97 protein-coding genes (2 of these 97 only partly in view) are annotated in these 113,328 nt (G+C 68.4%); 49 read left to right on the top strand and 48 right to left on the bottom strand.

Translation table 11 applies throughout. From position 1 onward, the window contains the following. The 3 genes from DM194_RS27370 to pseB all read right to left on the bottom strand — a co-directional run. Nucleotides 1-380 carry the start of a flippase gene (locus tag DM194_RS27370; RefSeq protein ID WP_111070783.1) on the bottom strand. Its footprint begins 1,114 nt before the window's first position, so only the first 380 of its 1,494 coding nucleotides appear in the window; the start codon lies at nt 378-380; its stop codon lies beyond the left edge, outside the window. Between the two features lie 253 nt (nt 381-633). Next, nucleotides 634-1,878 (bottom strand): aminotransferase class I/II-fold pyridoxal phosphate-dependent enzyme, encoded by a 1,245-nt coding sequence (locus tag DM194_RS27365; RefSeq protein ID WP_111070782.1) that lies wholly within the window; start codon nt 1,876-1,878, stop codon nt 634-636. After that, nucleotides 1,878-2,870, bottom strand: a complete 993-nt coding sequence (gene pseB, locus DM194_RS27360) for a UDP-N-acetylglucosamine 4,6-dehydratase (inverting) (RefSeq protein WP_111070841.1) — start codon at nt 2,868-2,870, stop codon at nt 1,878-1,880. Before pseB ends, DM194_RS27365 begins: the two co-directional genes overlap by 1 nt. 448 nt (nt 2,871-3,318) lie before the next feature. Here pseB and DM194_RS27355 point away from each other — a divergent pair, with 448 nt between their 5' ends. Then, nucleotides 3,319-4,731 carry a tetratricopeptide repeat protein gene (locus DM194_RS27355; RefSeq protein WP_246024691.1) on the top strand — a complete coding sequence of 471 codons (1,413 nt, stop codon included), beginning with the start codon at nt 3,319-3,321 and terminating at the stop codon, nt 4,729-4,731. Between the two features lie 84 nt (nt 4,732-4,815). On the opposite strand, the gene DM194_RS27350 is transcribed toward DM194_RS27355, so the two are convergent. After that, entirely contained in the window at nt 4,816-6,117 is a 1,302-nt protein-coding gene (locus DM194_RS27350; protein ID WP_111070781.1) for a glycosyltransferase family 4 protein, read from the bottom strand. Nucleotides 6,118-6,333: 216 nt separating this feature from the next. Here DM194_RS27350 and DM194_RS27345 point away from each other — a divergent pair, with 216 nt between their 5' ends. Both DM194_RS27345 and DM194_RS27340 read left to right on the top strand, forming a co-directional pair. Then, nucleotides 6,334-7,017 carry an aspartyl/asparaginyl beta-hydroxylase domain-containing protein gene (locus DM194_RS27345; RefSeq protein WP_111070780.1) on the top strand — a complete coding sequence of 228 codons (684 nt, stop codon included), beginning with the start codon at nt 6,334-6,336 and terminating at the stop codon, nt 7,015-7,017. 110 nt (nt 7,018-7,127) lie between these two features. Beyond that, on the top strand, nt 7,128-7,619 hold the full coding sequence (locus tag DM194_RS27340; protein WP_246024690.1) for a hypothetical protein: 492 nt from the start codon (nt 7,128-7,130) through the stop codon (nt 7,617-7,619). 149 nt (nt 7,620-7,768) lie between these two features. Here the strand turns inward: DM194_RS27340 and DM194_RS27335 are convergent, their stop codons facing one another. Next, nucleotides 7,769-8,713, bottom strand: a complete 945-nt coding sequence (locus DM194_RS27335) for a replication protein RepA (RefSeq protein WP_111070779.1) — start codon at nt 8,711-8,713, stop codon at nt 7,769-7,771. A 705-nt stretch (nt 8,714-9,418) separates the two neighbouring features. Between DM194_RS27335 and DM194_RS27330 the strand changes: the two genes are divergently transcribed. The 6 genes from DM194_RS27330 to galE all read left to right on the top strand — a co-directional run bounded on the left by DM194_RS27330 (nt 9,419) and on the right by galE (nt 18,778). After that, the gene (locus DM194_RS27330) at nt 9,419-10,903 is read left to right on the top strand and encodes a mannose-1-phosphate guanylyltransferase/mannose-6-phosphate isomerase (RefSeq protein ID WP_111070778.1); all 1,485 of its coding nucleotides are present in this window, start codon (nt 9,419-9,421) and stop codon (nt 10,901-10,903) included. 160 nt (nt 10,904-11,063) lie between these two features. Next, on the top strand, nt 11,064-11,474 hold the full coding sequence (locus tag DM194_RS27325; protein WP_111070777.1) for a hypothetical protein: 411 nt from the start codon (nt 11,064-11,066) through the stop codon (nt 11,472-11,474). Between the two features lie 3 nt (nt 11,475-11,477). Beyond that, entirely contained in the window at nt 11,478-13,697 is a 2,220-nt protein-coding gene (locus DM194_RS27320; protein WP_176581525.1) for a peptidase domain-containing ABC transporter, read from the top strand. A gap of 3 nt (nt 13,698-13,700) precedes the next feature. Next, nucleotides 13,701-15,197: an HlyD family type I secretion periplasmic adaptor subunit gene (locus tag DM194_RS27315; protein WP_111070776.1), complete on the top strand. Its 1,497-nt coding sequence runs from the start codon at nt 13,701-13,703 to the stop codon at nt 15,195-15,197. A 199-nt stretch (nt 15,198-15,396) separates the two neighbouring features. Then, nucleotides 15,397-17,589: a DUF7657 domain-containing protein gene (locus DM194_RS27310; RefSeq protein WP_111070775.1), complete on the top strand. Its 2,193-nt coding sequence runs from the start codon at nt 15,397-15,399 to the stop codon at nt 17,587-17,589. 187 nt (nt 17,590-17,776) lie between these two features. Continuing rightward, nucleotides 17,777-18,778, top strand: a complete 1,002-nt coding sequence (gene galE, locus DM194_RS27305; RefSeq protein ID WP_111070774.1) for a UDP-glucose 4-epimerase GalE — start codon at nt 17,777-17,779, stop codon at nt 18,776-18,778. Between the two features lie 31 nt (nt 18,779-18,809). Here the strand turns inward: galE and DM194_RS27300 are convergent, their stop codons facing one another. The 10 genes from DM194_RS27300 to DM194_RS27255 all read right to left on the bottom strand — a co-directional run bounded on the left by DM194_RS27300 (nt 18,810) and on the right by DM194_RS27255 (nt 32,278). Next, nucleotides 18,810-20,309, bottom strand: a complete 1,500-nt coding sequence (locus DM194_RS27300) for a hypothetical protein (RefSeq protein ID WP_111070773.1) — start codon at nt 20,307-20,309, stop codon at nt 18,810-18,812. Between the two features lie 135 nt (nt 20,310-20,444). Next, entirely contained in the window at nt 20,445-21,503 is a 1,059-nt protein-coding gene (locus tag DM194_RS27295) for an acyltransferase (RefSeq protein WP_162630198.1), read from the bottom strand. A 285-nt stretch (nt 21,504-21,788) separates the two neighbouring features. Beyond that, nucleotides 21,789-22,745, bottom strand: a complete 957-nt coding sequence (locus DM194_RS27290; protein ID WP_111070771.1) for a UDP-glucuronic acid decarboxylase family protein — start codon at nt 22,743-22,745, stop codon at nt 21,789-21,791. Between the two features lie 131 nt (nt 22,746-22,876). After that, the gene (gene rfbA / locus DM194_RS27285; protein ID WP_111070770.1) at nt 22,877-23,740 is read right to left on the bottom strand and encodes a glucose-1-phosphate thymidylyltransferase RfbA; all 864 of its coding nucleotides are present in this window, start codon (nt 23,738-23,740) and stop codon (nt 22,877-22,879) included. An 11-nt stretch (nt 23,741-23,751) separates the two neighbouring features. Then, on the bottom strand, nt 23,752-24,642 hold the full coding sequence (gene rfbD / locus DM194_RS27280; protein ID WP_111070837.1) for a dTDP-4-dehydrorhamnose reductase: 891 nt from the start codon (nt 24,640-24,642) through the stop codon (nt 23,752-23,754). An 8-nt stretch (nt 24,643-24,650) separates the two neighbouring features. Further along, nucleotides 24,651-25,718 (bottom strand): dTDP-glucose 4,6-dehydratase, encoded by a 1,068-nt coding sequence (rfbB, locus tag DM194_RS27275; protein WP_111070769.1) that lies wholly within the window; start codon nt 25,716-25,718, stop codon nt 24,651-24,653. A gap of 85 nt (nt 25,719-25,803) precedes the next feature. After that, a complete protein-coding gene (rfbC, locus tag DM194_RS27270) occupies nt 25,804-26,355 on the bottom strand; it encodes a dTDP-4-dehydrorhamnose 3,5-epimerase (protein WP_111070768.1) in 552 nt (183 codons plus the stop codon). A gap of 3 nt (nt 26,356-26,358) precedes the next feature. Then, nucleotides 26,359-29,772 carry a glycosyltransferase gene (locus tag DM194_RS27265; RefSeq protein WP_246024689.1) on the bottom strand — a complete coding sequence of 1,138 codons (3,414 nt, stop codon included), beginning with the start codon at nt 29,770-29,772 and terminating at the stop codon, nt 26,359-26,361. A gap of 246 nt (nt 29,773-30,018) precedes the next feature. Continuing rightward, entirely contained in the window at nt 30,019-31,440 is a 1,422-nt protein-coding gene (locus DM194_RS27260) for an ABC transporter ATP-binding protein (protein ID WP_111070766.1), read from the bottom strand. After that, nucleotides 31,430-32,278, bottom strand: a complete 849-nt coding sequence (locus tag DM194_RS27255) for an ABC transporter permease (RefSeq protein ID WP_246024688.1) — start codon at nt 32,276-32,278, stop codon at nt 31,430-31,432. Before DM194_RS27255 ends, DM194_RS27260 begins: the two co-directional genes overlap by 11 nt. Nucleotides 32,279-33,057: 779 nt before the next feature. Between DM194_RS27255 and DM194_RS27250 the strand changes: the two genes are divergently transcribed. From DM194_RS27250 to cysN, 3 genes are all read left to right on the top strand, one after another. After that, entirely contained in the window at nt 33,058-33,921 is an 864-nt protein-coding gene (locus DM194_RS27250) for a sulfotransferase family protein (RefSeq protein WP_111070765.1), read from the top strand. Between the two features lie 145 nt (nt 33,922-34,066). Then, on the top strand, nt 34,067-34,918 hold the full coding sequence (cysD, locus tag DM194_RS27245) for a sulfate adenylyltransferase subunit CysD (RefSeq protein ID WP_246024709.1): 852 nt from the start codon (nt 34,067-34,069) through the stop codon (nt 34,916-34,918). Beyond that, complete coding sequence (gene cysN / locus DM194_RS27240) at nt 34,918-36,879, top strand: sulfate adenylyltransferase subunit CysN (RefSeq protein ID WP_111070764.1); 1,962 nt, start codon at nt 34,918-34,920, stop codon at nt 36,877-36,879. The genes cysD and cysN overlap by 1 nt, the downstream gene beginning before the upstream one ends. 118 nt (nt 36,880-36,997) lie before the next feature. On the opposite strand, the gene DM194_RS27235 is transcribed toward cysN, so the two are convergent. Beyond that, entirely contained in the window at nt 36,998-38,458 is a 1,461-nt protein-coding gene (locus DM194_RS27235) for a UdgX family uracil-DNA binding protein (protein WP_246024687.1), read from the bottom strand. Between the two features lie 15 nt (nt 38,459-38,473). Then, entirely contained in the window at nt 38,474-39,685 is a 1,212-nt protein-coding gene (locus DM194_RS27230) for a putative DNA modification/repair radical SAM protein (RefSeq protein WP_111070763.1), read from the bottom strand. Between the two features lie 446 nt (nt 39,686-40,131). On the opposite strand from DM194_RS27230, the gene DM194_RS27225 reads away from it, so the two are divergent. Further along, nucleotides 40,132-40,809 carry a DUF2076 domain-containing protein gene (locus DM194_RS27225; protein WP_246024686.1) on the top strand — a complete coding sequence of 226 codons (678 nt, stop codon included), beginning with the start codon at nt 40,132-40,134 and terminating at the stop codon, nt 40,807-40,809. 58 nt (nt 40,810-40,867) lie between these two features. Here the strand turns inward: DM194_RS27225 and DM194_RS27220 are convergent, their stop codons facing one another. Continuing rightward, nucleotides 40,868-42,232 (bottom strand): nucleotide sugar dehydrogenase, encoded by a 1,365-nt coding sequence (locus DM194_RS27220; protein ID WP_111070762.1) that lies wholly within the window; start codon nt 42,230-42,232, stop codon nt 40,868-40,870. Between the two features lie 370 nt (nt 42,233-42,602). Between DM194_RS27220 and DM194_RS27215 the strand changes: the two genes are divergently transcribed. Continuing rightward, entirely contained in the window at nt 42,603-43,484 is an 882-nt protein-coding gene (locus DM194_RS27215) for a hypothetical protein (RefSeq protein WP_111070761.1), read from the top strand. 15 nt (nt 43,485-43,499) lie between these two features. On the opposite strand, the gene DM194_RS27210 is transcribed toward DM194_RS27215, so the two are convergent. Both DM194_RS27210 and ypfJ read right to left on the bottom strand, forming a co-directional pair. Further along, the gene (locus tag DM194_RS27210; protein WP_111070760.1) at nt 43,500-43,817 is read right to left on the bottom strand and encodes a HigA family addiction module antitoxin; all 318 of its coding nucleotides are present in this window, start codon (nt 43,815-43,817) and stop codon (nt 43,500-43,502) included. Between the two features lie 154 nt (nt 43,818-43,971). Beyond that, the gene (gene ypfJ, locus DM194_RS27200; protein ID WP_111070759.1) at nt 43,972-44,877 is read right to left on the bottom strand and encodes a KPN_02809 family neutral zinc metallopeptidase; all 906 of its coding nucleotides are present in this window, start codon (nt 44,875-44,877) and stop codon (nt 43,972-43,974) included. A 395-nt stretch (nt 44,878-45,272) separates the two neighbouring features. Here ypfJ and DM194_RS27195 point away from each other — a divergent pair, with 395 nt between their 5' ends. The 4 genes from DM194_RS27195 (at nt 45,273) to DM194_RS27180 (ending at nt 49,770) form a co-directional block, all read left to right on the top strand. Beyond that, on the top strand, nt 45,273-45,497 hold the full coding sequence (locus DM194_RS27195) for a hypothetical protein (RefSeq protein ID WP_111070758.1): 225 nt from the start codon (nt 45,273-45,275) through the stop codon (nt 45,495-45,497). A gap of 55 nt (nt 45,498-45,552) precedes the next feature. Continuing rightward, nucleotides 45,553-46,086 (top strand): translation initiation factor IF-3, encoded by a 534-nt coding sequence (infC, locus tag DM194_RS27190; protein ID WP_111070757.1) that lies wholly within the window; start codon nt 45,553-45,555, stop codon nt 46,084-46,086. Between the two features lie 310 nt (nt 46,087-46,396). Next, nucleotides 46,397-48,418, top strand: a complete 2,022-nt coding sequence (locus DM194_RS27185; protein ID WP_111070756.1) for a hybrid sensor histidine kinase/response regulator — start codon at nt 46,397-46,399, stop codon at nt 48,416-48,418. A gap of 116 nt (nt 48,419-48,534) precedes the next feature. Further along, the gene (locus DM194_RS27180; RefSeq protein ID WP_111070755.1) at nt 48,535-49,770 is read left to right on the top strand and encodes a D-alanyl-D-alanine carboxypeptidase family protein; all 1,236 of its coding nucleotides are present in this window, start codon (nt 48,535-48,537) and stop codon (nt 49,768-49,770) included. An 18-nt stretch (nt 49,771-49,788) separates the two neighbouring features. Here the strand turns inward: DM194_RS27180 and DM194_RS27175 are convergent, their stop codons facing one another. Together DM194_RS27175 and DM194_RS27170 are read right to left on the bottom strand one after the other, a co-directional pair. Then, a complete protein-coding gene (locus DM194_RS27175) occupies nt 49,789-51,999 on the bottom strand; it encodes a hybrid sensor histidine kinase/response regulator (RefSeq protein ID WP_111070754.1) in 2,211 nt (736 codons plus the stop codon). 314 nt (nt 52,000-52,313) lie between these two features. After that, nucleotides 52,314-52,766, bottom strand: coding sequence for a MerR family transcriptional regulator (locus DM194_RS27170; RefSeq protein WP_111070753.1), 453 nt, complete (start codon nt 52,764-52,766; stop codon nt 52,314-52,316). Between the two features lie 102 nt (nt 52,767-52,868). Here DM194_RS27170 and DM194_RS27165 point away from each other — a divergent pair, with 102 nt between their 5' ends. Further along, nucleotides 52,869-55,094 (top strand): heavy metal translocating P-type ATPase, encoded by a 2,226-nt coding sequence (locus DM194_RS27165; RefSeq protein ID WP_111070832.1) that lies wholly within the window; start codon nt 52,869-52,871, stop codon nt 55,092-55,094. A 40-nt stretch (nt 55,095-55,134) separates the two neighbouring features. Beyond that, nucleotides 55,135-55,623, top strand: a complete 489-nt coding sequence (locus DM194_RS27160; RefSeq protein WP_111070752.1) for a DUF411 domain-containing protein — start codon at nt 55,135-55,137, stop codon at nt 55,621-55,623. A 28-nt stretch (nt 55,624-55,651) separates the two neighbouring features. On the opposite strand, the gene DM194_RS27155 is transcribed toward DM194_RS27160, so the two are convergent. From DM194_RS27155 to DM194_RS27145, 3 genes are all read right to left on the bottom strand, one after another. Then, complete coding sequence (locus tag DM194_RS27155; protein WP_111070751.1) at nt 55,652-56,815, bottom strand: acyltransferase family protein; 1,164 nt, start codon at nt 56,813-56,815, stop codon at nt 55,652-55,654. Between the two features lie 355 nt (nt 56,816-57,170). After that, nucleotides 57,171-57,764 carry a D-glycero-alpha-D-manno-heptose-1,7-bisphosphate 7-phosphatase gene (locus DM194_RS27150; RefSeq protein ID WP_342792462.1) on the bottom strand — a complete coding sequence of 198 codons (594 nt, stop codon included), beginning with the start codon at nt 57,762-57,764 and terminating at the stop codon, nt 57,171-57,173. 209 nt (nt 57,765-57,973) lie between these two features. After that, the gene (locus tag DM194_RS27145) at nt 57,974-58,456 is read right to left on the bottom strand and encodes a hypothetical protein (RefSeq protein ID WP_111070749.1); all 483 of its coding nucleotides are present in this window, start codon (nt 58,454-58,456) and stop codon (nt 57,974-57,976) included. Between the two features lie 209 nt (nt 58,457-58,665). Here DM194_RS27145 and DM194_RS27140 point away from each other — a divergent pair, with 209 nt between their 5' ends. Next, the gene (locus DM194_RS27140) at nt 58,666-59,871 is read left to right on the top strand and encodes a helix-turn-helix transcriptional regulator (RefSeq protein ID WP_111070748.1); all 1,206 of its coding nucleotides are present in this window, start codon (nt 58,666-58,668) and stop codon (nt 59,869-59,871) included. 459 nt (nt 59,872-60,330) lie between these two features. On the opposite strand, the gene aqpZ is transcribed toward DM194_RS27140, so the two are convergent. Further along, entirely contained in the window at nt 60,331-61,071 is a 741-nt protein-coding gene (gene aqpZ, locus DM194_RS27135) for an aquaporin Z (protein ID WP_111070747.1), read from the bottom strand. Nucleotides 61,072-61,542: 471 nt separating this feature from the next. Between aqpZ and DM194_RS29025 the strand changes: the two genes are divergently transcribed. The 7 genes from DM194_RS29025 to DM194_RS27105 all read left to right on the top strand — a co-directional run bounded on the left by DM194_RS29025 (nt 61,543) and on the right by DM194_RS27105 (nt 69,910). Further along, nucleotides 61,543-61,668, top strand: coding sequence for a hypothetical protein (locus DM194_RS29025; RefSeq protein ID WP_281280356.1), 126 nt, complete (start codon nt 61,543-61,545; stop codon nt 61,666-61,668). Nucleotides 61,669-61,678: 10 nt separating this feature from the next. Then, nucleotides 61,679-61,768: a K(+)-transporting ATPase subunit F gene (locus DM194_RS27130; RefSeq protein ID WP_111070746.1), complete on the top strand. Its 90-nt coding sequence runs from the start codon at nt 61,679-61,681 to the stop codon at nt 61,766-61,768. Between the two features lie 13 nt (nt 61,769-61,781). Beyond that, nucleotides 61,782-63,491, top strand: a complete 1,710-nt coding sequence (gene kdpA, locus DM194_RS27125; protein ID WP_111070745.1) for a potassium-transporting ATPase subunit KdpA — start codon at nt 61,782-61,784, stop codon at nt 63,489-63,491. A 14-nt stretch (nt 63,492-63,505) separates the two neighbouring features. After that, the gene (gene kdpB, locus DM194_RS27120) at nt 63,506-65,641 is read left to right on the top strand and encodes a potassium-transporting ATPase subunit KdpB (RefSeq protein WP_111070744.1); all 2,136 of its coding nucleotides are present in this window, start codon (nt 63,506-63,508) and stop codon (nt 65,639-65,641) included. A gap of 13 nt (nt 65,642-65,654) precedes the next feature. Next, nucleotides 65,655-66,242, top strand: a complete 588-nt coding sequence (gene kdpC, locus DM194_RS27115; RefSeq protein ID WP_111070743.1) for a potassium-transporting ATPase subunit KdpC — start codon at nt 65,655-65,657, stop codon at nt 66,240-66,242. 222 nt (nt 66,243-66,464) lie between these two features. Next, the gene (locus DM194_RS27110) at nt 66,465-69,215 is read left to right on the top strand and encodes a sensor histidine kinase (protein WP_111070742.1); all 2,751 of its coding nucleotides are present in this window, start codon (nt 66,465-66,467) and stop codon (nt 69,213-69,215) included. Further along, entirely contained in the window at nt 69,212-69,910 is a 699-nt protein-coding gene (locus tag DM194_RS27105; protein WP_111070741.1) for a response regulator, read from the top strand. The genes DM194_RS27110 and DM194_RS27105 overlap by 4 nt, the downstream gene beginning before the upstream one ends. Before the next feature lie 128 nt (nt 69,911-70,038). On the opposite strand, the gene DM194_RS27100 is transcribed toward DM194_RS27105, so the two are convergent. Both DM194_RS27100 and DM194_RS27095 read right to left on the bottom strand, forming a co-directional pair. Next, on the bottom strand, nt 70,039-71,070 hold the full coding sequence (locus tag DM194_RS27100; RefSeq protein WP_111070740.1) for a tyrosine-type recombinase/integrase: 1,032 nt from the start codon (nt 71,068-71,070) through the stop codon (nt 70,039-70,041). A gap of 140 nt (nt 71,071-71,210) precedes the next feature. After that, nucleotides 71,211-72,311 (bottom strand): linear amide C-N hydrolase, encoded by a 1,101-nt coding sequence (locus DM194_RS27095; protein ID WP_111070739.1) that lies wholly within the window; start codon nt 72,309-72,311, stop codon nt 71,211-71,213. Nucleotides 72,312-72,811: 500 nt separating this feature from the next. Between DM194_RS27095 and DM194_RS27090 the strand changes: the two genes are divergently transcribed. After that, on the top strand, nt 72,812-73,519 hold the full coding sequence (locus DM194_RS27090; RefSeq protein WP_111070738.1) for a DUF1403 family protein: 708 nt from the start codon (nt 72,812-72,814) through the stop codon (nt 73,517-73,519). A 117-nt stretch (nt 73,520-73,636) separates the two neighbouring features. Here DM194_RS27090 and DM194_RS28370 read toward each other — a convergent pair whose 3' ends face one another. Further along, a complete protein-coding gene (locus DM194_RS28370) occupies nt 73,637-73,966 on the bottom strand; it encodes a hypothetical protein (protein ID WP_146205395.1) in 330 nt (109 codons plus the stop codon). A 439-nt stretch (nt 73,967-74,405) separates the two neighbouring features. On the opposite strand from DM194_RS28370, the gene DM194_RS27085 reads away from it, so the two are divergent. Together DM194_RS27085 and DM194_RS27080 are read left to right on the top strand one after the other, a co-directional pair. Then, complete coding sequence (locus DM194_RS27085; protein WP_111070737.1) at nt 74,406-74,786, top strand: response regulator; 381 nt, start codon at nt 74,406-74,408, stop codon at nt 74,784-74,786. Nucleotides 74,787-75,126: 340 nt separating this feature from the next. Continuing rightward, the gene (locus tag DM194_RS27080) at nt 75,127-75,936 is read left to right on the top strand and encodes a transglutaminase-like domain-containing protein (RefSeq protein ID WP_111070736.1); all 810 of its coding nucleotides are present in this window, start codon (nt 75,127-75,129) and stop codon (nt 75,934-75,936) included. Between the two features lie 37 nt (nt 75,937-75,973). On the opposite strand, the gene DM194_RS27075 is transcribed toward DM194_RS27080, so the two are convergent. From DM194_RS27075 to DM194_RS27065, 3 genes are read right to left on the bottom strand one after another with little or no spacing between them, the layout of a single operon-like run. After that, entirely contained in the window at nt 75,974-76,321 is a 348-nt protein-coding gene (locus DM194_RS27075) for a hypothetical protein (protein ID WP_109156566.1), read from the bottom strand. Nucleotides 76,322-76,325: 4 nt separating this feature from the next. Then, a complete protein-coding gene (locus tag DM194_RS27070; RefSeq protein ID WP_109156567.1) occupies nt 76,326-76,565 on the bottom strand; it encodes a hypothetical protein in 240 nt (79 codons plus the stop codon). Continuing rightward, complete coding sequence (locus DM194_RS27065; protein ID WP_246024684.1) at nt 76,562-76,885, bottom strand: hypothetical protein; 324 nt, start codon at nt 76,883-76,885, stop codon at nt 76,562-76,564. The genes DM194_RS27070 and DM194_RS27065 overlap by 4 nt, the downstream gene beginning before the upstream one ends. A gap of 2 nt (nt 76,886-76,887) precedes the next feature. Between DM194_RS27065 and DM194_RS28365 the strand changes: the two genes are divergently transcribed. Continuing rightward, on the top strand, nt 76,888-77,037 hold the full coding sequence (locus tag DM194_RS28365) for a hypothetical protein (RefSeq protein WP_162630197.1): 150 nt from the start codon (nt 76,888-76,890) through the stop codon (nt 77,035-77,037). 243 nt (nt 77,038-77,280) lie between these two features. Here the strand turns inward: DM194_RS28365 and DM194_RS27060 are convergent, their stop codons facing one another. The 3 genes from DM194_RS27060 to DM194_RS27050 form a co-directional block, all read right to left on the bottom strand. Continuing rightward, entirely contained in the window at nt 77,281-78,009 is a 729-nt protein-coding gene (locus DM194_RS27060; protein WP_111070735.1) for a YsnF/AvaK domain-containing protein, read from the bottom strand. A 55-nt stretch (nt 78,010-78,064) separates the two neighbouring features. Next, nucleotides 78,065-78,412 carry a DUF2382 domain-containing protein gene (locus DM194_RS27055; protein WP_425457348.1) on the bottom strand — a complete coding sequence of 116 codons (348 nt, stop codon included), beginning with the start codon at nt 78,410-78,412 and terminating at the stop codon, nt 78,065-78,067. 130 nt (nt 78,413-78,542) lie between these two features. Then, nucleotides 78,543-79,064: a hypothetical protein gene (locus DM194_RS27050; protein WP_111070733.1), complete on the bottom strand. Its 522-nt coding sequence runs from the start codon at nt 79,062-79,064 to the stop codon at nt 78,543-78,545. A 350-nt stretch (nt 79,065-79,414) separates the two neighbouring features. Here DM194_RS27050 and DM194_RS27045 point away from each other — a divergent pair, with 350 nt between their 5' ends. The 4 genes from DM194_RS27045 to DM194_RS27030 all read left to right on the top strand — a co-directional run bounded on the left by DM194_RS27045 (nt 79,415) and on the right by DM194_RS27030 (nt 82,503). Continuing rightward, a complete protein-coding gene (locus tag DM194_RS27045) occupies nt 79,415-80,608 on the top strand; it encodes a sensor histidine kinase (RefSeq protein WP_246024682.1) in 1,194 nt (397 codons plus the stop codon). Nucleotides 80,609-80,651: 43 nt separating this feature from the next. Continuing rightward, nucleotides 80,652-81,239 carry an exopolysaccharide biosynthesis protein gene (locus DM194_RS27040; RefSeq protein ID WP_246024681.1) on the top strand — a complete coding sequence of 196 codons (588 nt, stop codon included), beginning with the start codon at nt 80,652-80,654 and terminating at the stop codon, nt 81,237-81,239. A gap of 599 nt (nt 81,240-81,838) precedes the next feature. Next, on the top strand, nt 81,839-82,135 hold the full coding sequence (locus tag DM194_RS27035; protein ID WP_111070731.1) for a hypothetical protein: 297 nt from the start codon (nt 81,839-81,841) through the stop codon (nt 82,133-82,135). Between the two features lie 158 nt (nt 82,136-82,293). Beyond that, nucleotides 82,294-82,503 carry a hypothetical protein gene (locus DM194_RS27030; RefSeq protein WP_111070730.1) on the top strand — a complete coding sequence of 70 codons (210 nt, stop codon included), beginning with the start codon at nt 82,294-82,296 and terminating at the stop codon, nt 82,501-82,503. A gap of 63 nt (nt 82,504-82,566) precedes the next feature. On the opposite strand, the gene DM194_RS27025 is transcribed toward DM194_RS27030, so the two are convergent. Beyond that, complete coding sequence (locus DM194_RS27025; protein WP_111070729.1) at nt 82,567-83,958, bottom strand: tyrosine-type recombinase/integrase; 1,392 nt, start codon at nt 83,956-83,958, stop codon at nt 82,567-82,569. Between the two features lie 172 nt (nt 83,959-84,130). Between DM194_RS27025 and DM194_RS27020 the strand changes: the two genes are divergently transcribed. Continuing rightward, nucleotides 84,131-85,363: a hypothetical protein gene (locus DM194_RS27020; protein WP_111070728.1), complete on the top strand. Its 1,233-nt coding sequence runs from the start codon at nt 84,131-84,133 to the stop codon at nt 85,361-85,363. Here DM194_RS27020 and DM194_RS27015 read toward each other — a convergent pair. The 3 genes from DM194_RS27015 to DM194_RS27005 are packed head-to-tail and all read right to left on the bottom strand — an operon-like array spanning nt 85,338 to nt 89,412. Beyond that, complete coding sequence (locus tag DM194_RS27015) at nt 85,338-86,864, bottom strand: TniQ family protein (RefSeq protein WP_111070727.1); 1,527 nt, start codon at nt 86,862-86,864, stop codon at nt 85,338-85,340. The genes DM194_RS27020 and DM194_RS27015 overlap by 26 nt on opposite strands. Further along, nucleotides 86,864-87,736, bottom strand: a complete 873-nt coding sequence (locus DM194_RS27010; protein ID WP_109105417.1) for a TniB family NTP-binding protein — start codon at nt 87,734-87,736, stop codon at nt 86,864-86,866. The genes DM194_RS27015 and DM194_RS27010 overlap by 1 nt, the downstream gene beginning before the upstream one ends. Further along, nucleotides 87,733-89,412 (bottom strand): DDE-type integrase/transposase/recombinase, encoded by a 1,680-nt coding sequence (locus DM194_RS27005; protein ID WP_111070726.1) that lies wholly within the window; start codon nt 89,410-89,412, stop codon nt 87,733-87,735. The genes DM194_RS27010 and DM194_RS27005 overlap by 4 nt, the downstream gene beginning before the upstream one ends. A gap of 177 nt (nt 89,413-89,589) precedes the next feature. On the opposite strand from DM194_RS27005, the gene DM194_RS27000 reads away from it, so the two are divergent. Both DM194_RS27000 and scpB read left to right on the top strand, forming a co-directional pair. Next, on the top strand, nt 89,590-89,856 hold the full coding sequence (locus DM194_RS27000) for a DUF1403 family protein (protein WP_111070725.1): 267 nt from the start codon (nt 89,590-89,592) through the stop codon (nt 89,854-89,856). A 10-nt stretch (nt 89,857-89,866) separates the two neighbouring features. Beyond that, nucleotides 89,867-90,691: an SMC-Scp complex subunit ScpB gene (gene scpB / locus DM194_RS26995; protein ID WP_111070724.1), complete on the top strand. Its 825-nt coding sequence runs from the start codon at nt 89,867-89,869 to the stop codon at nt 90,689-90,691. 116 nt (nt 90,692-90,807) lie between these two features. On the opposite strand, the gene DM194_RS26990 is transcribed toward scpB, so the two are convergent. From DM194_RS26990 to DM194_RS26970, 6 genes are all read right to left on the bottom strand, one after another. Then, entirely contained in the window at nt 90,808-92,244 is a 1,437-nt protein-coding gene (locus tag DM194_RS26990; RefSeq protein WP_111070723.1) for a tetratricopeptide repeat protein, read from the bottom strand. A 120-nt stretch (nt 92,245-92,364) separates the two neighbouring features. After that, the gene (locus DM194_RS26985) at nt 92,365-92,808 is read right to left on the bottom strand and encodes a hypothetical protein (protein ID WP_111070722.1); all 444 of its coding nucleotides are present in this window, start codon (nt 92,806-92,808) and stop codon (nt 92,365-92,367) included. 82 nt (nt 92,809-92,890) lie between these two features. Further along, nucleotides 92,891-93,316, bottom strand: a complete 426-nt coding sequence (locus DM194_RS28360) for a hypothetical protein (RefSeq protein WP_162630196.1) — start codon at nt 93,314-93,316, stop codon at nt 92,891-92,893. A gap of 148 nt (nt 93,317-93,464) precedes the next feature. Then, nucleotides 93,465-94,422, bottom strand: a protein-coding gene (locus tag DM194_RS26980; RefSeq protein WP_246024207.1) for an IS630 family transposase whose coding sequence is annotated in 2 segments (ribosomal slippage) — nt 93,465-94,079 and nt 94,081-94,422 — 957 coding nt in all. Because the reading frame shifts where the segments join, the coding sequence is not laid out codon by codon here. A gap of 295 nt (nt 94,423-94,717) precedes the next feature. Then, on the bottom strand, nt 94,718-95,395 hold the full coding sequence (locus DM194_RS26975; RefSeq protein WP_085085218.1) for a ParA family protein: 678 nt from the start codon (nt 95,393-95,395) through the stop codon (nt 94,718-94,720). A gap of 191 nt (nt 95,396-95,586) precedes the next feature. Continuing rightward, nucleotides 95,587-96,990, bottom strand: coding sequence for a tetratricopeptide repeat protein (locus DM194_RS26970; RefSeq protein ID WP_111070721.1), 1,404 nt, complete (start codon nt 96,988-96,990; stop codon nt 95,587-95,589). Nucleotides 96,991-97,386: 396 nt separating this feature from the next. Here DM194_RS26970 and DM194_RS26965 point away from each other — a divergent pair, with 396 nt between their 5' ends. Then, nucleotides 97,387-98,178 carry an FkbM family methyltransferase gene (locus DM194_RS26965; RefSeq protein ID WP_111070720.1) on the top strand — a complete coding sequence of 264 codons (792 nt, stop codon included), beginning with the start codon at nt 97,387-97,389 and terminating at the stop codon, nt 98,176-98,178. A 56-nt stretch (nt 98,179-98,234) separates the two neighbouring features. On the opposite strand, the gene DM194_RS26960 is transcribed toward DM194_RS26965, so the two are convergent. Further along, the gene (locus tag DM194_RS26960) at nt 98,235-99,806 is read right to left on the bottom strand and encodes a tetratricopeptide repeat protein (protein ID WP_111070830.1); all 1,572 of its coding nucleotides are present in this window, start codon (nt 99,804-99,806) and stop codon (nt 98,235-98,237) included. Nucleotides 99,807-100,009: 203 nt separating this feature from the next. Between DM194_RS26960 and DM194_RS26955 the strand changes: the two genes are divergently transcribed. From DM194_RS26955 to DM194_RS26930, 6 genes are all read left to right on the top strand, one after another. Then, nucleotides 100,010-101,194, top strand: a complete 1,185-nt coding sequence (locus DM194_RS26955; protein ID WP_111070719.1) for a glycosyltransferase family 4 protein — start codon at nt 100,010-100,012, stop codon at nt 101,192-101,194. A gap of 76 nt (nt 101,195-101,270) precedes the next feature. Next, nucleotides 101,271-102,155: a class I SAM-dependent methyltransferase gene (locus DM194_RS26950; RefSeq protein ID WP_111070718.1), complete on the top strand. Its 885-nt coding sequence runs from the start codon at nt 101,271-101,273 to the stop codon at nt 102,153-102,155. Then, complete coding sequence (locus tag DM194_RS26945) at nt 102,152-102,934, top strand: class I SAM-dependent methyltransferase (protein ID WP_111070717.1); 783 nt, start codon at nt 102,152-102,154, stop codon at nt 102,932-102,934. Before DM194_RS26950 ends, DM194_RS26945 begins: the two co-directional genes overlap by 4 nt. 151 nt (nt 102,935-103,085) lie before the next feature. Continuing rightward, on the top strand, nt 103,086-104,024 hold the full coding sequence (locus tag DM194_RS26940) for a lysylphosphatidylglycerol synthase transmembrane domain-containing protein (protein ID WP_246024707.1): 939 nt from the start codon (nt 103,086-103,088) through the stop codon (nt 104,022-104,024). A gap of 271 nt (nt 104,025-104,295) precedes the next feature. Further along, a complete protein-coding gene (locus DM194_RS26935; RefSeq protein ID WP_111070715.1) occupies nt 104,296-105,819 on the top strand; it encodes a DUF6492 family protein in 1,524 nt (507 codons plus the stop codon). Between the two features lie 193 nt (nt 105,820-106,012). After that, nucleotides 106,013-107,035, top strand: coding sequence for a glycosyltransferase family 2 protein (locus tag DM194_RS26930; protein WP_111070714.1), 1,023 nt, complete (start codon nt 106,013-106,015; stop codon nt 107,033-107,035). A 67-nt stretch (nt 107,036-107,102) separates the two neighbouring features. On the opposite strand, the gene DM194_RS26925 is transcribed toward DM194_RS26930, so the two are convergent. Further along, nucleotides 107,103-109,049: a hypothetical protein gene (locus DM194_RS26925; RefSeq protein WP_246024706.1), complete on the bottom strand. Its 1,947-nt coding sequence runs from the start codon at nt 109,047-109,049 to the stop codon at nt 107,103-107,105. A 185-nt stretch (nt 109,050-109,234) separates the two neighbouring features. On the opposite strand from DM194_RS26925, the gene tnpA reads away from it, so the two are divergent. Together tnpA and DM194_RS26915 are read left to right on the top strand one after the other, a co-directional pair. Next, the gene (gene tnpA, locus DM194_RS26920) at nt 109,235-109,630 is read left to right on the top strand and encodes an IS200/IS605 family transposase (protein ID WP_111070712.1); all 396 of its coding nucleotides are present in this window, start codon (nt 109,235-109,237) and stop codon (nt 109,628-109,630) included. Nucleotides 109,631-109,633: 3 nt separating this feature from the next. After that, a complete protein-coding gene (locus tag DM194_RS26915; RefSeq protein WP_111070711.1) occupies nt 109,634-110,836 on the top strand; it encodes an RNA-guided endonuclease InsQ/TnpB family protein in 1,203 nt (400 codons plus the stop codon). A 41-nt stretch (nt 110,837-110,877) separates the two neighbouring features. Here DM194_RS26915 and asnB read toward each other — a convergent pair whose 3' ends face one another. Continuing rightward, on the bottom strand, nt 110,878-112,788 hold the full coding sequence (gene asnB, locus DM194_RS26910; RefSeq protein WP_111070710.1) for an asparagine synthase (glutamine-hydrolyzing): 1,911 nt from the start codon (nt 112,786-112,788) through the stop codon (nt 110,878-110,880). 249 nt (nt 112,789-113,037) lie between these two features. Here asnB and DM194_RS26905 point away from each other — a divergent pair, with 249 nt between their 5' ends. Further along, on the top strand, nt 113,038-113,328 hold the start of the coding sequence (locus DM194_RS26905; RefSeq protein WP_162630195.1) for an FkbM family methyltransferase. 519 nt of this gene lie beyond the right edge of the window; only the first 291 of its 810 coding nucleotides appear in the window; the start codon lies at nt 113,038-113,040; the stop codon falls past the right edge of the window.

Here is a 113,328-nt window from a genome sequence, read left to right as displayed (position 1 = left end):
ATGGCCGCGGCGATCAGCAGGCTGACCCGGATTTCCTCCGGCGAGGTGCCTGTGTCCAGCTGGAAGCGGTCGGCCAGCAGCCCGGCGCCCAACGCCACCGCCCCGCCGGTCAAGAGGCCGATGGCCCCCATCAGGGCGATGGCCGGCCCGGCGATGCCCGCCGTGTTGCCGCCCTGGTCGGGTCCGGGCTTGTCGTCCGTGCGCCCGGCCTGTCCCCCATGCCCGATCCGGTCGGCGATGACCTGCACCAGCGACCGCCCCAGCCCGAGGTCGAGCACGCCCAGATAGCCGAGCAGCGCCCAGATCAGGGTGAGCGCGCCGAAACGCTCCATCCCGACGGCGGAAATGAGCAACGGAATCGACAGGAGGGCCGCCAACATGGGGAGGCCCTCGCCAAGCAGATTCCAAAGCGTGTTGCGAAACAAATTCTGAGGTCCGTACGCGAAGCACTGTGGAGCGGCGTTCGGGATGACCCGGCCCGGCCATGCGGCTCTTCAGCCGTTGGAGCTAGGCCTATGCCGTCCTGACGACGCCATTGTTATCCGACCATCCTGTCCAAAACGCTAACGGAATCGCGTGGGTGAGGGGTGGGGGGATCCCGATCCTCCCTCAGGACGGCCGGCTGGACATCCGTCAGGTCAGAACCCGCTCCAGCGCCGCGGCGACCCTGTCGACATCGCCGTCGGCCATGGCCGGGAACAGCGGCAGCGACAACGTATGGGCATAATGGGCCATGGCGCCGGGCAGGACGAGATCGCCGTAGCGTCGGCGCCAGTAGGGTTGGCGATGGACTGGGATATAGTGTACCTGGCTACCGATGCCCAGGGTGCGCAGGGCGGTCATCACGGCGGAACGGCTCCGCCCGGCCGCCTTGAAGTCGATGCGCGCCGCGCACAGGTGCCAGGCCGGCCGGCACCAGGGCACCAGGGCCGGCGGCCGCACCAGCGGGGCCAGCGGGGCCAGCCGCTCCGCATAGAGCGCCATCAGCCGCGCCCGCCGCCCGATGAGGCGGTCGAGCCGGCCAAGCTGGCTCAGAACCAGCGCCGCATGGATGTCGGAAAGGCGGTGGTTGAAGCCCGGCTCCGCCATCTCGTAGTACCAGGGGTTGGGCCTGCCCTCCGCATCCAGCGCGGCGTCGGGATCGGCGAAGCCCTCCCCCGCTTCGGGCGCGCGCATCATGCCGTGGTTGCACAGGCGCCGCACCCGCGCCATCAGCGCCGGGTCGCCGCCGGTGACCGCCCCGCCCTCCCCCGCCGCGATGGTCTTGACCGGATGGAAGGAGAAGACGGTCAGCGATCCCGCCTCCACCTCCCGCCATCCGGCGCCGACCGGCCTCTCGCCAGCGGACAGATCGACCGTGCCGATGGCGTGGCAGGCATCCTCGACCAGCGCCAGCCCCTCCGCCTGCGCAAGCGCGGCGAGGCCGGCCATCGGGGCGGTCTGGCCGGCGTAATGGACGGGGGCGAGGGCGCGGACGCGCCAGCCGGCCTTGGCCGCGCGGGCGATGGCGGCCTCGGCCTCGGCCACGCCCATCAGGCCGCTGTCGGGATCGACGTCGGCGAAGGCGACCTCGGCCCCGGCGTGGCGGGCGGCCGACGCCGTAGCGAGAAACGTGTTCGACGGCACCACCACCGCGTCGCCCGGCCCGATGCCGAGCGCGGCATAGGCCAGCCGCAGCGCCGCGGTGCCGTTGGCGCAGGCCACCGCCCCGGCCGCCCCCACCCGCGCGGCCAAGGCCCGCTCGAAGGCGGCGACCGCCGGCCCCTGGGTCAGCCAGTCGCCGCGCAGGACCGCCGCCACCGCGGCGACGTCCTCCTCCTCCACCGTTTGGCGGCCATAGGGCAGGAAGGGCGGCTCCGCCGGAAGGGGCTCCGCCATCAGGGCGCTTCGGCCAGCAGGGCGCGCAGCCGCTCGCCGTCCAGCCAGTCGTCGTTGCCGTCGCTGGCATAGCGGAAGCCGTCGGCGACCGGACGGGCGTTCAGCCGCTCGTACGGCGCATGCTGCCAGAAGGCGAAGGCCGGCTCGATCACGTAGCGGTCGGCCAGCTCGTAGGTCTGGCGGGAATCGTCCTCGGTGATCATCACCTCGTGCAGCTTCTCGCCCGGCCGGATGCCGACGATCCTCTGCGGCAGGTCCGGCGCCATGGCGCGGGCGAGGTCGGCGATGCGCATGCTCGGGATCTTCGGCACGAAGATCTCGCCGCCCTGCATCATGGCGAAGCAGGACAGCACGAAATCGACGCCGTGCTGCAGCGTGATCCAGAAGCGGGTCATCCGCTCGTCGGTGACCGGCAGATGGTCGGCGCCGTTCGCGATCATCTTGCGGAACAGCGGCACGACGCTGCCGCGCGAGCCCACCACGTTGCCGTAGCGCACCACCGCGAAGCGGGTGTCGAGCGCGCCCGACAGGTTGTTGGCGGCGATGAAGATCTTGTCCGACGCCAGCTTGCTGGCGCCATAGAGGTTGATCGGGTTGGCCGCCTTGTCGGTCGACAGCGCGACGACGCGCCGCACCCCCATCGACAGCGCCGCCCGCACCACGTTCTCCGCCCCGTAGACGTTGGTGTGGATGCATTCCATCGGGTTGTATTCGGCGGCCGGCACATGCTTCAGCGCCGCGGCATGGACGCAGAAATCGACGCCGCGCATCGCCAGTTCCAGCCGCTCGCGGTCGCGCACGTCGCCGATGAAATAGCGCAGCGTCGGCGCCCACTCCGCCGGCATGCGCTGCTGCATCTCGTACTGCTTGAACTCGTCGCGGGAGAAGATGATGACCCGCCTCGGCGTGGCGTGGCGCATCACCGTCTCGACGAAGCGGCGCCCAAAGGAGCCGGTCCCCCCGGTGACCAGGACCGACCGGCCGTCCAGCATGCGCAGGCCGGCCTCCAGCCCGGTGCCGGCGGCGGGGTCCGGATACCATGGCCTGGGCTCGCTGGTCTTGCTGGAATGTGTCGTCACCGCCGGTTCCGTCCGTTGAAGCCGCATCGCTGTGGAGTGCGTCGGATGTTCATTGACGCATCCGACGCATTCCAGCCTTCCGATTTTCCCTGCGATCGCTTCGGACGATCTCGTCCGCAGCGGGCGCCGCATCGGGGGTCGGAAATGAATCCCGACCTTAACCGGTGCTTTCTGACGATCGGGTTAATTCAGGATGACCGCCCTTGCAAGGCCTGTCGGCAGGCGGCGCAGCCACCGGTGCGAACGGATGGGCACGCCCAAAAGGCGATACTTCTTGTCGGATGTCTCGCCTTGCGGGTATCAGCCCCGCTTCTCTATATTTTCCAGCCGCCCTTCTTCCCCTTCCTCCGCCGGCCGGTCCATGACGAGCACTCCCCTGTCGCCCCTGCCTCCGGTCCTCCCCATGGCGGGCTTCCCGCTCTTCCCCGGCATTCCTTTCGCTCCTGCGGCAGCCCCCGTTCCGCCGCCGGTCCCTTCCCCCCGGCCGATCGAGTTCCGGCTGGTCGAGGATCCGGCCGACATCGAAGGCTGGATCATCCGCGGCAAGGTGCTGAATCAGCCCGGCCTGCGCGGCATGGCCGCGGAAAGCAGCCGGCGCGCTCTCCTCCTCGATCCCGGCCAGGGGGCCGCCTGGGCCGAGCGGGCGCTCGCCCTCTCCCATTACAGCCGGCATGGCGAGGCGCTGCATGCCGTCCGGCGCGCCCTGGCGCTCGCCCCCGCCGATCCCGTCGCCCTGTTCCGACTGACCGTGATCCTGCTGCGCAACGGCGACTTTCCCGCTTGCCGGCCGGCGCTGGAGCGGCTGATCCGCCTGCAGCCGGAGTATCCCGGCTTCCGATGGGGCCGCGCCCAGATCCGCCTGCACGAGGGGGAGTACGAGGAGGGTTTCACCGACTACGAATGCCGCTACTGGCTCGACGAATACCAGTTGCAGGCCTACCGTCCCCACCGGGGGCCGCGCTGGACCGGCGAGCCGCTGGACGGCAAGATCGTCATGATCACCACCGAGCAGGGCTTCGGCGACACCATCATGATGGCGCGCTACCTGCCGCTGCTGAAGGGTCTGGGCGCCCGCCGGGTGGTGGTCGAACGCGCCGACGAGCTGCGCCGCCTGTTCGCCGGTATGGAGGGGGTCGATGCCTTCGTGCCGCGCGACGTGGCGCCGACGCCGATCTACCATGTCCACAGCTCGATCATGAGCCTGCCGCACCACTTCGGCACCACCGCCGCCACGGTGCCGCCGCCGGCCCGACTGACCGTCCCGGAGAAGGCGCGCGCCAAGGCCGCCCGGCTGCTGGGGGCCCGCGACGGCCGGCTCAGGGTCGGCATCGTCTGGTCCGGCAACCAGGGCTTCAGCGACAACCACATCCGCGCCGCCGGACTGGACCGCTTCCTGCCGCTGTTGTCGGTTCCCGGCACCGCCTTCTACAGCCTGCAGAAGGGGCCGCCGGAGGCCGAACTGCAGGCCCTGCCCGATGCACCCATCACGGCCCTGGGACCGGAGATGCAGGACTTCGCCGATACCGCGGCGGTGCTGGAGGGGTTGGATCTGGTCATCATGACCGACAGCTCGGTCGCCCATCTCGCCGGCTCGCTGGGGGTGCCGGTCTGGAACCTGGTGCAGCATGTCCCCTACTGGGTCTACGGCCGCACCGGCCCCACCACCCCCTGGTACCCGTCGATGCGCCTCTACCGCCAGGGCCCGGACGAGGACTGGGCGCCGGTGTTCGAGGCGGTGCGGAGCGACCTGGAGAGGTCGGCGGCGGGCAAATAGATCTCCTTCTCCCCCCTGGGGAGAAGGTCGGGATGAGGGGATTCGGCGCAGCCGAAGATATCCTCGAAGCGGCTCCCCCTCACCCTAACCCTCTCCCCCGGGGGGGGAGGGGATAACAGGAGAGGGAACGCCTGCCCGCCCCGCCATCCGCCCGGCCTGCACGTCCTGCAGCAGGCGGATCTGCGCCGGCAGGCAGACGGTGGCGAGGTCGAAGCGCTCCACCGCCGTCCGCCTTGCCGCAGCCGACAGGGCGGCGCGCAGGTCCGGCTCGTCCAGCACCGTCTCCACCCGGTCGGCGAGCGCCATGGGATCGTAGAAGTCCGTCAGCAGCCCGTTCACCCCGTCCTCGATCACCTCGGCGACTGGCGGCGTGTCGGACCCGACGATCACGGCGCCGCAGGCCATCGCCTCCAGCATCGACCAGGACAGGACGAAGGGGAAGGTCAGGTAGATGTGGGCGCGCGAGACGCGCAGGACCGACAGGTACTGCTCATAGGGCAGCTTGCCCAGCACATGCAGCCGCGCCGTCTCATGCTTGGGCGTGCCGGCGGCGTCCAGCATCGTCTCCCGCCACATCCTCTCGCGCCAGGTGCCGCCGCCCTCGGGCGGGGCGCCGTAGCTGACCTCGTCGCCGCCGACCATCAGGATGTGCAGGTTGGGCCGGCGCCGCAGCAGCTCCGCCGCCGCCCGCATGAAGGTGGGAAAGCCGCGGTAGGGCTCCAGGTTGCGGGCGACATAGGTCACCACCTCGTCGTCGCGCGACAGGGTTCGGCCGTCGGGCAGGGTGACGGTGGCGGCCGGATCCGGCCGGCAGACCGCGGTGTCGACCCCGTCATGGATCACCGAGATGCGTGGGCGGAAGGCGTCGGGATGCTGGTGCCGCTGCCACTCCGTCGGGCTGACGCCCCAATCCATCGCGTCCAGCCCGGTCAGCAGGGTGGCGTTCTTGGCCCGGATGCGGCAGCGCGTCTCCAGCGTCACCGGCCGTTCCGGATCGAAGCCGACGTCGGAACCCTCGGCCCGGTAGAAGAACTCGCAATAGAGCAGCAGCCGCGCCTGCGGGAACAGATCCTTCAGGAACAAGGCCTCGCCCCAGCCGGGATGGGCGCAGATCACGTCGGGGGTGAAGCCTTCCTTCTGCAGGGCCAGACCGGCGCGCACCGCGCCCTGCCCATGCAGCACCTGCCCTTCGAACATGCGGATATAGGGGTGGGTGGCCTCGCCCGGCTCGCGCGTCGGCCGGTAGAGCGCCAATTGCGCCCCGGCCGGCAACTCGCGCTGGACCTTGCCGATGAAGGCGACCTGATGGGCCGGATCCGCCGCGAAATGGCGGACGAGATGCTTGTACTGGCCGGGGGTGTTCTGGTGGACGAACAGGATCCGCATGGAAGGACGATACCCGGAAAAACGGAAGACGGAGAACGGGGGCGACAGCCTGCGGGCTTCCGGCGGCGCTGTCGATGGGGAATACCGGTGATCATCGATCATGGCCGTTGGCACAAGGCGGCGCACCAAAAACACAGCCTATGAGGGAGCGTGTGGCATATCTCGGGATAAAAGTTTAATAAATTTGTTAAATAACAACTTAGCGGCCTTTCCGTCATGCAGCCCTCCATCCAGCCGGCCTCCCTCCATCCCTGGCAGCAGGTCACCGTCGGCAGCGGCTTGATGCTGCACGCCCCGCTGACCGTCCGTGCCGACCCGGTGCCGCTCCAGCGCGAATTCGCGGCCGTCGACGCGGCAACGGGAGACGAGGGGCGCATGTTCATGGCCGGCGACGGCAGCTGGTCGTCGATCACCCTGATCGAGGAGGGGCTCGGCCCCGACAGCCGGCGCGCCACCGGCCGGCCGACCCCGGCGTTGGATATGATGCCAAGCGCCCGTACCCTGTTGGAGGGGCTGGGCTGCCGCATCCTGTCCTGCTATGTCCACCGGCAGGAACCGGGCGGCCTGCTCCGTTGGCATTACGACGGTGCAGGCCTGCACCAGTCCGAAGCGCGGCTGATCGTGCCGATCATCGCCCCGCCGGCCGCCGTCACCTGGATAGGCGACAGCCCCGCCGCCTATCCGGCCGGGACTCCGTGGGCTGGAGACTTCACCTTTCCCCATCAGGTGGAGAACGCCCCGGACGAACAGCGGATCGTCCTGTTGGTGGACGTGGTCAGCGACGACCGTGCCCGCTCCCTTGCCCCGCCGGAGTTGTACGATCAGCCGATGCTCCGTTCGGCATTGGCGGAGCAGGCGATCAATAGTCTCCGGGCGAACCGGGAGTTGCTGCCAGCCTGAGGAGTCCCGATCTCCTCGGAAGCATCCGTTCCGTCCCAGCCGCCTTGCCCCTATAAGCTGTCCGTCCGCCGGACCGACGCCGGCCCCAACGCCGATACCGAAGAGGTGCGATGATGCGGATCCGCCCGGCGCTGCTGCTTGCCGCGAGCCTGCTCCTTCACATCCCGGAGACCGCCGCCATGTCGCCCCTGCCCTTCTTCCAGCATGTCGAGCGTGTCGGCCTGCTCTGCGCGGTGGATGCCGACGGCGGCTCTGTCCCGGATTTGGGTGACGAGGCGCTGTGCGGCCGTGCCGCCGCGGTGCTGTCGGGACTGCTGCCCTCCGGACCGACGATTGCGGCGCTCCCCCTCAACGACGCCCGCATCGCCGATCCCGGCACCCTGCTGCTGCTGGTCCACGCCACCCTGCGGCCGGAAGGCGGAAAGCGGCTTCTGGCGCTTGCGGCCACCCTTCAACGCAGCGGATCCGCCGGCGGCGCACCCTTCTTCATGATGCCGCCCCAGGCACTGGCATTGACTGGCCGCCTGGACGAAAGCCTTTTGGATTCAACGCTCCGCCGTCTGCTCGACCCGCTGGCCAAGGCCTTGCGCGCCACCCCCTGAGAGGACGGAGTTTGGAGTCTTGTCGCAGGGGGCGGAGCATCCCCGCCCTCAAACGGCGGGCGTGGTCGTCCGGCCGCTTGCCTTCGCGGGGATGCCGGTCGCACGGATCGGGCGCCGAAAACGTTTTGTGGCGGCCCTGCGGGCTCAAATCACCGGCAAAGCTGGGCGAACTTGCGCTCCGGGATCGGCGGCGGCGAGGGGTGCAGCATCAGCCCCTGTTCCTCCACATCGACCCGCGCGTCGGGATAGACGGCGAGCGCCAGCTGCAAGGCCTCGATGAAGCGCTTGCGGAAATCGCGCAGGCGGCTGTAGCCCGCGCCGAACTGTTCGAACACGGCCAGCCAGGTGATGGGGGTGGAACGGTTCAGGCTGTGAAGCCGGTAGGCCAGCCAGATATAGATGTCGATGCTGGTGCTGTTGTTCTGGATGTGGCGCAGCGCTGGTTCCCAGATCGGCACCGGATGGGCCTTCAACTCGCGGAAGAAGGCTTCCGACAGCAGGACGCGGTCTTCCCACAGCGAGCCCTGGCCCGGTTCCGCCCCGGCATTGGCCGAGAAATGGATGCCGCCCTTGACGATCGAGCCTTTTTCGAAGCCGATGCTGTGGGCATCCTCCCAGGCGAAGGTCAGGTTGCAGGCGGCGATGCGCGAGGCCTGTTCGCGGATGTCGCGATAGGTCTGGCCGCCCACCGACAGGCCCATGCGGTCCAGCCATTCGTGCATGCTGCGGCCGAGTTCGACCTCGCGGCTGTCGGTCTGGATCGCGCGGGTCTGCAGATACAGCAGGATCATCCGCGCGCGGCTGCCGTAGGGAACGCCGTAGAGCTTAAAGCCACCGTTGCGGATCGGCAGTCGTCCAGGCTCGATCAGCAAGCGGATCTTATGTCCGCGCCGCTCCCACGGCTGGTCGTCGGGAAGACGACGATGGGGAAGCGCGGTCAGCGCAAAACCCGAATAGGTGATGCCAAGCTCCTGCCGCTCCTCTTCGAGGACGGCGGCGGCGACGTCGACTAGCGAACGCTGATCCGGATCGGTCTGGAGCGCCTTCGCCTGGTCACGTCCAAGCTGGGTGATCAGGGTATGTATCTGTCCCATAGCGAGCTGACCTTGGCACGACTTTGCGAGGAACCCTATATCACGGCCGGTTAGTGCCAGCAATTTGGAGTCTTGTCGCTCAAACTATTTGTATGGTTATTTGATTCAGTTAATAGTTTGCGCGACAAGACTCCAGTAGAGAATCGCGAGTCGCGCGACAAAACTCCAGAACTCCCGCGACAAGACTCCAGCGGATAGTCCGCGTTGCCTGTGGATTTTTCGCCGGACGCGACAAGACTCCAGGCGGGACATTTCGATTCGCCCCCGAATCGCTTCCGATTCGCTCATTTCCGAGTCGCGGAGGCGAATCGGTCGTGACTTGCCCTTGATTCACGGCTCCGCATCGATTTGGCCGGGGTCCGGCTTGGAGTTCTGTCGCGCCCCTGCCCGCTCGGGTTCTTTCCGGCCGTCCGTCCGCTCCAGGGCTGCGGGTGCCGCCGGGCAGGAGACGGAGGAGGGGGGCGCGACAAGACTCCAACCTCTAACCTCGCCGTTGGCCCGGAGGCCGGATGCCGGAGCCGCCCCGTTTGGAGTCTTGTCTCGCCTCTTCCCGGAGGGACCGCTCCGGTCGGGTGGGTCTCGGAGGGGTGCTTGTGGAGCGCGGAAAGCGCGGTCTATAACGAACCGCCATGGCGCCGGCCGCCGGTTTCGACCGACGGCTTTGCGGCGCCCGGCCACAGGCTCACCACAATGAATGGCGGCAGGATGAACGGCAATTCCGCGCAGAAGATCGTCCCGGTGCTGCTGTCCGGCGGTACGGGATCCCGTTTGTGGCCCTTGTCGCGCGAACTGTATCCCAAGCAGTTCCTGCCGCTCTGCTCCGACCGGACGATGCTGCAGGACACCGCCTTGCGGGTCAGCGCTCAACCCGGCTCCACAGGGCCCGGCTCCACGCAGCCCGGCGCGGCCGCGGAGGTCGTCTTCTCGGCCCCGCTGGTGATCTGCAACCAGGAGCACCGCTTCCTCGCCGCCGAGCAGCTGCGCCAGTCGCGCTGCACGCCCCGCGGCATCATCCTGGAGCCGGCCGGCCGCAACACCGCCGCCGCCTGCGCGCTCGCGGCGCTCGCGGTGACCGCGGACGCTCCGGACGCGCTTCTGCTGATCCTGCCGGCCGACCACGAGATCCGCGACGCCGACGCCTTCCGCCGCGCGATCGCCATCGCCGCCCGCGCGGCCCAGGCCGGCCGCCTCGTCACCTTCGGCATCACCCCGACCCGGCCGGAGACCGGCTACGGCTATATCCGCCGCGGCCATTCGATGGACGAGGCCGACGGCGCCTACAATGTCGCCGCCTTCGTCGAGAAGCCGTCGCTGGAGGTGGCCGAGCGCTACCTCGCCGAGGGCACCTATGCCTGGAACAGCGGCATGTTCCTGTTCCCGGCCGCCCGCCTGCTGGCCGAGCTGGAGCGCCACGCCCCGGCGGTGCTGGCCGCCTGCCGCGAGGCGCTGGAGCAGGGCTCCAGGGATCTCGATTTCTTCCGCCTGGATGCCGCCGCCTTCGCCAAGGCGCCCAGCATCTCCATCGACTACGCGGTGATGGAGCGCACCGACCGCGCCGCCGTCGTCCCCTGCGAGATCGGCTGGACCGACGTCGGCGCCTGGTCGGCGCTGTGGGACGTCGGGAGCAAGGACGGCGAGGGCAACGTCGCCGTCGGCGACGTGCTGCTGGAGGGCGCCCGCGACTGCTACGTCCGCAGCGACAACCACCTGACCGCCGTGGTCGGGGTGGAGAACGCCGTGGTCGTCGTGGTGGACGACGCCGTGCTGGTCGCCGACCGCTCCTGCGCCCAGGACGTCAAGCGCATCGTCGACCGGCTGAAGGCGGAGGGGCGCAGCGAGTCCGTCAGCCACCGCCGGGTCCACCGCCCCTGGGGCTCCTACCAGTCGCTGCACACCGGCGACCGTTTCCAGGTGAAGAGCCTGACCATCGCGCCGGGCTCGCGCCTGTCGCTGCAGAAGCATCATCACCGCGCCGAGCATTGGGTGGTGGTCAACGGCACCGCGCTGGTCACCCGCGGCGAGGAGCAGGTGATGGTCTACGAGAACCAGTCGATCTACATCCCGATCGGCACGGTCCACCGGCTGGAGAACCCCGGCAAGGTGCCGCTGACCATCATCGAGGTGCAGTCCGGCTCCTATCTGGGCGAGGACGACATCGTCCGGCTCGAGGACGTGTACGGCCGCAACTGAGCGGCTCACCCAAGTCCGCGGGGAGACATGAAGCGCAAGCGGCGCTTGTGTCTTCCTGCGGTCCTGGGCATTGGCGGCTTGGTCCGGGCCGCCCGCTTCCGGTAAAACGAAGATGCGAGGGTGCCGCAGCGGCGCTCCCCCTTCTGCTGCCGGGACCATCATGACCATCGAGCCGCCGCCGGACGACCGCATCCCCGAACTCTATGCCGATGGGGTCTTCGACATCGGCTTCGGCAACGGCATGGTCCGCATCGACCTGTTCAGCCTGTCGGCCCTGCGCAAGGACGACAACGGCCAGCCGCTGCCCGCCATCCGCCAGCGGGTGGTGATGAGCCTGCCCGGCTTCCTCGCCAGCCTGTCCGCCCTGGAAGGCATGCGCCAGCGGCTGGAGGCCGCGGGCGTGCTGCCGCCCAATTCCGGCACCGTGCCGGCGGCGCCCGTCTCCGCTCCTGCGGCCCCTGCCGCTCCGGCCTTTCAGAGCCCGGTGCAGGCCCCGGTCCAGCCGGCCCCCCACTCCCCCGCGACCCCGGCCTCTCCGCCCGGACGGCCCCGCTCGCCGAATTTCGGCTGACCGATGCCGGACGCCAGCACCACCGTCGCGCCGCCCCCGCCTCCCGGCCCCAACGCCGCCCCCGACCGCGACGAGAGCACCGCGCTGCGCTGCCTGACGCTGGTGGCGCGCCATCACGGCCTGTCGGCCTCGCCGGCCGCCCTGCGCCCGCGCGTCGCTCCCGGCCCCAGCGGACCAAACGGCGAGCCGTCGACCGCCGACCTGCTGCGCATCGCCGCCGCCACCGGCTTCAAGGCGACCGCCCGCCGGCTGGACTGGAAGGCCCTGCAGGTCCTGCCCCCTGTCTTCCCGCTGCTGGCGCGGCTGTCCAACGGCAACACCGTCATCCTGGTCGGGCTGTCGCGGCCAGCCGATCCCGCGGAAGAACCGGTGGTCGGTGTCGTCGACCCGCTGGCCGACCGGCTCGACGTGATCGACGTGCCGCGCGACCGCTTCCTGGAGCGCTGGGACGGCGAGCTGGTCTTCCTCAAGCCGCGCCACGGCCTTGCCGACCCGCGCCAGCCCTTCGGCCTGCGCTGGTTCGTGCCGGAGATCCTGCGCCAGAAATCCGCCTTCCGCGACGTGGTGATCGCGGCCCTGGTCCTGCACGCCCTCGCCCTCGCCGTCCCGGTCTATTTCCAGATCGTGATCGACAAGGTGCTGGTGAACGAGACCGTCGCCACCTTGCAGGTGCTGACCATCGGCGTGCTGGGCGCCCTGCTGTTCGAGGCGGCCTTCCGCTTCCTGCGCCAGTTCATCCTGCTGTCCGCCGCCAACCGCATCGACATCCGCCTCTTGAACCGTACCTTCGGCCATCTGCTCGACCTGCCCATCACCTTCTTCGACGGGCATTCGGCCGGCGTCACCGTGCGCCACATGCAGCAGGTGGAGCGCATCCGCGAATTCCTGACCGGCAATCTGCTGTCCACCGTGCTGGACAGCCTGGTGCTGCTGGTCTTCCTGCCGGTGCTGTTCTTCTATTCGGTCAAGCTGACGCTGGTGGCGCTGCTGTTCGCTGGATTGATCGCCGGGGTGATGGTCGCCCTGGTGCCGATCTACCGCAGCCGCCTCGGCGACCTCTACAACGCCGACGCCGAGCGCCAGGCCATGCTGGTGGAGACCATCCACGGCATGCGCACCGTCAAGTCATCGGCGCTCGAACCACAGCAGCGCCGCAGCTGGGACCGCAAGGCCGCCCGCGCGGTGACCAGCCATTACCGGGTCGGCCGCATCTCCATCGCCGCCCGCACGGTGACCGAGTTCCTGGAGAAGGCGATGATGGTGACGGTGGTCGCCGTCGGCGCCTTCGACGTCTTCGACCGCCAGCTTTCGGTCGGCGCCCTGATCGCCTTCCAGATGCTGTCGGGCCGGGTGGTGACGCCGCTGGTGCAGATCGTCTCGCTGATCCACCAGTATCAGGAAACCGCGCTGTCCGTCCGCATGCTGGGCGAGGTGATGAACCACCCGGCCGAGCCGCGGCGCGAGGGCAGCGGCGCCTGCCCCGCCCTGATCGGGCGGATCGAGATCGAGGGGCTCGGCTTCCGCTACGACCGCAACCGGCCGCCGGCGCTGGACGGCGTCACCCTGACCGTGCCGGCCGGCTCCGTCGTCGGGCTGGTCGGGCGCAGCGGCTCGGGCAAGAGCACGCTGATGCGTCTGCTCCAGGGCTTCTACCCGGTGCAGGACGGCACCATCCGCTATGACGGGCTCGACATCCGCGAACTGGATCTGGCCCATCTGCGCCGCTCCATCGGCGTGGTGCTGCAGGAGAATTTCCTGTTCCGCGGCACCATCCGCGACAACATCGCCATGACCATGCCCGAGGCCAGCCGCGAGGAGATCGTCGAGGCCGCCCGGCTGGCCGGCGCCGACGAGTTCATCCACCGCCTGCCCGACGGCTACGACACGCTGGTGGAGGAGGGGGCGAGCAACCTGTCCGGCGGCCAGAAGCAGCGCATCGCCATCGCCCGCGCCCTGCTGCCCCAGCCGCGCCTGCTGATCCTGGACGAGGCGACCAGCGCGCTGGATCCCGACAGCGAGGCCATCGTCATGGCCAATCTGCGGCGCATCGCCCATGGCCGCACCGTGCTGATCGTCACCCATCGGCTCTCCACCCTGACCGGCTGCGACACCATCGCCGTGCTGGAGCAGGGCCGCCTGCTCGACCTCGCCCCCCATCCCATCCTGCTCGACCGCTGCGCCGAATACCGGCACCTGTGGCAGCAGCAGAACCGGGGGCGCTGAGCCATGCCCGACGCACGCCTATCCGGCACGGATCAGAGCGCGTCACCGGCCGAAGCGGGCCGCGAGGTCGTCCCGGCCAAGGCCGGGCCGGTTCCTCCCCCTGCCCGGCGCCGCGCCGCCCTGCCGGCGCCGTCGCCGCCGCCGCCGGGCTTCGCGCTGGATTACCTGCCGGACGGGGCGGCGATCGAACATGCGCCGCTGCCCTGGCTGGCGCGCTCCACCCTCTATGTGCTGGCCGGGCTTCTGGCGGCGCTGGTGCTGTGGGCGGCTCTCGCCCAGGTCGACCGCATCGTCACCGCCGGCGGCCGGCTGGTGACCACGGCGCCGCTGGTGGTGGCCCAGCCGCTGGAGACCGCGGTGGTGCGCGGCGTCGACGTCCAGGTCGGCGACCGCGTCCGCGCCGGCGACCGGCTGGCGACGCTCGACCCCACCTTCGCCGCGGCGGATCTGGCCGACCTGACCGCCAGGCTCGTCAGCGTCGAGGCGCAGATCGGCCGCCTGCGCGCCGAGCTGGACGGCGGCGACTACAGCCCTGCCGCCGATGATCCCGACGCTGCGGTCCAGGCCGCCATCCTGGAGCGCCGCCGCGCCGAATACCGCGCCCGCCTCGCCTCGCTCGACGAGAAGGCCGGGCAGCTGGACAGCGCCATCGCCGCCAGCCGCCGCGCCCAGGCCGGCCTTGCCGAACGGCTCGCCGTGGTGGGCGAGGTGGAGGACATCCGCCGCCAGCTTCAGGAACGCCAGACCGGATCCCGCCTGACCTGGCTGGAGGCGCGGGTCGAGCGGCTGCGCATGCGCGACGACCTGACCGCCCTGCAGGACCGCGAGCAGGCGAGCGCGCACGAGCTGCGCGGCATCCAGGCCGACCGAGCCGCCTTCATCGACGAATGGCGGCGCAAGACGGCGGAGGACCTCGTCGAGCAGACCCGCCAGCGGGCCACCCTGGTCGAGCAGATCGCCAAGGCCGAGCGCCGCCGCTCGCTGGTCACCTTGACCGCCCCGGTCGACGCGGTGGTGTTGGAGGTCGCCAAGCGCTCCGTCGGTTCCGTCGTCCGCGAGGCCGAGCCGCTGGTCACCCTGGTGCCCGCCGACGTGCCGCTGGAGGTGGAGGCGGAGATCCCGTCCCGCGACATCGGTCTGGTCCGGGTCGGCGACTTCGTGCGGGTGAAGCTGGACGCCTTCCCCTTCCAGCGCCACGGCACCCTGCCCGGCGAAATCCGCACCATCAGCGCCGACGCCTTCACCCATGATCCCCAGGGTGCGTCCCAGGGCGCCGGCGGCCAGGCCGCCAACCCCGACGGCCCCCGGCCGTCCGCCGGCGCTGTCTTCCGCACCCGCATCCGCCTGACCGACACCCGGCTGGAGTCGGTGCCCGACGGCACCAACCTCAGCCCCGGCATGGTCGCCTCGGCCGAGATCCGGGTCGGTACCCGGTCGGTGCTGTCCTACTTCCTCTACCCCGTCATCCGCGTGCTCGACGAAAGCATCCGCGAGCCCTGAGAGCATCGGCGGGTTCCAGCCGGGTACCGTCGCTCCATGTTGGATCGTCGCAATTGCAGTGCTACAAGGCCTGCTAGCCGCCAAGCTTCCCCTTGGGCGGCCTTGAGGGCCTGTCCGGCCCTTCCGCCATATCCTCCGACGCTTGCAAGGCAGCCTGCCTTTCGGTGCATTCGTCGGCCTGTAATCTGGTGAGATCCCGATGCAAAAATTTCCGCCCATCTCGACCGGGGGGCTGTTCGCCGCCATCGTTCTGGCCCTGTCGGTTCTCTACGCGGCGATGGCCTGGACGCCCTCCTCCTACGGGGTGGCGCTGCGCCAGATGGGGGTGACAGAGGAAAGCGGGCTCGTGCTGGGCACGCCGCGCGACATCCGCAGCGACGAATGGGCGGTGTGGACGCCCTATCTGCAGATCGCGGTCGACAACGGCTTCGCCCGCCACAACGCCCATTCGCCCTATCATGAGGATTTGCGGAACTTCAACGCCCTGCCCCTGTGGGACTGGGCGCTGCCCTTCAAACCGCAATACTGGGCCTTCTTCCTGGTCGATCCGGCCCATGCCTTCGCCATCTACCATGCCGCCTTCATCGCCCTGTTCCTGATCGGCTACCAGCGGATGGGGCGGATGCTGGGCATGGCGCCGGGCATCTCGGTCTGCTTCTCGCTGCTCGCCTTCTTCGCTGGCTACACCCAGTATGCCTGGACCACCACCGGGCCGCAGCTCGCCCTGTTTCCCTGGCTGCTGGTGACGCTGGCGGCGCCGTTGCGGCTGCCGGTGAAGGGGCTGCTGCTCTACTGGGTGTCGGCGGTGTGGCTGCTGTCGCACTTCTATCCGCCGGTGATCCTGTCGCTGGGGTTCGTTGGCGCCGTGCTGGTGCTGGCGCTGCGCCGCGACCTGCTGCGGTGGCCGCTGCTGGCGACGGCGGGGCTGGCCGCCGTCCTGGCCGCCGGCACCGTCTACGCCTATCTGGCGGAGCCGCTGCAGGCGATGACCTCCACCGTCTATCCCGGCCAGCGGCACAGCGACGGCGGCAGCGGGGACTGGCGCATCTGGCTGTCCACGGTCCTGCCCTTCATCACCACCCGCGGCTTCGACAGCCTGATCGTCCACAACATCGTGGAGACCGGGGCGATCGGCAGCTATTGGCCGCTGCTGCTCCTGGTCTTCGCCGACTGGAGGCAGGGCATCTCGGGCGGGGTCGCCGAGCGGAGCCGGCTGCTGACGGCCCTGGCGGTGCTGGGCGTCGGGCTGGCGCTGGTGTCGGCCTGGATGCTGCTGCCCATCCCGGCGGCGGTGGGGAAGTTCCTGCTGTGGGACCGCGTCTTCCCGCCGCGCATGATCGTGGCGGTCGGGCTGTTGGCGCTGGTCGCCACCGCGCTGCTGGCCGGGGCGGTCCGCTGGCGGATCACGCCGCTGCGCGTCGCGCTGTTCGCCGCCGTCGTGCTGGCGGCCTGGGTGCTGTCCAAGCGCGCCGGTGGGATCGCGCCCTGGTCCAGCCTGTTCGACGGGGTGATCCTGCTGGTGCTGGCCGGCGGGCTGGCGCTGTGGCGCCTGATCCCGGCCATGGGGTTGCGGCCGCCGCGGACGGGCACGCTGGTGGCCGGGGTGGCGGTGGCCGCCAACCTGCTGACCTTCGGGCAGTTCAACCCGATCCAGTCGGCTAAGCCGATCTTCGAGCGGCCGCAGACCGCCCTGACCGCCCGGCTGTCGGCCCTGCAGGCAGCGCACGGGAAGGGCTGGCTGGTGGAGACGCTGCCGATCTTCACCGGCGCGGTGCTGGCCGGCTGGGGCTACAACTCCATCGCCCACACGCTGATCGCCCCGCACCTGGACTTCTTCCGTCCGCTCTTCCCCGACATGCCGGAGGAGCGCTTCACCCAGGCCTTCAACCGCTATGCCCACATCATCCCGGATGCGGTGGCGGAGCCGGTCTTCCCCTATCCTGATCAGGTCCGGGTACCCTGGTCCGCTTTGGCTCCGGCCGCCCTGGCGCGGGAGGCTAGTGTCCTTCCGGCGAACGACGCCGCCACGGTTGACGGGCCTTTCCCGACCGGCGGCAGCCTGGACGAGGTCCGGCTGGAGAACGGACTGCTGCTTCTGCGCGGCTGGGCGCCCTGGACGGCCGTCCGCGCCACGCAGAGCATCGCGGTTGTCAGCGACGTGCCCCTCACCGTGCTGTCGCACGGGACGGAGCGCCGGCCCGATCTGCAGGCCGCCTTCCCCACTGCCGACCGCGGGCAGGCCGGCTTCACCATCCTGCTGCGGCCGGAGACCGATTTGGACCGGATCCCGGCGCTGTGCGTGCTGGGTCGTGGCACCGATGCCGGGACGGTCGCCCTCACCGCCCTCCACCCGGCCAATGACGGCTGCCGCCGCCTTGGATTGGCAAGGTAGGGCGCGCGCAGGCCTGGCGGGACAATGGTTGTGGTGCCCCCGCATCCTTCACAACGGGGTAATGCGCCGGGGGGAAGCGCTCCCTCCGGCCCCTCCGGAAGCCCTTGTTCTAAGCCGGAAAAACCGATGCCGGCGGCTGCGGACGCGCTACTTTCAGACGGATGCGGCCAAACGACGAAGAGCGGACATGACCACGAGCGACAACGCGACCGTGCTGGTGACCGGCGGCGCCGGCTATATCGGCTCCCATGTGGTGCTGGCGCTGCGCGACCAGGGGCGCGCCGTGGTGGTGCTGGACGATCTGTCCACCGGCCGGCGCTCGGCGGTGCCCGCCGGCGTGCCCCTGGTCGAGGGCGACGTCGGCGACAAGGCGCTGCTGGCCGACAGCTTCGCCCGCCACGGCATCGGCACCGTGATGCATTTCGCCGGCAGCATCGTGGTGCCGGAATCGGTGGAGCGGCCGCTCGCCTACTACCGCAACAACACGGTCAAGAGCCACGCCCTGATCGAGGCCTGCGTGGAGGCCGGGATCGGCCGCTTCATCTTCTCCTCCACCGCCGCGGTCTACGGCATGCCGGAGCGGCTGCCGATCGACGAGCAGACGCCGACCAGGCCGATCAACCCCTACGGCTCCTCCAAGCTGATGACGGAGTGGATGCTGCGCGACACCGCGGCGGCGCATGACCTGCGTTACGTGGCGCTGCGCTATTTCAACGTGGCCGGCGCCGATCCGCAGGGCCGTTCGGGGCAGGTGTCGCGCGTCGCCACCCACCTGATCAAGATCGCCGCCCAGACCGTCACTGGCCAGCGGGCGGAGTTGCAGATCTTCGGCGACGACTACGACACGGCGGACGGCACCTGCGTGCGCGACTACATCCATGTCAGCGACCTCGCCGACGCCCATGTCGCCGCACTCCGCCATCTGGAGGCGGGCGGCGCGTCGGAGGTGCTGAACTGCGGCTACGGCCGCGGCTATTCGGTGCGCGAGGTGCTGGCGATGGTGGACCGGGTGACCGGCAAACCGCTGCCCATGCGCATCGGCCCGCGCCGCGCCGGCGACCCCCCGGCCCTGGTGGCGGGGGTGGAGCGCATCGGCCGCACGCTGGACTGGACCCCGCGCCATGCCGATCTGGAGACCATCGTCGCCTCGGCCCTCACCTGGGAGGAGCGGCTGGTGAAGCGCATCTGACAAGGTCCCGCAGCGCCCTCCTCGCCGGCCCTCAGACCGCCGCGATCATCCCCGCCGTCAACTGGCCGGGGGTGAGGCCGGCCAGCCGGATTTCCAGCGTGGAGTTGCTGGTGTAAACGCGGCTGAAATCGGCGTCGGTGAAGCGGCCAACCAGCATCGGGGTCCTGTCGGACGACAGGAAGGACGCCATGCTGAAGCGGTCGACGATCTGCTGCGCGGACAGGGTGGTCTGCTCGAAGCGCAGCGTGTCGGCGCCGGGCTGGAAGTCGGTGATCGTCGTCACCTCGGACGGTCCGGCATAGATGTTGAAGCCCGGTGTCGGCCCGGTCGTCGGCCGCGCGACGACGAATGTATCCGCACCGGCTCCGCCGGTCAGCGTGTCGTTGCCATTCCCGCCGTCGATGAGGTCATTGTAGGACGTATAGTAGGTCGGCTCGATGTGTTTGCTGCGCCAGAAGGACGACATGATGGTGTCGTTGCCGTCGCCGCCGTTGACCGTCACCGCCTTGGAGTGATAGCCGCCATAGGGCAGGTAAACGCTTTCCGGCATCAGGATGGTGTCGTCCCCGCTGCTGCCGGTCAGGAGGACGGTCGAGTTGGGATAGTCCCCGTTGGTGAGATAGTAGGAGAGGTTGGTCACCTCGACGTTGGACGGGATGGTGTAGCCGTAGCCGGTGATCCTGTCGCCCAGCCACAGCGTGTCGGTGCCCCCGTTCGCCCCTTCCTGGACCGTGACGCTGTTCGTGTAGACGTAGTAGGTGTCGTCGCCGGAGCCGCCGTTCAGATGGTCGCTCTGGTAGCCGTAGAGGACGTCGTTGCCGGTCTCGCCGAAGATGGTGTCGCTGCCCAGCCCGCCCTGCAGCGTGTCGTTGCCCGACCCGCCGTTCATGCGGTCGCCGTGGCCGGTGGTGCTGTAGATGCTGGCGATGCTGTCGTTGCCGCTCAAGGCGGCCAGATCGCGCGGCAGCCGCCCCTCGCGCAGGCCGAACTCCTGCCAGTGCTGCGCGGCGGAGGTGAAGCCGGCCGCAGCCGCCTCGGCGACGTCGGGATAGGCCGACAGGTACCAGGCCGTGTCCAGCGCCCCGCCGCGGTCGGTCTGCGGCGCCGGCGCCATGTAGTAGGCGATGCCCTCGTAACGCATGTTGGGCAGGGTGGCGATCACCGAGTCCCGCTCCTGTGCCGAGCCGGTGTAGAAATGCGCGCCGTTGTCGGAGTTCCAGAACCGGTAGATCGCCTGCGACGCGCTCGCCGTCTGCACCGTGCTGGCACTGTAGGCCGCCCCCTCGTAGACGTAGTTCGGCATCGTGCTGCGCACCGCGTCCCGTTCGGCGGTGCTGGCGGTGTAGAAGAAGGTGCCGGTGTCCGCCCGGCGGAACCGCCAGACGGTGGTGTCGGTCGCCGTGGGGTTGGTGAAGGCGACCCCCTCGTAATTCATCGAGGTCAGGTTGGTTGCGACGACGTCCCGCTCGACCTCGCTTTCCGTATAGAAGTGCGACCCCGTGACGGTGTTCCAGAAGCGCCAGACCGGCATCGCTCACCCCCAGATTGCGTTTCGCGAGCGGAGGATGGGAGCGGATTCAGCGATTTGGAATGGTGCTGATGGTCATAGACGCTATCCCAACGTGCGTGGCAGTTCTGACGCCGCCGCGTCTCACACCAGCCCCCCTCACACCAATCGCCGCAGCAGCGGGATCCGCGACAGCACCAGGGCGATGGCACCGGCCCCCAGCACCACCGTGGCGATCCCGGCCAGTGCGATGAGGCTGGGATTGGAGAACCAGGTCCGCGTGTCGCCGATGAAGTACAGGATGACGACAGGGTGGACGGCGTAGACGCCGAAGGACAGGCCGCCCAGGAAGCGGATGGCCGCCTGTGCCGCCCGCCCCAGACGGAGGGACAGCGTGTCCAGGAACAGGAAGGCCGCCACCGCCCCGACCGCCACGTTGGGGGCGAAATATCCCATGAACTGTTCGCTGGCGGTGCCGAGCCGTGCCGACCAGACATAGGTCAGCAGCAGCGTCGCCGCCGCCGACAGCCCGAACAGCCCGCCGGCAGCCCAAAGCGGAACGCGGTCGCGGAACCGCAGCAGCGCGCCGCCCAGCAGCACATAGCCGAGATAATAGGGATAGTCCGGCCACAGGACGCCCGGCTCGGGATTGCCGGCGGCAAGGTTGTCCGCGAACATCCAGGCCACCGCCAAGCCCCATAGGACGAGCGCGTAGCCGACCAGCCGCCCGCCCTGGGCGAAGACCACGCGCATCAGCGGCATCGCCAGATAGGAGAGCAGCAGCGGATAGAGGAACCACAGATGGAAGAAGGCCGGCTGGCGCGGCAGCGCGCTCAGCGGCGGCGTTCCGGCGAAATGGATGATCTGGTGTCCCCAGACCAGATAGAAGCCGCTCCAGGCCACCATCGGCACCACCACGGCGACGAAGCGCTTGCGCAGGAAGGCGGCGATCGGCTCGGCGCGCGGCAGCAGCAGGGCGCCGCTGACCATGAAGAACAGCGGCACGCTGGATCGGCACAGGCTGTCGATCGCCGCGGCGATCCACCAATGGATGTCGAAGCGGAAGGGCTGGCCCGGCGGCATGGCCGGGATCTGGCCGAAGAAATGCGGGCTGATGACGTGGATGCCGATCACCATCAGCATCGCCACCACCTTGATGGTGTCGCCGCCCGGCCAATAGCCGGCCGGGCGCTCTCGCTCCGGTGAGGCGGTCGGCACCGCTTCTTTCCCCAACTGTCTTCCGCGCAGGGCGGCCGGCATCGGCAACACGCCCATCCTCACACCCCGCAGCCTGTGCGGCCGATCGGCACCATGCGTCCCCCAAGCGGCGATGCGGCCGGCACGGGAGATCGGACCGGCATCCGCAACGCGGCCCGCACAATAGCGCGGCCCGCAAGACGCGTCACGCGCCGCGGCGCCGGATGCTCGCCCACTGGCGGTAGACCCAAGGGGGGCGCCCGGGGGGCGTCGCGGACCTTCTCCCGCAAGGGGAAAAGCGGTTTCTCAGGCGAAGAAGCGCCCGCGGAAATAGGCGATGGTGCGGTCCAGCCCCTCGTCCAGCGGCACCGCCGGTTCCCAGTCCAGCAGGCCGCGCGCCTTGGTGATGTCGGGACGGCGCTGTTTGGGGTCGTCCTGCGGCAGCGGCTTGTGCTCGATCGTCGAGGCCGAGCCGGTCAGGCGGATCACCTTCTCCGCCAGTTCCAGCATGGTGAACTCGCCGGGGTTGCCCAGGTTGATCGGGCCGGTGACGCCGGCCGGCGTGTCCATGAAGCGCAGGAAGCCTTCGATCAGGTCGTCGACATAGCAGAAGGAGCGCGTCTGCTGGCCGTCGCCGTAGATGGTGATCGGCTCGCCCTTCAGCGCCTGGATGATGAAGTTCGACACCACGCGCCCGTCGTTGGGATGCATGCGCGGGCCGTAGGTGTTGAAGATGCGGATGACCTTGATGTCCAGCCGGTGCTGGCGGTGATAGTCGAAGAACAGCGTCTCGGCGCAGCGCTTGCCCTCGTCATAGCAGGCGCGCGGGCCGATGGTGTTGACGTTGCCCCAATATTCCTCGGGCTGCGGATGCACCGCCGGGTCGCCGTAGACCTCCGAGGTCGAGGCCTGCATGATTCGCGCGCCGACCCGCTTGGCCAGCCCCAGCATGTTGATGGCGCCGTGCACGCTGGTCTTGGTCGTCTGCACGGGGTCGTGCTGGTAATGGATCGGCGAGGCCGGGCAGGCGAGGTTGTAGATCTCGTCCACCTCGACATAGAGCGGAAACGTCACGTCGTGGCGCATCAGCTCGAAATGCGGGTTGCCCAGCAGGTGCAGGACGTTGTCGCGGCTGCCGGTGAAGAAGTTGTCGACGCACAGCACGTCGTGCCCGGCCGCCAGAAGCCGCTCGCACAGGTGGGAGCCCAGGAACCCGGCGCCGCCGGTGACGAGGACACGCTTTCGGTTGGTGAGAGCCGGCAAGGCTGTCTTCCTGTCTTGGCTGTTGGCATTCGCGGCGCCCGGCGGCCGTCGCAGGACGAGCCGTCGCAGGACCAGCCGCCGGCCAACCGCGAAGTGGCAACGCAGCAGGAACGCTGCTTGATCCTTTGTCTTTAGCCTAGCAGCCCAAGTAGGTAGCGTCCGTAATCGTTCTTCTTCAGCGGCTCCGCCAGGCGGCGGACCTGCTCGGCGTCGATCCAGCCGGAGGTGTAGGCGATCTCCTCCGGGCAGGCGATCTGCAGGCCCTGGCGGTGCTGGATGGTGCGGACGAACTCCGCCGCCTCCAGCAGGCTGTCGTGGGTGCCGGTGTCGAACCAGCCATAGCCGCGGCCCATCTGCTCGACCGACAGCTTGCCCATGTCGAGATAGGCGGCGTTGACGGACGTGATCTCCAGCTCGCCGCGCGCCGACGGCTTCACCGCGGCGGCGATGTCCAGCACGTCGTTGTCGTAGAAATAGAGGCCGGTCACCGCCCATTTGGAGCGCGGGGCGACCGGCTTCTCCTCGATGCTCAGCGCCCGGCCCTGGCCGTCGAACTCCACCACGCCGTAGCGTTCGGGGTCGCGCACGGCATAGGCGAAGACGCTGGCGCCGTCGGTCTTCTCGCCGGCCGCGCGCAGCAGGTTGGTCAGGCCGTGGCCGTAGAAGATGTTGTCGCCGAGAACCAGCGCGCAACTGTCGTTGCCGACGAACTCGCGGCCGATGATGAAGGCCTGGGCCAGCCCGTCGGGCGAGGGCTGGATCGCGTAGGTCAGGTTCAGGCCCCACTGCGACCCGTCGCCCAGCACCGTCTGGAACAGCGGCTGGTCGTGCGGCGTGGTGATGACCAGGATGTCGCGGATGCCCGCCAGCATCAGGGTGCTGAGCGGGAAATAGATCATCGGCTTGTCGTAGATCGGCAGCAGCTGCTTGCTGATCGCCCGCGTCACCGGGTAGAGCCGGGTGCCGGAGCCGCCGGCCAGGATGATGCCCTTCATGGTCTTCGTCCTCACGCCTGCGGCGGGTTGGTGAACAGCTCGTCGATCACGCGGTCCAGGCTTTCCTGCCATGGCGGGCAGGCGACGCCCAAGCGCTCCCTGGCGCGGGAGCAGTCCAGCCGCGAGTTGGCCGGGCGGCGCGCCGGGGTCGGGTAGTCCTCGGTTCCGATGGCGGTCAGGCGCGGCCGCTTGCCGGTGCGCTCCTCCAGCCGTTGGAAGATGTGCTCGGCGAAGTCATGCCAGGTGGTGTAGCCGCTGCCGGTCAGGTGGTAGGTGCCCCAGGCGGCGGCGCCGGTCTTCTCGATGGTGCCGGCGATCTGCACGATGGCGGCGGCGAGGTCGGCGGCGGCGGTGGGGGAGCCGTGCTGGTCGGCGACTACCCGCATCTCCTCGCGCTCCTTGCCGAAGCGCAGCATCGTCTTGACGAAGTTGTTGCCGTAGGCGCTGTAGACCCAGGAGGTGCGCAGGATGACGTGATGCGGCGTCGCCGCGCGCACCGCCTCCTCGCCCGCCGCCTTGCTGGCGCCATAGACGCCCAGCGGGTTGATCGGGTCGTCCTCGGTGTAGAGGCCGTCCTTCGTCCCGTCGAACACGTAGTCGGTCGAGACATGGATGAAGGGGATGCCGCGCGCCGCGCAGGCCGCCGCCATGGCGCCCGGCCCGTCGCGGTTGACGGCGAAGGAGAGATCCACCTCGCTCTCGGCCTTGTCGACGGCGGTGTGGGCGGTGGCGTTGACCAGCAGATCCGGCGCGTGGGCGGCGACCGCCTTCTCCACGTCGCCCGGCCGGGTCACGTCGAACTCGGGATAGGGCAGCCCGACGACGTCGGTGCCCGGCGCCCAGCCGGCCCGCATCAGCTCGAAGCCGAGCTGGCCGTTGCTGCCGAGGACCAGGACTTTCATGGGAACCTTCATTGCGCGGCCCCCTCTTCCGTCAGGCCGAGCCGCTCGCCCCGGTAGGAGCCGTTCAGGATGGCCTGCCACCAGTCGCGGTTCTCCAGATACCAGGCGACCGTCTTGCGCAGGCCGCTCTCGAAGGTCTCCTGCGGGGTCCAGCCCAGCTCGCGCTCGATCTTGCCGGCGTCGATGGCATAGCGCTTGTCATGGCCGGGGCGGTCGGTGACGAAGCTGATCAGGCGGTCGTGCGGGGCGCCGGCCGGGTTCATCTCGTCCAGATGCGCGCAGATGGCGCGGACGACCTCCAGGTTGGTGCGCTCGTTGTGGCCGCCGATGTTGTAGCTCTCGCCGATCCGGCCCTTCTCCAGCACCAGACGCAGCGCGCGGGCATGGTCCTCGACATAGAGCCAGTCGCGGATGTTGTCGCCCTTGCCGTAGACCGGCAGCTTCTCCCCCGCCAGACCCTTGAGGATCATCAGCGGGATCAGCTTCTCCGGGAAATGGTAGGGGCCGTAATTGTTGGAGCAGTTGGTCAGCACCACCGGCAGCCCGTAGGTCTCGTGCCAGGCGCGGACCAGATGGTCGCTCGACGCCTTGCTGGCCGAATAGGGCGAGTTGGGGCTGTAGGCGGTGGTCTCGGTGAAGAAGCCGTCGTCGCCCAGCGTGCCGAACACCTCGTCGGTGGAGATGTGGTGGAAGCGGAAGCGCTCCTTGCGCTCCGCCGGCAGGGCCGCCCAATAGCCGCGCGCCGCCTCCAGCAGGCGGAAGGTGCCGACCACGTTGGTCTGGATGAACTCGCCCGGCCCGTCGATGGAGCGGTCGACATGGGATTCGGCGGCCAGATGCATCACCGCGTCGGGCTGATGGGTGTCGAACACCCGGCGCAGTTCGGCGGCGTCGCAGATGTCGACCTTCTCGAAGGCGTAGCGCGGGTTGCCCTCGGCGCCCGGCAGGGAGGACAGGTTGGCCGCGTAGGTCAGCTTGTCGACATTGACGACGAAGGCGTCGGTTTCGGCGAGAAGCTGGCGGACCACCGCCGAGCCGATGAAACCGGCGCCGCCGGTGACGAGAATGCGCGTCATCAAACCACCTTACCGCCAAAAAACGGGGCCAAAAACGGGGCCGCACGCCCCACCGGGCAAAAAGAGCCGAAATCCAATAGCGCCGTCAGAACCAGTCGCCAAGCTGGGCGAAGGTCGGATGCTTGTGGTCCTTGTCCGACAGCCGGGCCTTGTCCGCGGCGACCGGCCAGTCGATGCCGAGTGCCGGATCGTTCCACAGCAGGCCGCGGTCATGCTCGGCCGAATAATAGTTGGTCACCTTGTAGATGACCTCGGTGTCCGGCTCCAGCGTGCAGAAGCCGTGGGCGAAGCCGATCGGCACCAGGATCTGGTTCCAGTCGGCGGCGCTGATCACCGCGCTGACATGCCGGCCGAAGGTGGGGGAATCCTTCCGGATGTCGACCGCCACGTCCAGGATGGCGCCGCGCACCACCCGCACCAGCTTGTCCTGGGCGAAGGGCGGCAGCTGGAAATGCAGGCCGCGCACGGTGCCGACCTCGGCCGACAGCGAGTGGTTGTCCTGCACGAAGTCGTAATGCAGCCCGGCCGCCTCGAACGTCTTCTTGGTGTAGGTCTCCGAGAAGAAGCCGCGGTGGTCGCCGAACTTCTTCGGGCGGATGATCTTAACGTCGGGAATGTCGAGGGAAACGACGTCCATGGCTCAGATGCTTTCCTTCAGGCGCTCTTTGCGCAGCTCGGGGCAGGCCTTGCGCAGCCACGGCTTGACCGTGCGCGGCGGGAAGGCCAGCCCGAAATTCTCGGCGTCCAGCGTCAGGTTCGGGTTGTAGTAGGGATCCTGAAGCAGGCTGTCGCCCCAGCGCTCCTGCATGTAGGCGACCTCGCCCATGAAGCGCTTGACCTTGTCGGGGGCGGTGTCCGGCCCGCGCGAGGCCGATTCCAGATGGTACAGCTCGGCGAAGGGCGTCCAGACGACCAGATAGCCCTTCTCGCGGATGCGCAGGCAGAAATCGACGTCGTTGAAGGCGACGGCGAGATGCTCGGAATTCAGCCCGCCGACCTCGTCGAAGATCTCCTTGCGCAGGATCAGGCAGGCGGCGGTGACGCAGGACAGATCCTGGGTCAGCTGGGCCCGGCTGAAATAGCCGTAGGCGTCGCGGGTCAGCCCCTTGTGGACATGGCCGGCCACGCCGCAGATGCCGGTGACGACGCCGGCATGCTGGATGGTGCCGTCGGCGTAATAGAGCTTGGCGCCGACCGCGCCGACCTCCGGCCGCAGGGCGTGCGACACCATCTCGGCCAGCCAGCCCGGCTCCATCACCTCGATGTCGTTGTTGATCAGGCCCAGAACCTCGCCGGTCGCCTCGGCGGCGGCGAAGTTGTTGATCGAGGAGTAGTTGAAGGGCGCCTTGTAGGTCAGCACCCGCACCCGCGGCTCGTCCTTCAGCGTGTCGAAATAGGCGAAGGTCGCCGCTTCCTCGCTGTTGTTGTCGACGATCAGGATTTCCAGATCCGGATAGTCGGTGCGGTGCAGCAGCCCGTCGACGCAGCCCTTCAGCAGGTCGACCTTGTCGCGCGTCGGCACGATCAGCGACACCCGCGGCAGCTTCGCCGGCAGGGTGTAGCGGATGCGGGTGAAGCGGGCGGTCGCCGGCGAGGTCTCCACCGTGGCGTCGACGCCACGGCGCTGGAAATGCTCGGTCAGCGCCCTGTGGGCGGCGGCGGTAGCGCGCGGCAGCTCGACCGTGGAGAAGGCCGAGGATTCCGGGAAGACGCGCCAATGGTAGAGGATCGCCGGGATGTGGCGGATGCGCTCAGGAGTCGTCTGCTCGACCGCGCGCAGGGTCAGGTCGTAGTCCTGGCTGCCCTCGAAGCCCAGGCGGAAGCCGCCGGCCCGCTCGATCAGCGAGCGGCGGAAGACGCCCAGGTGGTTGACCATGTTCTGGCCGTGCAGCAGGTCCGGATTGAAGTCCGACTTGAAATGCGGGTCGTAGCGCTCGCCGTCCGCATCGATCTTGTCCTCGTCGGAATAGAGGATGTCGGCGTCGGGATGGCGCGCCAGCTCGGCCGCGACCATGTAGAGCGCATGCGGCGGCAGCCGGTCGTCATGGTCCATCAGCGCCACGAAATCGCCGGTCGCCAGCTCCAGCGCGCTGTTGCTGGCGGCGGAGATGTGGCCGTTGGTCTCGCGCCGGACCACCTTGATGCGGTTGTCTCGCGCCTTGTATTCGGCCAGCACCTTCGTCACGTGCGGCGCGGTGGAGGCGTCGTCGGCGATGCACAGCTCCCAGTCCGGATAGAACTGGGCCAGCACGGAGTCCAGCGCCTCGCGCAGATAGGGCTCCGGCGTGTTGTAGACCGGCATGACCACGGAGAAGCGCGGGCGCACCGGCAGCCGGGCGATGTCGGCCTTGATCGCCGTCCCGTCCTCCGGCGTCAGGGTGTCGTACATCCGCACCCACGACTTGTAGTCGGCCGACCAGCGGTTCGGCTGCAGTTCCTGCAGGACGCGCTGCTTGGTCGCCTGCCAGCCGTGGCGGCGCAGATAGTCCAGCACGCGCGCCGGCTGGTTCTGCCGGACATAGTCGAGCAGGATGTTGGTCTTGCCGATCTCGCGGATGGTGAAGTCGGCGATCTCGAAGGACAGCGGCCGGGTGGCCGGGTCGAAGCGCAGCGCCTTGACCGTCTGCGGCAGCAGGGCCAGCTGGCGGAACTCGCCCACCGTGTCGACCGGCAGGCGGATCATCGTCCGCTCGTCGAATCCGTTGCCGTCATCGACATAGATCACCGGCACCAGCGGGGCCGAGGCGCGGACGACGCGGTAGGAGATCACGCACCAGTGGCCGGGCAGCCGGCCGCGGTCGGAACGCAGCAGGAAGGCGGGGTCGCTGCCGGTCGCCTCGTAGCCGCCCTGCGGGCTGGGCTTCACGTCGTGCAGCGGCTCAAGCGTGATGTTGTGCAGCCGGCGGCGGTAGAAGCGGCCGGCCTTGTGGGTCAGCCGGCCCAGCTTGCGCACCGGCGCCGACAGCTTCCAGGAGGTGGAGTTGACCAGGCTGTGGATGTGCTGGTCGCGGCTGGCGACCACCCCGTGCAGTTCGGCGATCGCCTGCTCGCGCGCCGCCAGCTCGCGGGCATGGGCGGCGAGGTTGCGCTCGCGGTCGGCCAGGTCCTCCGCCATCTCGGCGAGCGCATCGCCCTGCCGGCGGATTTCGGCCTGATGGTCGCCGAGCCAGCCCTGGATCAGGGCGATGTCGCGGTCGCGCGTCGCGATCATGCCCTTCAGCTCTTCGCTGTGGGCGATCTGGTCGTCCAGCACCTTGCGGACCATCGCCACCTCGGTGCGCAGGTGCTTTTCCTGCTCTTCCAGGCGCTGGATGGCCTCGGCCTCGATGGCGGCGTCGCCCAGCCGGTCGAACCAGCTGCGGACGGCCCGCAGCCCCTCGCCGCCGGCCTTCTGCACGGCGAACAGCTCATGCAGCGCGTCGGGCAGATCGGTGCCGACGCCAAGCACGCCCAGGCCGTTGGAGTGCAGGAAGGTGAAGGACGGATAGTCGCGGGTGATCTCGTCCCACAGGCGCCAGACGCCGAAATCGTCCTTGCGCACGTTGATGTCGTGGAACAGCACCACGCCGCGGCGGCTCATCTTCGGCAGCCACGTCTCGAAATCGTGGCGCACCGCCTCGTAGGTGTGCAGCCCGTCGATGTGCAGCAGGTCGACGCTGCCGTCGGCGAAATGGACCAGCGCGTCGTCGAAGGTCATGCGCAGCAGGCGCGAGAAGCCGGCATAGCGCGGGTCATGGTAGGCGGCGAGCGTGTTGTAGATGTCGTCGCCGTAGAAGCCCGCCTGCGGGTCGCCGGCCCAGGTGTCGACGGCATAGCAGGAGGTCGGCAGCCCGACATGGCGGACGGCCTGGCAGAAGGCGGCATAGGAGTTGCCGGTGTGCGTTCCCAGCTCGACGAGGCTGTCCGGCCGCAGCGCCTCGACGATCCAGAAGGCGAAGGGCACATGGCCGAGCCAGGAGGCCGGCGCCGTGACGAGATCCGGGGTCAGGAGCGTGATCGGCCGGCAGATGCGACGGAGAGTGTCCGATCCCTGGTCCTTCAAAAACGAATCCACCTGCGCCTCTTCTTCTGCCTGGCTTCGCGGCGGGATGCGGCCCATCGGGCACCATTTTCCAGGCCCGCCGGACGGCCCCGTCAAAGCCGCCGACACACATACGCTGACACCCCGCCGGAATGCAAGCCGCTGACCGGAACCCGCTTTGCGGTACCCAACAATGCCCGGAACTGCGGTTTTCCTGCCTCACCCGGGGCATGCGGAGGGTTGGCCGGGGGGCGTCGGGGGCTTGCCGGAAGGTGGACCCTATTTTGTCGCGGGCGCCGCCTGGGGAGTTGCCCGGGGTGCCGACGCCCCCTCCGCCTCCAGCGTGATCGCCAGCATCGGCATGCCGACCAGCCCGCGCACGACATGGCTGGCGTGGACCTTGAAGAACAGCGCGTCCTCGACCCAATGGTGCTGGACGTGGTCCTCCTGCGTGCCCTCGGCGAGCGCCACGGTGATGGAGAAGTCGCCGCTGGGCAGATAGGGCATCTGGAAGCGGAAGCGGGCGGCGAAGTCCTGGCCGGCCGGGATGGTGACGGGGTCGAGCTGGTAGCTGAGGAAGGTGTTGTCGCCGAACAGGTTCTGGCCCAGCTTGTCCTTCACGTAGAAGCCGACGATGGGGCGGTGGACCTGCTGCTCGGCCCGGCAGTCCACCTTCAGCACGATGACCTCGCCGCCCTCCAGCACGCTGAGCGGCAGCTCCTCGGCATCCAGGATCGAGACGTTGGTGATGGTGGCGCCGCGGTTGCCGAACCAGGGGCCGCTGTCGTTGAAATCGAACACCTCGATGGCGTTGCGGTGCTGCGAGGCCTTCAGCAGTTCGGCGCGGGCATCCTCCACCGGTTCCTCGCGCCTGGCCTGGGGCAGCGCCTGGCGGGCGCCGCCGATGCGGAAGCCGCGCGAGGTGTCCTGGTCGCTGTAGAGCGCGGCCAGATAGTCGTGGCAGACCTCCTTGGCCGGGCCGACCGCCCGCACCGACCCGTTGTCCAGCCACACCACCCGGTCGCACAGGTTCACCACCTGTCCGGTGTCGTGCGACACGAAGAACAGGGTGCCGCGCTCCTTGAAGCGGTGGATGAAGCGCATGCATTTCTGGGTGAAGGAGGCGTCGCCGACCGCCAGGATCTCGTCGACGATCATGATGTCGGCATCGACATGCGCCGCCACCGCGAAGGCGAGGCGGGCGTACATGCCGCTGGAATAGAGCTTCACCGGCTGTTCGATGAAGTCGCCGATGCCCGCGAACTCGGCGATGGACTGGTAGCGCTCGGCGATCTGCTCGTTCGACAATCCCAGCACCGAGGCGGCGAGATAGACGTTCTCGCGCCCGGTGAATTCCGGGTTGAAGCCGGCGCCCAGCTCCAGCAGCGCCGCGATGCGGCCGTCCACCGCGATGCGGCCGGAGGTCGGCGTCAGCGTGCCGCAGAGAAGCTGCAGGAAGGTCGACTTGCCCGAGCCGTTGCGCCCGATCAGCCCGACCGTCTCGCCGCGGCGGACCTCCAGGTCGACGCCGCGCAGGGCCCAGTACTCGTCGTAATATTTGCGCCGGCCGCGCACCAGCATCTGCTTCAGCCGGTCCTGCGGGCGCTTGAAGATGGCGTAGGCCTTGCCCAGCCCTTCGGCGCGGATGACGACGGGGGTGCCGGCGGGGGTGCCGGCGGGGGTATCGGTCTCAGACGACATCGGCGAACCCCCGGCGGGTCTTCATGAACCAGAGATAGCCGAGCCACGCCACCACCCAGGCGCCCAGCGTCGCCAGCCCCCAGTCCACCGGCGACGGGATGCGGCCCCAGAACAGCAGATCTTTCGACTGCTCCAGGATCGAGGTCATCGGGTTCAGGTGCAGGATGGCGCGGAAACGCTCGGGAATCGCGGTCATCGGGTAGAAGATCGGGCTGAGGAACATCAGCACGGTGACGCCCACCCCCACCACCTGCCGGATGTCGCGCAGGAACACGCCGGCCGCGGCGAAGAACCAGCTGAGCCCCAGCGTGGTCAGGCACAGGGGCACCAGCACCAGCGGCATCAGCAGCGCCGTCAGCGGCGGCAGCCCGGCGACCAGCAGATGGAAGACGACCAGGATGACGAAGCCGATGCCGGCGTTGAACAGCGCCACGGCCAGCGACACCAGCGGCAGGATCTCCAGCGGGAAGACCACCTTCTTGATGTAGCTGACATTCTCCAGCAGCAGGCCGGGCGCCCGGTTCAGGCATTCGCCCAGCACGTTGAACAGGATCAGGCCGGAGAACAGCAGCAGGGCGAATTCGGTGTTGCTCTCGCCGCTCGTCCCCCAGCGCGCCTGGAACACCACCGAGAAGACGAAGGTGTAGACCGCCAGCATCAGGATCGGGTTCAGCACCGCCCAGACGATGCCCAGCATCGACCCGCGGTAGCGGGCGTCGATCTCGCGCCGGGCCAGCCGCAGGATCAGCGACCTGTGGTGCCAGGCGGTCTGGAAAAGGGCAAAGGGACCGGCGCCGAAACCCGCTACCGTGGGGTTTCCCGACTGAGAGTTAAACAATTTAGAGTATCCCCGTCTGCGGCGGCCCGACCATAACCCCCGCTCCTGCGGCGTTCAAGTGAAAGCATCCCCGCCAAGCGGCAGGGTGCCCGCCCTGCCATCCTTCCGGAAAAAAGAACGGACGGTGGCACAAACCTTCTGTTCCACCCGTTTATCCGAAAGATCGGAGTACCGGTGAGTCCACTCAGGAAGGTCTGCTATCCAGAGGGGGAATGTCTGGATGAATAAGTCGGACGTTTAGCCTCCATGGGCTAATTCCGCAGAATAAGCAGAGGGTGATTCCGGAATGCGCATCAGTACAAATGAATTCCTTTTCAATCGCTTCTTCTCTACTTACAAGATAGGGACATTGAATTCAATGGAAAGTCTGCATGATGCGCATCACACCATTGTATTATATACCCGCATAATTGTAGGACCATGGGGTTAGATCCAGATTAGAGCTAAAAAAGCCAATCCGTTAGGACCATAACAAGGTGTGGGAAGCGGCGATTGCCGAATTTGCTGAAACGGCGCATCGACCGTCAAGAAACAGGAAAATTCGAGATGCCAAGCGCAGAGGTGACGCAAAGGAGGCCGTTGTGTTTCGGAATGCGAAAGCCCTGACAGCCGATCATTATGCCGCATCTCTTCGAAATCATTTCGGAGGTGGAGCGGTTCATCGACTTCAGAAGGAAATCGGCTTTGTCGGAAAACGGCTTCTTCGACTCCCCAGCACGGAACGGTCGAGTTTCTTCGATCCCTGGTTCGGGGAAGAGAACGCCCGTCATCTGAGGGCGGTGGCGCAGTCGGTCCGCGGGCTCCCGCAGGACGCTGCCACTCCCACTGCCGCCGCCGGCCCGCGCCGCGCGCCGCGGATCGTCTTCCTGCACGGGGTGATGCCGCGCAGCGGCACCAACTATCTCCAGAGCCTGCTGGAACTGCACCCCGACGTGGTGGTCAACCCCTTCGGCATCCGGGAACTGCCCTTCCTGAACACGGTGGAGGACGCCCGCGCCTATGAGGGGCGCTTCCTGCGCCTCTACCAGCGCAACCGGGAATCGTTCCGCGACCTGGAGACCTTCTGCTATATGGTGAGCGGCTTCCTGCGCCGCATCGAGGCGGAGTTTCCGGCCGACAAGACGGTGGTGATCAAGTCGCCCCACACCCGGATGATGCGGTACTTCCCCTACCTGTTCCCGGCGGAGCGCTGCCTGATCGTGCTGCGCGACGGCATGCGCGCCGTGCAGTCCACCATCGACACCTGGCCGCTGCGCTTCCTCGGCCGGACCTTCGCCGACGTCTGCCGCGAATGGAGCTTCGGCACCGAGGCGGCGCTGGAGGCGCAGAGCCGCATGAGCGCCGATTCCTGCCGGCTGGTCCGCTTCGAGGATGCGGTTGCCGCCCCCGACGGCACGGTCCGCGACCTTATGCGTTTTCTGGAGCTGCAGGAGACGCGCTATCCGTTCGAGCGGATCGGCGACCTGCCCATCCTCGGGTCGTCCCGCGCCTCGCGCAGCAATGGCGAGGTCAGTTGGACGCCCGTCGAGAAACCCAAGGGCTTCGATCCGTCGAAGCGCCCGATCGAGTGGTCGCGCAAGCGTCGGACGGTGTTCGATGCCGTGGCCGGAGACATGCAGAAGAAGGCCGGCTATGCTTCTTGATCCGCTGCTCGACACCCGCCCCGCGGCGAGGGAGCTTTCCGAGCCCGGCCCCGCCTCCGGTCCTGAGGGCAGCTTGCCGGCGATCCTGACCACGCCCGCCCGCCTCACCCACCTGCAAAGGCTGGAGGCGGAGAGCATCCACATCATGCGCGAGGTGGCGGCCCAGTTCCAGAAGCCGGTCATGCTCTATTCCGTGGGCAAGGACAGCTCGGTGCTGCTGCATCTGGCGATGAAGGCCTTCTACCCGTCCAAGCCGCCCTTCCCGCTGCTGCATGTCGACACGACCTGGAAATTCCGGGAGATGATCGAATTCCGCGACCGCACGGCGCGGGAGCTGGGCATCGACCTGATGGTCCACATCAACCGGGAGGGCGTGCGCCAGGGCATCGGCCCGGTCAGCCACGGCTCGGCCGTCCACACGGACGTGATGAAGACCCAGGCGCTCAAACAGGCGCTCGACGCCCACGGTTTCGACGCCGCCTTCGGCGGGGCGCGCCGCGACGAGGAGAAGAGCCGCGCCAAGGAGCGCGTCTTCTCCTTCCGCACGGCCACCCACCGCTGGGAGCCGAAGAACCAGCGGCCGGAGCTGTGGAGCCTCTACAACGGGCGCATCCACAAGGGCGAGAGCATCCGCGTCTTCCCGCTGTCGAACTGGACCGAGCTGGACATCTGGCAATACATCCACCAGGAGAACATCCCGGTGGTGCCGCTCTATTTCGCCAAGCCCCGCCCGGTGGTGGAGCGCGACGGCACTCTCATCATGGTCGACGACGACCGGCTGCCGCTGAAGCCCGGCGAGGTGCCGGAGATGGCCTGGGTGCGCTTCCGCACGCTCGGCTGCTATCCGCTGACCGGGGCCGTGCGCAGCACCGCCGCCACCCTGCCCGAGATCATCCGCGAGATGCTGCTGTCCACCAGTTCGGAACGGCAGGGCCGGGTGATCGACCAGGACGCCGCCGCCTCGATGGAGGCGAAGAAGCAGGAAGGCTACTTCTGATGCTGAAGGATCTCGATCCCGTCGCCGTTTCCGCCGATGCCGCTCCTGCCGATACCGCGGCCTCGGGCATCGCTCCCGCGGATGCCGCCGCCGAGGTGCGGGAGTATCTGGCCCGCCAGAACGGCAAGGATCTGCTGCGCTTCATCACCTGCGGCTCGGTGGACGACGGCAAATCGACGCTGATCGGCCGGCTGCTCTACGACTGCAAATGCCTGTTCGAGGACCAGCTGGCCAGCCTGGAGGCGGATTCCGGCCGCTTCGGCACCACCGGCGCCGGCCAGCTCGACCTCGCCCTGCTGGTCGACGGGCTGGCGGCGGAGCGTGAGCAGGGCATCACCATCGACGTCGCCTACCGCTTCTTCACCACCGACCGCCGCAAGTTCATCGTCGCCGACACGCCGGGCCACGAGCAGTACACCCGCAACATGGTCACCGGCGCCTCCACCGCCGACGCCGCGGTTCTGCTGGTCGACGCGCGCAAAGGCGTGCTGACCCAGACCCGGCGACACAGCACCATCGTCTCGCTGCTGGGCGTGCGCCATGTCGTGCTGGCGGTCAACAAGATGGACGCCGTGGGCTGGGACCGCGAGACCTTCGAGCGCATCGCCGCCGACTACCGCGTCTTCGCGGAGCGCATCGGCCTCACCGGCGTCACCTGCATCCCGGTCTCGGCGCTCACCGGCGACAACGTCACCAAGCCGTCGGAGTGCATGGGCTGGTACGGCGGCCCCACCCTGCTCGGCCATCTGGAGAGCGTGGACGCCGCGGCGGAGGAGAAGCTCGGCTCCTTCCGCATGGCGGTGCAGTGGGTGAACCGGCCGAACCAGGATTTCCGCGGCTTCTGCGGCACGGTGGCCGGCGGCCCGGTGCGCGTCGGCGACGACGTCGCCGTCCTGCCCGGCGGGCGGACCAGCCGGGTGGCGCGGATCGTCACCATGGACGGCGATCTGGAGACGGCGCTGCCCGGACAGGCCGTCACCCTGGTGCTGGCCGACGAGGTCGACGCCAGCCGCGGCGACATGATCGTCGCCGCGGCTGGCCGGCCGGAGGTGGCCGACCAGTTCGCCGCCCATGTGGTGTGGATGGACGAGCAGCCGCTGCTGCCCGGCCGCTCCTATCTGCTGCGGGCCGGCACGGCGATGGTCGGCGCCCAGGTGACGGAGCTGAAGCACACCATCAACGTCAACACCCAGGAACACGCCGCCGCCAAGCATCTGGACCTGAACGACGTCGGCTTCTGCAATCTGGCGCTCGACCGGCCGATCCCGTTCGACGCCTATGCCGACAGCCGCGAGACCGGCAGCTTCATCCTGATCGACCGGCTGACCAACGCCACCGCCGGCTGCGGCATGATCCGCTTCCCGCTGCGCCGGGCGTCGAACATCCACCGCCACGCCTCGAAGGTCGACAAGGCGGCGCGGGCGGGGGAACTGCAGAAGCCCTGCGTGCTGTGGTTCACCGGCCTGTCCGGCTCCGGCAAGTCCAGCGTCGCCGACCGGCTGGAGCAGGAGCTGCACCGGCTCGGCCGCCGCACCATGATCCTGGACGGCGACAATGTCCGCCACGGCCTGAACAAGGATCTGGGCTTCACCGACGAGGACCGGGTGGAGAACATCCGCCGGGTGGCGGAGGTGGCGAAGCTGATGGTGGAGGCCGGGCTGATCGTGCTGGTCAGCTTCATCTCCCCCTTCCGCGAGGAGCGCCGCATGGCGCGTTCCCTGGTGGAGGACGGCGAGTTCCTGGAGATCTTCATGGACACCCCGCTGGAGGTCTGCGAAGCCCGCGACCCCAAGGGGCTGTACAGGAAGGCAAGATCCGGCCAGCTCCCCAACTTCACCGGCATCGACAGCGCCTACGAGCCGCCGGAAGCCCCGGAGATCACGCTGAAGGGGGCCGAGCACGGCACCGACGAGATGGTCGCCCAGGTGATCGGGGAACTGCGGCGCCGGGAGGTGATCTGATACCGGCGAACGCTTGAACTGACCTTGTCATCTCATCGAGCATAAAGCCTGACAGATCAGGCTTTATGCTCTTTGCCCTCAAACGGCGGCCACCGCATCCGGCAGCGGCCGACGGCCGTCAGCCCGTCCCCTCCACCATCTCCCGCGCCCGCCGCAGGTCGGCGACGAAGTCGCGATAGGCCCGCTCCGCTTCCTCCCCGGCCGGCAGGCGCAGCAGGTAGGACGGGTGGACGGTGACGAAGCCGTTCCACTCGCCGAAGTCCATCGGCCCGCGCTCCCGCAGGACGGACACGCTGCGTCCGGTCAGCGCGAGCGCCGCGGTGGCGCCCAGCGTCACCACCAGACGCGGGCGGACGAAGGCCAGTTCCCTCATCAGCCACCAGCGGTAATGCTTCACCTCGCCGGCGGTCGGCGACTGGTGCAGGCGGCGCTTGCCGCGGGCGACGAACTTGAAATGCTTCACCGCGTTGGTCAGGTAGGCGGCGCCGCGCTCGATCCCGGCCTCCTCCAGCGCGCGGGTCAGCAGCTGCCCGGCGGGACCGACGAAGGGGCGGCCCTCCACATCCTCCCGGTCGCCGGGCTGTTCGCCGACGATGGCGATGGCCGCCCCTTCCGGCCCCTCGCCCAGCACCGCCTGCGCCGCCCCCGGCACCGGCGGGCCCGATATCATTGGTTCTGCGGCGAGGATGATGCGGTTCAACTCGGCCAGCGTCGCCGGCTCCTGCCGGGCCATGGCGGCGACGGCCTTGTCGGGGTTGCGGCGGCGCGGGGCGGCGGCTTCGGCCTCGATCATCGCCTGCACGCGGGCGGGGGCGGAGCGGATCATGGCCGGAATGGCGGCGGCTTCCGGCAGGTTGGCCCAGTATTTCCGCGGCATCTCCGCCCGCATCGCCGTGGGGTTCACCCGCGCCGGGTTGAAGGTGCTCTCGTAGTAGCGTTGCCAGCCCTCGGCGAAGCGGTCGTCGCGGTCGAGCCCTTCCGGCTTCGCCGCCGCCGGCCCGACGGTCAGCGACCGCCGGTCCCAATGCAGCGATCCCACCGGCGTCAGGATCGACCAGACCAGGCTCTCGAACCGTTCGACGAAGAAGGGAGCGGCGGCCTCGACGATGAAATGGTCGGGCTCGAACCACGCGACGTAGCGCTCGCTCCCCGGACCTTCGGAGTTGGCCGGATCCCGCAGCTCGCGGAAGCGCAGGAAGGCGTGCATCTTGTGCAGGTCGCGCCGCACCGCCTTGTCCAGCAGCGCCAGCCGGTGGACCAGCGGGTCGGCATGGTGGTCGAGGATGCCGCGCTCCCCCCGAACCACCCGCCGGACCAGCCGATGCAGCAGGGCATAGCGTTCCGGATCGCGGTGGCAGACCACGCTTTCGATCAGCGCCCCCACCGGCCGCGGCAGCGATACCGGCGGCGCGTCCGCCGGCAGAGGAGCGGCATCGCCGAACAGCGACGGCGCCGCCCCGCCGCTCCACACCACCTCGTCCGGTTCGACGCCGAGCGCGACCAGCCCGCGCAGCGCGCGGCGGAAGCCGTCCAGGTCGGCGCCGTCCTTCAAGTCCATGCGGTACATGGTGCGGTACATGGGGCGCCCCATGGGTCAGAACAGGCTGAGCTGCCTGGGCGGCGGCACCAGCCTTTGCCGCAGGTCGGCGCGGTCGGTCAGCCCGCCCGGATGGTGGTCGGCGGCGATCAGGAAGGCGCGCGCCCGCTTCAGCCCGGACGACAGCCGGGCCACATCCTCCAGCCGCAAGCTCGTGTGGCGCCGCGCCTCGACGATCCTGTCGACCGCCCGCGCCCCCAGCCCCGGCACGCGCAGCAGCATCTCGCGGTCGGCGCTGTTGACGTCGACCGGGAAGCGCTCGCGGTTCTTCAGGGCCCAGGCCAGCTTGGGGTCGATGCCCAGATCCAGCATCCCGCCCTCGCCCCCGGCGGCGATCTCCTCCACCGTGAAGCCGTAATGGCGCAGCAGCCAGTCGGCCTGGTACAGCCGGTTCTCGCGCTGGAGCGGCGGCGGCTTGGCCGGCAGGGCGGAACTCGCCTCCGGGATCGGGCTGAAGGCGGAGTAATAGACCCGGCGCAGCCCATAGCGGCGGTAGAGCGTGTCGCTGGTCTCCAGCACCGACAGGTCGGTGGAGGCGTCGGCGCCGACGATCATCTGGGTGCTCTGCCCGGCGGGGGAGAAGCGGCGCTTTTCCTCCTTGGCTTCCAGGATGCGCTCGCCGACCTGTCCCATCACCGCCTTGATCGCGCCGCCGTCCTTCTCCGGCGCGAACTCCTTCAGGCTGCGGTCGGAGGCGAGTTCCAGGTTGATCGACAGCCGGTCGGCCCACAGCCCGGCCTGCTCGATCAGCCAGGGGCTGGCCTCCGGGATGGTCTTCAGGTGGATGTAGCCGGCGAAGCCATGGTCGCGCCGCAGCGTGCGCGCCACCAGCATCAGCTGCTCCATGGTGTGATCGGGCGAGCGGATGATGCCGGAGGACAGGAACAGCCCCTCGATGCAGTTGCGCTTGTAGAAGCCCAGAGTCAGCCGAACCACCTCGTCCACGCTGAACCGCGCCCGCCGCACGTTGGAGGAGCGGCGGTTGATGCAGTAGGCGCAGTCGAACAGGCAATAGTTGGTCAGCAGGATCTTGAGCAGCGAGACGCAACGTCCGTCCGGCGTATAGGCGTGGCAGATGCCGGCCCCGGTGGTCGAGCCGATGCCGTCCGGTCCGCCCGTCCGCCGCTTGGCGCCCGAGGACGCACAGGAGGCGTCGTACTTCGCCGCGTCGGCCAGAATCCCGAGCTTGTCGAGCAGCGCGTCATCCACTGTCGGGGCTTCCCTCTCCCTTGCCGATGTTCGCAATATGTTCTTTCAAGGGGAAAAGGCAAGCCGAATGGCGGGGGCGAAATCGCGCCTTCGGCGGTCCGGCCCGGCTCCTTCCGCCGGCAAATTGTGGGGGCGCCGTCTTGACAGGAAAGTGGGGCGGGGCCACGTGCTCAATCACTTGGATCCGGGCCCCTCTGGCGACTTAGACGTGGTCGCGATGTCGGATCTCTTCACCTGCCTTTGCGCCGACGGGCGTGACCGCACTTGGAGGGACTGATGTCCTCACCCCTGAGATCCCGCACCCGGTTCCCACCCCCTTCCGCTTCCGGCATGTCCCCGACGCGCGCCGTCCCTCCGGCGCGCCGCCCGCGCCTGGCGCCGCTTCGGGCGGTCGGGGTCGGCGGCGGCTGCGGGAATTTTTCATTCATCCCTTCCACAACCTCTTCATGAAGACGAGCATCGCCATGGACCAGACCGAACGCCAGATCATCGACGACCTGTTCGCCAAGCTGCATCAGGCCGAGGCGCAATCCGGCCCGCGCGATCCCGAGGCCGAGGCGCTGATCCGCGATCGGATCGCCCGCCAGCCGGCCGCTCCCTATCTGATGGCGCAGGCCATCGTGATGATGGAGCAGGCGCTCGCCGCCTCCCAGAGCCGCAATGAGGAGCTGGAGCGCCAGCTGCGCGAGCGTCCCGCCGCCGCTGCCGCCCCGGCCCAGTCCGGCGGCGGTCTGTTCGGCAGCCTGTTCGGCGGCGCCAGCCGTCCCGCCGCTGCCGCCGCGCCGCAGCCGCAGCCGCAGCGTCCCGCCGCCGCCGCCCAGGCGGCCATGCCGGCCGGTTCCCCCTGGGGCCGTCCGTCCGCCGCTCCCGGCACTCCGGGCTATGGCCAGCAGCCGCCGCGGGCCGGCGGCGGCTTCATGGCCGGCGCCATGCAGACGGCGGCCGGCGTGGCCGGCGGCATGCTGATCGGCAGCGCGCTGTCCAGCATGTTCTCGGGCGGCGAGGCGGTGGCGGGTGAGGCTGCCGGCGCAGCGACCGACGCGGCCACCGCCGCCACCGACCATGCCGAGCAGGCGGTCGAGGACAGCGGCTGGAGCGATTTCGGCGGCGACGAGGAGTTCTGAGCCGCGCAGCGGTCCGCGGGAGGGGGCGGCGGGCCCTCCTTCCGCGGGCTGCAGGCCTTCAAGCCTTGACGATGCGGTCGGCGAAGCCCCCGACCGCCCGCATCGCGTTGCGGGTGTCGACCACCAGCGGGCAATGGGCGGCCAGGCTCGGGTAGTCGATCCCGTCATGGTCGGTGACGATCACCGCCGCGTCGAAGCCCGCCAGCGTCTCCGCCGTCCACTCGACCGAGCGGCGTCCGGCGAGGGCCGCATGCTCGCGGGTGACCGGCAGCACCGGGATGAAGGGGTCGTGGTAGTCGACCGCCGCCCCGCGCTCCAGCAGCATCTCCATCAGCCGCAGCCCCGGTGACTCCCGGCTGTCGTCGACGTTCTTCTTGTAGGCCATGCCGACCAGCAGGATGCGGGCGCGGCTGAGCCCGATCCCGGAACGCCGGTCGAGCGCCAGGGCCAGCCGGTCGACCACATGGCGCGGCATCATCGTGTTGACCTCTCCCGCCAGCTCGATGAAGCGGGTGGAGATCTGGTACTCGCGCGCCTTCCAGGTCAGGTAGAAGGGGTCGATCGGGATGCAGTGCCCGCCCAGACCGGGGCCGGGATAGAAGGGCATGAAGCCGAAGGGCTTGGTCTTCGCCGCCTCGATCACCTCCCAGATGTCGATGCCCATCGGCTCGAAGACGATCTTCAGCTCGTTCATCAGGGCGATGTTGACCGAGCGGAAGATGTTTTCGGTCAGCTTGGTCGCCTCCGCCGTCCGCGTGCCGGACACCGGCACCACCTGCGGCACCACCTGCTCGTAGAGCGCCACCGCCAGCAGCCGCGCGCCCTCGTCGTCGGCGCCGACCACCTTGGGGATGGTGCTGGTGGTGAAGGTGATGTTGCCGGGATCCTCGCGCTCGGGCGAATAGGCCAGGAAGAAGTCGCGCCCGCTGACCAGTCCGGTCTCCTCCAGGATCGGCCGCATCACCTCGTCGGTGGTGCCGGGCCAGGTGGTCGATTCCAGCACCACCAGCTGTCCCGGCCGCAGCCGGTCGCGGATCAGCCGGGTGGAGGCCTCGACGAAGCTCAGGTCGGGCTCGCGCTGCGGCGACAAGGGCGTGGGCACGCAGACGATCACGGCGTCGCAGGCGGCGAATTCGTCGGCGTCGGCCGTCGCCCGGAACCGCCCGGTCGCCACCGCCTGGGCGACGCGCCCGTCGTCGATCTGCCGGATGTAGGAGCGCCCGCCGTTCAGCGCCGCCGCCTTGGCCGGGTCGATGTCGAAGCCGGTGACGGTGAACCCGGCCCCGGTCAGAGCCAGGGCCAGCGGCAGCCCGACATAGCCGAGCCCGATCACCGCCACCCGCGCGCCGCGGCCGCGATAGGCGCTTTCCAGAGACCGGATGTCGGGCGCCTGGAGATCGGCTGCGGTGTCCGCTGAGCTCATCCTGCCGCTCCTTGAAGACGCTTCATATCATCGAGCGTAAAGTCTGACACATCAGACTTTACGCTCACCCTCAAACGGCGGGCGCGGCCGTCCGGCCGCTTGCCTTCGCAGGCATGGGCCTGCGGGGCCGCAGTCGCGGCCCTTACCGCCGAGCATAAGTCAGAACTTACGCTCGGCGGTATCACAGGGTTGTGCCGCCCGGACGGGCGGACCGCCTGCGGCAGCCGAATGTGTGGCGAGCGCCGTGGCTTTGCGCAACCCTCCCTTCCGCAGGGGGGATCGGAAACGGAAACTCTGGCGCCGGGACGGCGAAGGGTGCCAATTTGCCGGGAAAAGCCAATTTGCCGGGAAACGACGGATCCCGCCCGCCATGACGCCGCAATCCCCGCCCCTCCTGCCCCAGCAGATCGCCCCGGTGGACGACCGCCAGACGGCGCTGACCGCCCGCCATCTGGGCGGCGATCCGGAGGGGCTGTACGGCTACTTCATGGCCCTGCGCGCGGAGAGCGACCGGGCGCTCGCCGGCCTGCCGCCTGCCGCCGGCAAGCCCTATCCCTATGGCCGCTGCGAGGAGATCACCCGCGACCTCTTCGCCCGCCTGTCGCAGCGTCTGGCCCAGCCGGCCGGCCCGGTGGAGCGCGCGCTGCGCGCCTTCGTCGAGGAGGGCGGCGTGCTGCAAAGCGTCTGGGGCGTCCTGCGCGGGCAGTATTTCCAGAACGCGCTGCAGATCGGCGCGCTCTATGTCGACGTGTCGAACGACACGGTGGTGGTCACCAAGCCGAAGGTGGAGATCCTGCCCATCGGATCCTCCGGCCTGGTGCCGGTGCGCGACCTCGACCATTTCCGGCAGACGGCGGAGCGCTATTGGGGCGCGACGCTCTACGCCAACCATCTGGCCCCGACCCTGGCGCCCCTGCTGCCGGTCCTGTCGGTCAGCCCCGGCCGGCTGGCGCCCGGCCTGCAATCGGCCTGCGACTACATGATCGCCCTGATGTGCCGCGACCGCTTCCGGGATGCCGAACGCTGGCTGGAGACCGGCCCCGCCCCGCCCGCGGATCTGGCCGCCGCCTGTCTCGCCGCCATCCCCGCCGACCTGCGCCCGCTGACCGGCCAGCCCCGTCTGGAGGCGGTGGCCGCCTGCCGCCGCGCGCGGGAAGCCGCCTGCTGGGCCGATCCCGACTGGCGCACCGCCCGCGTGCTCGACTATCTGCGGCTCATGCGCGGAGCGGCGAGTTATACCAGCGGTCAATGATGATGGCGGCTGGTATCAAGCCGGCTTGCCCGGATGCGGCAGCGGCTGGATGGCGTCCAGCGCATCGCCGATCTCCGCCCGCGCGACCTTCGTTTCGAAGATGCTCTGCAGGTTGGTCCAATAGCGCGCGTCGGTTCCAAAGGCTTTGCCCAGCCTCAGCGCCATCGGGGCGGTGATCCGGCGCTCGCCATTCATGATCTCGGTCACCGCGTTGGGAGGCACGCCGATATGCCCGGCGAATCTCCGGGCGCTGAGCCCCAGCGCTTCCAACTCGTCACGCAGGAACTCGCCGGGATGGATGGGCGGCAGGTTGTCGCTGGCGGGATGGCTCATGGCGCACCTCAATGGTAGTCGGCGATCGCGACGTCGTAGGGCTCTCCGGGAACGGTCAGGAGGTCGGCATCCGCCTGAGTATCTCCAACGATGGCCCAGCGGAAGCAGACCCGCCACTGGTCGTTGATAATGGATAACGGCCAAGCCCTCCCCCTTACAGCCGGTCCGTGCCGAAGGTGTCGCAGGCCTCCAGCCGGCCGCTTTCCAGGCCGGTGCGGAACCAGCGGACACGCTGGGCGGAGCTGCCATGGGTGAAGCTGTCGGGGCTGACGGTGCCGCTGGCCTGGCGCTGCAGGCGGTCGTCGCCGATGGCACTGGCGGCGGTCAGCGCCTCTTCGACGTCGCCGGGTTCCAGCATCTTACGGTCGCGGTTGGCGTGATTGCCCCAGAGTCCGGCGAAGCAGTCGGCCTGCAGTTCCAGCCGCACCGACAGGGCGTTGGCTTCGGCCGGGCTGCGCGCCCGCTGCTGGGCCGCCTGCACCTGACCGGAGATGCCCAGCAGGGTCTGCACATGGTGGCCGACCTCATGGGCGATGACATAGGCCTGGGCGAAGTCGCCCGGAGCCCGGAAGCGGTCGCGCAGCTCGCGGTAGAAGCCGAGGTCGATGTAGAGCTTCTGGTCCATCGGGCAGTAGAAGGGACCCATCGCCGCCTGTGCCCGGCCGCAGCCCGACGCCACCGTGCCGGTGAACAGCACCAGCTTCGGATCCTGGTACTGGCGTCCCATCTGCTGGAACAGGCCCCGCCAGGTGTCCTCGGTGTCGGCCAGCACGACGGAGACGAAACGCTTCAGCTCGTCGTCGGCCTGGCTGCGCGGGGCGGCCTCGCCGATCTGCGTCTGGCCGGCCGTGCTTTGATCTGCCGGGTCGATGCCGTTCAGCAGCACCATCGGGTCGACGCCCAGCACCGCCGACACCAGCAGCAGCACGATGACCCCGCCGACCCCCAGCCCGCCCTTGCCGATGCGGAGGCCGCCCCGGCCTCCGCCGCCGAAGCCGCCGCCTCCCTGGCGGCGCCGGTCCTCGACATTCCCGCTCTCGCGTCCGCCCTGCCACCGCATCGCCGCCCTCCTTCCGGCCATCCTTCGTGATGGGCCGGTGCAGACGAAACCATGGGGCCGCCCGCGCGTTCCCTGAAGAACCGCAGCCGCACGGAGAAGCAAAAGGAGGAGACGAGCGGAACAGCTTGAAAAAACCTCTCCCCATCCCCATCTCGGGACATGGCCGACACCGCATTCAGCGGTGCGCTTCCCTGCCCCCTCCGGTTCATCGAGGGGGAGCTTTCCTTGGGAACGCCGGCCTTTTGGGGGCATGCCCGTTCCGGGGCCGGTCCCGCTTATCGGAGCCTTGCCGGGCGGTGTCCGCCGCAATGGCTCCCGTTTCAAGACGCCACACTCACAACGAGCCGGCCGGCCCCGAGTCCATCGGTCAGCCCATCCGGCCTGGAGGATTTTTCATGACGACCCCGATCCTGTCGACCGCTTCGCATTCCACCGGCCATTTCGCCGCCCAGTCCGCGCTTGCGCCGGGCCATCTGGCCGCCACCCGCCGTTCCGTCCACGCCGCTGCCGGCCATTTCGCCGCAGTTGACGGCAAAAAGTCGGATTTCCGCTCCAATCCCGAGCCGTCCGGCTTGACCCGGGGCGAACTGCGGCAGATTGTGCTCGACATCCTGGGCTGAGACTCTCGGCCCGGGCTCGTCCCTTTCTACCCCTCCACAGCCATAGGAGATCACCATAGCCAAGCTCTACGACGCGGACCCCGTCCGCGAAGGCCCGCGCCTCAACCGTGAAATCACCGCCCGGATGGTCCGCCTCGTCGGCGCCGACGGCGAGATGGTCGGCGTGGTGCCGCTCCGCCAAGCGCTGGAAGCCGCCGCAGATGCCGACCTCGACCTCGTCGAAGTGGCGCCCCAGGCGGATCCGCCTGTCTGCAAGATCCTCGATTACGGCAAGTTCCGCTTCGAGGAGCAGAAGAAGGCCAACGAGGCGCGGAAGAAGCAGAAGATCATCGAGCTGAAGGAAATCAAGCTTCGGCCGAACATCGATGATCACGACTACGAAGTGAAGATGCGCTCCGCCATCCGCTTCATCGAGGAAGGCGACAAGGTCAAGATGACCATGCGCTTCCGCGGTCGCGAGATGGCGCACCAGGATCTCGGTCTGAACGTGCTCGTCCGCGTGCGCGACCAGCTCCAGGACATCGCCAAGGTCGAGCAGATGCCCCGGGTCGAAGGCCGCATGATGGTCATGGTGCTGGCCCCGCGCTGAGCGCGGGTCCGGCCCTTGCCAAGGGGGCCATGCGGGGCGGTTCGCCGCCCCGCCCCTTTTTCCCCGCCTCCTCCCCCGTTTCCTTCCCCCGCCTCTGTTCCCGCTGCCGGACCCTATTCCGACCGGTCCCGGTCCCGACGATTGAAAATCCCGTCCCGGATTTCTCGAGGGGCCCTTTTAGGAATATTTCGCATGATGCAGCGGATTAATACCTGACTATTCGCATTGGGTTATTGACCCTGCCGGTATCGACCGAGGATCATCGGGAGCTTTGTTTCCTTTCCCTCCCGTGTTCCGGAAAGTCGTTGTTATGAAGGTTGAACACGCCACGTCCGCCTGGGAGCCCATCTCCGGCGAACGGCGGTTCCAGCTCTTGGTCGACAGTGTCGCCGATTACGCGATCTATCTGCTCGACCCGAACGGGATCGTCAGCAGCTGGAATTCCGGAGCCGCGCGCTTCAAGGGCTACAGGGCCGAGGAGATCATCGGCCGGCATTTCTCCACCTTCTACACGGATGAGGACCGCGCTGCCGGGGTGCCGCAGCGGGCGCTCGCCACCGCCTTGAACGAGGGCCGCTTCGAGGCGGAGGGCTGGCGCGTGCGCAAGGACGGCACCCGCTTCTGGGCCAGCGTGGTGATCCGCGCCGTCCGCGACGAGACCGGCACGCTGATGGGCTTCGCCAAGGTCACCCGCGACATCACCGAACGCAGGATGGCCGAGGAGGCGCTGCGGCGCAGCGAGGAACAGTTCCGCCTGCTGGTCCAGGGCGTGGTCGACTACGCGATCTTCATGCTCGACACCACCGGCCGCATCAGCAGTTGGAATGCGGGCGCGGCGCGGATGAAGGGCTACGGCGCCGGCGAGATCATCGGCCGGCATTTCTCCAGCTTCTACACGGACGAGGACCGCGCCGCCGGAATGCCGCAGCGGGCGCTCGCCACCGCCTTGAACGAGGGCCGGTTCGAGGCGGAGGGCTGGCGCATGCGCAAGGACGGCACCCGCTTCTGGGCCAGCGTCGTCATCGACGCCATCCGCGACGAGACCGGGGTCTTGCGCGGATTCGCCAAGATCACCCGCGACATCACCGAGCGCCGCAAGGCCCAGGAGGCGCTGGACGAGGCGCGCGAGGCCCTGGCCCAGGCGCAGAAGATGGAGGCGGTCGGCCAGCTGACCGGCGGGGTGGCCCACGACTTCAACAACCTGCTGCAGGCGATCGGCAGCAGCCTGGAGCTGATCGAACAGCGGCTGGAATCCGGCCGCACCGACATCGTGCCCTTCGCCGTCACCGCGCGCGCCGCGGTGGATCGTGCCTCCACCCTGACCCGGCGCCTGCTGGCCTTCGCCCGGCGCCAGCCGCTGAAGCCGGAGCGCGCCGACCTGAACGCGCTGGTGGTGGGGCTGTGGGATCTGCTGCGCCGGTCGGTCGGCGAGACGATCCGGCTGGAGCGCCGGCTGGAGGAGCCGTTGTGGCCGGTCCGTGCCGACGTGAACCAGATCGAAAGCGCCCTGCTGAACCTGGTCATCAACGCCCGCGACGCCATGCCCGGCGGCGGCGCCGTGACGGTGGAGACCGCCAACGCCAGCTTCGCCGCGGCCGACCTCGTCAACGATCCCGGGGTGGCGCCCGGCGATTACGTGACGATGACCGTGCGCGACAGCGGGAGCGGCATGCCGCCGGACGTGCTGGCCCGCGTCTTCGAACCCTTCTTCACCACCAAGCCGATCGGCCAGGGCACCGGCCTGGGGCTGAGCCAGCTCTACGGCTTCGCCCGCCAGTCCGACGGCTTCGTCCGCATCGACAGCACGGTCGGCCGGGGCACGGCGGTGCATCTCTGCCTGCCGCGCGATCATGCCGCCTCCGCTCCCGCCCCGGCTCCCGCCCCGGCTCCCGACGACGGAACCGCACCGGCCGAAATCGCCGTTCCGCCGCCGGAGCAGGCCGGGGCCGGCCGCGGCACCGTTCTGGTGGTGGAGGACGAGGAACTGGTCCGCATGCTGCTGGTGGAGGTGCTGGAGGGCGACGGCTACACCACGCTGGAGGCCGCCGACGGCACCGAGGCGCTCGCCCGGCTGAGCGAAGGTGGACCGGTCGATCTTCTGGTGACCGACGTCGGGCTGCCCGGCCTGAACGGCCGCCAGCTCGCGGATATGGCGCAGGCGCAGGCACCGAACCTGAAGGTGCTGTTCCTGACAGGCTATGCCTTCCAGGCCCTGGACGACCGGCCCGGCGACGGGGCCGACGGGCTGGGCCGCAACAGGCGGATGCTGGTCAAACCTGTGGCGGTCGATGCCTTCCGTTCCATGGTAGGCTCCATGCTGTCCGGCGGGTGACGCCCGCCTCAGGACAGCCCCGCCCCTGCCCCCGTCCCTTCCGATGGGGGGGAACGACCACAAAGCCGACAGCGCCCGTGCCGCAGCGGGGCTGCGCCAACCGCCGGACTGAGACGATGCCCCTGCTCGCCCGTGCTTCGACGACGTTGCTCTCCCTGACCGCCTTCCTGGCCCTGCTGCTCTCGGTCCTGCTGGTTTCGCAGCCGGCCTGGGCCAAGGGCAGCCGCAAGGGGGAGTGGGCGCCGGTGGCGGCGGAGATCCTGATGGAGGCGGAGAGCGGCAAGGTCCTGCGGGCGCGCAACGCCGACACCCTGACCTACCCGGCGTCGCTGACCAAGATGATGACGCTGATGCTGACCTTCGAGGCGCTGGACCGCGGCACGCTGCGGCTGAACCAGCGGCTGGTGGTGTCGCGGCACGCCGCCTCGATGCCGCCGTCGCGGCTGTGGCTGTCGCCCGGCAGCACCATCACGGTGGAGCAGGCGATCCTGGCCCTGATCACCCGCTCCGCCAACGACGTCGCGGTGGTGCTGGCGGAGGCGCTGGGCGGCAGCGAGTCGGCCTTCGCCCAGAAGATGACGGCGCGCGCCCGCGCGCTCGGCATGCGCCGCACGGTGTTCCGCAACGCGTCCGGCCTGCCCGACCGGCTGCAGCGGACGACGGCGCGGGACATGGCGATCCTGTCCCGTGCCCTGATCCGCCGTCATGCCGGCCACTACGCCTATTTCCAGCGCCGCAGCTTCGACTGGCAGGGCACGACGGTCCACAGCCACAACCGCCTGATGGCGCGCTATCCCGGCATGGACGGCATCAAGACCGGCTACATCGCCGCCTCCGGCTTCAACCTCGCCGCCTCGGCCGTGCGGGACGGCCGCCGCCTGATCGCCGTGGTGATGGGCGGCCGCAGCGCCGCCACCCGCGACGACCGCGTCGCCGACCTGCTGGACATCGGCTTCAAGCGCCCGACCAGCCCGGCCAAGCCGGCGCCCGCCGCCCCGGATCTGGTGATCACCAAAAGGAGTTCGTCTGCCGCCGAGCGCAGCACGGCGGTGAGCGTCGCCGTGCCCTCCGCGAAGCCCCCCGCCTCCAATTCCTCCGCCTCCAATTCCTCTGCCGGCGGACGCTGGTCCATCCAGGTCGGTGCCTTCGCCAGCCGTGCCGCCGCGGTGCGCAGCGCCGGGGACTCGGCCAAGCGCCTGGGGGCGCTCGCCGACGGCGCCAGCCCCGAGGTCGTCCATTCCGGCGGTCTCTACAAGGCCCGGCTGACCGGCTTCCCCGCCGAGAGCGCCGGCGCCGCCTGCGCCGCCCTGAAGGCCGCCGGCCATGGCTGCTTCGCGGTGCGGGGGCAGTAATACATCGCGCGGCGCCGCCTACAGCGCCGTCGTGATGTGTCCGATCAGCGCAGAGGGCGGGATGGGCTTGGACAGGATGCGGATGCCGGGTTCGGCGCCCAAATCCTGCAGCACCGCCTTCTCGGCATAGCCGGTGACGATCAGGACCGGCAGATCGGGGCGGTGGCGGCGGGCGAGGCGGGTCAGATCGGCGCCGGTCATGCCGGGCATGGCGAAGTCGGTGACCAGGATGCCGATGCGGTCATCCTCCTCGAGCAGGGCCATGGCTTCCTCGCCGGTGGCGGCCTCCGTCACCGTCATTCCCGCCTCGGCCAGCACCGCGGCGTTCGCCATGCGGACCAGGGCGTCGTCCTCCACCAGCAGGACGCGGGCGGGTTCGGCCGGCAGGGGCGGCGGTTCGGCGGCGGAAACGCCTTCGGCTGGCGTTTGGGCCGGCGTTTCGGCAGGCGTTTCGGCCGGAGAATCGACCGGGGCATGGGGCAGGTACAGGGTGACGGCGGTGCCAAGCCCGAGATGGCTTTCCAGGCGCATGCCGCCGCCGGACTGGGCGGTCAGGCCATGCACCATGCTCAGCCCCAGCCCGCTGCCCTGCCCCACCGGCTTGGTGGTGAAGAAGGGTTCGCAGGCCCGCGCCAGCACGTCCGCCGGCATGCCGGCCCCGCTGTCGCGCACGGTCACGGCGACATAGCCGCCGGGCGCCAGGGCGGGTGAAATACCCTCCTCCGCCGCCTTGTCCTTCACCGACAGGCTGGTGACGGCGATGGTCAGGGTGCCGCCGTCCGGCATGGCGTCGCGGGCGTTGATGGCGAGGTTCAGCAGGGCGATGTCGAACTGGTGGGGATCGACCAGGGCGGGCGGCACGGCGGCGTCCCGGTCGATGCGGATGCGGATGGCGCCGCCCAGCGTGCGTTCCAGCAGCGTGGCCATCCCCTCCACCTGGGCGCCGAGATCGACCGGGGCTGGGGCCAGCCGCTGGCGGCGGGCGAAGGCCAGCAGATGCTGGGTCAGGGTGGCGCCGCGGTCGACCGCCTGGCTTGCGACCTCCAGCGCCCGCCGGGTCTCCGTCCTCCGGATCTCGCCGCCGGCCTCCAGCAGATGCAGGCCGGAGCGCACCGCCTGCAGCAGGTTGTTGAAGTCGTGGGCCACCCCGCCGGTCAGCTGGCCCAGCGCCTCCATCTTCTGCAGCTGGCGGACATGCTCCTCCGCCTCGTCGCGGGCCTCGACCGCCTGCCGGCGCTCGCTGAGCGCGCGGTTGGCGGTCTCGTAGGCGAGGAACTGGCGCGCCATCGCCCACAGCATCAGGGCGAGGGCCACCGTGCTGACCAGCCCGGCGGCGGCGATGACCATTGCCTGGCTTTCCCAACGGGCCAGAATTTCCCCCCGCGTCCGGCTGACGGCGACGACCAGCGGGTAGCTGCGCAGCTCCTGGAAGGACAGGATGCGGTCCTTGCCGTCGACCGAGCGCTCCAGGGTGGAGGTGCCGAACCCGACCTGGGCGAGCTGCCTCTCGATCTCGGGATCGGGGGTGATGGTCCCGATCTTGTCGGGCACCGCCGGGAACCGCGCCAGCAGCATGCCGTCGCGCCACCACAGGCTGAAGCCGCTGCCCGGCGCAACATGGAGGCTGCGGTAGAACTGCTCGAAATAGGACAGGCGGATGGCCGCGACGGCCAGCCCGACCAGCCCGCCGTTCGGGTCGTTGACGCGGCGGGCGATGTAGAGCGTCCATTCCTGGGTGACGAAGCTCTTCGTCGGCCGGCTGAGATAGGCGCGGCCCGGATCGGCGTCCTTGAGCGCGAGGTAATAGTCGCGCTGGGAGAGGTCGAGCGCCGGGGCCGGGAAATGGCGGGTGAAGTTGACCAGGGTGCCGTCGGCGGCGATCAGGCTCAGCGCCTCCATCTGGGGCAGGCTGGAGGCCTTGGCCTTCAGGATTTCATGCAGCTGCCGATCCGTCCGCAGCCGCTTGAAGGCCTCGGGGCTGCGCCGGTATTCGGCCGGGATCTGCTCGGCGACGCCCTCGACGGTCAGGTCGATGCCTTCGAGGCTGCGCGCCGTCTGCTCCGCCATCGAGGCGTTGAGCGTGCGCAGGCCCAGCATGGATTCGGCCACCGTCTCGTCATGCAGCCGGTCCAGGATCACCGCGGTGCCGCCGCACAGCGCCGCCAGCACGGCCAAGCCAAGCGCCCCGATGCGCTGAAGCGGACGGTTCGTCTTCAGAAGCCGCAGCATGATGCCCGCCTCAAGTCCACCGCCACCACCGTTCCCGCCCTCTGTCCAGGCCGTCTTGTCCCGGTCATGTCCCCGTTACCGTCGCCATGACGATCCGCTCCCCTCCGTGCCGCCCCCGTGCGGGATTCGGCGCCCGCCTGGCCGGAGGCGAGGAAGGGTTCGACACTGCACGGGCACGACTATAGACACCCCCATCGGCCGGGCAACCGGCTCCAGGTCATAGAGCCCGGCCTAATGCTGCGACGCTTTGCCCCGATGGCTCCCGCTGCCGCCTTCCGCCGCCGCCTTCCGCCCGTGTCTTCCTCTGCCGTCTTTCAGTGCCGGTCGTGCAGGCAGTGGGCGTGGTCGGCCAGCACCTCGATCACGTGGCATCTGCGCACCTCGCCCTGGTCGCAGCCCTCCACCATCCGCCGCACCTCGTCGCGCAGGGCCTCCAGCCGGGTGATCCTGGACTCGATCTCGGCCAGATGGGCGCGGGCCAGCAGGTCGGCCTCGCGGCAGGGCCGGGACGGATCGTCGGCCAGGGTCAGGAGCTGGCGGATCGCCTCGACCTCGAAGCCCAGCTCGCGGGCATGGCGGATGAAGCGCAGGCGGCCGACCGACGCCTCGTCGTAGGTGCGCCGGTTGCTGCCGGTGCGCGGCGCCTCCGGCAGCAGGCCGATGCTCTCGTAATAGCGGATGGTCGGGATCTTCACGCCGGCCCGCTTGGCGAGCGCGCCGATGGCCAGGACCGATTTGGGGGCCGAGGTGGGGGCCGGGTTGGGCATGGCGGTTCTTTTTCCCTCTTGATCCTCCAGTCGCTGGAGATTTTAGCCTCATGCGACGCTGCCGACAACGCACCAGGATCGAGGAGCTTCATCATGCATGGAATGAAGGACGGGGGCCGGGTCGGGGATGTGACCTTGCGCACCAGCCGCTACCGGGTTTCCGGCATGGATTGCGGATCCTGCGCCGCCAAGATCGAGACCGCCTTGCGCCGGGTGCCGGGCATCCGGGAGGTGCGGGTGTCGGTGCCGGGCGGAACGGTGACCATCGCCCACGAGGCGGCGCTGGGGAGCGACGCCGTGGTCCGGCCGCTGTCCGCCCTCGGCTATGGCGCCGCCCCCGCCGATCCGGCGGCGGAGGCCGCGGCGCCGGCCTGCGGCGGGGGCGGCTGCGGGCATGGCCACTCCGACGCCGCCCATGCCCATACTCATTCCCACTCCCATGCCGATCCGGCCGAGGGGCCCTGGTGGCGCGGGCGCAAGGCGGTGCTGACGCTGGCGGCCGGTGCCGCGCTCGCCGCCGCGACGCTTGTCGGCCTGCTGGTGCCGGAGACGGAGCGCTGGGCCTTCCCGCTGGCGCTGATGGTCGGGCTGGTCCCGGTGGCGCGGCGCGCCCTGGCGGCGGCGCGGGCCGGCACGCCCTTCTCGATCGAGACGCTGATGACGGTCGCGGGCGTCGGCGCGCTCGTCATCGGCGCGGTGGAGGAGGCGGCGACGGTCCTGGTCCTCTTCCTGGTCGGCGAATTGCTGGAAGGGGTGGCGGCCGGCCGGGCGCGGGCGGGCATCCGCGGCCTGACGGCGCTGGTTCCCGACACCGCCCTGCTGGTGCGGGACGGGGCCGCCCCGCAGGCGGTTCCCGCCGCCGGGCTGGCGGTCGGCTCCGTCATCCTGGTCCGCCCCGGCGACCGGGTGGCGGCCGACGGCATCGTGCTGTCCGGCAGCAGCGCCGTCGACGAATCCCCCGTCACCGGGGAGAGCGTGCCGAAGCCCAAGGGCGCGGGCGATCCGGTCTTCGCCGGCACCATCAACGCCGACGGCGCGCTGCGCGTCCGCGTCACCGCCGCGGCGCGCGACAACACCATCGCCCGCACCGTCCGGCTGGTGGAGGAGGCGCAGGAGAGCAAGGCCCCGACCGAGCGGCTGATCGACCGCTTCGCCCGCTTCTATACGCCGGGCATCGTCGCGGTGGCGGTGCTGGTCGCCGTGGTGCCGCCGCTGGTGTTTGGCGGCGGCTGGACCGAGTGGATCTACCGCGCCCTGGCGGTCCTGCTGATCGGCTGCCCCTGCGCGCTGGTGATCTCCACCCCGGCGGCCATCGCGGCCGGCCTGTCCAACGGCGCCCGGCGCGGCCTGCTGCTGAAGGGCGGCGCGGTGCTGGAGGCGCTCGGCCGCATCACCACCGTCGCCTTCGACAAGACCGGCACCCTGACGGAGGGCAAGCCCCGCGTCACCGACCTGATCCCTTTGCGCGGTGGCGGGGGCGGCGGGAGCGAGGCGGAGCTGCTGGCCGCCGCCGCGGCGCTGGAGGCCGGGTCGAGCCACCCGCTGGCCCGTGCCATCCTGGCCGCGGCGGCGGAGCGCGGCATCGCCCCGCCGGCGGCGGACGAGGTCGCCGCCCTGCCCGGCGCCGGGCTGCAGGGCCGGGTCGGGGGGCTTGCGGTGGCGTTGCTGTCGCCCAACGCCGCCGCCCCGTCCCTGAGCGCGGAACAGGCGGAGCGGGTCGCGGCCCTGGCGCAGGCGGGCAAGACGGTCTCGGTCCTGCTGGTGGACGGACAGGCCGCCGGGGTGATCGCGCTGCGCGACGAGCCGCGCGCCGACGCCCGCCAGGGCATCGAGGCGCTGGACCGCGCCGGCATCCGCTCGCTGATGGTCACCGGCGACACCGCCCAGATCGCCGGGGCGGTCGCCGGCCTGCTGGGGGTGGAGGCGCATGCCCAGCTGCTGCCGGAGGACAAGCTGCGCATCGTCCGCGACCTTCAGGCCGGCGGGCAGCGGGTGGCGAAGGTCGGCGACGGCATCAACGACGCCCCGGCGCTCGCCGCCGCCGATGTCGGCATCGCGATGGGCGGCGGCACCGACGTGGCGCTGGAGACGGCCGACGCCGCCATCCTGCACGGCCGGGTCGGCGACGTGGCGGCGATGGTGGCGTTGTCACGCCGCACCATGGCCAATATACGTCAGAACATCGCATTGGCCCTGGGGTTGAAGACGGTGTTCCTGGCAACCACCGTTCTTGGCGTCACCGGGCTCTGGCCCGCGATCCTGGCGGACACCGGCGCCACCGTGCTGGTCACCGCGAATGCCCTGAGGCTTTTGTCCGTCCGGTCGTGAACGGATGACGCAAGAAACTGATTTGATTTGGAGATTTCCGATGATGATGACGCGGCGGACGATGGTGTGGGGGACGGCTGCCGCCGTCCTGACGCTCGGCCTCGGAGCCGTGGCGCTGCCGGACATGGTCCGCGCCGCCCCCTCTCCCGCTCCCGCCGGGGCTGCGGCGGTGGAGGTCTGGAAGTCGGCGGGCTGCGAATGCTGCGACGGCTGGGTGCGGCACATGCGCGCGGCCGGATTCGACGTCACCGTCCATACCGTCGATGACATGACGCCGGTGCGGCGGGCCGCCGGGGTCCCGGAGGAGTTGGAATCCTGCCACACGGCGCGGGTCGGCGGCTATGTGGTGGAAGGCCATGTGCCGGCGGCCGACGTGAAGCGCCTGCTGACAGAACGGCCCATGGCCCGCGGGCTGTCGGCGCCCGGCATGCCGCAGGACGCCCCCGGCATGGACATGGGCACCGGCCAGCCCTATCAGGTCGTGCTGTTCGGCGGTGCCGGCGGGCCGCAGGTCTTCGCCCGCCATTGATGCCGACAGGGCCGGGAAGAGGCGGCGCTCACGCCGCCTCCGCCACCGGGTTGGCCGGCGCGGCCTTGCGCGAGCGGACAAGCAGGCCGTTGACCATGGCCTGCCCCGGCAACTCGACGAAGCGGTAGGTCAGGGCCGACAGGCCGATCACCGCCAGCAGATAGCCGACGCCGAACAGATCCATCACCCAGGCATTGCCGAAGGCGATCAGCCGGTCGGTCTCGCCGCCGATCTGGCGTTCGACGAACAGCGGCCGGCCGACGATCCCCTGCGCCACCATCGTGCCCTTCTGCAGCACGGCGATCACCAGGGCATGCACCATGTAGATCGAGTAGGACCAGGCGCCCAGCCGCTGGAAGGGGGATGTCGCCAGCAGGCGGGAGACCGGCCCGGCTTCGAAGGCGAACACCAGCACCACCAGTCCGAACAGCAGCGGCGCCGCCAGCGACAGGGCGTTGCTCCCCGCCGCCGAGACGAAGACGATCACCGCCAGCAGCGCAGCCGCCTCGGCCAGCCCGCCGGCATGGCGGGACAGCCGCCTGTCGCCGACCGCCTGATACAGCCGATAGACGATACAGCCGGTGAAGAAGCCGTAGAGGCAGCGGAAATAGCCGTAGTCGATGCTGGTGTCGATGTGGTTGGCCGAGAGCCCCATCACCACGCCGGCGCCGAGGGCGGCAAGCGCCACCATCGCCGCGATCAGCATCCGCGTCCGCCGCAAGGCCAGGAACAGGATGGCGAAGGTGATGTAGACGAAGAACTCCGCGCTGATCGACCAGCTCGGGATGTTCCAGGTCCATTGGTCCTCCACCCCCAGCGCATGGACCAGCGCCAGGTTGCTGACCAGGGCCGACGGGGCGAAGGCGCCGGTGAAGGCGGCATTTCCCGCCGCCGGTCCGGAAAATGCCTTCATGCTTTCCAGCGCCACGAAGGCCAGCAGCACCGCGGCATGCAACGGCCAGACCCGGCCGAAGCGGCGGACCAGGAAGGCCCTTGCCTCCGCCGACCCGCCGAGGCGGCCGGAATAGGCGTGGATGATGACGAAACCACTCAGAACAAAAAAGAAATCAACAAAAAGGTAACTGCCGCGCACGAAGCCGAAAAGGTGGAGATGATTGAGTGTGTGCAAATGATATAGGGCCACGCATAACGCGCAAAGACCGCGCCATCCGTCGAGTACCGGGAACCGCATAGGGAGCCTCCGGGTTTTCTGTTCAAAGGCGCTTCTTGGAAAATCTGCTTGCAGGGGATAGAAAAGCCTACGACTGATTGCGCATGACCGGAAGGACGCGGGAGGTTTATTCCAAAGGATCGCCGCGCCTATCTAAGACGTTCTATGTCGTTCCACCTCTCGTACAGGTGGTTCTCTGTCATGGCCCGACGGCAGATGCTCCATGGCCGCCGGGATAAATGGGCCGCCATGGTTCTGCCTTTGGCTTTCCCATCCCGCCCGCCGTGCTGCGGATGGGGGAAAAACAACCGGAATCAGTGATGTGCTCGTCGTCCGGCTGGCGGTGGCTGGCTCCCCGGCTTGAGGCGTGGCTGTGTCAGCGGATGGCCTCGACCTCAGCGCCGCTCCCGGAGCAGACTTCGGAGCGGGCGAGGATGCCGGCGACCAGGGCGTCGAGATTGCCGCCGCGGTAGAGCGTGCCCTCGATGCCCGCCCGCTGCGCCGCCTGGACGTCGGTCTCGCGGTCGCCGATCAGGAAGCTGCCCCGCGGCTCCACCGGCCACTCCGCCATCGCCCGCAGCAGCATCCCCGGCTCCGGCTTGCGGCAGCGGCAGTCGGTGCGGTAGGGCGGCTCGCCGTGATCGGGATGGTGCGGGCAGTGATAGAAGGCGTCGACATGGGCGCCGGCGGCGCGCAGTTCCTCCTGCATCCAGCGATGCAGCGTGCGCACATGCTCCTCGCCGTAGAGGCCGCGGGCGACCCCGCCCTGGTTGGTGACGACGAACACCAGGAAGCCGGCATCGTTCAGCCGCTTCACCGCCTCCCTGGCCCCCGGCATCCAGGTGATCTGGTCGGGGCGGTGCGCGAAGCCGATGTCCTCGTTCAGCACGCCGTCGCGGTCGAAGAAGGCGGCCCTGCGGCGGCCGTCGCCGGCAGCGGCGCTCCGGGCCGGGGCGATGTCGTCGGGCATGCGCAGCTCCTCGCAGAAAGCAGTCGGTCCGGTGGTCCGGCCGGGTCGAAAAGCCGCCTGCCCAAGCGTCTTGTCAACCAGTGTCTTGTCAGCCCGCATCTCGTCACAAAGCCAGTTCACCGCCTATCCACCGCCCGGACGATCATCAGAACAGCACAAGACAATATGCCATGATTTCATGAAAACATATCTGATCCATCATCGCCCCGTCAGTTCCGTCCTCCTTCGATCCGGCGCACGCAGCCCAGCAGCAGAACGTCCAGGTTCAAAGGCGCCAGGTCGACGTGGATGGTGTCGAAGCCGAGATCGCGCGCCCGGAGCATCAGGTCATGGTTCGATGCCACGATGGACAGCAGGACAGGGCGCGCCGTGCCCCGGATCGCCGCCAGCCGGTCGAGAGCCGGCGGCCAGGGCGTAACCGTCCCCCGGCGCTCCGTCTCCCCCAGCACGATCAGGTCGGGAACGATCCTTGGAGATGGAATGGTCGTGGGCGCCAGCAACTCCAGCCCTTCGCCCATGGTGCCGACCGCCACGGCCCGCCATTCCAGTGTCTCCAGGTAAAGCCGCAGCCCCTCGCGCAGCAGGGAGTTGCGGTCGGCGACCAGCGCCCAGCGCACCCGGCCTTCCGCGCGGGGGACCGGCCTTGCGGTGGGCGATGACGGCGTGCGGCCATCGGTCATGGCGACGATCATGGCGGTGGCTCCGGTTTCGGCGGCTCCTGTTTTGGGCGGCTCCTGTTTTCAGCGGGGACTCCCACATCAACGACTTTTGAGGAAAATCCCGGCGATCCGCATCCTTCACATGACGGAAGAACCTTCGTCCGATGGTAGTATGCAACCGATTGGCCTTGAGGGGCGGTGATTGAAAACGGGAAATTGTTCAACGAGGGTGGAGTTCTCCCATGGGTCAATTGGATGACCGGCTGATCGAGGACATCTACGACACGGTGACATTCCCCGAGCGCTGGGGAGGAGTCCTGGAGCGGCTCTGCGCGTCGGCCGACGCCACGCACGGCTTCCTGTTCACGGCGGCGCCCACCCAGGATGCCCGGACCATGGCGCTATGGGCGCGCCACAACATCTCCGATGCGCTGTTCGGCGATTACGCGACCCATTTCCGCCATCGCGACCTCTGGGCCAACGCGGCGGCGGCGCAGGGCCTGCTGGATTGCTGCGTGGTTCGCCGCGGCGAGGAGTTGGTGGCCGAGGCGGACCTCCACCGCTCGATGATCTTCAACGACATGCTGAAGCGGGAGGGGATGGGGCGGCTGTGCTCCGTCTCGCTGGCCGACGGCGGGGAGCTGACGCCGATGCAGCCGGTGCTGAGCCTGTTCCGCTCCGCCGACAGGCCGCCCTTCCCCGAGGAGACGGTGCGGCTCCTGCAGGACTGCGCCCCCCATCTTCAGCGCGCGATGCGGCTGCGCGTCCGGCTGTGGGCGCGCCGGGACGGCCGGGAGGAGGAGACCGCCTGGAGCGCCCGCATGATCGACGGCCTGCCGATGGGGGTCGTCCTGCTCGACGCCGCCGGGCGGACGGTCGCCGTGAACCGGGCCGGACAGGCGATGATCGACGCGCGCGACGGGCTGCGGATCGTGCAGGGCCGCCTGCAGGCGGAACAGGGGGGCGACGCCCGCCGGCTGGCGCATATGCTGGAGGCGTCGCTGTCGGGCGGTGGAAGAGCGGCCGGCCGGGCCGGAACCGCGCATTCACTCCTCGGCCTGCAGGGAGCCGACCTCCGGGTGTCGCGCCCCTCCGGCCGGGCGCCCTATCTGCTGACCGTCCTTCCGCTGTCGCACGAGGCGGCGGAGCCGTATGGCGGCGGCGAGCGGACCCGGGCCGCCGTCTACATCGTCGACCCGGCCGCCGTGGCGCCGGGGCTGCAGGCCCGGCTGGGCGCCCTGTTCGGCCTGACGCCGGTGGAAGCCCGGCTGGTCGCCGACCTGCTGGCCGACCTGACCCCGGCGGAAAGCGGCGGCCGCCGCGGCGTCGCGATCAGCACGGTGCGCAGCCAGCTGCGCAGCATCTTCACCAAGACCGGAACCACCCGCCAGAGCGAGCTGATGAACCTGGTCAACCGCTGCCTGATGCTGCCGGAGACCGGGACATGAACGGCGGGGGTGATACCGCCGAGCGTAAGTCCTGACTTATGCTCGGAGGTAAAGGCCGCGACTGCGGCCCCGCAGGCCCATGCCTGCGAAGGCAAGCGGCCGGACGGCCGCGCCCGCCGTCTGAGGGCGAGCGTAAAGTCTGATGTGTCAGACTTTACGCTCGATGATATGAGAGGCGCCCTATGGCAGGGCCGACACCAGCAGGAGGCCGAGATAGATGCCGATGAACAGGCCCAGCACGATGCCGTAATCGGCATCGGTCATCGGATTGGAATCGGGGTCGAATTGCCGCATGGGTACGCCTTTTGCGCCGTCTTTCCTGCCTGAATAGCAGTCGGCGGCGCGGCGGCGTTGGGACATCGGCGGGGCATGGGGGATTCAGAGGATCCAGGGGGGCCAGGGCATGAAGGACGGGCGGCATCCGGGGCCGGTCCCGGCGAACCGGCCCGCCGCTGCGGATCAGGTGGAGCTTTCCGCCTCGCCGGTGATGGCGGGCTTCGTCGGCATGTCCTCGGCAAGCGCGCGGTAGGCCAGTCCGCTCACCAGGCCGCCGACCAGCGGGGCGACCCAGAAGAGCCAGAGCTGCTGCAGCGCCCATCCGCCGACCACCAGCGCCGGGCCGGTGCTGCGTGCCGGGTTCACCGAGGTGTTGGTGACCGGGATGCTGATCAGGTGGATGAGGGTGAGCGCCAAGCCGATGGCCAGCGGCGCGAAGCCGGCCGGCGCCCGCCGGTCGGTGGAGCCGAGGATCACCAGCACGAAGAAGAAGGTCAGCAACGGCTCGATCACCATGGCCGAGGTGATGCTGTACTGGCCGGGCGAATGCGCACCATACCCGTTGGCCGCGAGGCCGTTGACGGCCAGGCTGTAGTCGGCCTTGCCGGTGGCGATGAAATAGAGGACCAGGGCCGCCGCGAAGCCTCCGACCACCTGGGCCAGCACATAGGGCAGGATGTCCTTGGCCGGAAACCGCCCCCCTGCCCACAGCCCGACCGTCACCGCCGGGTTCAGGTGGCAGCCGGAGATGTGGCCGATGGAATAGGCCATGGTCAGGACGGTGAGGCCGAAGGCGAAGGAGACGCCGAGCAGTCCGATCCCGACCTCCGGGAAGGCGGCGGCGAGCACGGCGCTGCCGCAGCCGCCGAAGACCAGCCAGAATGTCCCGAGAAATTCAGCGGAACTGCGCCGAACCATATTCATGTCGTCCCCTCACTGCTGTCAGGGTTCCCGAAGGCCGGCGGACGCCGGTAAGACGACGAGCATAAATCCGCCCCGACGGCAGGGAGTCCGCGCGTTCGGACAGGAGGTTATGGCAGAAGAACAGGAAAGGGGTGGAAAGACGGGGGCCGGCAGGCCGCCAGCCCCTGTCCGCCTCCATCTGCGACTTCCGCCCGCCGCATGAGGATCGCGCGGCGGCCACGCGAACTTCAGGGCCGCCGGTCGCTCCGTCGCCCGACGGACCGACGGACCGACGGCTCCGACAGGCTGACGAAATATATGGCGCGTATATTTTCGGGCATCGCCGCCCCCCATCGAATCTATACGCGGCTCCGGCGCACCCTTGCCGGGCTGGAGTTTTCCCCGCCCGCCTTCCTTGTCGATGACCGCGCGGGAGAGGTCCGGCCCCGTTCCGCTTGATCCAGCTTATCCCCCCGGCGCTGAGCCGGCGCGATGACCGGGGCCAAGGGGAAGGCAACCCCGGAGACCCGAACCATGCTCGACCTTCTGTTCCTGGCGCTCACCGTCGGCTTCTTCGCCGCGGCGGTGGCCTATGTCCACGCCTGCGACCGGCTGTGAGGAGGCGGCGATGATCCTCGATTACGCGTTGGCCGGCCTCGTGACCGTCGGGCTGCTGGCCTATCTGGTCTATGCCCTGGTCCGGCCCGAACGGTTCTGAGGAGTCCCATCCCATGACCGTCAACGGCTGGATCCAGATCCTGGTCTTCATCGCCCTGGTCGTCGCGGTGACGCGGCCCCTGGGCGGCTTCATGACGCGCGTCTTCACCGGCGAGCGCACGCTGCTCTCCCCCATCGTCGGACCCGTCGAACGCGGTCTCTACAGGCTGGCCGGCGTGGACGAGCGCACCGAACAGCATTGGGTGAGCTACGCCGTGTCGATGCTGCTGTTCAGCGCCGCCGGCATGCTGCTGCTCTACGCCCTGCAGCGGCTCCAGGCCGTTCTGCCGCTGAACCCGCAGGGCATGGCGGCGGTGCCGGCCGACCTCGCCTTCAACACGGCGGCCAGCTTCACCACCAACACCAACTGGCAGAATTACGGCGGCGAGACCACCATGGGCCATCTGGTCCAGATGGCCGGGCTGACCTTCCACAATTACGTCTCGGCCGCCGCCGGCATCGCGCTCGCCGTCGCGCTGGTCCGCGGCTTCGCCCGCGCGTCGGCCCGCACCATCGGCAATTTCTGGGTCGACCTGACCCGCGCCACGCTCTACGTCCTGCTGCCGATCTGCCTCGTCTATGCGCTGTTCCTGGTGTGGCAGGGCGTGCCGCAGACGCTGGCCGGCGCGGTGGACGCCGCCACGCTGGAGGGCGCCGGTCAGACCATCGCGCTCGGCCCCGTCGCCTCGCAGGAGGCGATCAAGATGCTGGGCACCAACGGCGGCGGCTTCTTCAACGCCAACTCCGCCCATCCCTTCGAGAACCCCAACGCCCTGACCAACCTCGTCCAGATGCTGTCGATCTTCGCGATCGGCGCCGGGCTGACCAACCTGTTCGGCCGCATGGTCGGCGACGAGCGGCAGGGCTGGGCGATCCTGGCCGCCATGGGCCTGCTCTTCGCCGTCGGCGTCTCCGTCGCCTATTGGGCGGAGGCCCAGGGCAACCCCGCCTTCGCCGCCTTCGGCATCGACGGCATCGCCGGCAACATGGAGGGCAAGGAGGCCCGCTTCGGCATCGCCGCGTCCGCCCTGTTCGCCACCGTCACCACCGCCGCCTCCTGCGGCGCGGTGAACGCCATGCATGACAGCTTCATGCCCTTGGGCGGCATGGTGCCGATGATCAACATGATGCTGGGCGAGATCATCGTCGGCGGCGTCGGCGCCGGCCTCTACGGCATGCTGCTGTTCGCCATCGTCGCGCTGTTCGTCGCCGGGCTGATGGTCGGCCGCACGCCGGAGTATCTCGGCAAGAAGCTGGAGGCGAAGGAGGTCAAGATGACCATGCTCGCCATCCTCTGCCTGCCGCTGATGATGCTGGGCCTCACCGCCGCCGCCGTGGTGCTCGACACCGGCACCGCGTCGATGGCGAACCCCGGCCCGCACGGCTTCTCCGAGGCGCTCTACGCCTATGTCTCCGGTGCCGCCAACAACGGCAGCGCCTTCGGCGGGCTCGCCGGCAACACGCCCTGGTACAACGTCACCATCGCCATCGCCATGCTGGTCGGCCGTTTCCTGGTCATCGTGCCGATGGTGGCGATCGCCGGCTCGCTGGCATCCAAGACGCGGGCAACGGCATCGGCCGGCACCTTCCCCACCCATGACGGGCTGTTCGTCGGGCTGCTGGTCGGCGTCATCCTGATCGTCGGCGGCCTCACCTTCTTCCCGGCTCTCGCCCTCGGCCCGGTGGTAGAGCATCTGGCGCTGAACGCCGGCACCCTCTTCTGATCGGGGACGCTCCCATGAACGTCAAAAGCAAACGGTCCGGCCGGGGCGCACCGGCCAGATCGGCGGCCAGCACCCTGCTCGATCCCGCCATCCTGCTGCCGGCCATCGGCGGTTCGTTCGCCAAGCTCGACCCGCGCCAGATGATCCGCAACCCGGTGATGTTCTGCGTCGAGGTGGTGGCGGCGCTGACCACGCTGCTGGTCCTGCGCGACGCGCTGACCGGCGCCGGGGTGAGCGGCTTCGCCGTCCAGATCGTCGTCTGGCTGTGGTTCACCCTGCTCTTCGCCAACTTCGCCGAGGCGGTGGCGGAAGGCCGCGGCAAGGCCCAGGCCGCCAGCCTGCGCAAGACCCGCGCCGAGACCACCGCCAGGAAGCTGGAGAACGGCGCCGTCCGCATGGTGCCCGCCACCGCTCTCAAGCCCGGCGACCTCGTGCTGGTCGAGGCCGGCGAGATCATCCCGTCCGACGGCGAGGTGATCGAGGGCGTGGCGTCGGTCAACGAAGCCGCCATCACCGGCGAATCCGCCCCCGTCATCCGCGAGAGCGGCGGCGACCGCTCCGCCGTCACCGGCGGCACCCAGGTGCTCTCCGACCACATCAAGCTGCGCATCACCGCCGCCCCCGGCTCGACCTTCCTCGACCGCATGATCTCGCTGGTGGAGGGCGCCCAGCGCCAGAAGACGCCGAACGAGATCGCGCTGAACATCCTGCTGGCCGGGCTGACCATCGTCTTCGTCATCGTGGTGGCGTCCATCCCCAGCTTCGCCGCCTATGCCGGCGGCTCGGTCGGCGTGCTGGTCCTGGCGGCGCTGTTCGTCACCCTGATTCCGACAACCATCGGCGCGCTGCTGTCGGCCATCGGCATCGCCGGCATGGACCGTCTGGTCCGCTTCAACGTGCTCGCCATGTCCGGCCGCGCGGTGGAGGCGGCGGGCGACGTCGACACGCTGCTGCTCGACAAGACCGGCACCATCACGCTGGGCAACCGGCAGGCCGCCGAGTTCCTGCCGGTCGCCGGCGTCGGCGAGGAGGATCTGGCCGACGCCGCGCAGCTCGCCTCGCTGGCCGACGAGACGCCGGAAGGCCGCTCCATCGTCGTGCTGGCCAAGCAGAAATACGGCATCCGCGCCCGCGCGATGGAGGAGATGCACGCCCATTTCGTCCCCTTCACCGCCCAGACCCGCATCAGCGGAATCGATACCGAGGACACGGTGATCCGCAAAGGCGCGGTGGATGCGGTGCTGGCCTACGTCACCGGGACGCAGCGCGTCTCGGCGGCCGGCGGGCGCGGCGCCATCCCCCTCGGGACCGCCCTGCATCCGGCGGTCGGCCCGGTGGAGCGCGAGATCCTCGCCATCGCCGATCGGGTGTCCAAGGCCGGCGGCACGCCGCTGGCGGTGGCGCGCGACGGCCGGCTGCTGGGCATCATCCACCTGAAGGACATCGTCAAGGGCGGCATCCGCGAGCGCTTCGCCGCCCTGCGCCAGATGGGCATCCGCACGGTGATGATCACCGGCGACAACCCGATGACCGCCGCCGCCATCGCCGCCGAGGCCGGGGTGGACGATTTCCTCGCCCAGGCGACGCCGGAAGCCAAGCTGCAGCTGATCCGCGACGAGCAGGCGAAGGGCAAGCTGGTCGCCATGTGCGGCGACGGCACCAACGACGCCCCGGCGCTCGCCCAGGCCGATGTCGGCGTGGCGATGAACACCGGCACGGTGGCGGCGCGCGAGGCCGGCAACATGGTCGACCTCGACAGCGACCCGACCAAGCTGATCGAGATCGTGGAGATCGGCAAGCAGCTGCTGATGACCCGCGGCGCGCTCACCACCTTCTCCATCGCCAACGACGTGGCGAAGTATTTCGCCATCATCCCCGCCATGTTCCTCGCCTTCTACCCGCAGCTCCAGGCGCTGAACGTGATGGGCCTGCACAGCCCGGAAAGCGCCATCCTGTCCGCGATCGTCTTCAACGCGCTGATCATCGTGGCGCTGATCCCGCTGGCCCTGCGCGGCGTGCGCTACCGCGCGGTCTGGGCGGCTTCCCTGCTCCGCCGCAACCTGCTGATCTACGGGCTGGGCGGGCTGCTGGTGCCCTTCGCCGGCATCAAGGCCATCGACCTGGCCGTCACCGCCCTCGGGCTCGTGTGAGAGGACTCCGACCATGCTGAAGGAACTGCGCCCCGCCCTGGTGATGACCGTCGCCCTGGCGGCCGTCACCGGCCTCGCCTATCCGCTGGCCGTCACCGGCATCGCGCAAAGCCTCTTCCCGCATCAGGCCAACGGCAGCCTGATCGAGCGGAACGGCACGGTGATCGGCTCCGAACTGATCGGCCAGGCCTTCGCCGCCGACCGCTATTTCCACCCGCGCCCGTCGGCGACCGCCGAGACACCCTACAACGCCGCAAGCTCCGGCGGCTCCAACCTCGGCCCGACCAACAAGGCCCTGGTCGAGCGGGTGCAGGCCGAGGCCGGGAGGCTGAAGGCGGAAAACCCCGGCACCCCGGTGCCGGTGGAACTGGTGACCGCCTCGGGCAGCGGCCTCGACCCCGACCTGTCGCCGGCCGCCGCCGACTTCCAGGTGCCGCGCGTCGCCAAGGCGCGCGGCCTGCCGGAGGAGGCCGTGCGCAAGCTGGTCGCCGACAACACCGCGCCCCGCCCGCTCGGCTTCCTCGGCGAGCCGACCGTCAATGTCCTGGCGCTGAACCTCGCTCTGGACCAGGCGGCCGGCAAGGCGGCGGCGGGCCGGTAGGAGGGTGGATGACCGCATGCGCGACACCGGTCCCCATATCCTGGTGGTCGGCGGCGGCCGTGACGGCGGCCCCGGCCGCTCATGCGGCCGAAGCCCGACCGGCGAATGAGGTCGTATCAATCTAAAGCGAATGCGAATTCGCTTTAGACTATCGGCTGGAGACTATCGGCTGGAAATGCCGATCCAGGATGCGGAAGCCGGGAACCGGAGGGGAGCGATGCCATGACCGACGAACACGGCGACCGCACCGGACGGCCATCTCCCGACGCGCTGCTGCGCCAGGCGGTGAAGGACGGGCAGGGCCGGCTCAAGATCTTTCTTGGCGCGGCCCCCGGCGTCGGCAAGACCTTCGAGATGCTGGAAACCGCCCAGGCCAAGCGCCGCGACGGCGTCGACATCGTCATCGGGGTGGTGGAAACCCATGGCCGGCGTGAGACCGAGGCGCTGGTCGCCGGGTTGGAGGCCGTTCCGCGCCGCACGGTCGAGCATAAGGGCCATGTCCTGACCGAAATGGACCTGGACGGCATTCTCGCCCGCCGGCCGAAGATCGTGCTTGTCGACGAACTGGCCCACACCAACGCCCCCGGCGGGCGCCACCCCAAGCGCTATCTCGACGTCGACGAACTGCTGGCGGCCGGCATCGACGTCTACACCACCCTGAACATCCAGCATGTCGAGAGCCTGAACGACGTCGTCGCCAAGATCACCCGTGTCCGGGTCCGCGAGACGGTGCCGGACTCGATCCTCGACCGGGCCGACGACATCGAGGTCGTCGACATCGCGCCCGACGACCTGATCCAGCGCCTTCAGCAGGGAAAGGTCTATGTCCCGCGCACGGCCGAGCGGGCGATCCGGCATTATTTCTCTCCCGGAAACCTGACGGCCCTGCGCGAGCTGGCGCTGCGGCGCACCGCCGACCGTGTCGACGAGCAGCTGCTGACGCACATGCAGGCGCATGCGATTTCCGGGCCCTGGGCGGCCGGCGAGCGCCTGCTGGTCTGCATCAATGAAGACGCCGGCGGCGGCGCCCTGGTGCGCTATGCCCGCCGCCAGGCCGAACGGCTGCGCGCCCGCTGGGGCGCCATCCATGTCGAAACGAGCCGGGCGCTGCGCCTGAGCGAGGCCGAGCGGGACCGCGTCGCCGACACGCTGCGCCTGGTCGAGCGGCTGGGCGGCGAGGCGGTCACCGTGCCCGGCAGCGATGTCGCCGACACCGTCGTCGGCTATGCACGGGCCAACAACGTCACCCACATCGTGATCGCCAAATCCACGCGTCCGCGCTGGTCCGAACTGCTGCACGGCTCCGTGGCGCACAGTCTGATCCGTCGAGCCGGTGACATCAGCGTGCATGTCATCGCCGCCGGTTCCGGCGCCCCGCTTCCCGCCAAGACGGTCAGGACGGAAGAATCCCGGCAGCGGGCCTTTTCCTGGTGGCCCTATGTCGCGAGCACGGGCTATGTCGTGGCGGCGCTGGGCGCCGGCCATGTGCTGCATCGGGTGCTGGCCCTCAACAACATGGCGCTGGTCTTCCTGACCGCCGTGCTGGCGAGCGCCGTCACCGGCGGGCTGGCGCCGTCGCTCTATGCCAGCGTCATCAGCGTTCTGGCCTTCAACTACTTCTTCCTGCCGCCGCTCTACACCTTCACCATTTCCGATCCCGAGAACATCGTAGCCCTGCTGATCTTCGCCGTCGTCTCGGTGATCGCCAGCAACCTGACCGCCCGTGTCCGCGCCCAGGCGGTGACCGCGCGGCTGCGCGCCAAGACGACGGAGGATCTCTACCGGTTCAGCCGGAAGCTGGCCGGCGTGGTGACCATGGACGATCTGCTGTGGGCCACCGCCTATCAGATCGCCGCCATGCTGAAGGTCCATGTCGTGCTGCTGCTGCCCGAGAGCGGCCATGGGGGCGGCCCCGGCGAAGGCGGTGTTGCGGTCCGGGCCGGATATCCGCCGGAGGACGTCATCGGGGATGCCGATCTGGCGGCGGCGGTCTGGGCCTGGGAAAACAACCGGCCGACCGGCAAGGGCTCCGACACGCTGCCCGGCGCCAAGTGGCTGTTCCTGCCGATGCGCACCGGGCGGGGCGCCGTCGGTGTGGTCGGCATCGATACCGGCGGCGGCAAGGGGCGGACGAACGGCTTCCTGACCCCCGACCAGCGGCGGCTTCTCGACGCCCTGATCGATCAGGCGGCCCTGGCGATCGAGCGGGTGACGCTGGCGGAGGATGTCGACCGGAGCAGGCTGGCCGCTGAAACCGAGCGCCTGCGCTCGGCCCTGCTCACGTCGATCTCGCACGACCTGCGCACGCCGCTGGCGTCCATCCTCGGCTCGGCGACCAGCCTCGTCAGCTATGGCCCGATGATGGGCGAGGACGGCCGGCGCGACCTGGCCGCGACGATCCAGGAGGAGGCGGAACGCCTCAACCGCTTCATCGCCAACCTGCTGGATATGACGCGGCTGGAGTCGGGGGCCATCCGGCCGCGCACCGGTGCGGTCGACCTGTCCGAGGTGGTCGGCAGCGCGTTGGAGCGGGTGTCGCGCATCCTCGCCGGCCATCGGGTGGAGGTCGACCTTCCCGCCGACTTGCCGATGGTGGACATCGACGCGGTGCTGATCGAGCAGGCGCTGTTCAATCTGTTGGACAATGCCGGCAAGTATGCGCCGGCCGGGTCGAGGATCACGGTGCGGGGGCGGCGGGACGGCGGGCTGGTCCGCATCGAGGTGCTGGATGAGGGCGGCGGCATTCCGCCGGAGGATGTGGAGCGGATCTTCGACAAGTTCTATCGTGTCCACGCCCAGGACCGGCAGCGCGCCGGCACCGGTCTGGGACTGGCGATCTGCCGGGGCTTCGTCGAGGCGATGGGGGGAACGGTCACCGCCGGCAACCGCCACGACCGGAGCGGCGCCGTCTTCACCCTGACCCTCCCGAAGGCCGCCGATATGCCCGGATATGAAGAGGAAGCCGCCGCATGAAATCGGACTCCATCCCCTTGCGCGTGCTCGTCGTCGACGACGAACCGCCCATCCGGCGCTTTCTGCGCACCAGCCTGTCTGCCCAGGGATACGACATCATCGAGGCGGAGGACGGAAGCAAGGCCATCGAGGACGTGCGCCGGCGGTCCCCCGATCTCCTGGTCCTCGATCTCGGCTTGCCGGGCATCGATGGGCTGGAGGTCATCCGGCGCCTGCGCGGGAGCGGCGTGACCCTGCCGATCATCGTGCTGTCCAGCCGGGTGGACGAGGCCGGCAAGGTCGAGGCGCTCGATCTCGGGGCGGACGACTATGTGACCAAGCCTTTCGGGGTCGAGGAACTGCTGGCCCGCATCCGCACCGCGATGCGTCACAAGCTGCAGCAGCAGGGGGAACGGCCGCTGTTCCGCAGCGGCGACCTGACGGTCGATCTGGTCCGCCGCATCGTCACCGTGAAAGGGGAGGATGTGAAGCTGTCGCCGCGCGAATACGACCTGCTGCGGCTTCTGGTGGCGCATGCCGGCAAGGTGCTGACCCACCGCTTCATCCTCAAGGAGGTGTGGGGTGGTGAAACCGACATCCAGTATCTGCGGATATACATCCGGCAACTGCGGCAGAAGATCGAACCCGATCCGGAACGGCCCCATCACATCCTGACCGAGACGGGGGTCGGCTACCGGCTGCGCACGCCGGACTGACACCGGCCTGCCTGTTGCTGGTTCCGGCGCATGCCGAAGGTGAGCATCTGCGAGCCTTGGCCTGCATATCATGTCATCGAGCGTAAAGCCTGACACATCAGGCTTTACGCTCGATGACATGAAAAGCGTCACAAGCCGGCGGCCCGGGTGAGATTGATGCGGAAGCGGTCGCGGCGGCGCTGGTAGCGCCGGGTCATCTCGGCCGAGGCATGACCGAGATGGCGCTGGACGAAGCGTTCCTCCGCCTCGGCGGCGGTGGCCAGCCCGGCGCGCAGGGAGTGGCCGGCGAAGCGCTGACGGCGCTCTCCCTCCGGCAGGTCGCCGCGGATGCCGGCGGCAAGAGCCGTCGCCTGCACCAGGCGGGCGACATGCTTGTCGGACAGCCGGTCGGTCAGGGCCCGCCTGCCGTCGCGGGCGATGCGGCGGAACAGCGGCCCATGGGCGATGCGGCCCAATTCCATCCAGCTCTTCAGCGCCGCCACCGGGCAGCTCAGCGGCGTGGTTCCCGGCCCGACCTCGACCTCGCGCCAGCCGGTCTTGCCGCGGATGTGCAGGACCAGCCCACCCTCCAGCACCTCGACCCAGCCGCGGCCGTCGTCGGTCTCCCCCGCGCCATGGTCGAGACCGACGATCTCGCTGCGCCGCAGCCCGCCGGCAAAACCGAGCAGCAGGATGGCGCGGTCGCGCACGCCGCGCAGATCGCCGGGCAGGCAGCCGAGCATGCGCAGCAGGTCGGCTGCGAGCAGCGCCTCCTTCCGGACGGGCGGGCGGCCGTGGCTGCGGCGGATGCCGGCCAGCACCTCCTTGATGTGGCGGTCGCCGCGGTCGAGCGGGCAGCCCCGCTGGCGGAAGCTCCAGGCGAGTCCGGACAGCCGGCGCTCGACCGTCGCCGCGCTTCGGGAGCGCCGGCCCGCCGGTGAGGTCTCGGAAGCGAGATCGGCGAGGTAGAGGCCGATCGCCTGTGGGTTGGGTGGCGTTGGAGGAACGCCGCGGCGCAGACACCAGGCGCTGTAGTGGCGCCAGTCGGCGGCGTAGGCGCGCTGCGTGTTCCCGGCCTTGGCGTTGCGGGCATAGGCGCGGGCCTTGTCGGCCAGCTCCGACAGGTGGTCGAGCGCTTGGTTCTGGGAAAGGGCGGGAACGGGGGCGGTGTCTGAGGCCATGGCCGAGCGGGCATCCGGTGTCGGTCTTCTCAACGAGCTTAACCCGCGAAACGTTGATGTCCAAACACTTGGCCCCGCAGCAACAGTGTTGACCGGATGCCGAGAACGCACACGGAAGCACGAGCCTGAGGGCCGCTCCTTCAAGGGACGTTGGTGAGGCGCTGCGTGATGTCCCCGACAAGGGCCCGGTCATACGCGTCGATGGCCCGTTCGCTTGCTTTCGACCCGAAGTCGATCTTCGTGAGATCAACCCAGTAGAGGTTGGGAGAACTGGCGGAGTGGAAGAAGTAGGTCTTGTTGGTCGAGTCAGCCAGCGTGAACCACAGCGTCGGCCATGCATCCTCGGCACCGCCGCCGGAAGTGTCTTTGGCACCCGGCGGGACGGCTACGGTGCGGGCAATGGATTGAGCGCCGGCGATGGCTTCCGGCACGCTCCTGGCTGGCGGCAACGTCTTCAAATACGAAGCGGCCCGGACAAACCGGCTTTCCGGATCGATATCGCCCGGCATCGGCCTCAAGCCGCCGAAAGACTTGTAATTCCGCAGGTTCTTGAGCTGAGTCTCCAGCGGCGGCTCGTTGGTCATCACGGTAAACTCTTTGCCCTGATGAACGACCATCCTGCCGTCGACGAACTCGACAATCGCTGAATCCCCCTCCGCATCCGATATCGCGAGGTGAAGCGGCCATTGCTTGCCATCGAGTGCAACGGGAACGATCTGAACGTCCTTCAACCCTTCCACCGCTTCCTTGACGGAAGCAAAGTTGTCGAGCACGTATTGGGCCCACAGCAGGTTCGACAGTCCGGGCCGGCTGTCACGCGGCTCGTATCGGGTGTCGCCAAGATAGAGCAGGTTCGCCACGAGCCCCTTTTCATTCATGCCGTCGCTTGCCGCGGCTCCAAACGACGTGACGGCCACGCTTCCCAGTTTCGACGCCCAGGTGAAGGGCTTGCCGTCCCCGGTCTTCGAAACCCTCTCCAATCCGCGCGGATAGACGACCATCTTCGCAGCATCCGAGCGGTACAGATCCATGGTCCGGGCCACGACATTGGCTTGACCATTCGTATTCGACAGGATACGGGAGCAGGCCGATGCATCATCGGCCAGTGTTGTTGCAAAGAAAGCGGCGACAAGCCCAAGTGCGGCAACACGACCCACTCTGCTTTTCATGGCAAAGGTCCTTTGTCCTTTGAATTCAGGATCGATGTAAGGTTCCGACAGCATTCTCACCAGCTTGACCATTGCTGTGGTTCTGCCGTAGAGGGGACCCTGATAAGGCCCTCGTTTTCAGGGAATTTGGATAAGCTTGGTTCGCCCGACGGAAAGGACGAGCCTATGGCGGGGAATTGGAAGCGGTATTCGGCAGAGCTTAAGGGGAAGGCGGCGCCGGAGGCGATCCGGGGGCGCTCACAGCGTCGCAGCGGATGGTCAAGCACGGGGTGCGTTGAACTTGGCGCTGATGCGCCCGATCGACGAGCCGTGCCGGGAGACACCGTGGTCCGACCCGCGACCGATGGCTCGCCACCCGCGCCGGCAACCGACATCTGGCGCGCCGACCTCATCTGCATCCGATGCGGCGCGGCTTCCGCCGCTCATGTCCGATAAGGGAAGCTTATCGGACATGAGCGGCTCTCCCTTAGCCCCGGCGCTTTCCTGTGCTATAGAACCCGATAAGCGCCGCCGCCCGCCCGGCCGGTGTCAGGACAACCCGTCCCCGGCCGGCCCTCTTCCCGTCCTGATCGATGATGCCGCCTGAGCCCTCGCCCATCGCCGTCCTCCCGCTGCACCTCCCCGCTTGGGCGACCCGCTGTCTCGTCGAGCGCGGTGGAACGGATCGGGCCGTCCCCGCCGGACCCGCCCAGACCGGCGCCGCCCTCGCCGTGCTCGATGCCGCGGTCACCGCCGCGGTCCCGTATGCCGGCGCCTGGGCCGACCGTCTGGCCCTCACGGCGGCGGCGGCGGCCGTCGCCCGCAGCGGACGCCCCGAGGACGAGGCGGCGCTACGCGATCTCGTCGCCGTCACTCCGGGGGCGCCGGCGGGTCCGGCGGGTCCGGTGCTGGGCGCTTCTCTCTGGCTGGCCGCCGGTCCGCCGGGGCCCCGTTGGAGCGACCTCCCCAGCCTGATCGCCGGGTTGGGCGCCCGCAGCGGCGGCCTGCCGGATGAGCTTGCCCAGGCGCTCGCCGCCGCTGCCGACCGCCCCTGTCCGCTCGCCGCGGCGGCGGCCGCCCTCCAGGCGGTGCTGGCGGTCCGTCCCGGCCGCGACGCCCTCGCGGTGTGGGCGGCCGACCTCGTCCTTGCCCGCTGGCTCGGCTGGCCCCACGGCCTGCCGCTGGTCGGCCTCGGCCTGCCGCAGGGGCGCTGTCGCTTTCTTTTGAAAATTTTCTTTGCAAGATTTGGGCGTCAAAATAAGTGCCCCGGTCAGGCTGAGTCGATCGGGTTGCAGTCGTAGGCCACTGTAATGAAAAGGATTTTTCTTGGGGAAACCTTTCAATTGCAGACCGACGATCCACGAGTTTATGAGCCTGATGCTCGGGGTGCGCAGTCCTGGCATCGCCACCGGCGCCCGTCAGCGGTAATGAACCACAGCCGACTGGGTGAGGTTGATCAGGAGATCCCGAACAAGCAGCCAATCACCGCCAGGAGGACCAAAGGTCATTGTGCCGAAGGCCAGGGTGATGGCCAGCAGGTGCCGTGGGTCGGCACTTCGATCACCCTCGAAGACATTCCATTGCCCGTCACTCCACATGGCCACAACCATGGATGGGGAATTGCCTGATGGAGCATTCATCTCAAATCTCACGAATGTAGGGACGTCGAGATGAATAGAGGCCGTGACCGTATGGAACTCTCCGTCGAGTTTCACCGAAAATCGGCAGATGAGTGGCTTCTCCGGCATTGTGTTCACGCCGATCTGGAGCGGTCAATATTTTAGACATTCCGAAGTGATGATGGAGTGATTTCCGTCCGGGTGATGGAAATCATGTGCGATACGTCTTTCGAAGCGTATGGAAGTGCCGCTGCATGGAGGGAACCTGCCCTGCGGTGCATCGCCATTTCCTGGATCGGGAACGGCGCACTCCTCGGTCTTCGTGGCGGTGGTCAGCCCAGCGACCAGGGAGTGTCTTGCGACGCGGTGACGGCCTGCCGTCGGATGATATTACAGCAGATCGTTTGAAGCAAACGCTTCACGCCGGTCGCGCTAAGGCAACGTTGTCGCCATTGCCGCTGCAATAAAGCGCTCCTGGAGCAAAAGAGCCATGCAGGTTTCCGCTCTGAGAGCGGCACATGAGCATTAATGGCTGTCCAAATCATTCCGGGTGTGTTGGTATCGAAGCATGCTCAATCATCCTCACCTTCTCATCGCCGAGGATGAAAATCTTACGGCGACAGCGTTGGCAGAGTTCCTCGAGGCTGAAGGCTACCGGGTCACCCTCACTCAAAATGGGGTGCAGGCGCTGGAGGTTGATGAAAAGGATCCTGCTGCCATTTTGTTGACCGACATGCGGATGCCTGTCATGGGCGGCGAGGCTCTGATCCGAATGATCCGGCGTCGGAACGCCGAGTTGCCGGTCATCATCATGACCGGCTACAGCGAATACATTCCGCAGGAGGTGCCGGGACGGCTGATCGTCCTGCGCAAGCCCTACAGTCTTTCCACATTGGTTCATCACGTCAGATCTCTCCTGCCCCGCCAGGAGACGACAACTGATCGATGAAAAAACCAGGAACCGCGCGATGACCCAGGCGTACCTTTCGGAAGCTATCACCAAGCGCGGTCAAAGGACCTTGAGTGTACCGGGCGCGACGATGCAGACAGTTCTGTCTTGACAGCTAGAAGGCACAACAGCGCTTCAACGCGCTCTTGTACTCGATACCATAACTGCCGGTTGCTCCGGTTGCGAGACCGTTACCACCCAGCGTCAGCCTTCGATCCCGGAACCGGGGCCGGACGTCCGCACTCATAGAGCCGGATTCCTGCCCCTTTCCCTCCAGCTACTGATCGGCGCCGACACGCACCGGTATGTCACCGGCACGTCTTTTCATCGGAAGGCCATCATGCGCATACGCTTGGGTTATCAGTTGAATTTCAGCTTTCCCGCCCCCACGCCGATGATCGTGATGCTGAACGTGCATTACATGCGCGTCGGCGACCTGGAGCGTCCCGACCATATCGTCACCAGCGTTCCGGTGCCGATCCAGGGCTACCGCGACAGTTTCGGCAACTGGTGCAGCCGGCTGGTGGCGCCCGCCGGCCTGGTCACCATCGGGGCCGACAGCATCATCCGCGACAGTGGAGTGCCGGATCCGGCCGAGCCCGGCGCCGTCCAGCACCGTGTCGATGAATTGCCGGCCGACACCCTGCTGTTCCTGCTGGGCAGCCGCTATTGCGAGACCGATGTCCTGTCGGATGAGGCTTGGCGGCTGTTCTCGGGCACCGCGCCGGGCTGGGCACGGGTTCAGGCGATCTGCGACTTCGTCCACAGCCATGTGACCTTCGGCTACGAGCATTCGCGTCCGACGCGGACTGCCGCCCAGACCTATGCCGAAAAGCGCGGGGTCTGCCGCGACTACGCCCATCTCGCCATCGCCTTCTGCCGCGCGATGAACATTCCCGCGCGCTACTGCACCGGCTACATCAGCGACATCGGTCTGCCGCCGCCTTATGCGCCGATGGATTTCGCGGCCTGGATGGAGGTGTATCTGGGCGGCCGCTGGCATGTCTTCGACCCGCGGAACAATGCCCCCCGGATCGGGCGCACCCTGATCGCGCAGGGGCGCGACGCGGCCGACGTGCCGCTCACCCACACCTTCGGCCCCAACACGCTGACGGAGTTCCAGGTCTGGACGGATGAGGTGGCCACCTGATTCCCCACCCCCTCTGCCCGTGGGCATCGCCGTCCGGTCACGCCTGACCGGCGACCGCAACATCCAGCGTCATCGAGGGACCCGGAGGGACAGACGCGCGGGCACGCTCCCGGCGCGGCAGCAAGGCGATCCGATGCAGTTCCTCCACCCAGGGTGACGGGTAGCTGTCGGTGCCGAAGATCCAGGCGGTGGAGACGCCTCCGTCCTTCGTGTGCAGCAGAACACGGGCATCGTGCCCATCCTTTCCGGCATGGTTGGCGGCCTGTACCGCGACGATGAGGGCGCTGACCTGACCGTCGAGAAAGGGGCCGTAGCGCTCCCCTTCAAGCATGATGAACCAGCCATCCGCTTGGAATGACACGATGTAATGGGCCACAAGGCTCATGGGGTCACCCTTTCGTGGCGGTCGTGCCGACCGCGGCACAAGCCATGGTGAGACGGGTCAGCAGGGCGCCCTGCGGTAGGCAGGCGTGGCCCGGCGGTGGGTAGCCAGGTGGCAGCCGGCCGGATGGATCGTTGTGGGGTGCCGGATGCCAACGGCGTTCGGCGTCCCCCCAGCGCAGCTGTTCACGCAGCACGTCGGCGCCTTGGGGGTATCGCCCGTCGATGGAGTGGAACAGGGTGGTCATCGGCGGTCCTCCGGTCGGTGTGCGAACAGCGGGATGCCCGCCATGGGCGGAATTGCCGATTGCAGAGTTTCGGTGTCTGCCCTTGGCACTCCGGCGGCGCCGGCACAGGACCAGCGGACAGAACAGGGTTCCCCCGCCGCCGATTGTGCCAGCACGACGCTGGCGAAGCCGAGGCGTTCCGCTGCTCTGGCTTCGCGAATGGCTTTGGCGAACGCATCGGCTTGGGTTGTGCAGGGCGGATAGACGAAGCCGTCCGCCCGGACAATCCAGCCGGAATGCGTTTTCAAGATGAAGAAGGCGAGCCTTGTCCTGGCATCCATGGGTGCTCTCCGATCTGGGCCGGTCTGTCGGCAAAGACGGCGGCGATCATGCCGTCTGGATCGAGTCACGCCAGGAAGAGCTTCAGACCTGGAAACATCAGCATGAAGAAGAGAGCCTGGAGTGGCCTCAGAAGAATTTATCTGGTGATTGAACAAGGACTTTTCAATTAATATTAAGGATGGTTTTTTGGAGGACTGACAACCTGCAAGAGCGGATCGCACTGTTCCCGTCGTCCAGCATCTTTCCAGAACTTGCAAGAGCCGGCGTTCTTCTGGAGGCATTCGGCAGATCAGCCTTCGCCTCGACCACAACCGAGATGGTTGTGACCAAGGCGAAGGCTGTCTTGTCGTCCTCATGTGCGGTTCAGGTCCGCAGTTTTCATGCGCTTTTCAAATCAGCGCTTGTTGCCCGCCTTGCCGCCGACCGGCTCCACCTTGACATCGGTGCGGCGGGCGACGGCCTCCACGGTCTTTTCCTGTTCGGACGCCGTCTTGGACAGAACGACCTCTTCGACGACGCGGGCCTCCTTGGTGATCTCCGGCTTTTCGGAGGTCGCCGTCAGCTCGATGGTCTTCTCGCCGAAGGCGGCCTTCTCCTCGTCGGCGCTCAGAGGCCGGTCGACCTTGCGGTGTTCCACATCCACCGTTTCGTCGCGCAGCGTCACGGTTTCCCGGACCGGCGTCTCGGTGACCTCCGACGTGGCCTTCACCCCGCCCTTGGCGACCCGGCGCTTGCCGATCTCAACCTCCTCCTTCACCGACTGGAGGGTCTCCTGCTCGACGCTGCCGCCGTTGGCCGCCTTCTGGGCCGGCTTACCCGCCGCCGAGGGGGTGGGCAGGTCGACGGATCCATTCTCGTCGAGGATGGCTTCCGCCGCGTCGGCATCCTGGTCGGCGATGTCGGCCGCCACCAGGGTGTGGCCCTGCCGGATGGCCGCGCCATACTGCTCGGCCAGTTCCTTGTCGAAGCCGTGCTCCAGCAGACCCTGGGCCGCTTTGTCGGCGCTGTCGGCGCCGCCGAAGGTCTCGATGTCCGCTTTCTGGCAGCCCGCCGCGACCAATGCCTGGAAGGCCTTCTTGGCGGAACCGCTTTCCTTGTAAAGTCCGACGACGATCGTGCTCATGATAGTCTCCAGTAGGATTTAAAGTATTTCAGGGTCTTGAGGTAAGTCATGCCGCTCAGGCCGCGGGAGCGTGCGGTGGCGGGTCCTGGTCGACGACCACCTCCTGACGGCGCACCGTGACGTGGTCGATCATCTTGCGGCTCGTGGTGTGGCGGGTGATGCGAACCTCTTCCACCAGCTTCAGGCGGACCTCCACGACCGCCACCTCCTCGATCACCGAGATGACGGTCGTGTCGCCGTCCTGGCGGTCGGGGATCGGGCCATCGACGAAGCGACCGACAGCGACCCGCTCGACCTCAAGCGTCTCCACCGACAGGTCGGCTTCGACAGGCTGCTCGTGTTCGTGGCTGAGGGTGCGGGCGTGAACCGCTCCGGTCACCTGCGTGCGCTTGTGCACGCTCACCCGCTCCTCGACGGCGAGAAGCGTTCGCGGCCCGTTTTCCGAACTGGTCAACGGAGGTCCTCCTGCGGTGCTGGTGCCGCGGTTCCGCGGGGCCAGGAAGCTGGAACGAGGCGGCTGGATCCCAACGGTGTCAGAGGCCGGGCCGAGCCGGGTTGTACTTGGCGTCTTCCGCAAAGCGGGATGCAGCCTGGGAAATGCGGACATTGACCTCGAAGAAGGCCAGCCAGCCGCCGAGCAGGTAGCGGCTGCCCGCCATCATGATGTCCTGCGGGCCACGGGCCCGGAGCATGCCGCTCATCATCTCGTTCTGGCGGTCGACCGCCTGGTTCATGAAGGTGACGGCCTCCGAGAAGACCCCTCCATAACCCGCTGCCAGAGCATTGCCGGATTCCATCGCCCGTCCGGCATCCGGAAGACCAGCCATACTGCCGCTGCCGGGCAGCTTCGGCGGCCAGGGCCTCGACTGCTGGCCGACGCTGCGGGAGGCCTGCGCTGCCGCTGCGCCGACTTTCGGCGCCTGCTCTTCACTGGCGCTGCGGATGCTGGGGCGGATGTTGGGCCTCTTGGATGCCTCGGCACTTGCCGCGGCCTCGTCGCTGGCGCTGTGAATGGTGGGGCGGGTGGTGGGAGTCGGGTGCGTGCCGTCGTCCATGTCGTCTCCGTGACTGTTCGGGATGGTGGTCGGGTGCTGGCAGGGAGCGCCGGGCTCGACCTGAATGACTTAGGCAAATATTATGCTGCGCTGTAAAAATTCAATCGATGCAGAAATATAATTGTGAGAAAATCACTATAAATCGTAAGCTAAAAGGAGAAGATGTTCGAAGGCATGTGATCGGTATTTTTAAATTCGTGATTTCGAGGAAGTTATTTTTCTGGGCAGTTAATATGTTTTACTGTCAGATGGGGCATCGGGCGATGTGTCGGCGCCACTTTTGCGCATAATGAGCCTGTGATCCGCACCTGTATCTTTTTGAAAGAAATGCCAAACGCAGGGAGCGTTGCATGCCCGGTAATCCCCGCGACCAGAAGGACGCAGAGAAGATGGTCAATGCGGAGGAGGCGCGTGGCGGTCCCTTCGTGGTGGCCGCGGAATCGACTTTGATGCCGATGCTGATCGCCGATCCGACCCTGCCGGATGTGCCGGTCGTCTTCGTCAACGCCGCGTTCATCAAGCTGAGCGGCTACGCGCGGGAGGAGGTGCTGGGCAGGAGCTATCACCTCCTGTCCGGCGCCGACACAGACCCGGAGGTGGGGCGCGCCATCGATCTGACCGTGCGCGCCGGGGAGGCCATCGTGCGCGGGGTGCAGCTTTACCGGAAGGACGGAAAGCTGCTGTGGGTGCTCCAGCATGTCGCCCCCGTCTTCGAGGAGGGACGCATCCGCTACCACTTCGCCTCCTTTGTCGACATCACCGAGCGCAAGGCGGCGGAAGACCAATTGCGGCAGCTCAGCGAGGAACTCGACCGCCGTGTCTCGTCGCGGACCGAGCGGCTGGACCAACTCAACCGCCAGCTCGCCAGTGAAGTCGAGCGCCGCATCGAAGTGGAACGGGTGCTGCGCAACACACTGCACGACAAGGATTTACTTCTGCGCGACAAGGACGACCTGATGCGGGAGGTGAACCACCGCGTCAAGAACACCTTGCAGATGGCCTCGTCCTTTCTGCGCATCCAGCTGAGCATCGCTCAGAGCCAGGAAGTGGCCGTGCAGGAGGCGCTGCGCAGTGCGGTAGAGCGGCTGGACCGCATGGCCGAGATCCACGAGAAGCTCTACCGGGCGCAGGGGCTGCAGGAGATCGAGTTCGGCGGGTATCTGGCGATGCTGTGCCGTGACCTGCTGGCGTCCTTCGGGGCCGCACCCAGCCCGAACATCGTGCTGGACGTCGACGCCGACGAGGCCTTTCTGAAGCCGGATCAGGCCATCCCGCTGGCCCTCATCGCCAACGAAGCGATGATCAATGCGCTGAAATACGCCTTCCCCGATGGACGCCCCGGCCGCATTGCCGTCTCGTTCCGCCACAGCTCGCGCAGCCTTCTGTGCATGACCATCGGTGACAACGGCGTCGGCATGCCCGATGAACGGCGGACCGGCTCGCTCGGCCTCACCCTGATGGAGTTGCTGGCCAAGCAGATCGAGGGCGGCGTGACCGTCAGCTCCGGCCCCGGCACCACCGTCACGGTGTCGATCCCGGCGTGACCGCCCGATGGCGACGATCCCAAACGGCCGGAGCGAGGCGGCCATGACGCTGCATATCCCGACATCCGAGGTTCTGCGTGGCTTGCTGGACGAGGCTCCGGCCGACTGCGTCACGCTCGGCTGGCTGCTGGAAAAACTCCACAAGCGCTCCTTCGGCATCGTTCTGCTGCTGCTGGCGCTGATCGGGCTGGCGCCGGGAACCTCGCCGGTCGTCGGGCTGCTGCTGACCATTCCCGCGATCCAGATGATCCTGGCGCGCGCGAGTCCGGTGTTTCCCCGGATGATCACGTCCCGGCGCTTTTCGACACGGCGCCTGGTCCAACTGATCGATCGTGCCGTGCCGGTGTTGAGGCGCATGGAGACGGTCATACACCCGCGCTGGAAGACGCCGTTCGACGCGACGACGCGCGTTGTTGGGCTGGTCGTTTTCGCGCTGACAAGCGTCTTCTTCGTCCCGATTCCCCTGAGCAACATCGTGCCGGCCGTGACGATCATGCTGATCGCCCTGGCTTACCTCGAGGAGGACGGGGTGTTGCTGGCGCTGTCCCTGACCGCCGCCGCCACCGTTCTCTTCGTTGCGACTTTCACCATCTGGCAATCGGTTGAGGCAGTCCGGTTCATGACGTCTTGAGCCGGGCATCGCAACGGCGTCGCCGCGACCTGCCCCGATGGAGCGGAGGAAAGTATCGCATTCCAAATTGAGGCAGAAAAACCGCATATTGATTAAGACAATCAAAGTGCATGTGATTTTATATCAAATGAGCTTCGGTGTAAATATTTGGAGACGATTATTGTTATGTAAATTATTGCCACCATATTGATTATGAAACCCGTAGCGGGAGGTTGCGATGACGCTCAGGAATACGACGCTATCAGAGTGGACCGCTTCAGAGCGTGCGGCCTGGGCTTTGTCCGCGCCGAAATGGAAAAGCATGGCCTATCTGACACTTGGCATGTCAGTCGGCTTTCTCGCAGGGTTGGCGTTCTCGGGCTTCAGCGGATAGCAGTGTCTGCTGCAAGATGAACGTCCTGCAAAGACGACGGCTGCGACGGCGGCTGCGCCCAACCACCCGGTGCGCATCTGCAGGATGCCATCCGCCGCAAGCCCGTCACTTCGAACGGGCACCTACCTCGCCATCAAAATGCGATGACCAGGTCATTCGTCCAACCGGCGACCTGACCCGGAGAGCACCTTCAGAAACCGCCGGACACGCACGGGAGCACCGTTCGATGAGCACCGCATTCACCCGCACAACCACCAGGACCGTGACGGTCACCCGTCCCTTTGAATTGAACGGCATGGACGGAGTGCAACCTGCGGGGAGCTACGTCGTGGAAACCGACGAGGAGCTGATCGACTCGCTCTCTTTCCCTGTGTATCGCCGTACTGCGACCTGGATCCATCTGCCGCATGCCGATGGACGCTCCAATGGAGGGATGGGTATGGCGCAGACAGCGCTCATCGATCCGGATGAACTGGACAAGATCCTGGCATCGGCGGAAGCGGAACCCGGATACGGTTCGTAGGGGTACGGTTCGCAGGGGCATGGTTCGCAGGGCACGTGAAATCGGGTCAGGACCGGTTGGGTGCCTTCATGCCGGGATGACTGTCACGGCGAGGAACACACGAGAGCGGTGCAGTCAGTCCAGGTCTTATTGGACCGCACCGGAGAGGAGAGGCCGTCATGCAAGCCACCCACCCGAGCAAGCACCCGAGCAAGCGTTCGTCGTCGGTCCATTTTCTGCGCGGGAAAATGTTCATTCAGACCGCTTCGGTGCTCCCGGTTGCCGTGACCATTGCCGATGAGCGGCAACGCCGACTGGAGCGTGGCGCCCGGCTTCGTGGCTGGGATGACGACGGTGGTGCGCAGCCGCAGGAGCACGCCAAGGAGTGACGCGCTGTTCAATCGAATTTCAAGCCCGATCGCCCAAGCCCGATCGTCAATGATCCCGGACCGTTACAGCGGCTTCCTCCCATCCTTTCCACGCCGCACCCGAGCCACCGCGCCCCGCGTCGCCCGCAGGCGCTCGGTGTAGCGCGCCGGCATCACCGGCGAGGACCAGCGTCCCGCCTGCATCAGCCCGGGCAAGTCGACGCCGGCGGCCAGCAGATCCTGGGCGGCGCCGACGCGCAAGCTGTGGCCGCTTAAGCCGACGGCAAGCGGGTCCGCTTCGCCGGTGCGCCGCTCCACCACGCGGCGCACCGCCGCCGGGCTCATCCGCTCGCCGGCGCCGCTGCGCGACAGGTGGCAGAACAGGAAAGCCCCGTCCCTGGTGAGCGGCCCCTCCCTGTCCGCTTCGGCCGGCCACCGCGGCGCCACCGCCCGCCAGGCGGTGAGCGCCGCCACCGCTTCGGCCGACAGCCAAGCCTCGGCGCCCTGCCCCTCCTGGTCGGTCTTGGACCGGCGGATCCGGATGGTTGCCTCGCCCGGCTGCGCGTCCGGGTTCAAGGCGAGATCGACCGGTCGCAGGTCGGCCCAGCGCAGCACCACCAGCTCGTCGGCGCGGGCCAGGGTGTCGCGGCCGACCAGCAACAGCGCGCGGTCGCGGAGATCGATTGGCTTCAGCGGGTCTGATCGGTCGGGCTGGGCCGGATCGAGCCGATCGAGGATCGGGGCCAGCACCGCGTCGGTCAGCGGTGCCGCTTGGCGCCGTTCGGAGCCCACCGCGCGCGCGTGCCCGCGCCGCTCCAGCGTCACGCTCCAGTGCCGGCAGGGGTCGGGGTGCCCAGCGGCGCGGTGGATCAGGCCGATCGACGCCAGATAGCGCGCCACGGTCGTCGGTTTGCGGGAGCCGCCGAGATCCCGGATGTAGTGCCCGACCGTCGCAGGCTCGGCTGGCAACCAGGACAGCCCCTGCTGCCCGCACCAGCCGGCGAACAACCGAACGTCGGCCTCGGCGGCTCGCAGGGTCGCCTTGGCATAGCCGTGCTGGGCAACGTCCATAAATGTGCGCAGCGCCGCCATGGCGGCATCCGCAAGGTCTGGTCCGGGCACCGGCACGGCCACGGCCGACCCGGCGCACGGGTTGGCGAAGCCGGCGGCGGCGTGCCACCAGGCGAGCGAGCTGCGGTAGCGCCGCAGGGTGGCCGGCGAGCGGCCTTCAGCCGCCGCCGCGGCCAGAAATGCCGCCACGGTTTCCCGGCTGGCCGGCATCGCTTGGCGCTTGGTCTGCCCGCACCACGTCACGAACAGGCGACCGTCGCCGAGCAGGGCGCGCCGGGTGGACGCCGCCATGGGCCGGGCGGCGAAGGCCGTGCGCAGGCGCTCGACCTCGGCCGGCGTCAGGGTCGGGACCAGAGCGAAGGGAATGGCGGCCTCTGTAGCCGTCAGCGTGCGGTCTGTGGGCATGGCGCCATCCTAGCGGCGCGGCGCCTGCGGGTCCATCGGCTGTTGATAACGCCATGATAACTGTCATTATCAACGTGTTATCAAAAGCCGGTTTTTCCTACCCTTCGATGTCGGTGCAGTTAGTAAAAATCACTGCAATCGGCTAACCTGACGCGGCTTTCCTGGAGCCGCGATGATCCTCCTCTCCCTTCTCCCCGCTCTGCTCGCCGCCGAACGCGCGCTCGGCCGCCTCGACCAGGCCCTCGCCGACCCGGCGCGGCGCCGACGCCTCGCCGCCGATGCCGCCCGCCGCTCGGCCGCCGCGGTGATCCGCCTCGACGGCCACCGCCTCGACGCCCACGACTTCCAGCGCGCCCTCGCCGCGCCGGAGCACGCCCAGGGCGAGGCTGCCCGCGCCGCCCTGCTGGTGCCGCTGTTCGCCCAGCTGCCGGCTGGCCTGACCGCCGCCCTGCCGCCGGAGCGCACCTCCGTCCGGCCCGCAGCGGTCCCGGCCAGGGAGGTAGACCCAGGGGACGTCGTGGCCGCGGTGCGCGCCTCGATCGCCGCCCTGGAGGCGGTCGACCTCGGGGACGGCGAAGATCTGGAGGACGTGGAAGGCGATGCGGCCGGTACTACCCCGCCGCCGCTGACGCCCTGGACCCGGCCCTGGCTGGACGAATTGCACCGGCGCTGGAGTGTTGCTCAGGGCGGCCGTCCGGTCGGCCTCGGCGATGCGCGCGCCGCCGATGCCGGTCCGGCGCTGGAGGCGGTGGCTGAGGCTTTGGCAGCTGCGCCCGGCCTGCTCGGGGCGGCGTCGGCGATCCGCGCCCTGGCGCTGCGGCCCGATCCGGGAGCGCCGGAGCGCCGCGGTCCGGACGACGATGCCGAGAGTGCCGCCTTGCGGGCCGCGGTCGCGGCGGAACGGCCGCCGACCTCCTGGTGGAGCGTGGTGGTGTGGCTCGCCGCCCCCGAGTTGATCCGCGAGGCCTGCCGGCTGCATCACGCTTGGCCACCGCTGACGGCAGCGCTCGCCCGCGACGTCACCGGCTACCGCCTCGCCCTGGCCGGGACCGAGGGTGCCTGGACCCGCTGGGTCCTCGACAGCGTTCCCGAGCTGGTGGCGCATGAGCTGGAACGGTTGCGCCATCTCGATCTGGTCCAGGAACACTGGGAGGCGCGGCTGGCCGCCACGCCGCGGCGCAGCAGCTCGCGCCTGCCCGACGTGCTCGACTGGCTGCACGACCGGCCGGCCTTCACCATCAGCCGGGCGGCAGGCGAGTTGAAGGGGCGCTGCGGCCTGTCGCTGCGCGGGGTGCATCTGCTGGTGGAGCAGCTCGCCAAGGCCGGCGTGGTGCGCGACATCGCCGACCGCGGCGGTGAGCGGGTCTGGGCTTGCGATCTCAGCTTCCTGCCGCCCGGCCGCTGAACGATTGGGCTTCATCCAACAGGCCATAGCGCATGTGGACCGGCGGACCGTGGCGCGGCGCCATGAGGAAATCGCAGGCAAACCGGTAAGGCGCCTGTCCATGACGCCGCCAGCCGGCGGCTTCGAACAGGACCACACGGTTTGGCGAGACCCCGGTATCCATGGCTTGGGCGCCCGCCAGAAGGCACCGTCGATGGACCGCCTGTCGGAGCACCCGCAGAAAGGTGGGGAGCTGATCCTCCAACGCGGCCTCCACCACCAGAACGGTGAGGATGGCGTCGACGAACAGGGCCAGCTGAACGACCCGGGTGTCGATGGTGCCGATGGTGAGGTGAGCCCGGGGGGAATTCAGCCACCCGTTTATGACCCCCATCCAGCTTTTGATTTCGGAGCCAGCTGCGGACCGTCGGTCGAGCAACTGCGCCGCGGCTTTCACGTCCGCAACAGTCGCGCTCCGTACCTCGGTCACGGGTGCAGAGCGGACGTCGCTGGTCAGGCCGATGGCAAGGGCGCGGGCGGGGGTTATCCGGCTCCAGACCCGAGCATAGGCGCCCACCAAGGCTGAACGGTCAGCTCCAACCGGCCGCCGTCGTCGTTGCGGTGGCCGCATGGCCTCTTCAATGGACGGCCAGCAGCGGGCCGGCAGCAGAACCGCCGTGTCGAGAGCATCCAGCGATCCCCCCGTCAGGAGCTGCAGAAGGAGAGTGCGGGTGGACCCTGTCGCCGACGCCACCAACACCCCATGGGCGGCGGCCAAGGAGGCGCCCACCGCGTGCAATCGCTGACGAATGGGCCAGGCTGCGTCGTTCGGTTTGTCGCCCAAAGCCCGGAACGCGGTCAGCGCATGCTCGATCAGGTCCGGCCGGTCGATGTCTTCGGCCAGAGCTGCCAGCTCCAGGAGCAGTTGCTGTCCCCGGACCACGGTGCGCGGGGCCTTCGCGGCCGGGACGGTGCGAAGATCGGTGCCACAGGCGTGGCAGCGCCACAATGGACGACGCGCCGAGCCGTGGAGCGGCACCAGTTCAGCAAGGCACCGCGGGCAACGGTCGTGGAGGAACCGGTTGTGCCGGACGCACACGGCTGCCACGTCAACCCGCCAGAACCAGGGCAGGTAGGGGCTGGCATCCTCGCGCCAGCACAGCGGACAGAAGCGGGGGGCGACAACCGCGCCGGCCCAAGGCCGGCCAATCGGATGGGCAAACCGTTGCAGCGGGCCAATCCGGCCGCGATGACCGGTCTGGCGTTCCAGGTAGGCGATCAGGCGCGGCGCCTGTTCACGATCCGGATCGGCGACCGCTATCCGGCTTTTCAGTCGCAGATGAGTCAGGAAGCTGTCCGGACCCATCGCGTTGGCGTGGGCCATCCGGGCCAGCCAACTGCTGAACAGCTCGTCTGGAAACGGGACGGGATCGGTGGCCCAGCGCTCTCCGGTCGGACGGCCCCGTTCCAACAGCTCAACCGGGAAAGGTCCGGTGTCCGGGAGGGAGGGCGACGGTGCCATCACCCCAGCCCCAGCAAATCCTGGGCGGAAAACCGTTTGGAGGGTGGACGAAACTTCATGTCGTCGAACAGCGCCACGGTGATCCGCTCCTCGCCGCGGCGCACAGCTTCGACCGCGGTCGCCGTGACGGTCTGCACAATGTCGCCGATCAACCCTTCGGATGTCAGAAAGATGCGCTTGGCCAGCGTGTCCTCCGTCAAGTCCGATTTCCGGCGCAGTGGCAGGCTGAGGACCAAGCTGTTCAGGAGGCGGGCATAATCGGCATCGTATTGCCAGCGGGGCAGTGGGGCGCTTGTCAGGCGGGTGCGCAGTTCCCCGTCGTTGTGGATCACCTCCGCCAGCGACCGGTCACCGATCAGCACGGGTGAAATATCCCACTCATGCCCCATCACGCGCAGCAGGGTGTGAAATTCCTTGGCACCGCTGCCGCGGAAGCCGTGGTGCGCGTCATCGAAGATGATGACGCGGGGTTCGTATTCTCCGAACAGATCCATCATCTGCTGGCGCCGGCCATCGATCGTGCGGTTGGTCGGGTCCGGCACGCGGCCCATCGCCCGGATGAGGCCGGACAGGAACTCCGCGCGGGAGGGTTCGCTGGGCATCTGGTAGTAGTAGACGGGGCGCATTTGGACCGACGGCGTTTTCAGGAAGCGGTCCGCAACCATGGTTTTGCCGTTGCGGAACGGGCCGCACACCGCGACCCCCGTGGTTCGGGTGGATTTCGGTCGCTCCCGGAGTCTCACGAGGTCGGTCAGGGCTCTCACGGCGGCCGGATAGCCAATCCACCGCGTTTCCCCCAGGTACAGGCAGCGCTCCTCATCGCTGAGGGTTTCAAGCCGCTGTCGCGCGTCCTCGTTCAGATGGTCGGTCATGATGCCCCCCAGTGCTCGACCTCGAAACTGTCATCCGTCGCCGGCAAATGCCCCAAACCGTCTCCGGTGGTCTTGAGACGGTTGATCTCCATATCCGCCGCATAGGGTTTGGGGGCCTCACTGGCGACGCGCGCCGCCAAGGCGTCGCTGGCCGCCTTCCGGCTGACCCGCGCCTTGCGAGGCCGTGGGGGCGGAGTCAGCGCCTCGTCCACCATTTCGCGTGATTTCCCTCGCTCCGCCCAGGAGGTGCCCGCCTCCTCGCGCTCCCGGCCATTCTGGGCGTCCAGTTCCCAGGCCGTCATGGGGGTCAGCACGCCATCGGCGCGGGGAACCGTGAGCCACTGCGTCAGCGTCGGGTGCCACAGATAGATGTGGCTGACGTCATTGCGGTTGACCTTGATCCGTAGCTTTTCGCGTCCGCGGTTGGCGTAAAGCTCGGCCAGCCGGACATCGTCCGGCTTCCAGTAAAAGAGGCCGAAGGCCGCAATGCCTTTGCTGGACAAGCTGCATGTGCTTTCCGGCAGGAAAGCGAGTTGCACCTCCTCCCAGTCGACGGTCAGGAGATGCTCGGGAATGCGGGAGGCGTGCTTGCTCCATTCAAGATCAGGGCGTTTACGGGTTTTCTCATCCATCTCCCCGTTGCAGATGCGGAACGCGGTGATGGCCGCCGCCTTCTCGATCTGCTCATAGGTGAGGCAGGCGCGGTCCTCGGCGGGATAGTCGCCTCTGTCGGCGACGGACCGGCCGGTCTGCCCGCGAGCCTTGCGGAGCTGCTGGTTGATCGATCCCTGCAGGCGTTCGACCACGTTGCGGATATGCGGCTCGCCATGCCGGGGATCCACCGTGATGCGGAGATCCTCCAGGCCGCGGTGGCCTTTCAGAGCCTTGTACCAGGCCGCCCGATCCGAAATGATGCGCTCCGGTCGGCCGAAGACATCCGTGGCTTCGATGCCGAACTTCTGAAAATACGCTCCCTTCGGGCGGATGGCGTGCTGAAGGCACAGTCCGATCGCCTCCCGGTTGGCCGACCGCGGCCACAGCCAGAAGCCCAGGATCATGTGGGTCAGCACGTCGACCAGGACGATGAGCCAAAGCCGCTTCAGCAGATGGCCCGCGTCGTCAACAGCGAGCACGTCGATTTCCGTCTCGTCGATCTGGCAGATTTGCAGAGGATAGTCCGGCACCAGCGAACCGCCCCGGTGCCGATGCTTGCGCACCCTGATGGTCTCGCCACGCCGACGCGCCACCTCTTCGGCCGTCCAATGCTTCCAGAGACGGCTCTTCACCGTGTTGAACGAGACAGGCTTCAGCCCAGCGCCTTCCAGGCGCCCGTTGATCACGATGGTGGCCTCGTTCAGGGAGCACCCTTCCGGGGTCAGATACTTGTCGTCAAGGACGGTCCGGACGATGGTCTCGGCTTCTGACGGCAATCTGGGACCGCGCCCCGAATCGTCGCGCAGCAGGTCGCGGACCAAGCGGCGCCGGCCGTATTTGCGCAGATGGCTGCGGATCGTCTGAGGCGTCCGTTTGAGGCGGGCGGCAAGATCATTGACGGCGGCGGCCCGTGCTTCGCTCTTCGGAGAGGTGCGGTCCAGGATGCGGTCGAGCTGTGTGGCCAGGCGCTCGGCCTCGGACCAGCGCGGGTCATCGGGTGGATCGTCGGATCGCCGTCCCATGCCCCAGAGGCCCTCCCGCGAAAGCGTTCGGCAGCAAGAAGCTTTTCAGCCGCAAATTCTGCATTGAGCCTGTTGATTCGTCGATACGACCTTGGTTAGGCAGCGTGAAGATTTTCAGGAGAAAGCGACAGGCGCGTCGATCTCAGCGCCCTGGACGGGGCCACGCTCGCCACTGTGATGCTGCGCGGCAGCGCCCGGGCGCTCGACCGCTTCGTCCTGCTCGGCCACCGCGCCGCCGCCCTCCAGGCGGTGCGGCCGCGGTTGCGCGCCCGTGCCGCCGGGCGGGTCGTCGACCGCCTGCTCGCCCGCGACGCGCTGTCGGTGGCCGGGGTGCGCGACCTCATCCCCGAGCGCGCCGCCCGCCGCCTGTTCGACCGGCTGGTCGCCCTCGGCGCCGTCCGCGAGCTGACCGGCCGCCCCACTGCCCGCCTCTACGGGCTCTGAGCGAGGACCCATGGCACCGCCTCCTGCGACTTCCGCCGATGACCTGCCGTTCGACCGGGAACTGGCCGACCTGCCGCCCGAGCTGCGGTGGCGCGAGTGGATGAGCCGGGTCGAGGCGGTGATCTTCGCCTCGCCGACGCCGGTGCCGCGGGCGGTGCTGGCGCGGGTGGTCGGCGATGCCTGCCCGCTCGACGCGGTGATCGCCGACATCCGGGACGAGCTGCGCCTGCGCCCCTACGACGTGGTGGCGGTCGCCGGCGGCTGGCATCACCGCACCCGCCCCCATCTCGCCCCGGTGCTGCGGGCGGTGCGCCCCGCCGGCGCCGGCATGCCCGTCCTCGGCCCGGCCGACCAACTGCTGCTCGCCACCATCGCCTATCACCAGCCGCTGACCCGGCGCGATCTGGAGCGCCTGCTCGGCCGCACCGTCGATGCCGACGCCATCGGCCGCCTGCGCGCGGCGGGGCTGGTGGGGCCGGGGCCGCGCAGCCCGCGTCCGGGGGCGCCGCTGACCTTCGTCACCACCGACGCCTTCCTCGACCGGTTCGGCCTGGAAAGCCTGGCCGACCTGCCCGATCTGGACGATCTGCGGGCGATGGGGCTGGCCGACACCGGGGTGCTCGACGGCACCCCCGCCGGGGCGCCGGCCTCGCCGGAAGCCGTGGGGCGAGCGCCGCTCCCTTCAGCCCGGCGGCGAGCCCAACCAAGCGCGCCGGCGCTCGACCTCACCGGCCCTCTGGCCGAGGTGGCTGCAACATCGGCCCGGGTGACAGCAAGGCTCAACGCCTTGTCCCCTGAAGACGATGAAGCAGTCCCGACCGGCAGGGCCCGCTGACACAGGATGATCGTCGCGGGGATTTCTGGATGCCCCGTTTCTTGAAACCGGGGTCATCATGACGAAGGCAGCGGAGCGTGGTTGTGGCGACGAATGAGGAGCTGCGGAAGCGCCGGTCAGGTCTTGAGCGCCACCACCTGACGCAGGGCCTGTTCGGCGGCGGCGAACACGCTGTCCCAGTCGCCGGGCGTGGTCTGGCGGAACAGGCGCATCGACGGGTACCAGGGGGTGGTGTCGCCCTTATCGCCATAGACCCAGTAGGGCATGAACTGCAGCAGGTTCCACACCGGACGGCCGAGCGAGCCGGCCAGATGCGCCACCGAGCTGTCGGTCATGATCACCAGATCGAGCCGTTCCAGCACCGCCGCGGTGTCGGCGAAATCGTTGAAATGCGGTCCCAGCGGCGTGATGAGGGTCGAGGTGCCGAGCGTCTCCAGCTCCGCCTCCGGCGGTCCCTTCTGGATGCTGTAGAGCCGCACCTTCGGCACGTCGAGGAAGCGCAGGAAACGGCTGAGCGTGGTGGCGCGGCGCGCGTTGTCCTTGAAGGTGACGCGGCCGGACCAGATGATGCCGACCTTGACCGTGCCGTCGGGACCGGGCACCAGCCGGGCGGCCTTCTCGCGCGCTTCGGCCGGAACGCTCAGACGGGTGGGCGGCGGCACCGTGTCGATGGTCGTGCCCAGCCGGTGCGGCAGGCTCATCAGCGGGCAATGGACGTCGTAGGCCGGATAGGCGGTGCCGGCGCGCACGAAACCGTCGATGCCCTCCAGCCCGGACAGCAGGCGCTGCAGCTCGGGATGGCATTCCAGCAGAACCCGGCCGCCGCGCGCCTTGACCAGCGGCACATAGCGCGCGGTCAGCAGCACGTCGCCGAAGCCCTGTTCGGTGGTCAGCAGGATGGTCTTGCCGTTCAGCGGCCCGCCGTCCCACATCGGGCCGTCCGCGATGCGGTTCTGGTAGCTGGGCAGCGACAGGCGGGAGTCGTAGTCGCGGAAGCCTTCGGCATAGCGGCCGACCTGCAGCAGCGTCAGGGCGCGGTCCCACAGCAGGTTCGGGTCGCCGGGCCGCGCGCGCAGGGCGGCGTCCAGGATCTCCAGCGCGCGGTCGAACCGGCAGCCGTGGCGCAGCGCCACCACCAGATTGGACAGCAGGTTGGCGTTGCCGCCCGACAGCACCACCGCATGCTCCTGCGCGGCGATGGCCTCGTCATAGCGCTCCACGTCGCCCAGGACGTTGCCCAGATTGGTCCAGGCGCCGACATGGCGCTGGTCGATCTCCAGCGCGCGCCGCTGGCAGGCGATCGCCGCCTCCGGCTTGCCGGCCTGCCGCAACAGTGCGCCGAGCGCGCTCCACACGTTGGGATCCTTCGGCTGCTGCTCCAGCATCCGTTCCAGCATGTCGATGGTAAGGCCGTGGCCTCCCGCCTGGGCGGAGGGCTGGGGAGCCGCCTTGGGAGCAGCCGTCTGGGCAGGCGCCGCGACGGACGATACCGGACGGGGCGAGGCTGCCGCAGGGGACGGCGCCGGGGCGGCCAGGGTAATGTGTGCCTTCATCTCGTCGTCGCTGGTGGTCGGCAGTCGGTCTGGAGCGTGTGCAGGGGATAGACGGCTACTACCGGAGAGTCAAACCGTCCCTTCGGCCACGCCTGTGTGCATTGTGTGTCGGGCCGGGAGTCAACGCCGCCGCAGGTCCTGCAGATCGATGTCGTCGATCCGGAAGCCGGCCTGACGCAATGCCTTCAGGACGATCACCTTCTGGGCGGTGCCTTCGCGTGCGGCGGCTTGGCGCAGTTCCTCCACCAGATAGTCCGGCAGCATCGCCTGCCACGGCCGGGTCGGCGCCGGGCGGACGATGGCGGGAGCGGGTGCCGGGACGGGCTGGACGGCGGGTTGGGCGATGGCGGCCTGGGGGGCGGTGGCCTGAGGGACGATGGCCTGGGTTGGGGCGGGCGGCTCCGTCTCGGTCGGCAGGAAGCCCTTGCTCAATCCGTATTGGCGGATCGGGTCGATGTCGTCCGTGCCCAGCCCGCCGATCCCGATCCCGATCCCGCCCAGCGGAGGACGGGCCGGCTTGGCGGCAGGCTTCAGAGGCGGCTTGGCGGGGCTGTCGGTCGACATGGGCACTCCGGGAGAAGGCGCTGCCGGCAGAGGAGCCGGACGGATAAGCCATGAAGCAATATCATGACTTGGTGTCCTGTCTTCACGGCATGTGGTGGGCGTGGGCTTCGCCATCGCGGAAAGCCGGAAGGCGTGGCGTGGGAACCACAGGGCGGACAGCAAGAAAATTCATGATATCATGAAAACACATGAAATAAGGACATGAGGCGGTGAGGGTGAAGGCGAGCCGTTCCATGGGCGGTTCGGTTCGCCAGGAAATCCGCAATCGCCGCCCGAGCGTTTCCGCGTACTCCATCCCCCGTCCCTTCTCCCCATCGCTGGTCATCGGAAGGCGGGTGGCAGGCGGTGTGATATCGGCGGTCATTGATGGTGGCGGCTGGTATCCGTGCCGACTGATATCATCGAGCGTAAAGCCTGACACATCAGGCTTTACGCCCGCCCTCAAACGGCGGGCGCGGCCGTCCGGTTGCTTGCCTTCGCAGGCACGGGCCTGCGGGGCCGCTGGCATGAAGATCGGCAAATCCTGTCACGGTTCCAACGCGGTCTTCTTACAGAGGCCGTGATCCAGCGGTGGGCAAACAGCCGATCAGTCCTCTCCGGTGGACGGGCAGGGTGAGCGGCTTGCCCTCAGAGCAGGGCCTTAGAGTTTCGAGCGTTTAATCTGACGCATATCCTGCATGTTTGAGGTAGTTCCAGCATTCGTCTGGTGTGTAGAGGTCGCAGATAGAGCCGACAGCCCTCCACAACTCCTCGATGGTACGGGCGCCGATGCGGCGGAGATGAGCTTTGAGCTTGGCGAACGCCATTTCGATAGGGTTGAGGTCGGGACTGTAGGGCGGCAGGAAGAGGAACCAAGCGCCACGTTCCTTGAGGATGGCCTTGGCCTTTTCACTCTTATGGCTGGATAGGTTGTCGAGGATGACGACATCGCCCGGCCGCAGGGTCGGGGCGAGTTGTGTCTCGACATAGGTCTCGAAGAGCGTCCGGTTCATCGCGCCCTTGATGATCCACGGGGCGGTCAGCCCGTCGCAGCGCAGGGCAGCGATGAAGGTCTGGGTGCCCCAATGGCCAAACGGCGCCGTGGCCTTGAACCGCTGGCCGCGCTTGGCCCGTCCGCGCAGTCGGGTCATCTTCGTGGTGGTTGCGGTCTCGTCGAGAAACACCAGCCGATCCGGCTCCTCGCGCATCCGGGGCTGACGGTGGCTGCGCCAACTCCGGCGGTCCTCAGCAACGTCAGCGCGACCGGCCTCGCTCGCCAGCACCGTTTTTTTTGACAGTGAAGCCGCGGGCGAGCAGGAAGCGCGACAGCGAGGCGGGGTGGACCGTGACCCCGCGCTCGGCCTTCAGCTTGGCCGCCAGTTCGGGCATGGTGATGTCGCCTTGCTTCTCCACCCAGCCGATCAGAAGTTCGGCATGCGGGGCCAGCTTGCCACCGCCCGGTGGGCGCCCCTGCCGGGCCGGGTCCAGCGAGCCCGTTGCCGCCATGCGCTGAGCAAGCCGCACGCCCGTGCTCGCGCTCACATCGAACCGGCGCGCCGCCGCCCGACGCGAACCGCCTTTCTCGACCTCTCCGTAAATCCGAACCCGAAGGTCCGACGAATAGCTGCGCCCCATGATCCACCTCCAACAACGGTGAATCACGTCAACGGCCCAAGCGCAACTGTCGATTCAGATTTCAGGCGCGATGCTCTAAATCATGACAAAGTATCATGGCATGATTTGTTTGGGGGCGCTTTGGTCTGCCATCGCCCCTGTCCGGCCGGTTCAGAGCCGCTGCCGGTGAACGGCTCCCAAACTTCCGCCCGCAACATCCCTACCCCTGCGGTTCGAACCCAAAGAAATCATGACATAAAATCAAAATATCATACCATGACATTGCTTCATGATTTTTTCTGGAGCCGCCGCTCTCTCACCCCCGCGGAATCAGCGGGTTGGCCGGGGAGGCTTCCAGGAAGGCGACGAATTCGTCGGTCAGGGCGCGGACGTTCAGGTCGGCGTTGCTGTCCGGGTTGACCTCGCCCGGGCCGTGGCCGGTGTAGGTCATCTCCTTCAGGAGCGATCGCTCGATCAGCTCGGTACGGAAGGCCGGGACGCCATGCTCGTCCAGCAGGCCGCGGGCATGGCGGTCGACGCGGGATTCGATGGCGGCCTGGGTGCGGACGATCACCACGCTGGAGGCCGGCGTGTGTTTCAGAACGCCGACGGAATCCGCCACCACCTTGAAGGTGCGAACCGTCTCCTTCACGTCCATGAAGGATTGCTGGGTCGGGATCAGCACCCCGTCGCTGACCGAGAAGGCGTAGAGCATGGTCAGGTTGCCGAAGCCGGCAAGGTCGATCAGCGTATAGTCGAAGCTCGGCGCATTCTCCTGCACCGTCTGGCGGACGTTCGATTCCGTGATCTCGTCCAGCACCCGCACGCCGGCATCGTTGCGCCGCCGCGCCCATTCGGCCAGATGCCGGTTGGGGTCGCAGTCGAGCAGCAGCACGCTCGCCTCGCGCCGGCGCAGTTCGGAGGTGAGCGCCATGACCAGACTGGTCTTGCCGACGCCGCCCTTGGTGGAGGCGAAACTGATGATCCGAGCCATGCGGTGGTTCCCGGTAGCGGAGGATGGGAAAAACGCTGCCCCGAGCGGGAGCTTCGCGGATTTACACGCAAGATCAGGAAAGATGGAAGTGGTTTCACGTCATGAAGAAGAAGCATGAAATCATGATTCATGAAATCATGACCTGTTGTTTCTTGAGGCTGCCGTCCGCCTGCCGAAGGCCGGGCCCGGCATCAGCCCTGCTTGACCTCGGCGGTGGTGCCGGCGCGGCGCTTCAGCCGGTGCACCGCATGCTGGCCGCCGCCGGTGGCGCGGACCGAATAGAAATAGGCGCTGTCGTCGGTCCAGTACCGGCCCTCGCCGTCGACCATCACCGTGCTGCTGTGGATGTCGGCCGGATAGACGGTCAGGCGCGGTGCCGCCTCCGCCGTGAAGCCGGCCAGATGCACGGCAGCGAGCGCCGCCTGGTCGAGGAACCAGACCGGCAGGCCGCGGTCGAGGAAGTGGCGGATGTAGCGCCGGGTCAGGTCGAGGAAGCGCAGCGCTCCCGCGGTCGGCCGGATGTGCAGCACATCGGCATAGAGCAGGCTCCAGATGTCCAGCCGCTTCAGCGCATGGCTCATCATGCCCAGGTCGGACCGGGCGGAGGTCGCCAGCAGCGGGTTCAGGTCGCGGATGGCCAGCAGGTCGACGTCCAGCATCAGCACCGGCCGCCGCCAGCGGACCAGCAGGTCGGGCAGCACCAGGAAGCGGCTGCAGGCGTAATAGGTCTTGGCATTGCCGCCCAGCGGCGACAGGTCGATGGTCTCGCGCAGGATGATGAAGCGGTCGGCGCCGTGGGCGGCGGCCAGGGCCGCCACCGTCGCCTCGGCCTCGGCATCGGGGTTAACCAGATGCAGGGCGATGGCGCAGTCGAGCCCGCTGTCCTCGGCGATGGAGCGCACCATGGTCGGCAGGAACTTGCGCGCATAGACCGCGTCGCAGCAGGCATAGACCACCAGCGGCCGGGCGGCGGCCCCGGCGCCCTCCTGGATGGTGGCGCGGATGCCGGCGGGCGGCGGCGCCTCGCGAAGGGACTGGAGGAAGGCGGGATCGGTGCGGGTGACGGCGTCGCGTCCGCCATGGCGTTCGGCCGCCTGGGCGAACAGGGCGTCGGCCTCCTCCAGCCGCTGCTGTTCGGCGCACAGGCAGGCCAGCCGGCTCAGCGTGAAGGACACCTCCGGATACAGTTCCAGCGCCCGGCGATAGGCCCGCTCGGCCCGCAGCGCCTGCCCGTCGCGGCGCAGCGCGTTGCCCAGCGCCACCAGCCCGACACAGTCCTCCCGTCCCTGGAAGCGGGCGACGTCGCCGGCCTCGCCGAGATGGGTCAGCAACTGCCAAAGGTTGGACCGGCGGGTCGGATCCTGGGGCGCCAGCCGCCAGGCGGCGAGCGCATGGACGGCCGCCGCCGCCATGTCGTGGCTGACCAGAATCCTGGCGAGCGCGTCATGCGCCGCCGGCGCCTGCCGGCCGGTGGGAGCCTGCTCCAGCAGCCGGAGGCAGAGCGTCCTGGCGGTCTCGCGGTCCCCCGCCCGTTCGGCGTCGAGCGCGGCCTGAAGGGCGGCCTGAAGGGTGGCGTCGGAGGCTGGGCGTGGCATGGCGCGGACCGGTCGGCACAAGGGGACGCGCTTCATCCCATGGCGCCCCGCCGCTGGCAAGCCGAGTCGCAACCGATCATCCTGCGGAATGCGGCGTTTGGTGGGAAAGGGCAAGCCAAAGGCTTAGCCTGCCGCTCCGCATTGCAGGAAATGCGGGGTGCGCGAAGCGGAAACCTGGCCGTGGAGCGAGAACGAGCTTGAATAAATGGGCAAATATCATCAAGTGTTTGTATGGACCCGGGAAAGGGTTCCAGCCGAAACTGTGCCGTGCCGGTTCATTCCGGCGCGGCACTTTTATAATTCACCGTCCAAACAACGCCCTGTGCGAATCCTCCCCGACCCGGTCTTGGAAATGGAACTGCGCATGCGGCGGCCAGCGTGGGAGTCCGAGACGCCGTGAGCATCGCTGATGGCCTCAAGATCGCCTTCGATGTCCATCTCTCCGGGGATCTTGAACGGGCGGAAGAGTTCTATCGCGCCATCCTCCGGGTCAGCCCAGGCAATCCGATGGCGGCGACGCTGCTGGGGCTGATCCGCTCCCAGCGGACAATGGTTCGCCAGAGCAAGCACAAGACGCTTGCGCTCCTGCGCGACCGGGGCTTCCGTCCCGCCACCGTGATCGATGTCGGCGCCCAGACCGGCACTCCGCCGCTTTACGAGGTTTTTCCCGACTCCCACCATGTGCTGATCGAACCGGTGGTCGAGAACGAGTCCGCCCTGCAGGCCCTGTGCGGGCAACTGCGCAGCGCCGAGTACCGCATCGCCGCCGTCACCAGCCGGGATGGCATGGTCCCGCTGGCGGTTTCCGATAATCGGCTCTACTCCTTCGTCGTTCCGGAGGGCGCGGATGCCCAACCGGACCTGCGCAGCGTGCCCGGCGTCTCGCTCGACACCCTGTGTGCCGAAGGCCGCTATGCCGGGCCGATGCTGGTGAAGATCGATGTCGATGGTCTGGAGTTGGAGGTGCTGGCCGGCGCCGTCACCCTGATGCGGCCGGACGCCGTCTTCGTGATCGAGGCGACGGTGGCCGGCAACGATGCTCGCCTGCCTCGCATCATCGACGCCATGGCGCCTTACGGTTTCCAGGTCTGGGACATCGTCGATCCCCTCTACCGTCCCGGTGACGAGCGGATGTGGCAGGTCGATCTGGTGATGGTCCACCGCGACAGCCCCTACGCTCCCCTTTAGAGCGGATCGCGTAGAATCGGAATCGATTTGAAGCGTGAAGCCAACCCTATCCGGTCTTATCCGGCGGCGCGCTCGCGCAGGGCGCGCTCCAGGCGGTCCATGGCGCCGTCCCAGGAACCGGGGCGGTCCTGCCGGAACAGGCGCATGGTGGGATACCAGGGACTGTCCTCGCGGTCGAGCATCCAGCGCCAGTCGGGGGCGAAGGGGACCAGCACCCAGACCGGGATGCCGAGGGCGCCGGCGAGATGGGCGACGGAGGTGTCGACGCAGACCACCAGATCGAGGCCGGCCATGATGGCGGCGGTGTCGGCGAAATCCCTGATGTCGGGCGACAGGTTCAGCAGGGGGAAGCCGCCGGGCGGGGTCGCCGCCTGTGCTTCGGTCGGCCCCTTCTGGATGGAAACCAGGCTGACGCCGGGGATGCCGGCCAGCCGGGCGAAGGGGGCCAGCCCGATGGAGCGGTTGCGGTCGTTGCCGTGGGTCGGCGATCCCGCCCAGACGATGCCCACCTTCAGCCCGCCCACCTCCTTCAGCCGCTCGCCCCAGCGCGCCGCCAGTTCGGGCTCCGCCGACAGGTAGGGAACGCGGGACGGAACGGTTTCCAGCCGGGTGCCGAACAGCGCCGGCAGGCTCAGCACGGGGATCTGCACATCGAAGTCGGGCAGCGGCCCGCCGGTCTCCACCGCGATGGTGCCGGGCAGGCGGCGCAGCAGCGGCAGCAATGCCTGCTGGCACTCCAGATAGATCGGCTGTCCGCCGGACGTTCCACCGGTTGCCTGTGCCAGCAGCGGCAGATAGCGGACGAACTGCAGCACGTCGCCGAAGCCCTGCTCCCAATAGACCAGCAGCCGCCGCCCCTTCAGCGGCGACCCGTCCCAGCGCGGCTGGACGAAACTGCGTTGCGGCGAGGGCAGGCGGCCATGCTTCCAGCGCCATTCATAGCTGCGCCATCCTTGGACGAAATCGCCCAGCAGCAGCCGGACCAGGGATTGGTTCCAATGGGCGCCGGCAAAGTCGGGAGCCAGTTGGGTCGCCCGCCGGAAGGCCAGCAGAGCCTCCCAGAAGGCGCCCTTGTCCTTCACCGTGGACCCCAAATTGCTGTAGGCCCCGGCATGTTGCGGGTTCAGCGCGATGGCGCGGCGGAACAGCGCCGCCGCCTCGTCCAGCCGGTGGGCTATGCGCAGCATGGCGCCGTGGTTGTTGGTGATCTCCGCATCGTCGGGCGCCAGGGCGAAGGCGCAGCCGAAGGCGTCGCTGGCTTCCTCGGGCCGTTTCAGCCGTTCCAACAGGATGCCCAGTTCGTTGAGCAGGGCCGGCTGGTCGGGTTTCAGCCGGATCGCGGCGCGGTAGGCACGCACCCCCTCCTCCGGCCGGCCGAGCCGGATCAGCAGCGCCCCCAGGTTCATCCAGCCGTTCAGCGAGTTCGGCGTCAGGCTCAGGGCGCGGCGGAACAGCGCCGCCGCCTCGGCGTCTTGGCCGGCATCGGCGCGCAGAAGCCCCAGATTGTTGACGGCAGGGGCGAACTGGGGATCGGCGGCAATGATTTCGCCGTACAGCCGGGCGGCCTCCCCGGTCTTGCCGCTCTGCTGGAACCCGAGCGCGGTGGCGAAGGCTTGCTGGATGTGCATGGAATACCGCATCGCCCCGGTTGAGGAACTGGCCGCCGATCGCATCGGAACAGGCGGGATCAGTAGCAGAGATGGCCGGCGCTGCAAAGGACGGGCGACGGCCGGAACAGGCGGGGCGGCAGGTGGGGCCGGTTGACCGCTTGCATCGCCGCCGCTCACCGCCCATCAATGGCGCTCGTCGAACGGGGAGTGTGGCGGGCGGCATGGCGCGGCTTCTGCTGATCAATTACGAATTTCCGCCGCTGGGCGGCGGGGCGGCCAACGCCACCGACAACACCGCGCGCGAACTGGCCGCCTTGGGCGAGGAGGTGCTGGTGCTGACCTCCGCCTTCGGCGGCCTGCCGCGGGTGGAGCGCCGGGCCGACGGGGTGGAGATCCGCCGCATCCCCACCCTGCGCCGCCGCCGCGACCGCAGTTCGGTGGTGGAGATGCTGGCCTTCCTCGCCAGTTCGCTGGTGATGGCGCCCTGGATCGCCGCCCGCTGGCGCCCGGACGCCACCATCGCCTATTTCGGCCTGCCCTGCGGCCCGGCGGCCTGGATGGTCAAGGCGCTGTCCGGCGTGCCCTATGTCGTCAGCCTGCGCGGCGGCGACGTGCCGGGCTTCCAGTATGACGGCATCTCGCTCTACCACCGTCTGGCCGGGCCGGTGATCGGCTGGCTGTGGCGCCGCTCCTCGGCCGTCGTCGCCAACAGCGAGGGGCTGGCCGAGCTCGCCCGCCGCTTCGCCCCCGACCAGCCGGTCGCCATCATCCCCAACGGCGTCGATGCCGCCCGCTTCTCGCCCCCTGACATGGCGACCGCCGGCGACCGCCTGTCGCTGCTGTTCGTCGGCCGGGTGGTGCGGCAGAAGGGGCTGGACGTGCTGTTCGAGGCGCTCGCCAGCCTGCCCGCCGGAACGCGCGGCGGCATCGGCCTGACCATCGTCGGGGACGGCCCCGCCCGCCCGGAACTGGAGGCCCAGGCCGCCCGGCTCGGCCTGTCGGATCGCATCGCCTTCCGCGGCTGGCTCGGCCGCGACGAACTGCCGGCCGCCTACCGCGCCGCCGACGCCTTCGTCTTCCCGTCCCGCGACGAAGGCATGCCCAACGTGGTGCTGGAGGCGATGGCCGCCGGCCTCCCCGTGGTGGCGACCCGCATCGCCGGCAACCGCGATCTGGTGGTGGAGGGGGAGACCGGCCTGATGCTGGACGCCGACGACACCCCGGCGCTTGCCTCGGCACTGGCCCGCCTGGCCGAAGATGCGCCCTTGCGCCGCCGCCTGGGCGACGGCGGACGCCGCCGGGTGGTCGAGCATTTCTCCTGGCGCGCCGTCGCCGCCGCCTATCGCGACCTGTCGCTCGCCGGCCGCACCGCGGCGGGACGGGTCCGGCCGGCCCAGGCGGAATGAGGGGGGCGGAATGAGGGGGGCGGAGTGAGGGGCATCGCTTGACGTCCTGTTGACATCCGGCGGCTTTCGGGAGCGTATGGCGGCGCGGCAGATCGGGTCGGACAGCAAGGGATCGGACAGCGTGGCGGAACCGGTGAAGACGGCGGAAGGCGGGGACGGCACCCCGGCCGGGACATCCGCCCTGGCCTTCGATTTCGGCGAGAACTGGGACCATTACTCGCGCACCGTGCTGGACGAGCCGCGGCTGGTGGCGGCCATCGACAGCCTGAAGGGGCTGGTCGGGACCGACCGGCTGAAGGATGCCAGCTTCTGCGACGTCGGCTCCGGCTCCGGCCTGTTCACCATCGCCGCCGGCAAGCTGGGCGTCGGCCGCGCACTGGGCTTCGACGTCAACCCCACCGGGGTCGAGGTGGCGCGCCGCAACCTGGGCCGCTTCGCGCCCGAGTTGGCCGACCGCATCGAGTTCCGCCGAGGTTCGGCGCTGGACAGCGGCTTCGTCGGCTCGCTCGGCCGCTTCGACGTGGTCTATGCCTGGGGCTCGCTGCACCACACCGGTTCCATGTGGCCGGCGATCGAGACGGTGGCCCCGCTGGTGGCGCCGGGCGGCACCTTCGTGCTGGCGCTCTACAACCGCCACTGGACATCGCCGATCTGGACCCTGATCAAGATCGTCTACAATCTGTCGCCGGGCTTCCTTCGGAAGCTCTGGGACTGGACGCTGGGCTCGCTGATGTTCCTGGCGACCTGGGCGATCACCGGCTCCAACCCGTTGCGCAAGGAGCGCGGCATGGAGTTCTGGGTGGACGTCACCGACTGGCTCGGCGGCTACCCCTACGAATATGCCAGTGCCGACGAGGTGCGGGCGCGGATGGACGCGCTCGGCTTCGACATGCTGGAGGTCCGCCCGCCGCGCGTGCCGACGGGCTGCAACGAATTCATCCTGCGCCGGAGGCCCGCATGAGCGACGACGCATTCAAGTCCGCCAACACTCCCCTCGCCGCCCCCTTGCCGGCCGCTGCGGCCGATCACCCCGGCGGCGTCGATTACGACGACAGCTGGGAGCGGCGCTGGAACGACATGCGCAAATACGGCCCGACCGGCCGGCATCTGCGCCGCATCGTCACCGAGATGGTGCGCCCGCTGGATTACGACAGTCTGCTCGACGTCGGCTGCGGCCAGGGCTCGCTGCTCGCCACGCTGATGCCGCTGAAGCCGCAGGCCAGCTACACCGGCCTCGATTTCGCCGCCAAGGCCATCGACGTCGCCCGCCGCCGCGCCCCGAACGCCGAGTTCGGTTTGCTCGACGTCGCCGCCGGCCATCTCGACCGCCGCTTCGACCTGGTGGTCTGCACCGACGTGGTCGAGCACATCGAGGACGATGTCGCCGCCCTGCGCAACCTCGCCGCCATGACCGGCCGCTACCTGCTGGTTTCCACTCTGCAGGGGCGGATGCGCGATTTCGAGCGCACGGTCGGCCATCACCGCAACTATGCCCGCGGCGAGTTGCAGGCCAAGATCCAGTCGGTCGGGCTGGAGATCGAGCGGGTGGTGGAATGGGGCTTCCCCTTCTTCTCGCCGCTCTACCGCAACGTGCTGGGCGCCGCCAGCGGCCAGGGCACGGAAGGCGACTACGGTCCCGGCCGCCGGCTCATCGCCGAGGCGCTGTATCACCTGTTCCGCCTGAACTCCTGGTCGCATGGCGACTACATCTACGTGCTGGCCCGCCGCCCGGGGGCGTGAGGATTCCCCCCTCTCCCGCCTCTCGCACAAACTTCGTTTGTGCTGGCGGCGCCAGGCGGATCGAAGATCCGCCGGGAGCCTCGGGAGAGGGAGCAATCCCTTCACATCACGTCATGACTTCATGAAAAGGCATCTTTAAATGCGTCCCGGCGTGAAAGCCCTGATCAGCGCGCTGCTGGTCGCCCTGCTGCTGTGGCGGGTCGACGTGGCGGAGGTCGGGCGGGTGCTGGCGATGGCGTCGCCGGGGCTGATGGCGCTCGCCGGGCTGCTGTTCTTCCTGATGCATGTGCTGAACGCGCTGAAGCTGCGGGTGCTGCTGCCGGAACTGCGGGCGGGGCGGCTGCTCGCCTACACGCTGGTGGCGCAGCTCTACGCGCTGGTGCTGCCGGGCCAGCTGGCGGGGGAGGCGGTGAAGGCCTACCGGCTCAGCCGCGACGAAGGGCGGGAAGAGGGCGACGGCGGCCGCATCGTCTCGGCCGTCGCCTTCGACAAGGTGACGGGGGTTGCCGGGCTGCTGCTGCTGACCGGCGGCGGTCTGGCGGTGGAATCGGCGCGCTTCGGCGACGGGTTGCTGGCCGCGGTCGGGCTGGTGCTGTCCGGGCTGGCCGCGGCGACCGTGCTGCTGGCCTGGGCGCCGGCCCGCGCCCTGCTGCTGGCTCTGCTCGGCTGGCGGGCCGGGCCGAAGCGCGAAGCCTGGCTCCTCGGGCCGTTGCGCCGCTTCCTGGACGCCTGGCGCGACCAGACACGCCGGCCTGGGCGGGCATTGTTGTCGATCACCGGCGGGATCGCGGTCCAGCTTGCGGCGGTCGCCGGCAGTCAGGCCCTGGGGCTGGCGGTCGGCATCGACCAGCCCTTTTCGGTGTGGTGCGCCGTGATCGGACTGATGTCGGTGATCGTGCTGATGCCGGTCACCCTCGCCGGCATCGGCCTGCGCGAGGCGTCGCTGGTCGGCCTGCTCGATCTGGTCGGCGTGCCCCACGCCCAGTCGCTGGCGCTGGGATTCGGCATCCTCGCCTTCCAGGTGATGGTGGCCCTGCTGGGCGCCGTCATCGACCTGACGGTTTTGCGGGAGCAGCGGGCATCGTCCTGACCCGGATGCCGCCGCTTCTCCCCGGGACCTCGGGCTTCCGATCGAACCGTTTGGTTGAGGATGGCGGGAGAGCAGGGGGTGCCTAAGCGCAGGCTTTGGGCAATGGTTTTCTCGAAGACACTACGCTACTCTTTTTGCAGAAAGAGCCAAACGTCACTCTCTTTCACTCAAATGGTTTGTCGATGTGTTCAATGTATTCTGCATGATTGCTCATGAATTTCAGTGACCGGCAGATAAAATATTTCACAAACCTCTTCATGCGGTTGGAAAAATGGCGAAGATCATAAAAAACGTTGTCTGCGTTGCTACACTCAAGGACATTCACGTCTGGATCCACGCATCGCACGCCATTGCCCGGCACATCAAGGCTGAACGTTACGTTGTCGTCACTCCCGAAAAGTATGCTCCCATCTTCAAGGCGGTGAGCAACCCCCGTTTCGAGGTGGTCTCCGAAACCGTGGCGGTTCCCGACATTGATCTGGACTATGTCGCCGAGCGGATGCCGGAAGGGTGCCGCTCCCGGGCTGGCTGGTATTATCAGCAAATCCTGAAAATCGGCAGCCTCCTGCACCTGCCCTCCGCTCCGGACGATGTGCTGCTTCTCTGGGATGCCGACACGATCCCCTTGGGTGATCTGAATTTGATCCAGGACGACAATCTCGTCTATTTCAAGGGAAGCGAACACCACCTTCCCTATTTCCAGACCATCCGGACCCTGACCGGCTTGGAAAAGCGCGTGGCTTTCAGCTTCATCGCCCAGTGCTTTCCCATCTTCCGGGAGTGGCTCGACGAGTTCGTCGCGCTCGTCGAGAACAGGCACGGGAAGCGCTGGTACGACGCGATCCTGTCCGCGACCGACCTGTCCGAATTCTCCGGCTTCAGCGAATACGAAACGCTGGGGACCTTCCTCGCCAACACCCGGCCAGAACGCCTCTATGTCAACCACACGGCTTGGGAGCGCTTCGGCAACCGGATCTGCCCGGTCGAGCGCGTTCGTACGGACGCTGCGGGAACGGGATATGCCTTCGTGTCCTATGAATCCTGGGCACCTGCCCGGCTCCCCGCGGACAGGCGGCAATTGCCGATGCCGAAGGACGAACAGGGTTTCCTCGACCTCTTCTTCAACAGGATGACGGGCTCCCGCGGTGTGATCCAGATCGGCACCAACGATGGCATGATGGAGGATCCGCTTCACCGGTACCTGTCCGACGAGCGGCACAACGCCGTTTCCGCCGTGCTGATCGAGCCGCTGGGCTCTTATTTCGAGAATGTGTCCAGGCTTCACGCCGCCCGGCCGAACACGCTGATGCTGAAGATGGCGGCGGGCACGAAAGAGGCCGAGAGGAAATTCTACCACATCCTCCCGGAGATCGCCGATGAGATGAATGGCGACGGGCCGCCGAACAATTGGGCGCACGGGCAGGGCAGCTTCTTCCGCGAAAGCATCGAATTCTGGATCCGGCAGAACCAATTCCGCGGCGAGGCCTATCGGGCGAACATCGGCCGCTATCTTGCCGCCATCCACGAAACCGTCGTCAATGTCATGCCGCTGCGTTCCCTCGCGTTGGGCGGGATCGACAATCTGCTGATCGTGATCGACGTGCAGGGGGCGGAGTTCGACGTTCTTCTGGGCGTTGACTGGCGCAGGCGCCCGAACTGGCTGATCTTCGAGCAGGATATCGCCGTGGTTGGGCTGATCGAGGAATTTCTGACCGCGCTTGGCTATGTCTACATCTGCGGCACCAGCAATCCTGTCTGGGGGCTGGCGGAGGCACCGGTCGAGTTCGCGGGGTGAAAGGAACGTCCACCGGAACAGGTACTCCCCTCCTTATCGTTAACGGATGGGTGATTGCTGCAAGGAATGGCGCCCGATTGAGCGCCCATCCCCGATCTTCCGCCCAATTAGCCGTTGCGCTTGCGGGATCCAGCCGCCATACCATGGCCCGGCATCGCCCTACAGATGACCACGCAGCCTCCGGACCCGTTCGATGACCCTCCTGCTTACCCCCGGATCCGCCGCCATGGACACCGGCACGGTTTCCGTCTCGGTCCTGATCCCGGTCTACAACGAGGAGGATAACATCGCCCCTCTGTGCGGCCGGCTGATCCCGGCGCTCGACGGGCTGGGGCGCAGCTTCGAGATCATCTTCGTCAATGACGGCTCCACCGACGGGACCGAGGCGGAACTGCAGCGCGTGTCGTCCGACCGCCGCATCCGCGTCATCAACTTCCGCCGCAACGTCGGCCAGACCGCGGCGATGATGGCCGGCATCGACCATGCCCGCGGCGACGTCATCGTGCCGATGGACGGCGACCTGCAGAACGACCCGCAGGACATCGCCGGCCTGCTCGCCAAGCTGGACGAGGGGTACGACGTGGTGTCGGGCTGGCGCGCCGACCGGCAGGACGGCTTCCTGCTGCGCACGCTGCCGAGCAAGATGGCCAACAAGCTGATCTCGACCATTTCCGGCGTGAAGCTGAACGACTACGGCTGCACGCTGAAGGCCTACCGGCGCCAGATGCTGCAGGGCTACCGGCTCTATGGCGAGATGCACCGCTTCGTGCCGATCTACGCCCGCTGGCAGGGCGCCAAGCTGACCGAGATACCGGTGCGCCACCACCCGCGCCGCCACGGCAAGTCCAAATACGGGCTGGAGCGGGTGCTGAAGGTCGTGCTCGACCTCGTTGTCGTGAAGTTCCTGACCCAGTACGAGACCAAGCCGATCTACATCTTCGGCTTCGCCGGCCTGATGTTCATGGGGCTGTCCTTCCTGGCCGGCATCTACGCCATCTACCTGAAGCTGGTCGACGGCATCTCCTTCATCATGACGCCGCTGCCGCTGCTGGTGACGATGGGTCTGGTCACCGGCGTGATGTGCATCCTGATGGGGCTGCTGGCCGAACTGCTGGTCCGCATCTATTTCGAGAGCCAGGGCAAGAGCCACTATTCCATCAAGACCATGCTGAACTTCGACGAGCCCCCCCCCCCGGATCGCAGCCTCCGCGACTGACGGCGCCCACAAGGAAGCCGATAAGGAAAAGGCCCCGCACCGTTCCCGGTGCGGGGCCTTCCGTTTGTCAGGGCGTCGCCGCCGCCCCGCCGGGGGGAGTCAGCTCCTTCAGCCCGCCGTCATGGCCCAGCACGAACAGCCGCACCCGCTGGCCGGCCAGTTCGGGCGGAATAGGCAGGCTGAAGCCGCTGTCGGTCATCCGCCCGTCCTTCAGCACGGCGGCGACGTCGGGCCGCGCACCGCCGGTCGGCGCGGTCGCCACGATGCGGTCGCCCACCCCCAGCAGGACGAAGGCGGCCGGCGCCGGCACTGCCGCATCGACCGCCCAGCCGAGCGCGGCCAGCGAGCCGGAGGGAAGCCGCACGACGCGGTCGAGCGAGCCGAGCAAACCGCCCCCGAGCAAACCGCCCTCGAGCAAACCGGCGTCGCGCGGCGGGGCCTCCAGCCGCAGCCGTGCCGACGCCTCGTCCAACTGGCCGGCCCGCAGCAGGGCGGCCAGCGTCGCCCGCTCCGGCCGGCTTGCCGTATCGGCCAGGATCGACTGCACGAAGCCGGCCTTCAGCTCGTAGGCGGCCTGGAGGAAGGGCGCGATGTTGCGCGGGGAGGCGGAGGGGCAGACCAGCGGCCGGCTCCAGTCCATCCCGGCGGGCGTACGGATCGAGTCCAGGTGGGTGGCGACGCAGCGCTCCGCCGCGGCATCGCGCTCGGCCATCATGCGGTTGAGGCCGGCGACGCTCCAATGCCGCCAGAAGGCATCCGTCCCGGCGCCATGGCCGACGGCGAGCACCGCCGCCAGCACCACGCCGGCGGCGGTGCCGGTGCCCAACCCCGTTCCCGTCCGGCGGCCCAGCAGCAGCGTCCAGCCGGCGACGGCGGCGGGGAAGGCCAGCAGCACCGGATAGGCGTAGCGCGGGATGGTGCCGCAGCGCATGGCGTTGGCGATGCCCTCGCCGCACAGCCCGGCCCGGCCCAGCCCGGTGGTCATGGTGACGATCACCGTCCCGGCGATCAGCCCGGAAATGGCAAGCGCGGCGCTGCGGTTCTCCCGCCCGGCGCGGCCCAGCAGCAGCCCCGCCGCCGGGATGAGGCAGAGCGCCAGGGCCGCCGCCCCCGCCGCCAGCGACAGCGGCGCTCCCACCGCCTCCACCGGCAGCCCGGCGGCGGTGGCGAAGGCGCCCAGCAGGAAGGCCCAGAAGCCGCCGTGCCAGGGCAGCACCAGCGGCTGGCCGGTGTGGTTGGCGTAGGAGCCGCTGAAGGTCATCCACAGCATCGCCGCGGTCAGCAGCAGCCCGCCGCCGACCGCCACCAGCGTCCGGCCGTCCGTCAGCTGGCCGCCCAGCCGTTCCCGCCAGCCTCCGCCCGGGCTCACATCCTGGCGCAGGGCCAGCACCGCCCCGGCTCCCGCCGCCCCCAGGGCATAGCTGGCGCCGAACACCCCGGTGGAGCCGAAGGCCAGCAGGAACAGCGTCGCCGGCACCAGCCGTCCGCGGGCAAGCGTGTGGAGGAACAGGAACAGGCAGGTGAAGAAGATCGGCTGGGCCAGCCCCATGTGCTGGTAATAGAAATACTCGTTGTTCAGCGTGCCGGTCAGGAACAGACCGGCCGCCGCCACCGGCACCGCATCCCAGGCCGTCCGCACGCAGTCCCGCAGCAGGACCAGCGCGTAAGCGGCGAGCATGGCGGCGAAGGCCAGCCAGCCGACCAGCCGGAAGGCGAGGAAATCGACGCCGATGGCCTGCCACAGCCCATGGGTCAGCAGCTTGAAGAACGGGGCGACATGGTCGCTGTCCTTGGCGAAGATCGAATGGAAGGTCAGCGGCTGCTGCACGCCCTGGGCGGCGCCGAAGAAATAGCCCCAGTCGTCCCAATAGGGCAGGCCGGTGCTGGCATGCATGTTCATGCCGAACTGGTAGGCGACGATCAGCCCCCCCAGCCCCAGCAGCAGCCCGACCAGGATGCGGGCGGATGACGAGGCGCGGCCGGCGGGACCATCGGAGCGGGCAGCATCGTGCATGTCCGCCCCCCCCAGCGTCCCGCTCTCACGCGTTTGGGGGAACGGGCGATCCAGACTGTCTAAGCTCATCGAAACGCGCTCCCGGAGCGGCGGAAACCCCTGCCTTTAGGCATGGGGACAGCCGAGCCATCGCCACAGGCGGAATGGTTTTGGACGTTAGACAGGTCCATGCCATCTAATTCCACATGGTTGATTATCGGTCGAACAACAACGTCGTCTATTCGTGCAGGTACCATGCAATCTGGTGCCCAAAGTACCGTCGCCCGGTGTTGGTCGATCCGATAGGCGGGCGGCTGAAGGAGATCGTCGCTGGCGTGTGCAAAGAGACGGGCGCCGAGTTGGTCGAAATGGAAGTGATGCCAGACCACGTGCATTTGCTTGTCGGCTGCGACCCGCAATTCGGCATTCATCGGCTGGTGAAAGCGATCAAGGGCCGGTCGTCCCGCTTGCTGCGGGGCGAGTTCCCCCAACTCAAGTCGCGGCTTCCGAGCTTGTGGACCAACAGCTATTTCGTCTGCACGGTCGGCGGCGCTCCGCTCGACGTAATCAAGCGGTACATCGAAAACCAAAAGAGCGTCTGACCCATGCAGAACCGAGGCTACAAATTCCGGCTGTATGCGACCGCTGAACAGGAAACCATGTTCGGTCAGTACGCTGGCGTTTGCCGCCTCGTTTACAATCTCGGCCTGGAGCAACGCCGCGATTGGTGGCGCCAGTTCAAGGCCAACACCGGAATTGCGATCAGCTATCCATCGCAGGCTCGCGAGTTGACCGCGCTTCGCGCCGAGTTCGACTGGATCGCCGCCGTGTCGATCATCTGCCAGCAACAGGCGCTCCGCGATCTCGACAAGGCGTTCGGCAACTTCTTCGCCGGCAGGGCCGATTACCCGACACCACGCAAGCGGGGCATGAACGATGCTTTCCGGTTCAGCGGGCGCGATTGCCAGTGGCGCAAGCTGAATGCCAAATGGGCGGTGGTGAAACTGCCCAAGATCGGCGAGGTGAAGTTTCGGCTGACCCGCGACATTCCCGGCACGGTCAAGAACGTCACCGTGACCAGCGATGCATTGGGCTGGCACGTCGTGTTCTCGACCGAGGTTGAACACACCGCGCCTCCGAACTTTGGCCCGGCTATCGGCATCGATCGGGGCCTGGTCCACACCATCGCTCTGTCGGACGGCACATTCCGCGACATGCCGAAGGAGCAGCTGAACCTTTTGGACCGTCGGGCGCGCAAACAGGCTCGCAAGCTGGCGCGGTGCAAGCGCGGATCGAACCGTCGTCACGCTGCCCGCAAGATCCTGGCACGCACCAAAGCGAAGATCGCCCGCATCCGTTTGCATTGGAACCACGAGCGCACCACGGAGATTGCCGCCATGCACAGTGTTGTCGTGCTGGAGGCGCTGAAGACCAAGAGCATGACGGCGAGCGCGGCCGGAACGTTCGATGAGCCGGGGAGGAAGGTGCGGCAAAAGGCGGGGCTGAACCGCGCCATCCTGAACAACGCTTGGCATCAATTCGAGACCCTCCTTTCCTACAAGATCGCCGAACGTGGCGGTGAGTTGCGTAAAGTCAATCCGGCATACACGTCGCAGTGCTGCGCCGAATGCGGGACAATTGATAAAGCAAGTCGCGAGAGCCAAGCGACTTTTCGATGTGGACATTGCGGGCATACGGCACACGCCGATACCAACGCCGCCCGCAACAACCTAAGGGCTGGAACACAGCCCGCGCCGAGGTCTTCCGTTAGGAAACCGTTGAAGCGCGAACTGAAGAGAGCGACCTAGGCTGCTCTTGGAAATCCCCGGCTTCAGCCGTGGGGAAGATGTTAAGCGGCGTTTTCCATCGGTGCCGGGGTCTTGGCGGGGCGGTCCAGCGCGGTGGCGAGCGCGGTCCAGGCCCACAGCAGGCCGCGGTGGTCGGCCTGTCCGCTGCGGTGCTCGTCCCAGCGCGCGGCCAGCCAGGCGCCGTCCACCCCGATGCGCGCCGCCGTTTCCATCGGCGGCTGGGGCAGGTGGCGCAGCCAGCGGCTAAGCGGGATGCCGAAGCCCTTCTTGGGCCGCGACAGGATCGCCGGCGGCAGCAGCGGGGCCATCGCCTTCTTCAGGATCCATTTGCGGGTACCGCCCCGGATGCCGTTCGGCTGCAGCTTCACGCCGGCCGGCAGGCGGCTGACGAAGGCGACGAGGTCGCGGTCGAGGAAGGGCGAGCGCGTCTCCAGCGAACAGAACATGCTGGCGCGGTCGGCCTTGATCAGCAGGTTTTCGCCCAGATAGAAGCGGCCGTAGAACTCGATGGAGCGGTCGACGTCGTGCCGGCTGGCTCCCGACCGCCACAGGGCGTCGGCCTCGTCATACAGCTCGTCGGCGGTCAGGTCGGCGCCGAACAGCCGCGACACCTCCTCCACCGAGGCCGGACCCAGCCAGGCCGGCATCCAGTGCGCCGGCCGGTGCCCCAGCCCGCGCAACGCCCGGCGCAGCTTGAAGTCGAAGCTCATGTTGCGGTCCGAGCGCGGCAGCCGGTGGGCCACCGCCTCGGCCAGCCGGTGCAGCGGGCGCGGGACGGCATGGTGGTAGAGCCGCGCCGTGCGCAGCGCGTCGAAGGTGTCGTAGCCGGCGAACAGCTCGTCGCCGCCGTCGCCGGTCAGCGCCACGGTCACCCGTTCGCGGGCGAAGCGCGACAGCAGATGCGTCGGCAGGATCGACGGATCGGCGATCGGATCGTCCAGCCGGCCGAGCAGCTCCGGCAGCATCCCCGCCGCGGTGTCGAGGTTCAGCGTGCGGCAGGCATGGTCGGTGCCGTAATGGCGCGCGGCGTCGGCGGCATAGCCGCTCTCGTCGAAGCTCGGCTCGTCGAAGCCGATGGTGAAGGTCTTCATCGACGCCGGGTCGCGGTGCTTTGCCGCGAGCGCGACGATGGCGGCGCTGTCGATGCCGCCGGACAGGAAGAAGCCGACCGGCACGTCGCTCAGCATCCGGCGCTCCACCGCGCGGTCCAGTAGCTCGCGCAGTTCCTCCGCCCACTGGTCGGGGCCGCCCGGCGGCTGGTCGTCCACCACCATCCGGTATTCCCAGTAGCGGCTGACCGACAGGCGGCGGCTGGTCAGGTCGTAGACCATGCTGCAGCCGCCCGGAAGCTTGCGCACCGCGGCATGGGCGGTCAGCGGCGCCGGGATGAAGCCGTAGGCGAAGTACTTGACCAGGGCATTGCGGTCCAGCCCATCCGGCACCGACGGGTGCGACAGCACGGCGGTCGCCTCCGAGGCGAAGACCAGCCCGTCCGCCGTCTCGGCATAGAACAGCGGCTTCTTGCCGAAGCGGTCGCGGCCGAAGACCAGCCGGCCCCGGCGGCGGTCGTGCAGGCAGAAGGCGAACATGCCGTTCAGCCGCTCCAGCATGTCCAGGCCCCATTCCCGGTAGCCGTGCAGCAGCACCTCGGTGTCGGAATGGTCGGTGACGAACCGGTGTCCGGCCTGCTCCAGCGCGCGGCGCAGTTCGGGCGCGTTGTAGATCTCGCCGTTGTAGACGATGACGAGGTCGCCCTCCGCCGTCGCCATCGGCTGGTGGCCGCCCTCGATGTCGATGATGGCGAGGCGGCGGAAGCCCAGATGCACCGGCAAGGCGCCGCCGGTGTCGATGTGGACGCCGTCGTCGTCGGGGCCGCGATGGCGGATGATGCTGGTCATGACGGCGAGGTCGCGCTCGCCGCCGGGTCCGGCGAAGCCGGCGAAACCGCACATGGGGCTGCTCTCCCGAAGGGACTGCCGAAGGTGGCGACAGGGGCTAGGTGTAGCGTCTCGCCCGACTGGGTGCCATGGTGAAATGCCGGGGCGAATTGCTTGGGCGAATTGCTTGGGCGAATTGCTTGGGCGGAACCGGGTGCGATGACGGGCGCACCGGTGGAAAGTCTGGCTTCCGGATCCGGGTTTGGATTACAGCAGTGCGGTGGCGCGTTACCGTTCTGGTCGCGCAGGATGGGAAAGAAGCGGATGATCGACGGACCGGTGGACCTGGAGGGCGGCTTCAGCCGCATGCGGGCGTGTCGGCATGGATTGATGGTCTACAACCGCAACGACCAGTATGTCGGCCGTTCCCTCGATCTCTACGGCGAATATGCCGAGCATGAGGTGGCGGTGTTCCGCTCGGTCCTGCGACCGGGTGACGTCGCCGTCGAAGTCGGCGCCAACATCGGCGCCCAGACGCTGCCGCTGTCCCGCTTGGTCGGCCCGTCCGGCTCCGTCTTCGCCTTCGAACCGCAGGAGATGCTGTTCAACCTGCTG

This window comes from Azospirillum ramasamyi, from assembly GCF_003233655.1.
GTDB lineage: Bacteria > Pseudomonadota > Alphaproteobacteria > Azospirillales > Azospirillaceae > Azospirillum > Azospirillum ramasamyi.
This window is presented reverse-complemented; position numbering and strand designations above follow the sequence as displayed.

Excerpts from the sequence above, each read along its gene's own strand:
- DM194_RS27260 (WP_111070766.1), bottom strand. The coding sequence starts at position 31,440 with ATGTCGTCTGAGACCGATACCCCCGCCGGCACCCCCGCCGGCACCCCC.
- DM194_RS26970 (WP_111070721.1), bottom strand. The coding sequence starts at position 96,990 with ATGCCACGCCCAGCCTCCGACGCCACCCTTCAGGCCGCCCTTCAGGCC.
- DM194_RS27105 (WP_111070741.1), top strand. The coding sequence starts at position 69,212 with ATGAAATCGGACTCCATCCCCTTGCGCGTGCTCGTCGTCGACGACGAA.
- DM194_RS27060 (WP_111070735.1), bottom strand. The coding sequence starts at position 78,009 with ATGAGCACGATCGTCGTCGGACTTTACAAGGAAAGCGGTTCCGCCAAG.
- DM194_RS27040 (WP_246024681.1), top strand. The coding sequence starts at position 80,652 with ATGACGCTGCATATCCCGACATCCGAGGTTCTGCGTGGCTTGCTGGAC.
- aqpZ (WP_111070747.1), bottom strand. The coding sequence starts at position 61,071 with ATGAATATGGTTCGGCGCAGTTCCGCTGAATTTCTCGGGACATTCTGG.
- rfbB (WP_111070769.1), bottom strand. The coding sequence starts at position 25,718 with ATGACGCGCATTCTCGTCACCGGCGGCGCCGGTTTCATCGGCTCGGCG.
- DM194_RS27300 (WP_111070773.1), bottom strand. The coding sequence starts at position 20,309 with ATGCCGGTCTGGCGCTTCTGGAACACCGTCACGGGGTCGCACTTCTAT.
- DM194_RS27210 (WP_111070760.1), bottom strand. The coding sequence starts at position 43,817 with ATGAGCCATCCCGCCAGCGACAACCTGCCGCCCATCCATCCCGGCGAG.
- DM194_RS27310 (WP_111070775.1), top strand. The coding sequence starts at position 15,397 with ATGCAAAAATTTCCGCCCATCTCGACCGGGGGGCTGTTCGCCGCCATC.
- DM194_RS27320 (WP_176581525.1), top strand. The coding sequence starts at position 11,478 with ATGCCGGACGCCAGCACCACCGTCGCGCCGCCCCCGCCTCCCGGCCCC.
- DM194_RS26945 (WP_111070717.1), top strand. The coding sequence starts at position 102,152 with ATGAGCGACGACGCATTCAAGTCCGCCAACACTCCCCTCGCCGCCCCC.
- DM194_RS27100 (WP_111070740.1), bottom strand. The coding sequence starts at position 71,070 with ATGGCCTCAGACACCGCCCCCGTTCCCGCCCTTTCCCAGAACCAAGCG.
- DM194_RS26935 (WP_111070715.1), top strand. The coding sequence starts at position 104,296 with ATGGCGAAGATCATAAAAAACGTTGTCTGCGTTGCTACACTCAAGGAC.
- DM194_RS28370 (WP_146205395.1), bottom strand. The coding sequence starts at position 73,966 with ATGCCGGAGAAGCCACTCATCTGCCGATTTTCGGTGAAACTCGACGGA.
- DM194_RS26955 (WP_111070719.1), top strand. The coding sequence starts at position 100,010 with ATGGCGCGGCTTCTGCTGATCAATTACGAATTTCCGCCGCTGGGCGGC.
- DM194_RS28360 (WP_162630196.1), bottom strand. The coding sequence starts at position 93,316 with ATGCCAGCGGCCCCGCAGGCCCGTGCCTGCGAAGGCAAGCAACCGGAC.
- DM194_RS26925 (WP_246024706.1), bottom strand. The coding sequence starts at position 109,049 with ATGCACGATGCTGCCCGCTCCGATGGTCCCGCCGGCCGCGCCTCGTCA.
- DM194_RS27235 (WP_246024687.1), bottom strand. The coding sequence starts at position 38,458 with ATGTACCGCACCATGTACCGCATGGACTTGAAGGACGGCGCCGACCTG.
- DM194_RS27025 (WP_111070729.1), bottom strand. The coding sequence starts at position 83,958 with ATGCCCACAGACCGCACGCTGACGGCTACAGAGGCCGCCATTCCCTTC.
- DM194_RS27035 (WP_111070731.1), top strand. The coding sequence starts at position 81,839 with ATGAGCACCGCATTCACCCGCACAACCACCAGGACCGTGACGGTCACC.
- pseB (WP_111070841.1), bottom strand. The coding sequence starts at position 2,870 with ATGCTGGACGGCCGGTCGGTCCTGGTCACCGGGGGGACCGGCTCCTTT.
- DM194_RS26950 (WP_111070718.1), top strand. The coding sequence starts at position 101,271 with ATGGCGGCGCGGCAGATCGGGTCGGACAGCAAGGGATCGGACAGCGTG.
- DM194_RS27065 (WP_246024684.1), bottom strand. The coding sequence starts at position 76,885 with ATGGATGCCAGGACAAGGCTCGCCTTCTTCATCTTGAAAACGCATTCC.
- DM194_RS27345 (WP_111070780.1), top strand. The coding sequence starts at position 6,334 with ATGCAGCCCTCCATCCAGCCGGCCTCCCTCCATCCCTGGCAGCAGGTC.
- DM194_RS27160 (WP_111070752.1), top strand. The coding sequence starts at position 55,135 with ATGATGATGACGCGGCGGACGATGGTGTGGGGGACGGCTGCCGCCGTC.
- DM194_RS27330 (WP_111070778.1), top strand. The coding sequence starts at position 9,419 with ATGAACGGCAATTCCGCGCAGAAGATCGTCCCGGTGCTGCTGTCCGGC.
- DM194_RS27170 (WP_111070753.1), bottom strand. The coding sequence starts at position 52,766 with ATGCCCAACCCGGCCCCCACCTCGGCCCCCAAATCGGTCCTGGCCATC.
- DM194_RS27325 (WP_111070777.1), top strand. The coding sequence starts at position 11,064 with ATGACCATCGAGCCGCCGCCGGACGACCGCATCCCCGAACTCTATGCC.
- DM194_RS27010 (WP_109105417.1), bottom strand. The coding sequence starts at position 87,736 with ATGACCGACCATCTGAACGAGGACGCGCGACAGCGGCTTGAAACCCTC.
- DM194_RS27020 (WP_111070728.1), top strand. The coding sequence starts at position 84,131 with ATGATCCTCCTCTCCCTTCTCCCCGCTCTGCTCGCCGCCGAACGCGCG.
- kdpC (WP_111070743.1), top strand. The coding sequence starts at position 65,655 with ATGCTGAAGGAACTGCGCCCCGCCCTGGTGATGACCGTCGCCCTGGCG.
- ypfJ (WP_111070759.1), bottom strand. The coding sequence starts at position 44,877 with ATGCGGTGGCAGGGCGGACGCGAGAGCGGGAATGTCGAGGACCGGCGC.
- DM194_RS26975 (WP_085085218.1), bottom strand. The coding sequence starts at position 95,395 with ATGGCTCGGATCATCAGTTTCGCCTCCACCAAGGGCGGCGTCGGCAAG.
- DM194_RS27185 (WP_111070756.1), top strand. The coding sequence starts at position 46,397 with ATGAAGGTTGAACACGCCACGTCCGCCTGGGAGCCCATCTCCGGCGAA.
- rfbD (WP_111070837.1), bottom strand. The coding sequence starts at position 24,642 with ATGAAAGTCCTGGTCCTCGGCAGCAACGGCCAGCTCGGCTTCGAGCTG.
- DM194_RS27195 (WP_111070758.1), top strand. The coding sequence starts at position 45,273 with ATGACGACCCCGATCCTGTCGACCGCTTCGCATTCCACCGGCCATTTC.
- tnpA (WP_111070712.1), top strand. The coding sequence starts at position 109,235 with ATGGTTGATTATCGGTCGAACAACAACGTCGTCTATTCGTGCAGGTAC.
- DM194_RS26990 (WP_111070723.1), bottom strand. The coding sequence starts at position 92,244 with ATGAAGGCACACATTACCCTGGCCGCCCCGGCGCCGTCCCCTGCGGCA.
- DM194_RS26930 (WP_111070714.1), top strand. The coding sequence starts at position 106,013 with ATGACCCTCCTGCTTACCCCCGGATCCGCCGCCATGGACACCGGCACG.
- DM194_RS29025 (WP_281280356.1), top strand. The coding sequence starts at position 61,543 with ATGACCGGGGCCAAGGGGAAGGCAACCCCGGAGACCCGAACCATGCTC.
- DM194_RS27080 (WP_111070736.1), top strand. The coding sequence starts at position 75,127 with ATGCGCATACGCTTGGGTTATCAGTTGAATTTCAGCTTTCCCGCCCCC.
- DM194_RS27075 (WP_109156566.1), bottom strand. The coding sequence starts at position 76,321 with ATGAGCCTTGTGGCCCATTACATCGTGTCATTCCAAGCGGATGGCTGG.
- cysN (WP_111070764.1), top strand. The coding sequence starts at position 34,918 with ATGCTGAAGGATCTCGATCCCGTCGCCGTTTCCGCCGATGCCGCTCCT.
- rfbC (WP_111070768.1), bottom strand. The coding sequence starts at position 26,355 with ATGGACGTCGTTTCCCTCGACATTCCCGACGTTAAGATCATCCGCCCG.
- DM194_RS27030 (WP_111070730.1), top strand. The coding sequence starts at position 82,294 with ATGCAAGCCACCCACCCGAGCAAGCACCCGAGCAAGCGTTCGTCGTCG.
- DM194_RS27070 (WP_109156567.1), bottom strand. The coding sequence starts at position 76,565 with ATGACCACCCTGTTCCACTCCATCGACGGGCGATACCCCCAAGGCGCC.
- DM194_RS27045 (WP_246024682.1), top strand. The coding sequence starts at position 79,415 with ATGCCCGGTAATCCCCGCGACCAGAAGGACGCAGAGAAGATGGTCAAT.
- DM194_RS27000 (WP_111070725.1), top strand. The coding sequence starts at position 89,590 with ATGCTGCGCGGCAGCGCCCGGGCGCTCGACCGCTTCGTCCTGCTCGGC.
- DM194_RS27050 (WP_111070733.1), bottom strand. The coding sequence starts at position 79,064 with ATGGACGACGGCACGCACCCGACTCCCACCACCCGCCCCACCATTCAC.
- DM194_RS27095 (WP_111070739.1), bottom strand. The coding sequence starts at position 72,311 with ATGGTCAAGCTGGTGAGAATGCTGTCGGAACCTTACATCGATCCTGAA.
- DM194_RS27090 (WP_111070738.1), top strand. The coding sequence starts at position 72,812 with ATGATGCCGCCTGAGCCCTCGCCCATCGCCGTCCTCCCGCTGCACCTC.
- galE (WP_111070774.1), top strand. The coding sequence starts at position 17,777 with ATGACCACGAGCGACAACGCGACCGTGCTGGTGACCGGCGGCGCCGGC.
- DM194_RS27350 (WP_111070781.1), bottom strand. The coding sequence starts at position 6,117 with ATGCGGATCCTGTTCGTCCACCAGAACACCCCCGGCCAGTACAAGCAT.
- DM194_RS27155 (WP_111070751.1), bottom strand. The coding sequence starts at position 56,815 with ATGCGGTTCCCGGTACTCGACGGATGGCGCGGTCTTTGCGCGTTATGC.
- DM194_RS27215 (WP_111070761.1), top strand. The coding sequence starts at position 42,603 with ATGACGCCGCAATCCCCGCCCCTCCTGCCCCAGCAGATCGCCCCGGTG.
- kdpB (WP_111070744.1), top strand. The coding sequence starts at position 63,506 with ATGAACGTCAAAAGCAAACGGTCCGGCCGGGGCGCACCGGCCAGATCG.
- DM194_RS27175 (WP_111070754.1), bottom strand. The coding sequence starts at position 51,999 with ATGCTGCGGCTTCTGAAGACGAACCGTCCGCTTCAGCGCATCGGGGCG.
- DM194_RS26985 (WP_111070722.1), bottom strand. The coding sequence starts at position 92,808 with ATGTCGACCGACAGCCCCGCCAAGCCGCCTCTGAAGCCTGCCGCCAAG.
- DM194_RS27180 (WP_111070755.1), top strand. The coding sequence starts at position 48,535 with ATGCCCCTGCTCGCCCGTGCTTCGACGACGTTGCTCTCCCTGACCGCC.
- DM194_RS27225 (WP_246024686.1), top strand. The coding sequence starts at position 40,132 with ATGAAGACGAGCATCGCCATGGACCAGACCGAACGCCAGATCATCGAC.
- DM194_RS27005 (WP_111070726.1), bottom strand. The coding sequence starts at position 89,412 with ATGGGACGGCGATCCGACGATCCACCCGATGACCCGCGCTGGTCCGAG.
- cysD (WP_246024709.1), top strand. The coding sequence starts at position 34,067 with ATGCGCGAGGTGGCGGCCCAGTTCCAGAAGCCGGTCATGCTCTATTCC.
- DM194_RS27365 (WP_111070782.1), bottom strand. The coding sequence starts at position 1,878 with ATGGCGGAGCCCCTTCCGGCGGAGCCGCCCTTCCTGCCCTATGGCCGC.
- DM194_RS27165 (WP_111070832.1), top strand. The coding sequence starts at position 52,869 with ATGAAGGACGGGGGCCGGGTCGGGGATGTGACCTTGCGCACCAGCCGC.
- DM194_RS27130 (WP_111070746.1), top strand. The coding sequence starts at position 61,679 with ATGATCCTCGATTACGCGTTGGCCGGCCTCGTGACCGTCGGGCTGCTG.
- DM194_RS27150 (WP_342792462.1), bottom strand. The coding sequence starts at position 57,764 with ATGCCCGACGACATCGCCCCGGCCCGGAGCGCCGCTGCCGGCGACGGC.
- DM194_RS27085 (WP_111070737.1), top strand. The coding sequence starts at position 74,406 with ATGCTCAATCATCCTCACCTTCTCATCGCCGAGGATGAAAATCTTACG.
- DM194_RS27220 (WP_111070762.1), bottom strand. The coding sequence starts at position 42,232 with ATGAGCTCAGCGGACACCGCAGCCGATCTCCAGGCGCCCGACATCCGG.
- kdpA (WP_111070745.1), top strand. The coding sequence starts at position 61,782 with ATGACCGTCAACGGCTGGATCCAGATCCTGGTCTTCATCGCCCTGGTC.
- scpB (WP_111070724.1), top strand. The coding sequence starts at position 89,867 with ATGGCACCGCCTCCTGCGACTTCCGCCGATGACCTGCCGTTCGACCGG.
- DM194_RS27110 (WP_111070742.1), top strand. The coding sequence starts at position 66,465 with ATGACCGACGAACACGGCGACCGCACCGGACGGCCATCTCCCGACGCG.
- asnB (WP_111070710.1), bottom strand. The coding sequence starts at position 112,788 with ATGTGCGGTTTCGCCGGCTTCGCCGGACCCGGCGGCGAGCGCGACCTC.
- DM194_RS27335 (WP_111070779.1), bottom strand. The coding sequence starts at position 8,713 with ATGGGACAGATACATACCCTGATCACCCAGCTTGGACGTGACCAGGCG.
- DM194_RS27140 (WP_111070748.1), top strand. The coding sequence starts at position 58,666 with ATGGGTCAATTGGATGACCGGCTGATCGAGGACATCTACGACACGGTG.
- DM194_RS27315 (WP_111070776.1), top strand. The coding sequence starts at position 13,701 with ATGCCCGACGCACGCCTATCCGGCACGGATCAGAGCGCGTCACCGGCC.
- DM194_RS27340 (WP_246024690.1), top strand. The coding sequence starts at position 7,128 with ATGATGCGGATCCGCCCGGCGCTGCTGCTTGCCGCGAGCCTGCTCCTT.
- rfbA (WP_111070770.1), bottom strand. The coding sequence starts at position 23,740 with ATGAAGGGCATCATCCTGGCCGGCGGCTCCGGCACCCGGCTCTACCCG.
- DM194_RS26960 (WP_111070830.1), bottom strand. The coding sequence starts at position 99,806 with ATGCACATCCAGCAAGCCTTCGCCACCGCGCTCGGGTTCCAGCAGAGC.
- DM194_RS26915 (WP_111070711.1), top strand. The coding sequence starts at position 109,634 with ATGCAGAACCGAGGCTACAAATTCCGGCTGTATGCGACCGCTGAACAG.
- DM194_RS27015 (WP_111070727.1), bottom strand. The coding sequence starts at position 86,864 with ATGGCACCGTCGCCCTCCCTCCCGGACACCGGACCTTTCCCGGTTGAG.
- DM194_RS27355 (WP_246024691.1), top strand. The coding sequence starts at position 3,319 with ATGACGAGCACTCCCCTGTCGCCCCTGCCTCCGGTCCTCCCCATGGCG.
- DM194_RS27145 (WP_111070749.1), bottom strand. The coding sequence starts at position 58,456 with ATGATCGTCGCCATGACCGATGGCCGCACGCCGTCATCGCCCACCGCA.